General features: G+C 69.6%; 75 protein-coding genes and 1 riboswitch. Of the genes, 42 read left to right on the top strand and 33 right to left on the bottom strand.

Annotated features, from left to right (window positions below; all coding sequences use genetic code 11):
• From JHD82_RS07720 to JHD82_RS07730, 3 genes are all read left to right on the top strand, one after another.
• A partial coding sequence (locus JHD82_RS07720) for a type II secretion system F family protein (protein ID WP_199135892.1) occupies positions 1 to 645 on the top strand: 645 nt, incomplete at its 5' end.
• Between the two features lie 16 nt (positions 646 to 661).
• Entirely contained in the window at positions 662 to 1582 is a 921-nt protein-coding gene (locus tag JHD82_RS07725) for a 5'-nucleotidase (RefSeq protein WP_043822074.1), read from the top strand.
• A gap of 62 nt (positions 1583 to 1644) precedes the next feature.
• Entirely contained in the window at positions 1645 to 2127 is a 483-nt protein-coding gene (locus JHD82_RS07730) for an EF-hand domain-containing protein (RefSeq protein ID WP_199135893.1), read from the top strand.
• Positions 2128 to 2151: 24 nt separating this feature from the next.
• Here JHD82_RS07730 and JHD82_RS07735 read toward each other — a convergent pair whose 3' ends face one another.
• The 3 genes from JHD82_RS07735 to JHD82_RS07745 all read right to left on the bottom strand — a co-directional run bounded on the left by JHD82_RS07735 (position 2152) and on the right by JHD82_RS07745 (position 5543).
• Positions 2152 to 2586, bottom strand: a complete 435-nt coding sequence (locus JHD82_RS07735; RefSeq protein ID WP_012207503.1) for a hypothetical protein — start codon at positions 2584 to 2586, stop codon at positions 2152 to 2154.
• A 155-nt stretch (positions 2587 to 2741) separates the two neighbouring features.
• The gene (locus JHD82_RS07740) at positions 2742 to 3245 is read right to left on the bottom strand and encodes a DUF1854 domain-containing protein (protein ID WP_012207504.1); all 504 of its coding nucleotides are present in this window, start codon (positions 3243 to 3245) and stop codon (positions 2742 to 2744) included.
• 3 nt (positions 3246 to 3248) lie between these two features.
• Positions 3249 to 5543, bottom strand: coding sequence for an ABC transporter transmembrane domain-containing protein (locus tag JHD82_RS07745; protein ID WP_199135894.1), 2295 nt, complete (start codon positions 5541 to 5543; stop codon positions 3249 to 3251).
• A 218-nt stretch (positions 5544 to 5761) separates the two neighbouring features.
• Between JHD82_RS07745 and cphA (JHD82_RS07750) the strand changes: the two genes are divergently transcribed.
• The 3 genes from cphA (JHD82_RS07750) (at position 5762) to JHD82_RS07760 (ending at position 11241) form a co-directional block, all read left to right on the top strand.
• On the top strand, positions 5762 to 7954 hold the full coding sequence (gene cphA / locus JHD82_RS07750; RefSeq protein WP_012207506.1) for a cyanophycin synthetase: 2193 nt from the start codon (positions 5762 to 5764) through the stop codon (positions 7952 to 7954).
• Between the two features lie 66 nt (positions 7955 to 8020).
• A complete protein-coding gene (cphA, locus tag JHD82_RS07755; RefSeq protein ID WP_043782910.1) occupies positions 8021 to 10600 on the top strand; it encodes a cyanophycin synthetase in 2580 nt (859 codons plus the stop codon).
• A gap of 131 nt (positions 10601 to 10731) precedes the next feature.
• Positions 10732 to 11241, top strand: a complete 510-nt coding sequence (locus JHD82_RS07760; RefSeq protein WP_233174661.1) for a CreA family protein — start codon at positions 10732 to 10734, stop codon at positions 11239 to 11241.
• Between the two features lie 6 nt (positions 11242 to 11247).
• Here the strand turns inward: JHD82_RS07760 and JHD82_RS07765 are convergent, their stop codons facing one another.
• Positions 11248 to 12153, bottom strand: a complete 906-nt coding sequence (locus JHD82_RS07765) for a LysR family transcriptional regulator (RefSeq protein WP_071956838.1) — start codon at positions 12151 to 12153, stop codon at positions 11248 to 11250.
• A 132-nt stretch (positions 12154 to 12285) separates the two neighbouring features.
• Here JHD82_RS07765 and JHD82_RS07770 point away from each other — a divergent pair, with 132 nt between their 5' ends.
• The 4 genes from JHD82_RS07770 to JHD82_RS07785 all read left to right on the top strand — a co-directional run bounded on the left by JHD82_RS07770 (position 12286) and on the right by JHD82_RS07785 (position 16581).
• Positions 12286 to 13368 carry a YeiH family protein gene (locus JHD82_RS07770; RefSeq protein WP_180318778.1) on the top strand — a complete coding sequence of 361 codons (1083 nt, stop codon included), beginning with the start codon at positions 12286 to 12288 and terminating at the stop codon, positions 13366 to 13368.
• Positions 13369 to 13522: 154 nt separating this feature from the next.
• A complete protein-coding gene (locus JHD82_RS07775) occupies positions 13523 to 13984 on the top strand; it encodes a MarR family winged helix-turn-helix transcriptional regulator (RefSeq protein WP_012207511.1) in 462 nt (153 codons plus the stop codon).
• Positions 13981 to 15966, top strand: a complete 1986-nt coding sequence (locus JHD82_RS07780) for an FUSC family protein (protein WP_199135895.1) — start codon at positions 13981 to 13983, stop codon at positions 15964 to 15966. Before JHD82_RS07775 ends, JHD82_RS07780 begins: the two co-directional genes overlap by 4 nt.
• An 81-nt stretch (positions 15967 to 16047) precedes the next feature.
• The gene (locus tag JHD82_RS07785; RefSeq protein WP_034397101.1) at positions 16048 to 16581 is read left to right on the top strand and encodes a GNAT family N-acetyltransferase; all 534 of its coding nucleotides are present in this window, start codon (positions 16048 to 16050) and stop codon (positions 16579 to 16581) included.
• 57 nt (positions 16582 to 16638) lie between these two features.
• On the opposite strand, the gene JHD82_RS07790 is transcribed toward JHD82_RS07785, so the two are convergent.
• On the bottom strand, positions 16639 to 18081 hold the full coding sequence (locus JHD82_RS07790; RefSeq protein ID WP_071956841.1) for an NAD-dependent succinate-semialdehyde dehydrogenase: 1443 nt from the start codon (positions 18079 to 18081) through the stop codon (positions 16639 to 16641).
• Between the two features lie 203 nt (positions 18082 to 18284).
• Between JHD82_RS07790 and JHD82_RS07795 the strand changes: the two genes are divergently transcribed.
• The gene (locus tag JHD82_RS07795; protein ID WP_199135896.1) at positions 18285 to 20237 is read left to right on the top strand and encodes a trypsin-like serine protease; all 1953 of its coding nucleotides are present in this window, start codon (positions 18285 to 18287) and stop codon (positions 20235 to 20237) included.
• A gap of 82 nt (positions 20238 to 20319) precedes the next feature.
• Here JHD82_RS07795 and JHD82_RS07800 read toward each other — a convergent pair whose 3' ends face one another.
• The 3 genes from JHD82_RS07800 to JHD82_RS07810 are packed head-to-tail and all read right to left on the bottom strand — an operon-like array spanning position 20320 to position 25786.
• Positions 20320 to 23175 carry an Hsp70 family protein gene (locus JHD82_RS07800; RefSeq protein WP_199135897.1) on the bottom strand — a complete coding sequence of 952 codons (2856 nt, stop codon included), beginning with the start codon at positions 23173 to 23175 and terminating at the stop codon, positions 20320 to 20322.
• A 59-nt stretch (positions 23176 to 23234) separates the two neighbouring features.
• Entirely contained in the window at positions 23235 to 25100 is a 1866-nt protein-coding gene (locus JHD82_RS07805) for an Hsp70 family protein (RefSeq protein WP_099752781.1), read from the bottom strand.
• 2 nt (positions 25101 to 25102) lie between these two features.
• Complete coding sequence (locus JHD82_RS07810) at positions 25103 to 25786, bottom strand: DUF2760 domain-containing protein (RefSeq protein WP_199135898.1); 684 nt, start codon at positions 25784 to 25786, stop codon at positions 25103 to 25105.
• A 196-nt stretch (positions 25787 to 25982) separates the two neighbouring features.
• Here JHD82_RS07810 and JHD82_RS07815 point away from each other — a divergent pair, with 196 nt between their 5' ends.
• From JHD82_RS07815 to JHD82_RS07825, 3 genes are all read left to right on the top strand, one after another.
• The gene (locus JHD82_RS07815; protein ID WP_164474686.1) at positions 25983 to 26132 is read left to right on the top strand and encodes a hypothetical protein; all 150 of its coding nucleotides are present in this window, start codon (positions 25983 to 25985) and stop codon (positions 26130 to 26132) included.
• A gap of 155 nt (positions 26133 to 26287) precedes the next feature.
• Positions 26288 to 27163 carry a hypothetical protein gene (locus JHD82_RS07820; protein WP_026062924.1) on the top strand — a complete coding sequence of 292 codons (876 nt, stop codon included), beginning with the start codon at positions 26288 to 26290 and terminating at the stop codon, positions 27161 to 27163.
• Positions 27164 to 27263: 100 nt separating this feature from the next.
• Positions 27264 to 27968, top strand: a complete 705-nt coding sequence (locus JHD82_RS07825; RefSeq protein ID WP_012207520.1) for a riboflavin synthase — start codon at positions 27264 to 27266, stop codon at positions 27966 to 27968.
• 13 nt (positions 27969 to 27981) lie between these two features.
• Here JHD82_RS07825 and JHD82_RS07830 read toward each other — a convergent pair whose 3' ends face one another.
• Positions 27982 to 30501 carry a heavy metal translocating P-type ATPase gene (locus tag JHD82_RS07830; RefSeq protein ID WP_199135899.1) on the bottom strand — a complete coding sequence of 840 codons (2520 nt, stop codon included), beginning with the start codon at positions 30499 to 30501 and terminating at the stop codon, positions 27982 to 27984.
• A gap of 148 nt (positions 30502 to 30649) precedes the next feature.
• Here JHD82_RS07830 and JHD82_RS07835 point away from each other — a divergent pair, with 148 nt between their 5' ends.
• Positions 30650 to 32560 carry a bifunctional UDP-sugar hydrolase/5'-nucleotidase gene (locus tag JHD82_RS07835; RefSeq protein ID WP_199135900.1) on the top strand — a complete coding sequence of 637 codons (1911 nt, stop codon included), beginning with the start codon at positions 30650 to 30652 and terminating at the stop codon, positions 32558 to 32560.
• Between the two features lie 455 nt (positions 32561 to 33015).
• Here the strand turns inward: JHD82_RS07835 and JHD82_RS07840 are convergent, their stop codons facing one another.
• The 6 genes from JHD82_RS07840 to JHD82_RS07865 are packed head-to-tail and all read right to left on the bottom strand — an operon-like array spanning position 33016 to position 39580.
• Positions 33016 to 34743 (bottom strand): biotin carboxylase N-terminal domain-containing protein, encoded by a 1728-nt coding sequence (locus tag JHD82_RS07840; protein ID WP_012207523.1) that lies wholly within the window; start codon positions 34741 to 34743, stop codon positions 33016 to 33018.
• Between the two features lie 49 nt (positions 34744 to 34792).
• Positions 34793 to 36388 carry an urea amidolyase family protein gene (locus JHD82_RS07845; protein WP_013800622.1) on the bottom strand — a complete coding sequence of 532 codons (1596 nt, stop codon included), beginning with the start codon at positions 36386 to 36388 and terminating at the stop codon, positions 34793 to 34795.
• Between the two features lie 9 nt (positions 36389 to 36397).
• Entirely contained in the window at positions 36398 to 37156 is a 759-nt protein-coding gene (locus JHD82_RS07850) for a LamB/YcsF family protein (RefSeq protein WP_012207525.1), read from the bottom strand.
• 34 nt (positions 37157 to 37190) lie between these two features.
• On the bottom strand, positions 37191 to 37859 hold the full coding sequence (gene pcp / locus JHD82_RS07855) for a pyroglutamyl-peptidase I (protein WP_012207526.1): 669 nt from the start codon (positions 37857 to 37859) through the stop codon (positions 37191 to 37193).
• A gap of 16 nt (positions 37860 to 37875) precedes the next feature.
• Positions 37876 to 38829 (bottom strand): DUF979 domain-containing protein, encoded by a 954-nt coding sequence (locus tag JHD82_RS07860; protein ID WP_043825613.1) that lies wholly within the window; start codon positions 38827 to 38829, stop codon positions 37876 to 37878.
• Between the two features lies 1 nt (position 38830).
• A complete protein-coding gene (locus JHD82_RS07865; RefSeq protein ID WP_012207528.1) occupies positions 38831 to 39580 on the bottom strand; it encodes a DUF969 domain-containing protein in 750 nt (249 codons plus the stop codon).
• Positions 39581 to 39981: 401 nt separating this feature from the next.
• Between JHD82_RS07865 and JHD82_RS07870 the strand changes: the two genes are divergently transcribed.
• The 4 genes from JHD82_RS07870 (at position 39982) to JHD82_RS07885 (ending at position 44058) form a co-directional block, all read left to right on the top strand.
• Positions 39982 to 41148: an ABC transporter substrate-binding protein gene (locus JHD82_RS07870; protein ID WP_099732777.1), complete on the top strand. Its 1167-nt coding sequence runs from the start codon at positions 39982 to 39984 to the stop codon at positions 41146 to 41148.
• Positions 41149 to 41230: 82 nt separating this feature from the next.
• Complete coding sequence (locus tag JHD82_RS07875; protein WP_199135901.1) at positions 41231 to 42256, top strand: tripartite tricarboxylate transporter substrate binding protein; 1026 nt, start codon at positions 41231 to 41233, stop codon at positions 42254 to 42256.
• Positions 42257 to 43312 (top strand): low specificity L-threonine aldolase, encoded by a 1056-nt coding sequence (locus JHD82_RS07880; protein WP_013800617.1) that lies wholly within the window; start codon positions 42257 to 42259, stop codon positions 43310 to 43312.
• A gap of 71 nt (positions 43313 to 43383) precedes the next feature.
• On the top strand, positions 43384 to 44058 hold the full coding sequence (locus JHD82_RS07885) for a GntR family transcriptional regulator (protein ID WP_012207532.1): 675 nt from the start codon (positions 43384 to 43386) through the stop codon (positions 44056 to 44058).
• Positions 44059 to 44235: 177 nt separating this feature from the next.
• On the opposite strand, the gene JHD82_RS07890 is transcribed toward JHD82_RS07885, so the two are convergent.
• From JHD82_RS07890 to JHD82_RS07900, 3 genes are all read right to left on the bottom strand, one after another.
• Positions 44236 to 44691: a DoxX family protein gene (locus JHD82_RS07890; RefSeq protein WP_223275169.1), complete on the bottom strand. Its 456-nt coding sequence runs from the start codon at positions 44689 to 44691 to the stop codon at positions 44236 to 44238.
• The gene (locus JHD82_RS07895; protein WP_012207534.1) at positions 44678 to 45037 is read right to left on the bottom strand and encodes a DUF4148 domain-containing protein; all 360 of its coding nucleotides are present in this window, start codon (positions 45035 to 45037) and stop codon (positions 44678 to 44680) included. The genes JHD82_RS07890 and JHD82_RS07895 overlap by 14 nt, the downstream gene beginning before the upstream one ends.
• Before the next feature lie 150 nt (positions 45038 to 45187).
• Positions 45188 to 46849, bottom strand: a complete 1662-nt coding sequence (locus JHD82_RS07900; protein WP_199135902.1) for an adenylate/guanylate cyclase domain-containing protein — start codon at positions 46847 to 46849, stop codon at positions 45188 to 45190.
• A 126-nt stretch (positions 46850 to 46975) separates the two neighbouring features.
• Between JHD82_RS07900 and JHD82_RS07905 the strand changes: the two genes are divergently transcribed.
• Positions 46976 to 47683 (top strand): Crp/Fnr family transcriptional regulator, encoded by a 708-nt coding sequence (locus JHD82_RS07905; RefSeq protein ID WP_199135903.1) that lies wholly within the window; start codon positions 46976 to 46978, stop codon positions 47681 to 47683.
• On the opposite strand, the gene JHD82_RS07910 is transcribed toward JHD82_RS07905, so the two are convergent.
• Both JHD82_RS07910 and JHD82_RS07915 read right to left on the bottom strand, forming a co-directional pair.
• The gene (locus tag JHD82_RS07910; RefSeq protein WP_199135904.1) at positions 47680 to 49305 is read right to left on the bottom strand and encodes an ABC-F family ATP-binding cassette domain-containing protein; all 1626 of its coding nucleotides are present in this window, start codon (positions 49303 to 49305) and stop codon (positions 47680 to 47682) included. The genes JHD82_RS07905 and JHD82_RS07910 overlap by 4 nt on opposite strands.
• Before the next feature lie 365 nt (positions 49306 to 49670).
• Positions 49671 to 52811 carry an efflux RND transporter permease subunit gene (locus JHD82_RS07915; protein ID WP_199135905.1) on the bottom strand — a complete coding sequence of 1047 codons (3141 nt, stop codon included), beginning with the start codon at positions 52809 to 52811 and terminating at the stop codon, positions 49671 to 49673.
• Positions 52812 to 53194: 383 nt separating this feature from the next.
• On the opposite strand from JHD82_RS07915, the gene JHD82_RS07920 reads away from it, so the two are divergent.
• Positions 53195 to 53929 (top strand): response regulator, encoded by a 735-nt coding sequence (locus JHD82_RS07920; RefSeq protein WP_016448779.1) that lies wholly within the window; start codon positions 53195 to 53197, stop codon positions 53927 to 53929.
• A complete protein-coding gene (locus JHD82_RS07925; protein ID WP_013800609.1) occupies positions 53926 to 54999 on the top strand; it encodes an ATP-binding protein in 1074 nt (357 codons plus the stop codon). Before JHD82_RS07920 ends, JHD82_RS07925 begins: the two co-directional genes overlap by 4 nt.
• Before the next feature lie 18 nt (positions 55000 to 55017).
• On the opposite strand, the gene JHD82_RS07930 is transcribed toward JHD82_RS07925, so the two are convergent.
• Positions 55018 to 55479 (bottom strand): VWA domain-containing protein, encoded by a 462-nt coding sequence (locus tag JHD82_RS07930; RefSeq protein WP_082848303.1) that lies wholly within the window; start codon positions 55477 to 55479, stop codon positions 55018 to 55020.
• Positions 55480 to 55485: 6 nt separating this feature from the next.
• Between JHD82_RS07930 and JHD82_RS29860 the strand changes: the two genes are divergently transcribed.
• Positions 55486 to 55671 (top strand): hypothetical protein, encoded by a 186-nt coding sequence (locus tag JHD82_RS29860; RefSeq protein WP_233174662.1) that lies wholly within the window; start codon positions 55486 to 55488, stop codon positions 55669 to 55671.
• 17 nt (positions 55672 to 55688) lie between these two features.
• Here JHD82_RS29860 and JHD82_RS07935 read toward each other — a convergent pair whose 3' ends face one another.
• The 10 genes from JHD82_RS07935 to JHD82_RS07980 form a co-directional block, all read right to left on the bottom strand.
• The gene (locus tag JHD82_RS07935; RefSeq protein WP_199135906.1) at positions 55689 to 56843 is read right to left on the bottom strand and encodes an ATP-binding protein; all 1155 of its coding nucleotides are present in this window, start codon (positions 56841 to 56843) and stop codon (positions 55689 to 55691) included.
• Entirely contained in the window at positions 56840 to 60661 is a 3822-nt protein-coding gene (cobN, locus tag JHD82_RS07940; protein WP_199135907.1) for a cobaltochelatase subunit CobN, read from the bottom strand. Before cobN ends, JHD82_RS07935 begins: the two co-directional genes overlap by 4 nt.
• 29 nt (positions 60662 to 60690) lie before the next feature.
• On the bottom strand, positions 60691 to 61740 hold the full coding sequence (cobW, locus tag JHD82_RS07945; RefSeq protein WP_199135908.1) for a cobalamin biosynthesis protein CobW: 1050 nt from the start codon (positions 61738 to 61740) through the stop codon (positions 60691 to 60693).
• A gap of 27 nt (positions 61741 to 61767) precedes the next feature.
• Positions 61768 to 62790: an LLM class flavin-dependent oxidoreductase gene (locus JHD82_RS07950; RefSeq protein ID WP_199135909.1), complete on the bottom strand. Its 1023-nt coding sequence runs from the start codon at positions 62788 to 62790 to the stop codon at positions 61768 to 61770.
• 4 nt (positions 62791 to 62794) lie between these two features.
• Positions 62795 to 63559 (bottom strand): ABC transporter ATP-binding protein, encoded by a 765-nt coding sequence (locus tag JHD82_RS07955; protein WP_013800603.1) that lies wholly within the window; start codon positions 63557 to 63559, stop codon positions 62795 to 62797.
• Positions 63556 to 64578, bottom strand: coding sequence for an iron ABC transporter permease (locus JHD82_RS07960; protein WP_199135910.1), 1023 nt, complete (start codon positions 64576 to 64578; stop codon positions 63556 to 63558). Before JHD82_RS07960 ends, JHD82_RS07955 begins: the two co-directional genes overlap by 4 nt.
• Complete coding sequence (locus tag JHD82_RS07965) at positions 64575 to 65516, bottom strand: ABC transporter substrate-binding protein (RefSeq protein ID WP_199135911.1); 942 nt, start codon at positions 65514 to 65516, stop codon at positions 64575 to 64577. The genes JHD82_RS07960 and JHD82_RS07965 overlap by 4 nt, the downstream gene beginning before the upstream one ends.
• Before the next feature lie 10 nt (positions 65517 to 65526).
• Positions 65527 to 67767, bottom strand: coding sequence for a TonB-dependent receptor (locus JHD82_RS07970; RefSeq protein ID WP_199135912.1), 2241 nt, complete (start codon positions 67765 to 67767; stop codon positions 65527 to 65529).
• 127 nt (positions 67768 to 67894) lie between these two features.
• A riboswitch (cobalamin riboswitch) is annotated at positions 67895 to 68180 on the bottom strand.
• Between the two features lie 54 nt (positions 68181 to 68234).
• Positions 68235 to 69110: a CHAD domain-containing protein gene (locus tag JHD82_RS07975; RefSeq protein WP_199135913.1), complete on the bottom strand. Its 876-nt coding sequence runs from the start codon at positions 69108 to 69110 to the stop codon at positions 68235 to 68237.
• A gap of 69 nt (positions 69111 to 69179) precedes the next feature.
• The gene (locus JHD82_RS07980) at positions 69180 to 69671 is read right to left on the bottom strand and encodes a YbaK/prolyl-tRNA synthetase associated domain-containing protein (RefSeq protein WP_012207551.1); all 492 of its coding nucleotides are present in this window, start codon (positions 69669 to 69671) and stop codon (positions 69180 to 69182) included.
• Positions 69672 to 69737: 66 nt separating this feature from the next.
• On the opposite strand from JHD82_RS07980, the gene JHD82_RS07985 reads away from it, so the two are divergent.
• Together JHD82_RS07985 and JHD82_RS07990 are read left to right on the top strand one after the other, a co-directional pair.
• Positions 69738 to 70379, top strand: a complete 642-nt coding sequence (locus tag JHD82_RS07985) for a transcriptional regulator (RefSeq protein WP_199135914.1) — start codon at positions 69738 to 69740, stop codon at positions 70377 to 70379.
• Positions 70380 to 70423: 44 nt separating this feature from the next.
• Entirely contained in the window at positions 70424 to 71386 is a 963-nt protein-coding gene (locus JHD82_RS07990) for a threo-3-hydroxy-L-aspartate ammonia-lyase (protein ID WP_199135915.1), read from the top strand.
• Between the two features lie 31 nt (positions 71387 to 71417).
• Here JHD82_RS07990 and JHD82_RS07995 read toward each other — a convergent pair whose 3' ends face one another.
• On the bottom strand, positions 71418 to 72152 hold the full coding sequence (locus tag JHD82_RS07995) for an NUDIX domain-containing protein (RefSeq protein ID WP_199135916.1): 735 nt from the start codon (positions 72150 to 72152) through the stop codon (positions 71418 to 71420).
• A gap of 87 nt (positions 72153 to 72239) precedes the next feature.
• Between JHD82_RS07995 and JHD82_RS08000 the strand changes: the two genes are divergently transcribed.
• From JHD82_RS08000 to JHD82_RS08030, 7 genes are all read left to right on the top strand, one after another.
• Positions 72240 to 73313, top strand: coding sequence for an SPFH domain-containing protein (locus tag JHD82_RS08000; protein ID WP_199135917.1), 1074 nt, complete (start codon positions 72240 to 72242; stop codon positions 73311 to 73313).
• The gene (locus tag JHD82_RS08005) at positions 73300 to 74232 is read left to right on the top strand and encodes a sugar kinase (protein ID WP_199135918.1); all 933 of its coding nucleotides are present in this window, start codon (positions 73300 to 73302) and stop codon (positions 74230 to 74232) included. The genes JHD82_RS08000 and JHD82_RS08005 overlap by 14 nt, the downstream gene beginning before the upstream one ends.
• Positions 74233 to 74288: 56 nt before the next feature.
• Positions 74289 to 74873 carry an RNA 2'-phosphotransferase gene (locus JHD82_RS08010; protein WP_199135919.1) on the top strand — a complete coding sequence of 195 codons (585 nt, stop codon included), beginning with the start codon at positions 74289 to 74291 and terminating at the stop codon, positions 74871 to 74873.
• Positions 74851 to 75462, top strand: a complete 612-nt coding sequence (locus tag JHD82_RS08015) for an HAD family hydrolase (protein ID WP_160852752.1) — start codon at positions 74851 to 74853, stop codon at positions 75460 to 75462. The genes JHD82_RS08010 and JHD82_RS08015 overlap by 23 nt, the downstream gene beginning before the upstream one ends.
• Positions 75463 to 75490: 28 nt before the next feature.
• Entirely contained in the window at positions 75491 to 76063 is a 573-nt protein-coding gene (locus JHD82_RS08020; protein WP_199135920.1) for an NADAR family protein, read from the top strand.
• 6 nt (positions 76064 to 76069) lie between these two features.
• The gene (locus tag JHD82_RS08025; RefSeq protein ID WP_233174663.1) at positions 76070 to 77038 is read left to right on the top strand and encodes an ADP-ribosylglycohydrolase family protein; all 969 of its coding nucleotides are present in this window, start codon (positions 76070 to 76072) and stop codon (positions 77036 to 77038) included.
• Between the two features lie 368 nt (positions 77039 to 77406).
• Positions 77407 to 78465: a fimbrial protein gene (locus JHD82_RS08030; RefSeq protein WP_233174664.1), complete on the top strand. Its 1059-nt coding sequence runs from the start codon at positions 77407 to 77409 to the stop codon at positions 78463 to 78465.
• A gap of 15 nt (positions 78466 to 78480) precedes the next feature.
• On the opposite strand, the gene JHD82_RS08035 is transcribed toward JHD82_RS08030, so the two are convergent.
• Positions 78481 to 78894 (bottom strand): lysozyme inhibitor LprI family protein, encoded by a 414-nt coding sequence (locus JHD82_RS08035; RefSeq protein ID WP_012207561.1) that lies wholly within the window; start codon positions 78892 to 78894, stop codon positions 78481 to 78483.
• Positions 78895 to 79118: 224 nt separating this feature from the next.
• Here JHD82_RS08035 and JHD82_RS08040 point away from each other — a divergent pair, with 224 nt between their 5' ends.
• From JHD82_RS08040 to metC, 10 genes are all read left to right on the top strand, one after another.
• On the top strand, positions 79119 to 79979 hold the full coding sequence (locus JHD82_RS08040) for a transporter substrate-binding domain-containing protein (RefSeq protein ID WP_047327838.1): 861 nt from the start codon (positions 79119 to 79121) through the stop codon (positions 79977 to 79979).
• Between the two features lie 102 nt (positions 79980 to 80081).
• Complete coding sequence (locus JHD82_RS08045) at positions 80082 to 80996, top strand: transporter substrate-binding domain-containing protein (protein ID WP_199135921.1); 915 nt, start codon at positions 80082 to 80084, stop codon at positions 80994 to 80996.
• Positions 80993 to 81811, top strand: a complete 819-nt coding sequence (locus tag JHD82_RS08050) for a transporter substrate-binding domain-containing protein (RefSeq protein ID WP_199135922.1) — start codon at positions 80993 to 80995, stop codon at positions 81809 to 81811. Before JHD82_RS08045 ends, JHD82_RS08050 begins: the two co-directional genes overlap by 4 nt.
• Positions 81808 to 83349, top strand: a complete 1542-nt coding sequence (locus JHD82_RS08055; RefSeq protein WP_199135923.1) for an FAD-binding oxidoreductase — start codon at positions 81808 to 81810, stop codon at positions 83347 to 83349. Before JHD82_RS08050 ends, JHD82_RS08055 begins: the two co-directional genes overlap by 4 nt.
• Entirely contained in the window at positions 83346 to 84617 is a 1272-nt protein-coding gene (locus tag JHD82_RS08060; protein ID WP_199135924.1) for an aminotransferase class I/II-fold pyridoxal phosphate-dependent enzyme, read from the top strand. Before JHD82_RS08055 ends, JHD82_RS08060 begins: the two co-directional genes overlap by 4 nt.
• Positions 84614 to 85363 (top strand): amino acid ABC transporter permease, encoded by a 750-nt coding sequence (locus JHD82_RS08065; RefSeq protein WP_013800583.1) that lies wholly within the window; start codon positions 84614 to 84616, stop codon positions 85361 to 85363. Before JHD82_RS08060 ends, JHD82_RS08065 begins: the two co-directional genes overlap by 4 nt.
• The gene (locus JHD82_RS08070; RefSeq protein WP_199135925.1) at positions 85353 to 86174 is read left to right on the top strand and encodes an amino acid ABC transporter permease; all 822 of its coding nucleotides are present in this window, start codon (positions 85353 to 85355) and stop codon (positions 86172 to 86174) included. The genes JHD82_RS08065 and JHD82_RS08070 overlap by 11 nt, the downstream gene beginning before the upstream one ends.
• Complete coding sequence (locus tag JHD82_RS08075; protein ID WP_269848133.1) at positions 86161 to 87162, top strand: amino acid ABC transporter ATP-binding protein; 1002 nt, start codon at positions 86161 to 86163, stop codon at positions 87160 to 87162. The genes JHD82_RS08070 and JHD82_RS08075 overlap by 14 nt, the downstream gene beginning before the upstream one ends.
• A gap of 25 nt (positions 87163 to 87187) precedes the next feature.
• The gene (locus tag JHD82_RS08080; RefSeq protein ID WP_016454425.1) at positions 87188 to 87859 is read left to right on the top strand and encodes a cysteine dioxygenase family protein; all 672 of its coding nucleotides are present in this window, start codon (positions 87188 to 87190) and stop codon (positions 87857 to 87859) included.
• A complete protein-coding gene (metC, locus tag JHD82_RS08085; protein WP_199135926.1) occupies positions 87856 to 89079 on the top strand; it encodes a cystathionine beta-lyase in 1224 nt (407 codons plus the stop codon). The genes JHD82_RS08080 and metC overlap by 4 nt, the downstream gene beginning before the upstream one ends.
• Positions 89080 to 89660: the final 581 nt, after the last annotated feature.

Here is an 89660-nt window from a genome sequence, read left to right on the forward strand (position 1 = left end):
GTGGTGCCCCAGGTGGCCAGCGTGTTCGCCGGCACCAAGCGCGCCCTGCCCTGGCTCACCGTGGCCATGCTGGCGCTCAGCGACTTCGTGCGCAGCTATGGCTGGGCCGCGCTGATCGCCCTGGTGCTGGGCGCCGTGGGATTCCGGCTGTCCATGAAGAACCCCGCGCTGCGCGAGCGCTTCGACGCCTGGTGGCTGCGCCTGCCGCTGATCGGCCGGCTGGCGCGCAACTACAACGCGGCACGCTTTGCCGGCACGCTGGCCATGCTGGCGGGCGCAGGCGTGCCCATTCTCAAGGCCTTGCAGGCCGCAGCCGAAACGCTGGGCAACCGCGCGCTGCGCGCCGATGCCATGGATGCGCTGGCCCTGGTGCGCGAGGGCGCGCCGCTGGCCTCGGCCCTGGCGCAGAAAAAGCGCTTCCCGGGCCTGATCTCCATGTTTGCCCGCCTGGGCGAGCAGACCGGCCAGCTGCCCGTGATGCTGCAGCGCGCGGCCAACCAGCTGTCCACCGAGGTGCAGCGCCGCGCCATGCACCTGGCCACCATCCTGGAGCCGCTGCTGATCGTGGCCATGGGCATGGTCGTGGCCCTGATCGTGCTGGCCGTGCTCATGCCCATCATCCAGCTCAACCAGTTCGTCAAATAGCGAAAAGCGCCAAGCCATGTCCGTGACCCTGCAAGACAAGCTGGTCGTCGCCATCTCCTCGCGGGCGCTGTTCGACTTCGAGGAGGAGAACCGGCTGTTCGACGCCGGTGACGAGCAGGCCTACATGCGCCGCCAGCTGGACCTGGTGCACCAGCCCGCGCGCCCGGGCATCGCCTTCCCGCTGGTGCGCAAGCTGCTGGCCTTCAATACGCCCGAAGTGCAGCGCGTGGAGGTGATGATGCTGTCGCGCAACGACCCGGCCAGCGGCATGCGGGTCTTCGCCTCGGCCAAGGCGGCCGACATGCACATAGAGCGCGGCGTGTTCACGCGCGGGCGCGATCCGTTTTCCTACCTGCGGCCGCTGGGCGCCCACCTGTTTCTCTCGGCCAACGAGGTCGATGTGCGCAGGGCGCTGTCCATCGGCTTTCCTGCCGCGCGCGTGATGGTCGATTCCACGCCCGCAGGCGACCGCTACCCGCAGGAGGTGCGCATTGCCTTCGACGGCGATGCCGTGCTGTTCTCCGACGAGGCCGAACGCGTCTACCAGCAAGGCGGGCTGCCGGCCTTTCTGCGCCACGAGGTCTCCCATGCTGCCACGCCGCTGGCGGAAGGGCCGTTCAAGCCGCTGCTGGTGGCGCTTCACCGGCTGCAGCAGCAGGCGGACTCGTCCCAGACCATGCGCATTCGCACGGCCCTGGTGACGGCGCGCAGCGCGCCGGCGCACGAGCGCGCCATCCGCACGCTGCTGGAATGGGGCATTGCGGTGGACGAGGCCATGTTCCTCGGCGGCCTGGAAAAGGGCCCGTTCCTGCGCGAGTTCGAGCCGGACTTCTTCTTCGACGACCAGACCGGCCACGTCAACTCGGCCGCGCGCCACGTGCCGGCAGGCCATGTGAGCAGCGGCATCTCCAATCCGGACGCCGATCCGCCGAAGTAAACAATTGCAAAGGGCGGGCCGGCCGTGCTTGCAAATGCCGGTTCCGTGCCCAAATAAGGCCCATGCATTTTCCCCTCATGAACCGCTCTGCCCTGCTGCGCCGGCCACCGCTGCTGCAGGCCGCCGTCGTCGTGCTGCTGACCAGCGCCTTCATGCTGCCCGCCGCGCGCGCGCAGGCGGCAGAAAACGCAGCCACCGAGCAGGCAACGGCCAGCCCGGCGCCGCTGACCAAGGGGGAGATCAAGGCCCAGCGCGAATTCAAGATGCTGGACTTCAACAAGGACGGCAAGCTCAGCCGTGCCGAAGTGGCGCTGTTCCCGCGCCTGTCGGCGGCCTTTGACGAGGCCGACACCGACAAGGACGGCTACGTCTCCTATGCGGAAGTGCAGGCCTTTGCCGTCAAATACCGCGCCGAACGCGACAAGGCAAAGGCCAAGGCGCAGGCCGAAGAGGCAAAGGCCGCCGCCGAGCGTGCGGCAGCCGAGCATGCTGCAGCCGCACCCGCTGCCAGGGACAAGAAGGAAGGCGAAGGCTCAAAGGACTGAGCCTTCTTGCCGCGCCCCTGACACTCAAAGACCGCCGGTACGCTTGACCTTGGGTTCCGAATAGGTCAACGGTTCGTCACGCACCTGCATCTTGTTGCGGGCCACATCGTCGGCCTTGCTGACCTCCTGGGCCTGCTCCACCGCCATGGCGCTGGCACGCCACATGGACTGGATGAACTCGATGAGCTGCTTGGAGATCGGCTCCTTGGGCGGCTCCTCGACCTCTTCCTTCTGCTTGATCTCTTCGGCCAGCGTCCAGTCGCGGTTTTCCTGGTCCACCACGGACGGCTTTTCAGGATCGCGCACCACCCGGCCCTCGCCGATGCGGTCCGTGGATTCGACGGCGTTGGTGGCGTTCACAGGACGCACGGGCACCGCGCCCGACGCACCGGTGGAGTACAGATCGGCGCTTTGTGGGCGCCACGGTATGGGTGATCGGTCAACAGGTGGAATTGGCATGGCTCGACCCTCTTGCTGGATGTGTGCTGTGGGCGGGAATTTCCCGCCGTCGCCTCATCATCGACAGAAGCTGAAAGAACTGAAGCGCTTTTTTTGAAAGACGCTTCGGCCCGCCTCAAACCAAGGGTAAACCCCTTATTCACCCCGACCAGGCGCTAGAGGAAGCGCTCCAGCAGCTTGCGCGAGGTGCGGTCCAGTGCCGTGCTGTCGGGCACGCTGAACTGCACGCCGTCCTGGCTGGTGATCATCAGATGCGTGCGGCCCGACAGGCGCCGGATGTCCTCCTCGGCCTTGAGCACGAGCTGCACGGGCCCCCGGTCGGTCTCCAGGTCCCAGGTGCTGGGCGTGGAATAGCTGGACACCTTGTGGATGCGCTGGATGACGGGCACGAACTCGCGCACGGCCAGGTCTTCCTCGATCAGCGTGCGGGCCTGCGCCGGCAGGTGGTCCATGTGGTCCACCCACAGCGCCTCCTTGCCATCGACGGAGACCAGGGACAGGCCTTCCAGCGGTGCGGCAATGGGAAAGGCGCGCACGGGAACCACGGATTCGTGGCGCGTGCCGTCGGCCAGGATCAGTACCAGGCGGCCATGGGCGTTGCGCTCCATGCGCACACCGCTCAGATCGGCGCCGGCAGCGGAATGTTGGGCGTTGGACATGGCTTATTCCTCGATGGTGGTTGCGGCCAGGGTCAGGCCTGCGGCCTGGGCATCCTCTTCGGCGCGCCGCGCCTGGGCCTGGTACAGGCGCCAGTAGGCGCCCTGCTTTTCCATCAGCTCGTCGTGCGGACCCACTTCCACGATCTCGCCCCGGTCCATGACCACGAGGCGGTCGGCCTTGCGCAGCGTGGACAGGCGGTGGGCAATGGCAATCGTCGTGCGGCCCTGCACCAGGTTGTCCAGCGCCTTCTGGATTTCCTTCTCGGTCTCGGTGTCCACGGCCGAGGTGGCCTCGTCCAGGATCAGGATGCGCGGGTCGATCAGCAGTGCGCGTGCAATGGAGATGCGCTGGCGCTCGCCGCCCGACAGGCCCTGGCCGCGCTCGCCCACCAGGGAGTCGTAGCCATGCGGCAGGCGCAGGATGAATTCATGGGCGTGGGCAGCGCGGGCCGCCGCCACGATTTCCTCGCGCGTGGCATCGGGCTTGCCGTAGGCGATGTTCTCGGCAATGGTGCCGAAGAACAGGAAGGGCTCCTGCAGCACCAGGCCGATGTTGCTGCGGAAGTCCGACACCTTGAGCCTGCGGATGTCCACGCCGTCGAGCTGGATGGAGCCCTCGCTCACGTCATAGAAACGGCTGATCAGGTTGACCAGGGTGCTCTTGCCCGAGCCGCTGTGGCCGACCAGACCGATCATTTCACCCGGACGAATCTGCAGATCCAGGTTCTTGATCACGGCGCGGCTGCCGTAGCGGAAGGTCAGGTTGTCCAGCGTGATGGCGCCCTGCACGCGCGGCAGCTTGACCGGGTTGACCGGGTCGGGCACGTTGCTCACGTGGTCGAGGATGTCGAAGATGCGCTTGGCGCCGGCCGCCGCCTTCTGCGTGACCGAGACGATGCGGCTCATCGAGTCCAGGCGGCTGTAGAAGCGGCCGATGTAGGCGATGAAGGCCGTCAGGATACCGACCGTGATCTGGCCGCCAGCCACCAGCCAGATGCCGAAGCCCCAGACCACGAGCAGGCCGATCTCGGTCAGCAGCGTCACCGTGGGCGTGAACAGCGACCAGGTCTTGTTGACCTTGTCGTTGGCCTGCAGGTTGACCAGATTGGCCTGGGCGAAGCGGTCGGCCTCGCGCTTTTCCTGGGCGAAGGCCTTGACCACGCGGATGCCGGGGATGGTGTCGGCCAGCACATTGGTCACTTCGGACCAGACGCGGTCGATCTTCTCGAAGCCCGTGCGCAGGCGGTCGCGCACCAGATGGATCATCCAGGCGATGAAGGGCAGCGGCACCAGGGTGACCAGGGCCAGCCACGGATTGATGGAGAACAGGATGACCGAGGTCATCACGATCATCAGCACGTCGGTGGCGAAATCCAGCGCATTCAAGGATAGAAACAAATTGATGCGATCTGTTTCCGCCCCGATGCGCGCCATCAGGTCGCCCGTGCGCTTGCTGCCGTAGTAGTCCAGCGACAGCGTCAGCAGGTGGTTGTAGGTGGTGGTGCGCAAGTCCGAGCCAATGCGCTCGGAGACCTTGGCCAGCACGAAGGTGCGCGCCCAGCCCAGGCCCCAGGCCACCAGCGCCGCCGCAAGCAGGCCGCTCAGGTAGAAGACCACGAGGCTGCTGTCGATCTGCTGCCCGTTCTGGAACGGGATCAGGATCTTGTCCACGATGGGAATCGTCAGGTAAGGCGCCACCAGGGTGGCTCCCGTGGAGGCCAGGGTCAGCAGAAAGCCCAGCAGCAGCTGGTGCCGGTAGGGATGGGCAAAGCGCCACAGGCGCAGCAGCACCCAGGTGGAGGTCTGCGGGCCCTGCTGGCGCGCGCAGGCCGGGCATTCGTCGGCCTCGGGCGGCAGCTCGGCCTGGCAGGCCGGGCAGCGGGGCACGTCGTCCTCGGGCTCGGCAAAGTCCTCGCCGCGTGCCAGGCGCTCGCGCTCATGGTCGAACTGCTGCAGCAGGCGCAGCACGGCCGCCTGGTGGCGCAGCGTGAAGCGCCACAGCGCCAGCCGCGCCGCAGGGCCGTGCAGTTCGAGGTTGCCCACGCCGCCGTGGTCCAGCGTGCGCAGATTCTGGTCAACAGATAGTGCCCACTCACTCCACTGCTGATCTGCAGGATCACAGGCGAGGAGGCGCTGGTTGGTCAGCACAACCCAGCCTTCGCCGAAGCGCATATCGAGGGTCAGGTCAACCGGGACGAGGGCCAGCACGTTTTCATTGGAAGCGAGCCTGGCTCGCAGCCCAGCCCCGCGGGGGCTGGCAAGGAAGGCCGAAACGTCCACAGAATGGTGTTCTTGCATGTTGAGTTGTTTTTCCCGCCCCTGGCGGCTCCTGGTGTCATGCGGGCAACCGCAGCTCCCCGGTGGATATCCCGCGCTTTGCACGGCATACCCTGCTCAACGCGCCAACCCTGGTTTAGGCTGACAGCACTGCACATGGGCTTTCTGAGCGCACAATCCTCTCCCATTCTCCGGCGATCCGTACCCGGGTCGTCGCTCACGCTTACCCGTTGATCGACATGGCGAAATTCAAAGACATCCAACTCTTGCGCACCACCTACCTGCGTGGACCCAGCGTCTGGACCTACCGTCCCGTGCTGGAGGTCTGGCTGGATCTTGGTGAGCTGGAGGACTATCCCTCGAACAAGCTTGACGGTTTCAACGAGCGCCTGACGGCCTGGCTGCCCGACCTGATCGAGCACCACTGCGGCGTGGGCGAGCGCGGCGGCTTCATCCAGCGCCTGGAAGGCGGCACCTGGTGCGGCCATGTGCTGGAGCACATCATCATCGAGCTGCTGAACCTGGCGGGCATGCCGGCCGAGTTCGGCCAGACGCGCGAGATTTCCCAGCGCGGCATCTACCGCATGGTCTTCCGCTGCCCCGAGGAAACCGTGGCGCGCACGGCCCTGGCCTACGGCCACCGGCTGATCATGGCCGCCATCAACGACGAGCCCTTCGACCTGAAGGCCGCCGTCAAGGCCATCAAGACCGAGATCAACGACCGCTACCTGGGCCCGAGCACGGGCTGCATCGTCGATGCTGCAGGCGAGCGCCGCATTCCCCATATCCGACTCAATGACGGCAACCTCGTGCAGCTCGGCTATGGCGCCGCGCAGCGCCGCATCTGGACCGCCGAGAGCGACCAGACCAGCGCCATTGCCGAAGGCATTGCCCAGGACAAGGACTTCACCAAGCGCCTTCTGGCCGCCTGCGGCGTGCCTGTGCCCGAAGGCCAGATCGTCCACAGCCCCGAGGAAGCCTGGGAAGTGGCGCAGGACATCGGCTTTCCCGTCACCGTCAAGCCCTCGGACGGCAACCACGCGCGTGGCGTGACGCTGGACCTGCGCGACGAGGCCGACATCAAGGCCGCCTTCGCGCTGGCCCAGCCCGAAGGCTCGGACGTGATCGTCGAGCGCTTCATCGACGGCACCGAGCACCGCATCCTGGTGGTGGGCGGCAAGGTCGTGGCGGCCTGCCGTGGCGAGACCGTGAGCGTGGCCGGCAACGGCAAGTCCACGCTGCGCGAGCTGGTCGCCGTGGTCAACCAGGACCCGCGCCGCGGCCCCGAGCAGGAATACCCGCTGGACTGGATCAACCTCGAAGCCCCGGCCGTGAAGCTGGAGCTCAAGCGCCAGAACGTCACGCCCGACACCATTCCCGCCCAGGGCACCAGCGTGCTGTTGCAGCGCAACGGCAACATGGCCATCGACTGCACGGATGAGGTCCATCCCGAAGTGGCCTACATGGCCACGCTGGCCGCCAAGATCGTGGGCCTGGACATCGCGGGCATGGACATGATCCTGCAGGACGTCTCGCGCCCCATGAAGGAGCAGGGCGGCGCCATCCTCGAAGTCAACGCCGGCCCCGGCCTGCTGATGCACCTGAAGCCCACCAGCGGCGCGCCGCGCCCCGTGGGCATGGCCATCGCCGACCACCTGTTCCCGCGCACCGAAGAGGGCACGGGCGCAGGCCGCATTCCCCTGGTGGGCATTGCCGGCACGCGCAACAACGGTTTCACGGCCCGCCTGGTGGGCTGGCTGCTGCAGCTGTCGGGCAAGCTCACGGGCGTGGCCAGCAGCGAGGGCATGTTCCTGTCCAACCGCCAGACCCAGAAGACCAACACCGCCAACTGGGCCGGTGCCCACCGCCTGCTGACCAACCGCCTGGCCCAGGCCGCCGTCATCCAGACCACGGCCCGCTCCATCCTGGAGGAAGGCCTGGCCTACGACCGCTGCCTGGTCGGCGTGGTCACCGACATGGACGGCTTCGAGCAGTTGCCCGACCATGACGTGCACGAGCAGTCGCAGATGACGCGCGTGATGCGCACCCAGATCGACGTGGTGCTGGACGAAGGCGCGGGCGTCCTCAATGCCGACATCGAGCAGGTGGCCGACCTGGCCCGCCTGTGCGACGGCGAGGTGCTGTTCTATTCGATGCAGGCAGACAGCCCCGTGGTCGCGGCCCACCGTTCCGAGAGCGAAGGCCGCGCCGTCTTCGTGCGCGGCAACCAGGTGATCCTGGCCACGGGCGCTGCCGAGCGCGTGCTGGGCACGCTGGACGCACTGAGCCTGCCCGGCGGCCTGCGCCCGGACACGCCGGCCCTGCTGGCCGCCATTGCCGCCGCGTGGTCCATGGACATTGCCCCCGACCTCATCGTCGCCGGCATCAAGACCTTCGACTACACGCCGGCCGCCGCAGCCACCGCCGCCTGAGCCCGACCACACGATGACATGCAGGCAGGCCCGGCGACGCGGGCCTGCCCTCCGAAAGAAGACACTATGCAGATCACCCGCATCCGAGCCCTGCGCGGCCCCAATCTCTGGACCCGCAGCACCGCCATCGAAGCCATCGTGCAATGCGAGCCCGGCGAGTGCGACTACTCGGCCCTGCCCGGCTTCGAGGACCGGCTGCGCGCGCGCTTTCCCAAGATCGGCACGCTGCAGCCGCACGGCGCCGACCAGCGCCTGTCGCTGGCCCAGGTGCTGGAAGTCGCGGCCCTGTCGCTGCAGGCCCAGGCCGGCTGCCCGGTGACCTTCAGCCGCACGCATGAAACCGTGGAGACCGGCACCTACCAGGTGGTGGTGGAGTACACCGAAGAGGCCGTCGGCCGCCTGGCCATGGAACAGGCCGGCGAGCTGCTGCAGTCGGCCCTGGCCGACACGCCCTTCGACGCCGACAAGGTGGTGGCCCAGCTTCGCGAACTCGACGAGGACGAGCGCATCGGTCCCTCCACCGGCTCCATCGTCGATGCGGCCGTGGCGCGTGGCATTCCCATCCGCCGCCTGACCTCGGGCTCGCTGGTACAGCTGGGCTGGGGTTCCAAGGCGCGCCGCATCCAGGCCGCCGAGCTGGACCAGACCAGCGCCGTGGCCGAGTCCATCGCCCAGGACAAGGACCTGACCAAGCGCCTGCTGCACGCCGCCGGCGTGCCCGTGCCGCTGGGCCGCCCCGTCAAGGATGTGGAAGAAGCCTGGCTCGTGGCCCAGGAAGTGGGCCTGCCCGTGGTGGTCAAGCCCCAGGACGGCAACCAGGGCAAGGGCGTGGTGGTCAACATCACCACGCACGAGCAGCTCAAGGCCGCCTTCGCCACCGCCTCGGAATTCGGCGACGACATCATGGTCGAGCGCTTCCTGCCCGGCCATGACTTCCGCCTGCTGGTGGTTGGCGGCCAGCTGGTGGCCGCTGCGCGCCGCGAGCCGCCCCAGGTGCTGGGCGACGGCCAGCACACCATCCGCGAGCTGGTGGACATCGTCAACCAGGACCCACGCCGCGGCTCGGGCCACGGCACGGCGCTGACCAAGATCCGCCTGGACGACATCGCCATCGCGCGCATCGCCACCGAAGGCCTCACGCCAGAATCCGTGCCGGCCCAGGGCCAGCGCGTGGTGCTGCGCAACAACGCCAACCTGTCCACCGGCGGCAGCGCCACCGATGTGACGGACGACGTGCACCCCGACATCGCCGCGCGCGCCGTGGAGGCCGCCCAGACCATCGGCCTGCACATCTGCGGCGTGGACGTGGTCTGCGAGACCATGCTGCGCCCGCTGGAAGAGCAAAACGGCGGCATCGTCGAAGTCAACGCCGCACCGGGCCTGCGCATGCACCTGGCGCCGTCCTTCGGCAAGCCCCGCAACGTGGGCGTGCCCATGGTCGATGAGCTGTTCGCGCCGGGCCAGGACGGCCGCATCCCGCTGGTGGCCGTCACCGGCACCAATGGCAAGACCACGACCACGCGCCTGATCGCCCACCTGTTCACCTCGCATGGCTGGCGCACGGCCATGACCAACACGGACGGCGTCTACGTCAACGGCCGCCAGATCGACAGCGGCGACTGCTCGGGCCCGCGCAGCGCGCGCAACGCCCTGGCCCACCCCGAGACCGATGCGGCCGTACTCGAATGCGCACGCGGCGGCATCCTGCGCGAAGGCCTGGGCTTCGACCGCTGCCAGGTGGCCGTGGTCACCAACGTGGGCGCGGGCGACCACCTGGGCCTGAACTACATCACCACGGTGGAAGACGTGGCCGTGCTCAAGCGCGTCATCGTGCAGAACGTGGCCACCGACGGCTATGCCGTGCTCAATGCGGCCGATCCGCTGGTCGCCGCCATGGCCTCCACCTCGCCGGGCAAGGTCATCTATTTCGCGGCCGACCGCCACCACCCCGTGATGGCCACGCACCGTGCCCAGGGCAACCGCGTGGTCTACGTGGACGGCGACAGCATCGTCGCGGCCGAAAGCTCGTGGCGCGAGACCATTGCGCTGCGCGAGATCCCCATCACGCGCAACGGCACCATCAGCTTCCAGGTGGAGAACGTCATGGCCGCCATCGCCGCCGCCTGGGGCGTGGGCATGCCCTGGCAGACCATCCGCCGTGGCCTGGCCGGCTTCGTCAACGACAGCGACAACGCGCCGGGCCGCTTCAACGTCATGGACTACCGTGGTGCCACACTGATCGCCGACTACGGCCACAACCCAGACGCCATCCGCGCCCTGGTGCAGGCCGTGGACGCCATGCCGGCCCAGCGCCGCAGCGTGGTCATCAGCGGCGCGGGCGACCGCCGCGACCAGGACATCACCGAGCAGACCCAGATCCTGGGCAAGGCCTTCGACGACGTCATCCTCTACCAGGATGCCTGCCAGCGCGGCCGCGCCGACGGTGAAGTCCTGGCCCTGCTGCAGCAAGGCCTGCAAGGCGCACCGCGCACCGACTACGTGACCCAGATCCAGGGTGAGTTCAACGCCATCGACCATGCGCTGGCGCGGCTGACCCCAGGCGACCTGTGCCTGGTGCTGGTGGATCAGGTCGAGGAAGCCCTCGAACACCTGCGCCGCCATGTGGCGGGTGAAAACACCCCCTGAGGCGCTTTGCGCCTTCCCCCTCTCTCGCTTCGCGGGAGGGGGGCATACGGGCCACCGACGACACCCTCGGGGCGGGGCGGCCCTTCCTCGGTGTCCCTGAGTTGGGCCGCGCCACTCTCATACGCAATGCCATGATCGAACCCAGTGCGAAGTATTTCCCGCGAGGCCGGGCCTTGCTCACGGCCGCTCTGGCCACGCTGCTGCTGGGCGCCTGCGGTGCGCGCGCCGAGCAGGTGGGCGCGGTGGACACGGTGTTCAAGTTCATAGGCCCGGACCACAAGATCGTGGTCGATGCCTATGACGATCCCAAGGTGGCGGGCGTGACCTGCTACGTCTCGCGCGCCAAGACCGGCGGCATCAAGGGCGGCCTGGGCCTGGCCGAGGACCGCGCCGAAGCCTCGATCAGCTGCGTGCAGACCGGCCCCATCCAGATCCCCGCGCCGCTCAAGCAGCAGGACGAGGTGTTCACCGAACGCATCTCGCTGCTGTTCAAGCGCCTGCGCGTGGTGCGCATGGTCGATGCGCAGCGCAACACCCTGGTCTACATGACCTACTCGGACCGCGTGATCGAAGGCTCGCCGCAAAACAGCGTCACCGCCGTGCCCGTGCCGCGCAGCACGCCGATTCCGCTGGGCAAATAACCCGCCTCAGTCCTGGGCGTGTTGGCGGCAGGCCTGCACAAAGGCCGCCAGCGCCGGCGAGCGGCGCTTGCCCGCCCGCTGCACCAGCGAGAAATCCCGCCACATGCGCGGCAGCGTGGTCGGCAGCACGGCCAGCTCTCCCGAGGCGACCAGGGCTTGCACCAGCACGCGCGACAGGCAGCTGATGCCCAGGCCCTGGGCCACGCAGCGCGCAATCGCCTCCGAACTGCCCAGCGTGGCGGCGGCCGGCAACTGGTGCAGATGCGGCAGCAAGGCATGCTCCACCATCTCGCGCGTGCCCGAGCCCGGCTCGCGCAGCAGCCAGCGCGCACCGCGCAAGGCGGCCACGCCCAGCGGGCGCTGGCCTGCGGCCTGCACCAGCGGGTCCTGTGCTGCGGCCACGATGACGAGTTCGTCACGCATCCAGGGCTCGACCTCCAGCCCGGGCCAGTGGCTGGTACCCTCGATCAGGCCCAGGTCCACGTCCAGCGATTCCACGGCCTGGCCCACCTCGCGCGTGTTGGCGATCTGCAGGTCCACGCTCAGGTGCGGATGGCTGCGCGCCAGGTGCGCGAGCACGGCCGGCAGCGCATAGGTGCCTATGGTGGTGCTGGCTGCCACGCGCAGACGCACGGGCAGGCTGGCGGCCCGCACTGAAAACGCCTGCTCTATGCCCCTGGCCTGCTCCAGCAGCGCCAGCGCCTCGGGCAGCAGGGCGCGCCCCGCGTCGTTGAGCGCCAGCCGCCGGCCCACGCGCTCGAACAGCTGGGCGCCCATGGCCTGCTCCAGCTGCTGCAGCGCGGCGCTGGTGGCCGACTGCGACAAGGCCACGGCGTCGGCCGCGGCCACGGTGGAGCCCGCCTGGGCGACGGCGCAGAAGATTTCAAGTTGGCGCAGGGTGAGGTGCAGCATGGCGTGCAGTCTGGACGAGGCATCAACCTGTTTCCCCGGTTGGTGCTACAAAAACTATTCGTTATACGAATATAGCCAAGAAATCTAAAGTGCCTCCCATGCACCGCGCTCCTGACGCGGCGCGCAGGCACCATGAACACCACATCCCTCCCACGCCCCTCCCACCCTGGCTGGCTTCGCCAGTTGACCGAGCTTGCGCCCGGCCTGCTGCTGGCCGGCGCCATTGCCGCAGCCGCCACCTGGGGCGCACGCCAGCCGCTGCTGGCCGGCTCGGGCCTGAGCGCGCTGACGCTGGCCATCTGCATCGGCCTGGTCATCGGCAACACCGTCTATCCGCGCCTGGCGCCCAGCTGCCATGCCGGCGTGGGCCTGGCCAAGCAGCGCCTGCTGCGCGCGGGCATCGTGCTCTACGGCCTGCGGCTGACCTTCCAGGACATAGGCCATGTGGGCATGGCCGGCGTGGTGGTCGATGCCCTGGTGCTGGGCAGCACCTTCTTGCTGGCGCAGTGGCTGGGCCGCCGCGTCTTCGGGCTGGATGCGCGCACCACGGTGCTGATCGGCGCGGGCAGCTCCATCTGCGGCGCCGCTGCCGTGCTGGCCACCGAACCCGTGATCAAGGGCCGCGCCGAAGACGTGGCCGTGGCCGTGGCCACCGTGGTGGTCTTCGGCACCGTGGGCACCTTCCTCTACCCCGCGCTGTTCCACTGGAACGCTGCCCACGGCTGGCTGGACATGTCGCCTGCGCAGTACGGCCTGTACGTGGGCTCCACCGTGCACGAGGTGGCCCAGGTCGTGGCCGCCGGCGAAGCCATTGCCCCCGAAGCCGCCGACGTGGCCGTGATCTCCAAGATGGTGCGCGTGATGATGCTGGCCCCCTTCCTGCTGCTGCTGTCCATGGCCGTGGCGCGCGGCAACCGCAGCAGCCAGGTGAGCGACGGCCAGCCGCGCCGCATCACCATTCCCTGGTTCGCGCTGGGCTTCGTCGCCATGGCCGGCGTGAACTCGCTGGGTGTGCTGCCTGCTGCCGTGGTGCAGGTGGGCGTGCAGCTGGACAACGCCCTGCTGGCCGTGGCCATGGCGGCCCTGGGCCTGACCACTCATGTCCGCGCCGTGCGTGCCGCAGGCACGAAGCCCCTGCTGCTGGCCGCCTTGCTGTTCGCATGGCTTCTGGTGGCGGGCCTGCTCTTCAACCGCTGGGTGCCCGGCCTGCTCTGAAGCCGTACGCATCCATCGACCGGCCCTGCAAAGCATCGTCTTGCAGGGCCTTTCTCGTCGACCGCCCACCCGGAACAAGGGAATACCCTTAAATCAAATGCAGACACAATTAATTTGCAATGCAAATTAATTGCATTGCAAAGATAATCGAGGCATGTCCTTTGCCTCTGCCCCTCCCCGCGCCCGTCTCGGCTTTCTTATGGTCACCCTGGTACGCCAGTGGCGCCGCCAGGTCGAGGAGCAACTGCTGGCCGACGGCCTGACCGATGCCACCTGGGCACCGCTGATCCACCTGCGCGCCTGGGGCGACGGCGTCACGCAAAAGGAACTGGCCGAGCGCGTGGGGCTGGACGGCTCCAGCCTGGTGCGCCTGCTCGATATTCTGGAAGGCCACGGCTGGGTGGAACGCCGCGCCGACCCCGGCGACCGGCGCAGCAAGCGCATCTTCCTGACCGATGAAGGCAACGGCGCCGTGGACCGCGTGCGCGCCACCATGCTGCAGGCCGAGCTGGCCATGCTGCAAGACCTGGACGATGCCGAGGTCGAGGCCATGCTGGCCGGCATGGCCAAGATCCAGGCGCGCATGGCCGCGCTGCGCACGGAAGGCGCGCCATGAGCGCCCTCCACGATGCCTATGGCCGCCTGCTGCAGGCCTCTGTCCGCTGGGGCTTCGACCCCGTGCGCCTGCGCCAGCATCTGCGCACGGCCTTTGCAGCCTGCCTGGCTCTGCTGGCTGCCTGGCAGCTGGGGCTGGAGCATCCGCAGTGGGCTGCCATGGCCACCTGGGCCGCATCCCAGCCGCTGCGCGGGCAACTGCTCGAAAAAAGCTTTTTCCGGGTCGCAGGCACCGTGGCCGGCACGGCCGTGGGCGTGGGCCTGGTGCTGCTGGCCCAGGGAAACCTGCTGTGGCTGGTGCTGGGCCTGGCCGTGTGGCTGGGCCTGTGCGCGGGCGTGGGCAATCTGCAGCGCAGCTTCGTGGCCTACGGCACCATGCTGTCCGGCTATTCGGCGGCCATGGTCGCGCTGCTGGACTTTGCCCACCCCGACCAGGTCTTCGCCCTGGGCTGGGACCGGCTGTTCACGGCGCTGACCGGCGTGTTCGCAGCCCTGCTCGTGGGCTGGCTGTTCACGCCCAAGGGCAGCGGCATTCCCGGCAATGCCGAGGTGCGCCAGCTGTTCGCGCAATTGCTGCGCGATCTGGCCGGCAGCCTGCAGGCGCGCGGCCGTGCGTCCCTGGGCTCGCAGGAGATCGCCGCCCGCCTGCTGGCCATGGCGGTGATCGAGGAGGGGCTGGACCCGCACGCCGCCGGTTCGCAGCGCTCGCGCGAGGCCGTGCACGCGCTGCGCCGGCTCATGAATGCCCAGATCTCGGCCCTGCTGTGGCTGCGCGATGCACCATCGCAGGAGCCGCCCGCTGCCTTTGGCGAGGCGCAGGCCCTGGCCGCCGCGCAGGCGCTGCGCGAAGCCGCCGTGGCGCTGGAGACCCGCGTGCAATTGCACGAGGCCGCGGCGGCCCTGGTACGCGCACGCGAGGCCGCTGTGGCCTGGCCCGGCGCAGCCGACATGCTGGCCCCGATGGGCTTTGCCCTGCAGGCCCACCTGGCCGCCACCCATGACGTGGCCCTGCCGCCCGGCCACCGCGCCCGCCAATGGCCCGTGGTGCTGCACAGCGACTGGCTGGGCGCGCGCCGCGCCATGCTGCGTGCCAGCGCGGCCATCGCCATCGTGGGCCTGCTGTGGGTGGTGACGGGCTGGAGCGGCGGTGCCTACATGCTGCTGGGCATGTCCATCATGCTGACCGTGTTCTCGGGCTTCGAGAACCCTTCGGCCACCATGCGCCATGTGACCCTGGGGCAGGCCATGGGCGTGCTGGTGGCCTTGGCCTGTCAGTGGCTGGTCTGGCCGTTCGCCGGCAGCCAGGCGGGCCTGGTGTGGCTGATGCTGCCCTTTGTCTACGTGGGCGCACTGCTGTTCTCGCACCAGCGCACCGCGCTCTCGGGCTATGACTGCAACATGGTGCTGCTGCTCCTGCTGCAGCCCCACTACCCGCAGACGGCCAGCTTCGGCCATGCGCTGGCCCTGGGGCTGGCCGTGGTGTCCGGGCCGCTGGCCGGCTGGGCGGCCTACCGCTTCATCCTGCCGGTCACGCTGCAGGGCCGGCTGCAAAGCCTGCGCTCCATGATGGTCCACGAGCTGCAGGACATGGCCGCCACGCCCGGCCATGCGCGCGATGGCCGCATTTGGCGCGCCCGCCTGTACCACCGGCTGCTGCGCCTGGTGCGCATGTCGGAGCAGGCCGGAGGGCAGCTGGGTGCGCAGGCAGCGGAGTGCGGCCTGGCCGCCCTGCATGTGGGCCGCGCCATCCAGGCGCTGCATCAGCTGTCCGGGGAAGCGGCCCTGGGCGACGGCACCGCCCGCGCCGTGCGCGCCGCGCTGCTGCGCCTGCAGCGGCTGCAGCAGGCGCCCGGCCCGTGCCCGCCGCTTTTGCGCGCGCTGGCGCAGCGCGTGGCCGAACGCCATCCCGATCAGGCCCGCCAGCTGCGCCATGCCGCGCATGAGATCGCGCAGCATGAAGCCTTCTTCCGCAACGCCGGCTGAAGCACGGACCCATGCCAGAATGGCCTGCCCAGGCCGGCAGCGCCCCACGCTCTCTGTCCCCCTGTTGCAAGGAAAGCATCCATGTCGTGGAGCGACACCACCATCACCTCACAGCGCCTGGCGCTGCGCCCCTTCACTGCCGCCGATGCCGATGAGGCCTTTGCCTGCATCACGCCCACGCTGACGCGCTACCTGTCCTTCGAGCCGGCGTCGACGCCTGCCGAGTTCGAGGCGGTCTGGCGCGGATGGCTGCGGGAGATCGCAGCCGGCACGGACTTCAACTTCACGCTGCGCGAGCGCACGTCAGGCCGATTCACCGGCCTGCTGGGCCTGCACCGCGCGCGCGACGCCGAGCCCGAACTCGGCATCTGGATACGCGAGGACGTGCATGGCCAGGGCTATGGCCGCGAAGCCGTGGCCGCGCTGGCAGCATGGGCCCGAGCGACCTTTGCGCCACAGTCCTTGCGCTATCCGGTGGCCGAGCCCAATACCGCCAGCCGGCGCATTGCCCAGGGGCTGGGTGGCGTGGAGGTTGAGCGCCAGAGCCTTTCAAAGTACGTGCTCGTCGTCTACCGCATACCAGGGGTCGCCACGTCGGGCGTTGCCGCCCCATGAAAACAAAGGCCGTCCCACGCGAGTGGGACAGCCTTGTCCATGGGGCAGATGCCTGTCTTACACCGCCGCGATCGACACGGCCTTGGCGACCAGATAGGCCTCCAGCGCCTCGGGGCCGCCCTCGGAGCCATAGCCCGAATCCTTGACGCCGCCGAACGGCATCTCGGCCGAGGCCACGGCCGGCTGGTTGATCCACAGCATGCCGGTCTCGACCTGCTGGGCCAGCTGGTGTGCCGTCTTGATGGAGCGCGTGAACGCATAGGCCGCCAGGCCGTAGGACAGGCGGTTGGCCTCGGCAATGGCCTCGCCCAGATCGTCAAAGCCGCGGATGGCGGCCACGGGGCCGAAGGGCTCCTGGTTGAAGATCTCGGCGCTCAGCGGCACGTCGCCCAGCACCGTGGGAGCGAAGAAGTTGCCCGCGCCGCCCAGCGAGGCACCGCCCGTGAGCAGCTTGGCGCCCTGCTTTTGCGCATCCTCGATCAGATGGGACAGCGCCGTGACGCGGCGCGGATTGGCCAGCGGGCCCATCTGCGTGCCCTGTGCCAGGCCATCGCCGACCTTGAGGCCTTCGGCATGCGCGACCATGGCGCGCGTGAATTCCTCGCGCACGCTGTTGTGCACCAGAAAGCGCGTGGGCGAGATGCAGACCTGGCCCGCGTTGCGGAACTTGGACGCGCCTGCGGCCTTCACGGCCAGGGCCACGTCGGCATCCTCGGCCACGATGACCGGCGCGTGGCCGCCCAGCTCCATGGTCGAGCGCTTCATGTGCTGGCCGGCCAGCGCCGCCAGCTGCTTGCCCACTGCGGTGGAGCCGGTGAACGTGACCTTGCGGATCACGGGATGGGCAATCAGGTAGGAGGAAATCTGGGCCGGATCACCGAACACCAGGCCCACCACGCCGGCCGGCACGCCGGCATCGACAAAGCACTTGAACAGGGCTGCGGGCGCAGCCGGCGTTTCCTCGGGCGCCTTGCACAGGAAGGAGCAGCCCGTGGCCAGCGCCGCGCCGATCTTGCGCACGATCTGGTTGACGGGGAAGTTCCAGGGCGTGAAGGCGGCCACGGGGCCCACGGGCTCCTTGATCACCAGCTGCTGCACCTCGGGGCGGCGCGAGGGCACGATGCGGCCGTACACGCGCAGCGCCTCGTCGGCGAACCATTCGATGATGCCCACGCCGGCCAGGATTTCGCCCTTGGCCTCGGCCACGGGCTTGCCCTGCTCCTGCGTCAAGAGCGCGGCGATCTCGTCGGCGCGCTCCTTGAGCAGGGCGGCGGCACGGCGCATGGCGGCGCCGCGCTCATGGGCCGAGACATTGCGCCAGACCTCGAAACCGCGCTGCGCTGCGGCCAGCGCACGGTCCAGGTCGGCCACGTCGGCATGGGCCACATGGCCGATGACTTCGCCGCTGGCCGGGTTGCGCACGGGAATCTTCCTGCCGCTGGCGGCGTCCTGCCATTGGCCGTCGATCAGGAGTTGGGTGTCGGAGTAGGAATGGCTCATGCTGGATCAGATCCTTGGTAGATGACAGGGGGCAGATGTGTGGGGCAGGCACGGCCCTGGCAGTGTCCGCACCCGGCTGCCGCTGCAGCGCAGCGACCATTCTAGGAAGCGCAGGACGGCGGTGCCGTCACCGGGCTGTCACGCACACAACACCTAAAATGCCCGGGTTTCGCAATATCCACCAATCCGTTGAGAGGGAGCCCATGACCGATCTTTTCGACACCACTGCGCGCAGGGGTTTGCGCAGCGTCGCGCTGGCGCTCGCCCTGGCAGGCAGCCTGGGGCTGGCATGGGGACAGGAAGGCGCCACAGATGCGCCTCAGTTCATCCCTCGCATGAGCGTGGACTCGCGCGTCCAGCCGCAGGATACGCCTCGGGAGTTCCTGGCTTCACGCAGCATGTCTTCCCCCGCAGCCGTCACCCCCACGCCGCTGCGCGTGGAACTGGGCACCTGGAAGGATGTGCGAGCCGCCTCGGCCGCGGTGGGCGGCGCCATGCAGGTGGGCGCACAGCGCCCCAGCAGCCAGACCGCCACCACCCAGGCCCTGGGCGGGCAGCTGCAATGGCAGACCTCGGCCGACGGCGGGCTGATTGCCGCAGTCAGCGTGCGCTCCGAAGGTGCCTACGGCATTCGCCTGGGCGTGGAAATCGAGCAGTTGCCCGGCAGCGCCCTGCTGCGCATCTATGCGCAGGGCGACCGCGCCGGTGCCTATGAAATTTCGGGCCAGCGCGTGCTCCAACTGCTGCAGGCCAACAAGGACGCAGGCGATGCCAGCGCCGATGGCCGCACCTGGTGGACGCCCGACAGCGGCGGTGACGAGGTCACCCTGGAGATCGACCTGCCGCCCGGCACGCCCGCCGATGCGCTGCGACTGGCCATTCCGCGGGTCATGCACGTGTACGAGAACCTGTCGCTGCCGCTGGAGGGCGAGAACGTGTTCTCGGCCCAGCTCAACGAGTCCCTGTCATGCCACCTGGACTCCACCTGCTATGACGCCTACAGCGCGCAGCGCAACGCCGTGGCGCGCATGTTCTATGTCCAGAACGGCCAGGGCTATGTGTGCTCGGGCACGCTGATCAACGACAAGGCAGGCTCCGGCACGCCCTACTTCATCACGGCCAACCATTGCATCAGCACCCAGACCGTGGCCTCCACGCTGGAGACTTCGTGGTTCTACCGCACGCCCTCGTGCAACAGCCGCACGCTGTCGTCGGCCTCGCGCACGCTGCGCAACGGCGCCACCCTGCTGTACGCCACAGCCACCTATGACGGCAGCTTGCTGCGGCTCAACGAAGCCGCCCCTGCAGGCGCCGTCTTTGCCGGCTGGTCCACCCAGGCCCTGACCAGTGGCGCCAAGGTGGTGGGCATACACCACCCGCGTGGCGACCTGCAGAAGATCAGCTTCGGCACCTATGACCGCTCCTTGGCCTGCGAACCCTCCAGCGATGCCACCATGACCTGCCGGTACCGCGATGGCGGCTACCTCAGCGTGAATTGGGACCAGGGGCTGACACAGCCGGGCAGCAGCGGCTCTGGCCTGTTCCTGAATGGCCTGCTGGTCGGCACACTCTATGGAGGCGATGACCAGACCTGCTCGCGCACGGGCGGCAACTCGATCTATGGACGCTTTGACCTGCTCTTCCCCAGTATCCAGAAATGGCTCGCGGCAGATGCTGGCACGGGCACGGGAGAGACCGGTACAGGGCAGGCACGCACCGCCATCTACCGCTTCTTCAACCGCCAGACCGGCGCTCACTTCTATACGGCCAGCGCCTCCGAGCGCGACTATGTGGTGGCCACCTACCCGGCCTTCCAGTACGAAAACGTGGCCTTCTATGCGTCCACCCAGCCGCAGCAGGGCCTGGACCCGGTCTTCCGTTTCTTCAACACGGCCTCCGGCGCACACTTCTTCACCATCAGCCAGCCTGAACGTGACTACGTGCTCGCAACCTACCCCAGCTTCAAGAGCGAAGGCACGTCCTGGTACGCACAGACGGCTGCCGGCAATGGCACCGTGCCCATGTTCCGCTTCTTCAACCTGCAGACAGGCGCGCATTTCTACACCGTCAACGCGGCCGAACGTGATTTCGTGATCGCCAGCTATCCCGTTTTTAAGTACGAAGGTGTCGCCTACTACGTCTGGAACTCGCAGTAAGCACAGCGCACTGCACTTGCTGCAGTGCCTCCCCAAGAAGAAGGCCCCGCACTGCGGGGCCTTCTTCTTGGGGCAACAGCCCTCACCCCACCAGCACCAGCCCAGGCGGCAGGCTATCCCCAAAGCTGCGCTTCGCATCCTGGGCGTCCATCTGCTGGACCTGTTCCACCAGGTCGATCCAGCGCTGCGGTGCACCGGCGCCGCGCAACCGCTCCAGCACCAGGGCGCGCTGGGCATCGGACAGGTCCAGCGCACGGTCGCCCGTCATGCGGGCCATCTGCACGGCGGCGAACATGGCGGTTTCATTGCGGCGCCAGTCCTGGGCCAGGGTGGCGTCCAGGAACTCCTGCGCAGCCTCGGGCGGCATCACGCGGTGGGCGTTGGCGGCCAGCGGCATGCGCGCGGCCAGGCGGCCTATGGCCCACCAGGTCTGCACGGATTCACCAGGGTGCTTCAGCCGCTGCAGCATCCACTGGCCCATTTCCTGGCGGTACTGCCAGGGCACGGCCTCCATGGCGGCGAGCAGGCGCAGCATGTCGTCGTAGCTGCCATGGGCGGCTTTCCCCTGGCTGCGCTGCGTGGACTGCTGCACCGCCTTTTGCATGTGGCCTGCAACCTCTTCCAGCAGCTCCATCTGCCGGGCCTCGTCCAGGCCCGCGGCCACGCGGCGCCAGAACACCCACCATTCGGTGCGGTTGGCCGCCTCGCCGCCATGGCCCAGGCCCTGGCCATGCAGTTGCCAGACCTGCTGCATGCGCCAGCCGTCCAGCTCGGCGCCCACACCGGGGCGCAGGCACCAGCCTGCCAGGTTCAGCCAGACGCGCTCGTGCTCGGCCGTGCGGCGGCGGCGCCTGGCGCGGGCCAGCAAGGCGTCGAACAGTGCGCGCAGCAGCGGCAGGTCCCAGTCCTCGCGCGGGCCCAGCCGTCGCTCCAGCGACTGGCGCAGCTGGCGGACCTCCTTGGCCGTCACCTCCTGCGCCTGGCTGCCGAAGATGCGCTCGATCAGGGCCACGGCGTCGGCCAGCCGGCCCTGCCGGGCAGAACGATCGCCGGTGTCCTGCGCATCTGCGGCCAGCGCACCACGCACGCTGAACGGCAGCAGCCACTGGCGCTGCGCATCGTCGACGGCCACGCAGCGCACTTCCAGCGTGCCGACCTCGGTCATGCAGGCCTGCAGTTGCACTTCGACCTGGGCCTTGTCCCGGCCCTCGGGCGCAGGCAGCACGGTGGACAGGGCGGGCAGCTCGACCCAGCCCTCGCCGTCGAGCGCCGCGATGCGGCCGGCCTGCGCAGGCGCCGCCGCCAGGCTGTTGGCCACCAGGGAAAAGCGCACGGCCTGGCCCAGGCGCAGCGCAAAGCGCCGGCCGGAGAGCACGATGCGCACGCCCTCTTCCGTGCCGCGCGGCAGCAGGCAGATGCCCTGTGGTGCGGCACCTGCCTTCTCGGGCAGGACCAGCCAGTAGCTGCGCGGCGAGCCGCCGCCGATGCGCGGTACCGGGGCGGGCACAGTCCGGGCATCTTCCGATTCCGGCAGATCCTCAGACGGACGGCTCTGGGCATGCATGGCCAGGCCATGCGCCGCTGCGCCGCGTGCCACGGCCCAGTCGGGATGCGGGTTGTGCAGCAGGCGCAGCGGCTGGCCGCGCCAGGCCTGCAGTTGCGCCACCAGCCGCTGGGCCAGCGCATGGGCGTGGAAGACGCCGCCATTGAGCAAGACGGCATCGGGCAACTCCCCAGCCGCGTGCTGCGCGAGGAACTGCGCCAGGTGCCGCGTGATCGCCGCATCGGCAGGATATGGGAGCCCCAGGCCGCGCAAAGCGCCCTGGCGCCGGGTGGGCAGATCCTGCAGGCCGGCCAGCGGCATGAAGCCTTCGACCACGGCCTCGCGCACCTCGTCGCGGCGCAGCGTGGCCGTGCGCGTCTGCGCCAGCAGCTTCGATCCGCCGCCCAGCAGGGTCACGGCCACGGACTCGGGCGCCTCGCTGGCCAGCAACTGTTCCTTGGCCATGCGGCAGCGCTGCACGAGTTGGGCGAAGCGTGCGGCGGGCAGGCGCTCGCCGGGCGGGGCGAACTGCGGCTCCAGCCGATGGGCCAGCGCCAGGTCCATGTTGTCGCCGCCCAGCATCAGGTGCTCGCCCACGGCCGTGCGTGTCAGCACGGGCAGGCCTCCAGCTTCAGCGGGCTGCACGCGGATCAGGGTCAGGTCGGTGGTGCCGCCGCCCACATCCACCACCAGCACCAGGCGGCAATGCGCCAGCTCGGCCGCCAAGTGCTCGCCCTGCAGCACCAGCCAGTCGTGGAAGGCGGCCTTGGGTTCCTCCAGCAATTGCACCGCAGGCAAGCCGGCCAGCCGCGCGGCCTCCAGCGTGAGTGCGCGCGCGCCTTCGTCGAACGAGGCCGGCACGGTCAGCACGACCAGCTGGTCCCGCAGCGGCGCGCCGGGGTGCGTGCGGTCCCAGGCCTGCCGGACATGGTCCAGGTAGCTGGCCGAGGCCTGCAGCGGAGACAGCCGGGCCACCTCTTCGGGCGCGCCCCAGGGCAGGATGGCCGCCGTGCGGTCCACGCCCGCATGCGACAACCAGCTCTTGGCACTGGCCACCAGGCGCGACGGCACGGCCGCGCCCAGGTCACGCGCCCAGCGGCCGTTGACGGCGGGCGCTTGCGCATCGGCGCCCAGTGCCGTCCAGGGCTGCTGCCAGGCATCGCCCAGTTCGCCGGGCGCCGCCTGGTAGCGCGCCGAGGGCAGCAGCACCTGGGCCGCGACCTCGCTGGCCGAGACGCGCTGCGCCACGGGCAGCAAGGCGATGTCGGCCGCCGTGCCGCCCACGGGCACATGCGCCACCACGGTGTGGCTGGTGCCCAGGTCGATGCCCACGATGTGGGCTGCACCGGACACGGGAGCGGGGGCGGAAGATTCGGAGGCGGCGGTATCAGGCATATCGGCAGTCAATACATGGCACGGTGCGCGGCCCGGACCGGGCCTGCCGCCGGGGCGGGCTACGCTACATCGGCCCGCACGTCGAACTCCACCTTCCAGCGTTCTTCGCCACCCACGGGCACGGCGTTGAGTTCCAGCGTGCCGATGTCGGTCACGCGTGCATGCAGGGTGACGGGCACGATCTCGCCGGGCGCACGGCCTTCGGCGGGCAGGTGGGCCTCGATTTCCTGCAGCTCGACCAGTTCCTCTGGGCCCCAGAAGTCCAGCACGGTGCCGACCTGGTCGGCGCGGCGCACGGAGGAGCCGAAGAAGCGCAGGCGCACGGGCTCGCCCACGACCAGGCCGAATTCCTGGGTGTCCAGCGCCACCTCGGTGCCCTCTTCCATGCCGAAGGGCGCCAGGCACAGGGCCGAGATGGGCGGCTCCATGCCGGGGATGGCGGGCATGTTGCTTTCCACGCCCACGTAATAGCTCTGCGCCGTGCCGCCACGGATGCGCACGCCACGGCCCGCAGCCGCCACATGGCCGAAGTAGGCGGCGCCGCGCGCCACGGCCAGGTCCAGGTTGGCGCCGTCCAGCAGGCGCGCGGGTTGCGCGCCCTCGCCGGCCAGCCAGCCGTTGACGACTTCCAGGATGCGCTGCTCGATCTGCGGCGCCTTGAGCACGCCGCCATTGAACAGGATGGCCGAGGGATGCAGGAAGGACGCGCCCTCGGGCTGCGTGCCCTTGAGGCCTTCGATCTGCTCGGTGGCGCCGGCCTGGCGCGAGAGGAAGGCCGCCAGGTGGCGCGTGACGGCCGCGTCCTGCGCATAGGGCAGGCCCAGCTGGGTCAGCGCGGCGCGCGCGCGGGTCTGGGGCTTGTCGGAGACGGCGGCGCGCGGGAAGAAGCCTTCCACCAGCATCTGCAGCACTTCGTCACGCGTGACCTCGGTGCGGATGCTGCCGCCGATGAGCTTGCTGCCCCGGCTGGGCACGACCACGGGCACGGACTGCAGCGTGGCGTCGGCCAGCAGTTGCTCCTTGGCCTGGCGGCAGCCATGGGCCAGGGCGCGGGTCTGCCAGGCGTCGAGCTGCTTGCCCTCCTGGGCCAGCTTGCGCGCCACGCCATAGGCCAGGGCCAGGTCCATGTTGTCGCCGCCCAGCAGGATGTGCTCGCCCACGGCCACGCGCTGCAGCTCCAGGCCGCCGTCCTTTTCCAGCACGGCGATCAGCGACAGGTCGGTGGTGCCGCCGCCCACGTCCACGACGAGGATGATCTCGCCGCTTTGCACCTGCTTGCGCCACTGGCCGCCGCTGGCCTGGATCCAGCTGTACAGCGCAGCCTGGGGTTCCTCCAGCAGCGTGAGCTTCTGGAAGCCCGCGGCGCGGCAGGCCTCGGCCGTCAGCTCGCGCGCGGCCGGGTCGAACGAGGCGGGAATGGTCACCGTCACGTCCTGGGCGTCGAACGGCGCCTCGGGATGGGCCTGCTCCCAGGCCCAGCGCAGGTGCGACAGGTAGCGGATGGAGGCGGTCAGGGGCGAGACGCGGTGCACCTCTTCGGGCGCATCGGCCGGCAGCAGGGGCGAGCGGCGGTCCACGCCCGGATGGCACAGCCAGCTCTTGGCGCTGGACACCAGCCGGATCGGCGTGGCCGCGCCGCGCGATCGCGCGAACTCGCCCACCACGAAGTCCTGGCTGGCGCCCCAGGGCAGGGCCATGTCGGCCGCAGTCAGCTCGCTTTCATGCGGCAGGTAAAGGAAGGACGGCAGCAGCGGGCGCGCCTCCACGCTGGAGGGGCCGGTGAGCTGGGGAATGTCCAGCACGCCCTGCTCCACCTTCTCGCCATCGCTGGCCTGGCGGTCCACATAGGAGAGCGCGCAATGCGTGGTGCCCAGGTCGATGCCGATGCTGTAGCGCGCCTGGGAGGATTGACGGGACTGGTCCATGCTCACAGCTCCACCTCGGCCTGGGCCACGATGGCGGCGGCCTTTTGATCGGTGAGCTGGGGCAGGCGCACATCGTCCACGCGCCAGCCGCGGTGGCCCAGCGTGCCCGTGAAGGGTGCCTGGCCGACCACGTTGCCCGTCAGGCGCACAGCGGCGGCATCAAAGCCTGCGGCCAGCGTGACGCGGCTGCCTTCGGCCTCGGCACGCACGGGGGCGATGCTGAAATGCTCGCGCAGCACCTTGCGGCAGCCTTCGTGCACCACGCGCGCGGCGGCGCCGATCTCGGCGTCGGCGTAGCCGGCCACGTCTTCCTGCACGAAGTCCACGAAGCGCGCCTCGCGCTGCAGCAGGCCCAGCAGTTGCAGGGCGGCGGTGCCAGCGGGTGCGGCCGGCTCCACGATGGTCTTTTCGACGATCTTCTCGACCGGCACCTCGACACGCTTTTCAACCACTTTCTCGACCACCTTTTCGACAGGCACCTCGACGCGGACCTCGACGATCCGGTCCACGGGCACCTCCACGCGCACCTCCTTGGGTGCGGGCGGCGGCACGTCGGCGGCCAGCGGCTCGCCGCCGCGCAGGCGGGACACATCGGCGGCCAGGCGGCCGTTGCCGAGGATGGCGAAGAAACTGCCGATCGCGATGGCGATGCGGCTCAGGAACGAGGGGGGAGTCTTGGAATTCATGGGCTTCTCTTGGCGAGAGGACCCTGCCGGGCCGATCGCCGCGCAGCAGGGCAACCGGGCGCCGATGGTCCTCCACCGGGCGCCCGCAGGGTCCGTGATGTTACCCAAAGCAACGAAGCCCCGTCCTGTACACGGCCCCATGCCCCCGTGCGCAAATGGCCTCGCGGCATAATCGCGGCTGCTCCTGCCCCTGTCCATGGCCCCTACACGCCTTTTCCGCCACGCCCCGACCCGCTGCACCGCCTTGCGCGCGCAGCGGCCGCAGCGCGTGCACGGCGTGCCCACGGCCTTCATCAGCCTGTGCGGCTTCACGGCCCTGCTTTCCGCCGCCGTGCGGAAAGCCTGAGGTCCACCCCCAGCTTCCCGCACGGCCCCCGCAGCGAATCCCGCATGCGAAGCGCATGCCAGGAGCTGTCGGCCCACGCCCCGCATCTCCCTGGCCTGCACGCCTTTTCGGCCGCGCCGCCGCATGGCGCAGCCGCCTTGACCCCGGAGCCGATGATGGACATGGAACTCTCCCAAAACTTTCTGCGTGCCAAAAGCCCCTGCGCGGCGGGCTTTCGCTGGTTCGTGCGCAACCGCCATGACGGCAACGACTACCAGCGCGTGCTCGATGCCCTGGTGGGCGATGGCCGCGTCGAGGATGCGCGCTGGCTCATGAACCAGTTCGGCCCCACCGATGCCGTGCTGGAGGTCGATCACCTGGAGGCCGATGCCCTGGTGTTCTCGGGCAGCGTCGTCGTGCATGGCGAGCTGCGCGTGCCCGGCCTGCTGGCCGTGGGCCGCACGCTGCAGGCCGGCGCCGGCATCCACGCCGGCCGCATCGAGGCCGGCCAGGACCTGCACAGTGGCGGCGCCATCTTCTGCAGCGGCCCACTGCAGGCAGGGGGCCTGGTCAAGGCCGCCTGGAGCGTGGACGTGCACGAGGAACTGCGCGCCGAGGACGTGCGCGCCGGCTGGGAGCTGCGCTGCGGCGCCGACCTGCGCCTGGGCGGAGGAGCACAGGCCGGCCAGGACATCGAGGTGCAGGGCGCCATCCGCTGCGGCAAGGGCCTGCGCGCGGGCGGCAGCATCCGCGCCAGCGGCCTGATCGAGCTGGGCCACGGCCTGTACGCTGGCGCCGACGTGGAAGGCGGCAGCCACATCGAGGTGGACTGGGGCATGCGCGCGCTGGGCGACATCCGTGCGGCCTGCAGCATCCGCGCGGGCGAGACCCTGCATGCCGAAGGCGAGATCGCGGCCGGCCCCGGCTACGGCATCTATGCGGGCATGAACGTGCAGCAGGATGCCTGGCCGTCCTGTGCCTGGGTGCATGCGGCGCAGCGGCCCCCAGCCCTGCTCAGCGGCTGGTGGGAAGAGGCAGCGGCACCGGCCTGATGCCCGCAGGGACACGCCGGCCTGCGCCCCCGCAGCGCAGCGCCGCGATGCAAAATACCCGCTTCGCCGCCGCCCGGGCGGCTCCAAGGAACCCCACATCGTGTTCACCGGCATCATCCAGGCCGTGGCAAGCATTGCCGCGCTGCGCGACCAGAACGGCCTGCGCACCTTCACCCTCGACTTTCCCGAAGGCTTCTGCCAGGACCTGGCCATCGGCGCCAGCGTCTCCACCGACGGCGTGTGCCTGACGGTGACGGAGATCCTCTCGCCCACGCGCGCCACGTTCGATGTGATGCTGCAAAGCCTGAACATCACCACGCTGGGCGGCTATGCCGTGGGCGGGCGCGTCAATGTGGAGCGCGCGGCAAAGGATGGCGCCGAGATCGGCGGCCATCCGCTGTCGGGCCATGTGGACTTCACCTCGCCCGTGCTGGAAGTGGCCTCCAGCGACACCAACCACCGCATCCGCTTCGGCATTCCCGAGGGCTTTCGCCACTACGTGTTCGCCAAGGGCTACATCGCCATCAACGGCGCCAGCCTCACGGTGTCCGAGGTGGACCGCCAGGCAGGCTGGTTCGAGGTCTGGCTGATCCCCGAGACGCGCCGCATGACCGTGTTCGAGTCCAAGGGCGTGGGCGACCTGCTCAATGTGGAGATCGACCGCAGCACCCAGGTCGTGGTGGACACGGTGCGCGAGACCGTGCAGCAAAGCCTGGGCCGCCTGCAGCCCGTGCTTGAAGCCCTGCTCAAGGAAAAAGGCCTGAGCCTGGACGACTTCATAGACGTCCCCAAGCTGCCCGGCTGACTGCCTTCGTCGTTCAACACCCCGCCGCCAGCGGCGGATTGAAACGCCGCAGGCGCAGCGCGTTGCTGAGCACGAAGACGCTGGACAGCGCCATGGCCCCGGCCGCGAACACGGGCGACAGCAACGTGCCGTTGACGGGGTACAGCAGGCCCGCGGCCACGGGGATCAGGGCCACGTTGTAGGCAAAGGCCCAGAACAGGTTCTGGCGGATATTGGCCATGGTGGCCTTGGACAGCGCGATCGCATTGGGCACGCCGCCCAGGTCGCCTGACATCAGCACCACGTCGGCCGCCTCGATGGCGATGTCCGTGCCCGTGCCGATGGCCAGGCCCACATCGGCCTCGGCCAGGGCCGGCGCGTCGTTGATGCCGTCGCCCACATAGGCCAGCGTGCCGTGCTCGGCCTTCAGGCGCTTGACGGCATCGACCTTGCCGCCGGGCAGCACCTCGGCCACCACCTCGTCGATGCCCAGCTGGCGGGCGATGGCCTCGGCCGTGCGGCGGTTGTCGCCGGTGATCATGGCCACCTTCAGGCCCAAGGCGTGCAGGGCGGCAATGGCGGCCGGCGTGCTGTCCTTGATGGGATCGGCCACGGCGATCATGGCGGCCAGGCGGCCGTCCACCGCGGCATACAGCGGCGTCTTGCCTTCGTCGCCCAGGCGCGCGGCCTCGTCTGCCAGCGTGTCCACCTGCAGGCCCAATTCGCGCATGAAGCGGTCGGCACCGATCTCCACGCGCACCCCCTCCACCTGGGCGCGCACGCCAAAGCCTGTCACCGATTCAAAGCGATCCACGGCACCCAGCGGCAGATCCTCGGCCTTGGCAGCATCCACGATGGCGCGCGCAATCGGGTGCTCGGAGCGGTCTTCCACGGCCGCCACCAGCGCCAGCACGCGGCTGCGCTCGCCCTCGAAGCCCGGGGCCAGCACCAGGTCGGTCAGCTCGGGGCGGCCTCGCGTCAGCGTGCCCGTCTTGTCCACGGCCACCACGCGGGCGTCTTTCAAGGTCTGCAGGGCCTCGCCCTTGCGCAGCAGCACGCCCATCTGCGCGGCCCGGCCCGTGCCCACCATGATGGAAGTGGGCGTGGCCAGGCCCATGGCGCAGGGGCAGGCGATGATGAGCACGGCCACGGCATTGACCAGCGCAAAGGTCAGTGCGGGCGACGGCCCCCAGGCCAGCCAGGCGCCGAAGGTCAGCAGGGCCACGGCCATCACGGCCGGCACGAACCACATGGTGACCTGGTCCACCAGCGCCTGTATGGGCAGCTTGGAGCCCTGGGCCTGCTCGACCATGCGGATGATCTGCGCCAGCAGCGTGTCCGCGCCCACCTTGGTGGCGCGAAAGGCCAGTGCGCCGTTCTGGTTCACCGTGCCGCCGACCAGTTCGGCACCCGGGGTTTTCTCGACCGGCACGGGCTCGCCGCTGATCATGGATTCATCGACGAAGCTGCTGCCCTCGATGACCTCGCCATCGACGGGAATGCGCTCGCCGGGCCGCACCTCGATGGTGTCGCCCGCACGCACGGCGGCGATGTCCACTTCTTGCACGGCGCCGTCCTTGCGCACGCGCGCCGTCTTGGCCTGCAGGCGCACCAGGCGGCGGATGGCCTCCGAGGTATTGCCCTTGGCGCGCGCCTCCATGAAGCGGCCCAGCAGGATCAGCGCCACGATCACGGCCGCCGCCTCGTAATACACATTCACCGTGCCGGCCGGCAGCCACTGCGGCACGAAGGTGGCCACCAGCGAATAGGCAAACGCCGCCGAGGTGCCAACGGCCACCAGCGAATTCATGTCGGGCGCGCCGCGCAGCAGCGCGGGAATGCCCTTCTGGAAGAAGCGCAGGCCCGGCCCGAACAGCACGATGGCCGACAGCAGGCACTGCAGATACCAGCTGTTCTGGGTGCCGATGGCCTGCCCCACCCAGTGGTGGAAGGCCGGCACCATGTGGCCGCCCATCTCCAGCACGAACACCGGCAGCGCGAACACCGTGGCCACGATCAGCGAGCGCTTGAGCGAGGCCCGCTCGCGCGCCTGGCGCTGCTCCGTGCCGTCTTCGGCCGGCGACTGCGCTGCACCGCCTTCACTGGCCGGGTTCGCGCTGGCGCCCAGCGGACGCGCTTCGTACCCGGCCTTGTGCACAGCTGCCACAAGGGCCGCCATGTCCACGCTGCCTGCCAGCGTCACCAGCGCGCGCTCGGTGGCCAGGTTCACGCTGGCCGATTGCACGCCCTCCACCTTTTTCAGCGCCCGCTCCACGCGGCCCACGCAGGAGGCGCAGGTCATGCCCTCCACTTCCAGTTCCACGCTGGACTGGGGCACTTCGTAGCCGGCCTTCTCGATGGCGGAAATGGCGGCGGGCAGATCGGCCGCGCCCTCGAAGCGGATGCTGGCCTTTTCGGTGGCCAGGTTGACCACGGCCTCCTGCACGCCCGGCAGCTTCTTGAGCGCGCGCTCCACACGCCCCACGCAGGAGGCGCAGGTCATGCCCTGAACGGGCAGGTCTATGGCCATGCCGGCCTTGGTCGATGCATTCATTGCCTGACTCCTTTGTTCTCGCATGCAGGCACTTTAGAGATTGCCACCATGTCAAGGTCAAGCCCCCTGCAAGGCGATTTCATCGCCGTGTCATCAGCCTTGCCCAGCATCGGCGGCCGTGACAAACCGATACAGAGAGAACCCGTTCATGTCCTTGACCTCCCATCGCCCCGCCCTGCGCCCGCTGGCCGTGGCCCTGGCTGCCTCCGCCCTGATCGCCGGTTGCGGCGGCTCCGGCAACGACACGCCCGCAGGCCAGCCGCTGGAGCTGCGCATTCTGCACATCAACGATCACCACTCCACGCTGGAGTCCAAGAGCAAGACCCTGCAGCTGGACGCCGGCACGGGCAAGGCCGAAGCCGTGGCCGTGGACGCCGCAGGCTTTGCGCGCGTGACCCAGGCCATCGAGGAGCTGGCCGCGCAGTCGCCCAACGTGCTCAAGCTGCACGCCGGCGACGCGCTCACCGGCACGCTGTACTTCAACCGCGCAGGCGCCGACGGCGAGGCCGATGCCGCCCTCATGAACACCGTCTGCTTTGACGCCTTCACGCTGGGCAACCACGAGTTCGACAAGGGCGACAGCGGCCTCAAGTCCTTCCTGGACCGCCTGCGCACAGGCACATGCAAGACGCCCGTGCTCAGCGCCAACGTGCGCTTTGGCGCCAACTCGGCCCTGAACGCGGCCAAGGCGCCCGGCTATGTGAACCCCTCCACCGTGGTGGAGCGCGGCGGCCAGAAGATCGGCATCGTCGGCCTGACCATTGCGGGCAAGACCAAGGCATCGTCCAGCCCCGATGCCGACACCACCTTCGAGGACGAGGCCACGGCGGCCCAGCGCGAAATCGACGCGCTGCGCGCCAAGGGCATCAACAAGATCATCGTCATGAGCCACGTGGGCTATGAGTACGACCGCCAGATCGTGCCCAAGCTCAGCGGCGTGGACGTGGTCGTGGGCGGCGACTCGCACACCCTGCTCGGCCCCGACGTGCTCAACACCACGGGCGTAGGCACGCCCGGCGGCGCCTACCCCACGCGCCTGGCCGACAGGGACGGCAGCCCCGTCTGCGTGGTCCAGGCCTGGGAGTACGCCCAGGTCGTCGGCGACCTCAAGGTCCAGTTCGACGCCGACGGCCGCGTCACCCAGTGCACGGGCACGCCCCATGTGCTGATCGGCGACAGCTTCACCATCGCCGGCAAGGCCGCCACCGATGCGCAAAAGACCGCGCTCAAGGCCAGCGCCGCCGCCACCGGCGTGCTGCGCGTGACCACGCCCTCGGCCAAGGCCACGGCCGCGCTGCAGCCCTTCAAGGACAAGGTCGCCCAGTTCAACCTCAAGCAGGTCGCCACCGTGCCCCAGGAACTGTGCTCGCGCCGCGTGCCCGGCGGCGTCGGCACCATGAACTACAGCCAGTCCAGCGCCGCCTGCAATGCCGAAGGCAGCGTCAGCGTGCGCGGCGGCGACATCCAGCAGCTCGTGGCCCAGGCCTACCTGGAAGAAGCCAACCGCCACTACGGCGGCGCCGACATCACCCTGCAAAGCGGCGGCGGCGTGCGCATCCCGCTGCTGGGCCAGACCACGGCCGCCCAGGTCATCCAGGTCCTGCCCTTCGGCAACAAGCTGTTCCGCCTGGACATCACCGGCACGGAAGTCAAGGGCATGCTCGAGGACGGCCTGCAGGCCGTCTACGGCCCCAGCGGCACGACCGGCCCCTACCCCTACACGGGCGGCCTGCGCTTTGACGTGAATGCGGCAGCGGCGGCCGGCCAGCGCGTATCGGGCATCGAGGTGTATGACAACGCGAGCAAGACGTGGAAGCCGCTGGATACCGCGCGCACGTACAAGCTGTTCGTGCTGAGCTTCAATGCCACGGGTGGCGACGGCTACAAGACGCTGGCGGCCGTGCCTGATGCGCGCCGTCTGGACATTGGCGTGCTCGATTCCGATGTGTTCTTCAACTACATCGAGAGGCAGCCGGTGGATGCGGTGTCTGGTCTGCCGCTGCTGTCGCGGCTGCCGATGGATCTGTACAGCACGCGTAGTTTTCAGGGTGGGCGCTGATTAGTTCACGCTCTTGTTTGAGACCCTGCCGGGGGGTTGTTTTTCGAGGCCGGGTCTCGGCCCGGCGGCCGACCTACCTTCTTTTGCTTCGCCAAAAGAAGGTAGGCCAAGAAAAGGCGACCCGGATGTCCGCGACCCCTTCGCTTCGCTGCGGGGCAACCTGCGTCGTGGCGGTTGCGGGGTGGCAAGCCTGCCGAAGGACAGGCTTGCCTCGTCATCTGACTTGCCGCAGTTGTTTGAGCGAAGCGCGCCAGCGCGCAGCGAGTTCTGCGGCACACCCCGCATCCCGCCCAACGCAGGTCGCCCGCAGCGAAGCGAAGGGTCGTGGGCAGTTCGGGGCGCGCTTCTTTGCCCCGCTTTCTTGTCGCGCGACAAGAAAGCGGGTCGGCCGCCGGGCCGAAACCCGGCTCCTGCCGCCAGAGGCACAACAGAATAAAAAACAGGTCAACCAAAAATCACCCAATCCGAGCAATCACAGCCCCCAACACCTGCGCCTTCCCCGCCTCAGCCACCAACGCAACCACCCCGCTGCGATGCGCAGTCACCTGCATCTCCATCTTCATGGCCTCCATGACGGCAATCACATCGCCCTCCTGAACGGTATCGCCATCGGCCACCTTCCACGCATGCAGATTGCCTGCAATGGGTGAGGTGACGGCAGCAGGGTCCACGGCAGATTCGGCAGCCGGCGCGGCAGCCACACCGCCGCCAGCCGATGCCAGCCCCTGCAGCAGCATCGCAGGCAGGCCCAGCGACACCCGTCGCCCGTCGATCTCGACCGCGCAGCGCACCAGGCTGGCGTCGGGCAGCGGCTCGGCGCGCACGGCGGCGGCCAGGGGTTCGGCGAAGTCGGATTCGATCCAGCGCGTGTGGACCTTGAAGCCGTCGTTGCCCACGAAGTCGGCATGGCCGATGACGGCGCGGTGGAAGGGCAGCACGGAGGACAGGCCTTCGATGCGGAACTCGGCCAGGGCGCGGCGGGCGCGGGCCAGGGCCTGTTCGCGCGTGGCGCCGCTGACGATGAGCTTGGCCATCAGCGAGTCGAAGCTGCCGGGTACGACCGAGCCGGTCTGCACGCCCGTGTCCAGGCGCACGCCGGGGCCCGAGGGCGGGTCGAACCGCACCACGGGGCCGGGCGTGGGCAGGAAGCCCCGGCCCACGTCTTCGGCGTTGATGCGAAATTCGATGGAGTGGCCCAGCGGCGCCGGGGTTTCGGTGATGGACAGCGGCAGGCCATCGGCCACGCGCAGCTGCTCGATCACCAGGTCCACGCCCGTGGTCTGCTCGGTCACGGGGTGCTCGACCTGCAGGCGCGTGTTGACTTCGAGGAAGGAGATGGCGCCCGTCTGGCTCAGCAGGAATTCCACCGTGCCCGCGCTGACGTAGCCGGCCGCCGCGCAGATGTCGCGTGCGGAGCTGTGGATGCGGGCGCGCTGCTCGTCGCTGAGGAAGGGCGCCGGGGCCTCTTCCACCAGCTTCTGGTTGCGCCGCTGCAGCGAGCAGTCGCGCGTGCCCAGCACGACCACGTTGCCGTGGGTGTCGGCCAGCACCTGGGCCTCGATATGGCGGGGGCGGTCCAGGAATTGCTCGACGAAGCATTCGCCGCGGCCGAAGGCGGTGACGGCCTCGCGCACGGCCGAGTGAAAGAGTTCCTCGACCTCGTCCATGCGCCACGCGATCTTCATGCCGCGCCCGCCGCCGCCGAAGGCGGCCTTGATGATGATGGGCAGGCCGTGCTGCTGGGCAAAGGCCAGCACTTCGCCGGCATCCTTGACGGGGTCGGGCGTGCCGGCCACCAGGGGAGCGCCGACCTGCAGGGCGATCTTGCGCGCCTCGACCTTGTCGCCCAGCTTGGCGATGGTCTCGGGCGTGGGGCCGATCCAGCGCAGGCCCGCATCCAGCACGGCGCGCGCAAAGGCTTCGCTTTCGGACAGGAAGCCGTAGCCGGGGTGCACGGCGTCGGCGCCGCTCTTGTGCGCGATGGCGATGAGCTTGGCGATGTTCAGGTAGGTGTCGGCCGGGCGCTCGCCGTCCAGGCCATAGGCCTCGTCGGCCATGCGCACGTGCAGGGCGTCGATGTCGGCATCGGCGTAGACGGCCACGGATTTCACGCCGTAGTCGGCGCAGGCGCGGGCGATGCGGACGGCGATCTCGCCACGGTTGGCAATCAGGACTTTTTTCATGATCAGCTTCTTTCAGTTGCGGGCAGGCGCCACCGGGCGCTCCCCGCGTTCAGTTCTTGGATCCTTGCGCGCCGGGGGTGTATTCCTCGAAGGCGCGGATGGGGTTGAAGCGGATCCAGGCGCCCACGGGAATCTGGCCGGCCAGATCCAGGTGGTGCGGCGCCACGCAGCCGATGACGGGGTAGCCGCCCGTCAGCGGATGGTCGGCCAGGAACAGCACGGGCTGGCCGCTGGGGGGCACCTGGATGGCGCCCAGCGGCGTGCCTTCGCTGGGCAGCTCGCCGGCCACGGCGCGCTCCAGGGGCTGCTCGCCCGCCACGCGCAGGCCCACGCGGTTGGACTGCGGCGTGACCTGCCAGCGCTGCGCGGCCAGCAGGGCCACGGCCTCGGGCGTGAACCAGTCGGTGCGCGGGCCCAGCTCCACGTCCAGCACCACGTCCTGCCCGGTGGTGGGCAGGGATTCGGGCGGCAGCTCGGGTGCGGCCACGGCCTTGCGGTCTGCAGGCCGAACGGGCAGGACCTGGCCCACGGCCAGGGCGGCAGGGCCGACATTCGCCAGGGTGTCGGTGCAGGCGCTGCCCAGCACGGGCGTGACGGCAAAGCCGCCGCGCACGGCCACATAGCAGCGCGCACCGGCCACGGGCTGGCCCACGGTCAGCTGGTCGCCATCGGCCAGGGCCACGGCCTGGTAGCGCGGCACGCTCCAGCGCTGGCCGGACCCTGTGGTCACGGTCAGGGGCGCATCGGCGCCCGTGATGGCGACCACGGTCTCGCCCTGGCTTTGCAGCGACAGGCCACCGCCCACGGTCTCCAGCACGGCCAGGTCGCTGGCATTGCCGACCAGTCGGTTGGCAGCCTTGAAGGCTGCCTGGTCCATGGCGCCCGAGGCCGAGACGCCCTGCCCGGCCTGGCCCAGCCGGCCCCGGTCCTGGAACAGCGTCATCAGGCCCGTGGCCTTGACGCGCAGCGCGTTGCCTTCATGCGGCGCGGCCTGCGCCACGGCGGGCGCGGGCGCCTCATCCACCTGGGCCATGCCGGCCGCATCGACAAAGCGCACGCGGTAGCCGGGCTGCAGCAGCGCAGGCAGCTCGCGCGCGAGGTCCCACATGCGGGCCGAGGTGCGGCCTATCAGTTGCCAGCCGCCCGGGCTGGCCTGGGGATAGACGGCGCTGAACGTGCCGCCCAGCGCCACCGAGCCGGCCGGCACGCGCGTGCGCGGCGTGGTGCGGCGCGGCACGTTGAAGATCGGATCGCCCCCGCTGAGGTAGGCAAAGCCGGGCGCGAAGCCCGTGAAGGCCACGGCGTACTCGCTGCCGGTGTGGCGGCGCACGACTTCCTCGGGCGTGATGCCCAGCAGCTGCGCCACGTCGGCCAGGTCCTCGCCGTCGTAGTGCACGGGAATCTCGACCAGCACATTGCTGCGCTCGGCCCGCTGGCCCAGGTCGCGCGCGGCAATGCGGCGCACCAGCTCGGCCACGCCCAGCCTGGCGGGAGCGAACTGCACGAGCACGGTGCGCGCGGCCGGCACCAGCTCCTGCACGCCATCGATGGGCTCGCGCTGCAGCGAGCCCAGCAGGGCCAGGGTTTCATCCAGATCGGCCAGCTCCACCATCAGGGCCTGCCGGTTGACGGGTAGAAAACGCATGGTGTGCCCTCAGCCCACGAAGGAGGAAATGCGCACGCCCTCCTGCTCGAAACGTTCGCGCAGGTGGCGTGCAATGGCCACGGCACCGGGGCTGTCGCCGTGCACGCAGATGGAGTCGGCGGCAATGCGCACCAGGCTGCCATCGACGGCCTCGACCACGCCGTCGCGCACCAGGGACAGCATGCGCGCGGCGATCTGGTCCACATCGTGCAGCACGGCGCCCGGATCGCGGCGCGAGACCAGGGTGCCCTCTGGCGTGTAGCCGCGGTCGGCAAAGGCCTCGGCCACCACGGTCAGGCCCGCATCGCGCGCCCAGTCGATCAGCGGCGAGCCGGCCAGCGCCACCAGCACCAGGCTGGGGTCGATGGCGCGCATGGCCGTGATCACGTCGGTGGCCTGGCGCCTGTCATGGGCGATGGTGTTGTAGAGCGCGCCGTGCGGCTTGACGTAGCGCACCTCGGTGCCGGCCACGCGGGCCAGGCCCTGCAGCGCCCCGATCTGGTAGATGACGCCGGCCACCAGGTCGGCGCTGGCCACATCCATGTTGCGCCGGCCGAAGCCGACGAGGTCGGGATAGGACACATGGGCGCCCACCATGGCGCCGCGCTCGCGGGCGGCCTTGAGCGTCTCCAGGATGCCTGCCGGGTCGCCGGCATGGAATCCGCAGGCCACGTTGGCGCTGCTGACGATGTCGAGCATGGCGGCGTCGTCGCCCATGCGCCATCCGCCCAGGCTCTCGCCAAGATCACTGTTCAGGTCAATTTTCATCGTTCTCTCCTCGCCGGACTCGGTGCACAGACTCTCAGTGCAGCTGGCCGGCGTTTTCCTTCAGATCCTGGGTCACGGTCAGGGCCGTGCGAATGGTCTCGCGCACGGCAGCCACCTGGTCGGCCAGGCACATGCTGGGCATGCCCGGCTTGCGCGCTGCCTGCTCGGGCAAGGCCGGCACGTGGATGAAGCCGCCACGCGCGCCCGGCGCCGCCTTGCCCTGGGCCAGCCAGTGCATGAGCGCGAAAAACACGTGGTTGCAGACAAAGGTGCCCGCCGTGTTGGACACGGAAGACGGAATGCCGCGCGCGCGCAGGTTGTGCACCACGGCCTTGATGGGCAGCGTGGAAAAGTACGCGGCGGGCGCGCCGGGGATCACCACCTGGTCCACGGGCTGGCGCGCCGCATGGTCGGGAATGCGGGCGTCGTCGATATTGATGGCCACGCGCTCGGGCGTGAACTCGCTGCGGCCGCCGGCCAGGCCCAGGCTGATGACCAGCACCGGCTGCAACTGCGCAAGCGCCTCCTGCAGCTGGCGCAGCGACTCGCCGAACACGCAGCGCAGCTGCAGGCCGTGGACGATGGCGCCGGCCACGGTCTCGCCATGCAGGGCACGCGCCACTTCCCACGAGGGATTGACAGGGTCCTGCTCGAACGGCTCGAAGCCGGTCACCAGGATGCGCGGGGAAGTGGAATCGGTCATGGCACCAGTCCGTCCTTTAACGGAACATCAGGAAGTACAGCAGGAAGACATTGGCGGTCAGCAGGGCCAGGGCCGTGGGCACCTGGGCGCGGATCACGGCATTCTTGTCGATCTCCAGCAGCGCGGCGGGCACCAGGTTAAAGTTGGCCGCCATGGGCGTCAGCAGGGTGCCGCAGTAGCCCGAGAGCATGCCGATGGCCGCCATCACGGCCGGGTCGCCATGGTAGACGCCGACCAGGATGGGCACGCCCACGCCGCCCGTCATCACGGGGAAGGCCGCGAAGCCGTTGCCCATGACCACCGTGAACAGCGCCATGCCCAGCACGTAGACGGCCACGGCCACGAAGCGGATGTCCATGTTGATATAGGTGGTGGTCACATAGGCCACGGCCTTGCCCACGCCGGCGTCCGAGAACACCAGGCCCAGCATGCCCAGCATCTGGGGCAGCACCAGGGCCCAGCCCAGCGCATCGGTCAGGCGGCGCGATTCGCGCATGCCCTGGGCCGGCGTCTCGCGGGTCAGCCAGCAGGCCAGGCCCAGGGCCAGCACGCAGCCCACGCCCAGGCTCACCAGCGTGGTGGCCTTGGGGTCCAGCAGGGGCGTGCCGCCGAAGACCAGGTGCGAGGCGCTGAGCGTGCCCACCATGGTGATCAGCGGAATCGCCAGGGCCGGTGCGAACAGCTTGTTGCCCAGGCGCTTGGCGCTGGCCAGGTACTCGGCATCGCTGCGCGGCGCATGGCGGCCGCTGCCCACGCCGCCGAAGCCGGCGATCAGGGCCATGGCCACGGCGATCACGCCCACGACCACGGGCGGCAGTTCATTGCCCACCAGGAAGACGGCTGCATACAGCGCCCAGAACAGGCCGCTGGACCAGCGCTTGGGGTTGCTGGCATCGCGCAGCGTCATCACGGCCGTGACGGCCAGGACGAAGCCGACCAGGTAGTACAGGTGTTGGATGGTCAGCGTCATTTCAGGCTCCCTTGGCTTGGGTGGCGTTGGCGTTGGCTGCGTCGGCTTCGACACCGGCCTTGTACTGGGCCAGTTCGCGCTCCAGCATGCGGTCCAGGCGGCGCAGGCGCCAGGCATGGATCACGAAGGCGCAGATGGCCGTGGGAATGCCCCACAGCGCGACGTGGATGGGCTCGACCTCGATGCCGGCTTCCTTCAGGAAGGTGGTCATCAGCACGATGGCGCCGAAGGCCACGAAGATGTCCTCGCCGAAGAACAGGCCCACGTTGTCCGTGGCGGCCGAGTAGGCGCGCAGCTTGTCGCGCACCTTGGCGGGCAGGATGCCGAAGCGCGACTGGGTCGCACCTTCGGCCATGGGCGCCAGCAGCGGGCGCACCATCTGCGGATGCCCGCCCAGGCTGGTCAGGCCCACGGCGGCCGTCAGCTGGCGTGCGGCCAGGTAGACGATGAGCAGGCGGCCTGCGGTGGCCGACTTGATGGAGCTGATCCAGTTCTGCGCGTGCTGGCGCAGGCCATGGCGCTCCAGCAGGCCGATCACGGCCAGCGGCAGCAGGATGATCAGCGGCAGGTTGCGCGTCTTGATGAAGCCCGTGCCAATGGTGGCCAGCACCTTGTCGACGGGGAAGCCCGCCGCCAGTGCCGTGCCGATGGCCGTGACGATCACGACCAGCATGGGATTGAAGCGCAGCACGAAGCCCGCAACGATGATGGCCACTCCGATAAGCGGCCAGAGATTGACGTCAGTCAGCATGTTGATTCCCCCTTCACACCCCGGTGCGGAGCGACCGTCAAGCCGCCCCGCAGGCCCAACCCGGTGGCGTGGAGTGCGCAGCCAACCTGGTTTTGTTCAACAAAACAAAGAATTTGTCTTACAGAAACGAATTGTGAATAAGACAATCAGCGCATGCTGATAGTACAAACCCGCATATCGTTGCCCAAGGATTGAGCACGCACGGGGTTTTCAAATGTCAAAAACTATCGGATATTGAACATCCATAGAAGGCATTAACACAACAATGCCCCTGCCCCGGTATCGCCTGTGACGAGGCCGCCTCCTACAATGGGCCGCCCTCCCGGCCTGCGGCGCACGCGTGGCAGTCGGCGTGAATGGCACCTTCCTGCTCCCATCCCTTTTGTCCGAGCTCTGAATCCATGCAACGCCGTCAACTTGTTTCCCTGCTTCCCCGTGCTGCAGCCATCGCAGCGGTTCCCGCGCTGGCGCCGGCCTTCGTGCGCAATGCCTTCGCCGATGAGGCAGGCCTGTCCGCCAAGACCATCACCATCGGCTGCTCGGCCGCCATGAGCGGCCCGCTGGCCGGGTTCGGCACCGACATCAAGCTGGGCACGGAAGCGGCCATGGCGCAGATCAACGCGCGTGGCGGCATCCAGGGCCGCACGCTGCAGCTGCAGATGGTTGACGACGGCTACGTGCCCCAGCGCACGGCCGACAACGTGCGGCAGATGCTCTCCAAGGGCACGGCCTTTGCCCTGCTGTCCTGCGTGGGCACGCCCAACAACGCCGCCGTCATCCCGCTGATCGAGGAAGCCGGCGTTCCCTATGTGGCGCCCTTCACGGGCGCCTCGTCGCTGCGCAAGGCATCGCGCAACGTCTTCCATGTGCGCGCCAGCTACACCACCGAGGTCCGCCGCCTGGTCCAGCGCCTTGCGGGCATGGGGCTCAAGGGCATTGGCATCGTCTACCTGGACAACGCCTACGGCCGCGAAATGCTGGAGGACGCCACGCACGCCCTGGAGGCCGAGAAGATGGCACCCGCCGTGCAGGCGGCCATCGCCACCGATGGCAAGAATCTGGCCGATGTGTTGAACAAAGTGGAAGCGGCCCACCCCTCGGCCGTGCTGCTGGCCACGGCTGGCACGGTGTCGGTCGATCTGGTGCGCGGCCTGCGCAAGAGCGCGCCCGGCGTGCTGCTCACCGGCCTGAGCGTGACCCTGCCCAACGACAGCCTCAAGCCGCTGGGCGAGGACGCCCGGGGCATTGCCCTGACCATGGTCGTTCCCGCGCCGCACCAGGCCAAGCTGCAGGTGGTGCGCGACTACCAGGCCGCCATGCGCGCCCACGGGCAGCAGGAGTTCTCGCTGGGCACGCTGGAAGCCTATGTGAACACACGCGTGCTGGCCGAGGGCCTGGAACGCGCAGGCCGCGACCCCAGCCAGGCCAGGCTGCGCTCGGCGCTGGCCGGCATCCGCAACTGGGACATGGGCGGCTTCGTCATCGACTACAGCGGCCAGGCGCCCCATGTCGGCTCCAGCTTCATCGACCTGGGCGTGCTGGGCAATGCGGGGCGCTTCATCGGTTGATGAAGGCGGGTGGCTTGCGGGCCAGGCCGCTGGCGGATCGGCCCATCGTTTCTTCCTGTCGCTGCACCAAGGAGCCTTCGCCATGCCTGCCGAACGTCACCCACTTCCGCACCCCGCCTTGCACCCTGCTGCACGTCCCGCTTCCCACCGGGGCCTGCAGCGCCGCCTGCTCATCCTGGCAGCGGCTGCCCTGCCCGGCCTTGCGCTGGCGCAGAAATGGCCCGCACAGCCCGTGCGCATCGTCGTGCCCTACACGGCCGGAGGCGGCTCGGACAACATCGCCCGTGCGCTGGGCACGGAGCTGTCGCGCGAACTGGGCCAGCCCGTGGTCGTGGACAACAAGCCCGGCGCCTCGGCCATGCTGGGCGCCGAGCTGGTGGCACGCGCCGCGCCCGACGGCTACACGCTGCTCCTGGCCGACATGCCGCACACCATCACGCCCAGTCTCTACAAGACACCGTACGACGCGCTCAAGGACTTCACGCCCGTGGCCCTGATCGGCTCTTCGCCGCTGGTGCTGGCCGTCAACCCCAAGCTCAAGGCGCAGAGCGTGAAGGAATACATCGCGCTGGCCAGGGCACGGCCCGGCCAGATCAACTTCGCCTCGGGCGGCACGGGCACGGCCACGCATCTGGCAGGCGAGCTGTTCAAGCAGCAGACGGACACCTTCATCACCCACATTCCCTACAAGGGCTCGGGCCAGGCCGTCGCCGACGTGGTGGCCGGCCATACCGAGAGCATGTTCTCCTCGGCCCCCACCGTGATCCCCCATATCAAAAGCGGCGCGCTGCGCGCCCTGGCCACCACGGGTGCCCAGCGCTCGCCGGCCCTGCCCCAGGTGCCCACGATGGCCGAAAGCGGCGTGCGCGGCCTGACCGTGCTGCACTGGTTCGGCCTGCTGGCGCCTGCCCGGTTGCCCCCCGGCATACAGACCGCGCTGCACGATGCCGTGGCCCGCGCCATGGCCACGCCCGCGCTGCAGGCCAAGCTGCAGTCCCTGGGGCTGGAACTGACGCCCCGCACTGCGGCGGAGTTCGGCGCCCAGATGGAGACCGACGCCGCACGCTGGGCCCGCGTCATCAAGGAACGCAACATCAAGGCGGACTGAATGCCCTCCCTGCACCATCACCACGACGCCGTTGACCTGCGCAGCGACACCGTCACGCGCCCCACGCCGCAGATGCTCGAAGCCATGGCCTGCGCCCCGCTGGGCGACGACGGCCTGGACGGCGACCCGACGGTGCGTGCGCTGGAAGAGACAGCCGCCCAGCGCTTTGGCAAGGCCGCAGGCCTGTTCGTGGCCAGCGGCACCATGGGCAACCTCGTGGCCGTGCTCGCCCATGGCCGCATGCCCGGCGAGGTGCTGGCCGAGGCCGGCAGCCATCTGCTGAACGCCGAGCGCGCAGCCGCAGGCCTGACCGGCATGCACTACCGCAGCCTGCCCGGCGACGGCGGCCTGATCGCCCTGCCCGCGCTGGAGGCGGCGCTGGACACCTCGGCATCCGCACGCTGCCCCAGCGCCCTCGTGGCCGTGGAGAACACCCACAACGCACGGGGCGGCAGCGTGGCGGCGCCCGAGTCGCTGGCGGCCCTGCATGCCCTGGCCGCCCGCCATGGCGTGCCCGTGCACACCGATGGCGCGCGCCTGTTCAATGCCGCCGTGGCACTGGGCCTGTCCTGCCGCGAGATCGCCGCGCACACGGACTCGGTCACCGTCTGCCTGTCCAAGGGCCTGTCGGCTCCGGTGGGCTCGGTGCTCATGGGCCCGGCCGACTTCATCACGCGGGCGCGCGGCATACGGCGCATGCTGGGCGGCACCATGCGCCAGGCCGGCGTGATCGCGGCGGCGGGCCTGGTGGCGCTGGAGCACATGGTCGATCGCCTGGCCGAGGACCACGCACGCGCCCGCCGCCTGCACCAGGGCCTGCGCGCCATCCACCCGGCATGGTGCGCGGCCGAACTGCCGCAGACCAACATCGTGCAGGTGCGCGTGGGCACCAGCGCGGCCGATGCGCGCCTTTGGGAGGCACGCCTTGCCGAAGCCGGCGTGCTGGTGCGCACGGGCAGCGCAGGCCTGCTGCGCCTGGTCACGCACCGCCACATTGACGACGAGGCCGTGGACAGCACCCTGCAGGCCTTCACCCGGCTGCACCACGACAACTGAGCACCGCGCGAGGCCGGCAGGAGTGCCGGCCCTGGCTACACTGCCCATCGAACCTTGCATCCCCCATCACCATGACCCGCAGCACCGATATCCTCAACCTGACCGACCGCGTGACCGAGCAGCTGCGCAGCAAGCTCATCGATGGTGCCTGGGAGCCCGGGCAAAAGCTGTCGGAGGCCTCACTCAGCGAAAGCCTGCAGATCTCGCGCAACACGCTGCGCGAGGCCTTCCGGCTGCTGACCAAGGAGGGGCTTCTGGTGCACGAGCCCAACAAGGGCGTGTCGGTGGCGGCGCCCAGCATTGCCTCCATCATCGACATCTACCGCGTGCGCCGCATGGTGGAGTGCCAGGCGCTGGCCCAGGCCTATCCCATGCACCCGGCTCGCAGCCTGATGCGCGAAGCCGTGGAGGCAGCGCAGCGCCACCGCGAGGCGCAGGACTGGTCGGGCGTGGGCACGGCCAACATGAGTTTCCACAAGGCCGTGGTGCAGCTGGCCGACAGCGAGCGCCTGGACACCATGTTCGAGCACCTGCTGGCCGAGCTGCGGCTGGCCTTCGGCCTGCTGCGCGACCCGCACTTCCTGCATGCCCCCTATGTGGACATGAATGCGCGCATCCTGCAGCAGTTCGAGGACGGCAAGCCGGCCGAGGCCGCTGCCGCGCTCAATGACTACCTGGTGCATTCGGAGCGGCTGATCCTGGCCGCCTACGCCCGACGCCTGGCTGAGAAGGGCATCAAGGTGTGAAAACAATAGACACCCCCTGAGGCGCTTACGCGCCTTCCCCCTCTCTACTCGCTTCGCGAGGGAGGGGGACGACACCCTCGGGGCGGGGCGGCCCTTCCTCGGTGTCCCTGGCTTTTCGGGCGCGCCGGTTTCATGGGCTATGGGTAACGCACAGCGCCAGGGATCACTGGCTCGTGCTCAACGCGAGGCCTTGCGCCGTGCGTCCAGGCTCCAGCGCGCCACGGGCGCCAGCATCAGTTGCACGAATCCCCCGGCGATCGCCAGGTTCTTCAGGAACTGCACCAGCTGGCCCTTGTCGCCGAACTGGTTGTGGAACATCAGCGCCGACATGACGCTGAACACGGCCATCACGGCCGCGGCCTCGCGGGTGCGCCAGCCCAGCAGCAGGGCCGTGGCCACGCCCAGCTCCACCACCAGCGCCATGGCATACGACAGCATGGGCAGCGGCAGGCCCGCCTTGGCGATATAGGCCATGGTGCCCTCCGGCCCCATCAGCTTGCCGATGCCGCTGTAGATGAACAGCAGGCTCAGCAGCACCCGGGCCAGCAGCGGTGCGAAGTCGGCCCAGGGCGATGCTGCGGCGTGGGCAGCGCGATGCGTGGCGGCGCGCGTCATCGCATCAGCCCGGGACACGGCCGGAGCCCTGGCCTTCGGCCGCCTTCACCGAGCCGCCCAGGCGCTGCACTTCGGCCAGGTACTCGGGGCCGCTGCGCATGCGCTGGTACTGGGCCAGGCGCTGCTGGTAGTCGGCATCCCAGTGGTTCACGTCGGACTCGCGGTAGACGTTGAGGCCGGCGCGGTTCCACAGGGCCAGGTCAGCCTGCACTTCGGCGCGCGACAGCGCGGGGCCGGAGGCGACGGGCTCTGCGCCGAACCAGGTTTCTGCAGATACAGTGGCGGCCGGTGCGGCCGAGGCCATGCCCGACCACAAGGCGGAGGAAAGGGAAACGATGGCGAAGAGGGTCTTTGCGTGCTTCATGGCGAATCCTTTGTCAAATCCTGCAGCGCGTGATTGCGTTCTGCATGGCTGCAGTCTCGTCTTCGCCCGCCTGCGCGTCAGTGCCTAAACGCACAGCTTTGCGCAAACTCTCCGGCTCCCGCGCTCACCGTCCACGCCCACCATCCACGCTCACGGCCACTGCAGGCCGGGCCGCGCCACATGCAGGGCCTGCAAGGGCTCGGAGCGCCCGCGCACCTGCACCTGCCGGACTTCGCCCAGGCCATCGGCCACGCCCGCGCGGCGCGCCACCTCCAGCGACAGCACCAGCCGCGCCTGGGCGCTCTTGGTGTATTCCTGCAGGCGGCTGGCCGTGTTGACCACCTCGCCCACGGCCGTGAAGGTGGTGGTGTGCTCGAAGCCCACGCGCCCCACGGCGGCGCGCCCCGCATGCAGGCCCATGCCGAAATCCACCGGCTGGCCGAACTGCGCCTCAAAGGTGTGGCTCCATTCCTGCATGCGCCGGTCGATGAGGGCGCTGGCCTGCACGGCCTGGCGGCAGGCCGTGTCCAGGTCGGTGTCCAGGCCGAAGATGGCCATCACGCTGTCGCCGATGAACTGGTTGGCCATGCCGCCGCTGTCGTGCACGGCCTGGCCCACGCGCTCGAAATACTGGTCCAGCACCCAGGACAGGTCCACGGGCCATTGCCGCTCGGCCAGGCCCGACCAGCGGCGCAGGTCCACGAACAGGATGGCCACCGCGCGCACTTCGCGGACCTCGCGCTGCCCGTCGCCCCGCCCGGCCTGGGCGGCTGCCGGCGAGCGGAACAGCGGCGCCACCTGCACATCGCCCGTGGGCCGCAGCTGGCAGGCCAGCCGCACGTCCTGCGGCGCGCCCACGCGCTCCAGCGTCAGGCGCTCGTCCCGCCCCGGCGCAGGCAGGTGGGCCGCCGGGCCGGACACGCGCACCCGGCAGGTGGAGCAGCGCGCCCTGCCGCCGCACAGCGACAAATGGGCAATGCCATGCTCGCGGCTGGCTTCGAGCACGCTCATGCCCTGGGCCACCTGCACGGTGCGGCCCGGATAGTGCAGCAGCACCTGGCGGGCGCCGCGCAGGCGCATGCGCCGCCACAGCCAGGGGCCGGCCAGCAGCGCGGCCAGACAGGCCAGCCAGCCCTGGCGCAGCCCGGCCGTCAGCGCGCGCAGCCACTGCGATGCCTCGGGCGAGGGGCCGGCCGGCGCTGGCAGGCCGGCCGCCGCGATCTCGCGCGCCATGGAGACGATGCCCAGCGCCGCCAGCACGGGCAGCAGCACGGCGGCCGTGAGCAGCAGCGGCTGCCAGCGCCGCCACCAGCCGCGCGCACGCAGGGCCATGTGCAGGCCCATGCAGCCATGGGTCCAGGCGGCCGTCATCAGCAGCAGCTGGATGGCCATGCTGGACGGATTCCAGGAAGAACGCACGATGCGCGCATACGAGGGGTCCACACCCCAGGCCTCCTGCGCCAGCCGCGTGGCCGGCACGTGCAGGGCCAGCAGCAGCGGCAGGCCCAGTCCCAGCAGCAGCCGCACGGCCTCCAGCGCCGGCATGCGCAGGCTGCGCCGCCGCGCCAGCGCCTGCAGCGCCAGCCCCATGTGCGCGGCCAGCGCGCCGTAGAGCAGCAGGCTGCCGGGCAGGGATCGCCACACGCCGTGGACCAGCTCGCGCACGGCCTCGGCCGTGCCCAGCGAGACCAGGCCCAGGGAGTGATTGAACAGGTGCAGCGCCGCATAGGTCCACAGCACCAGGCCGGTGGACCAATGAAGGCTGCGCAGGGACGGCAGAGCCGGCAGAACCGGATGAGGGACACGGGCCATGGAAAGCGATGATGCGCCCGACGGCGGAAGAAGACAGGAGAAGACCGGAAGAACGGCAGCTTGAAGGAACTTAGGCCGGGCCTGGCCGATCCAGAATCTTTGTACCTTACGCCCGCTATTGGTTCCATGGTCCATCCCACCCAGCCCTCCAGTTTCGCCCTGCGCGGCATCGCCCTGTTCGAGGGCCTGGGCAGCGCCAGCCTGGACCGCATCGCCGCCGACTGCGAATGGCGCCCGCTGCAGGCCCGCCAGCCCGTGTTCAGCCGCTGCTCCACGGGCAGCGACGTGTTCTTCCTGGTCAGCGGGCGCGTGCGCATCACCACCTATTCGCCGGGCGGGCGCGAGGTCAGCTTCCGCGACTACGGGCCCGGCGAGCACTTCGGCGACCTGGCGGCCATTGACGGCCAGGCCCGCTCCACCGATGTGGTCACCCTGGAATCCTCGCTGCTGGCCAGCCTGTCGCGCCAGGACTTCCTGGCCCTGCTGGCGCGCGAGCCCGCCGTTGCCCTGCGCATGATGGAAGGCCTGGCCGGCCTGGTGCGGCGGCTGACCGACCGCGTCATGGAACTGAGCACCCTGGGCGTGCCCACGCGCCTGCACATGGAGCTGCTGCGCCTGGCGCGGGAGGCGGGCGTATCGCCCGAGCACACGGCCCTCATCAGCCCCGTGCCTTCGCACTCGGTGCTGGCCAGCAAGATCAGCACCAACCGCGAGCAGGTCACGCGCGAGCTGGGCGCCCTCACCCGGCGCGGCCTGCTGCGCAAGGAGGGGCGCCAGGCGCTGCTGGTGACCGATGTGCGCGCACTGCAGGCGCTGATAGCGCAGGAAAGCTAGGCGGACTCCATTCGCCAGCCCTGCGGCGACCACACCAGGCGGTCGGTCAGACCGATGGCCTGCAGAAAATCCTCGTCATGCGAGACCACGACCAGCGTGCCGGCGTAGCCGCGCAGCATGACCTCCAGCGCCTGCAGGGAAGGCAGGTCCAGGTGGTTGCAGGGCTCGTCCAGCAGGAGCAGGGGCGCGGGCGGCTCGGCATGCAGCGCGCAGGCCAGGGCGGCCTTGAGCTGCTCGCCGCCGCTGAGCCGGCCCGCGGGCTGCTCCACCTGCCGGGCCGCCAGTCCGAGCCAGGCCAGGCGCGTGCGCAGCACATCCACGGGGGTGCCGGGGCAGGCGTCCTGCAACTGCTCCATCACCGTGCGCCCGGGCTGCAACAGGGACAGGCGCTGGTCCAGGTAGGCACAGGCCTGCATGCGGCGCACCTCGCCCGCCTGGGGCGCAAGGCGGCCCGACAGCACATCGAGCAGGCGCGTCTTGCCGCAGCCGTTGGGCCCCGTCACGGCCAGGCGCTGGCCACCGTACAGAGACAGGTTCAGGCGCGGCCCCGTGGAAAACGAAAACGGCAGCAGCACATCGTCCAGCAGCGCCACCACGTCGCAGGGAGCACCGGCCGGGGGCGGCGCCTGCATGCGGATGCCGGCCTGCAGGTCGATCTGGCGCGCCGCCTCGCGCACGCGCTGGTCCAGCGCCTCGCGCGTGTCCGCATGCTGGCGGCGCAGACGGCCGGCCGACGCCTCGCTGCGCTCCTTTTGCCGGTCCAGCAGAATGCGCGCCTGGTTGGCCTCCTGGCCCTGGCGGCGGCCGCGCGCCTCGCGGCGCTGCTGGCGCTCCTGCTGCTCGCGCAGCTGCTGCGTTTCGCGGCGCCGCTCCAGCTTGCGCTGCTCCAGCAGTTGCACCGCCGAGGCCATCTCGCGCGCCCTGGCTTCGGCATAGAAGGCGTAGCCGCCGCCGTAGCTGCGAAGCCCCTGCGGCGACAGCTCCACGATGCGTTCCATGCCCTGCAGCAGACTGCGGTCATGGCTGACCACGACCAGGCCACCGGGCCAGCGCTGCAGTTGCGCGGCCAGTGCCTGGCGGCTTTCGCGGTCCAGGTGGTTGCTGGGCTCGTCCAGCACCAGATGGTCGGCGCCAGACAGCAGCGCGCCCGCCAGCGCCACGCGCATGGCCTCGCCGCCGCTGAGGGCGTGGCCCGGCGTGTCGGCACGCAGATGGCCCAGGCCCGCCAGCTCCAGCTGGGCCTGCAGGCGCTGGCGCAGATCCCAGCGGTCGGCCAGCAGTTCGAAGTCCCGGGCATCGCAGCTGCCGCCCCCGATGCGCGCCAGCGCCTCCAGCGCGGGCTGCACCCCGGCCAGCGCCGCCACCGAAGGCTGGTCATGCCAGTCCGTGCGCTGGGCCAGGTACAGCACCTGCCCCGAGCGCAGGCAGCGGCCCTGCGAGGGCGCATCCAGCCCGGCCAGGATGCGCGCCAGCCGCGACTTGCCCACGCCGTTGCGCCCCACCAGGCCGGTGCGGCGGTGGTCCAGGGTGTCGGAAAGATCGGAGAAAAGGGGGCTGCCATCGGGCAGCACGCAGGAAACGCCGTCGAGCGTGATCGTGGTATTCGTCATATCGCAGTTCATGGATGCCAACGCAGTTCCTTGCCGCTTTGCATGCATTGCGCGTGCGGTGGGCAGGGTCGGGAAAAGCGGGCCGCTGGGACAGCGGCAGCATCAATGGCGCATGGGACGAATACCTCCTGCAATGGCGAACGAAGCCGCCATTATAGAAATCATGGGACGGACGTGCTGGCCGTGCCGGAGGGGGCGCCACCGGCGCCACGGCGGCCGGCATGCGCACCTGCATTTGAACGCGGCGGCTCGGGCCCGGTGGGCCCGGCCTGCCGCTTAGGGGCTGCAGGCGCCGATGGCGCGCAAGGGTTCAAAGACTGTGCCGGCGGGCGGCCCTGAAAGCACAGGGCGTTGAGCGCGATCCAGAGAGGCATGGTTCAGGTTCCGGGGTCGGCAGCAGGCGGCGGCCGGCGCGCGCTGCCGCGCGGCCCGGCGATGCGCCGCTGCCATTCAAGGACGAAGACGAAGAAGACGGGCACGAAGAACACGGCCAGCACCGTGCCGCTGACCATGCCGCCGAACACGCCCGTGCCGATGGCGTGCTGGGTCTCGGCGCTGGCGCCCGATGCCAGCATCAGCGGCACCACGCCCAGCGCAAAGGCCAGCGAGGTCATGAGGATGGGCCGCAGCCGCAGGCGCGCGGCCTTGATGGCGGCCTCGCGCAGGTCCTGGCCTTCCTCGCGCAGCTGCTTGGCGAACTCCACGATCAGGATGGCGTTCTTGGCCGACAGGCCGATGATGGTGATCAGCCCCACCTTGAAGAACACATCGTTGGGCATGCCGCGCAGCAGCACGGCCGCCACCGCGCCCAGCAGGCCCAGGGGCACGACCAGCATCACCGACAGCGGGATGGACCAGCTCTCGTACAGCGCGGCCAGCACCAGGAAGACCACCAGCATGGACAGGGCCATGAGCAGGGGCGCCTGCGCGGCCGACTGGCGCTCCTGCAGCGACTGGCCGGTCCAGGCCACGGCAAAGCCGGGCGGCAGCTGGGCCGCCAGCCGCTCCATCTCGGCCATGGCCGCGCCGCTGGACGTGCCGGGCGCAGGCGTGCCCGAGATGCGCGACGCCAAAAAGCCCTGGTAGCGCACCAGCTGCAGCGGCGTCTCCGACCACACGGACGTGGCGAACTCGGCCAGCGGCACCATGCCGCCCGAGGCATTGCGCACATTCAGCCGGAGCACGTCCTCGACCTGCATGCGCGCGGGCGCGTCGGCCTGCACGATGACCTGCTGCATGCGCCCGGCGTTGGGGAAGTCGTTGACATACAGCGAGCCCATGGCCGTGGACAGCGTCTCGCTGATGGCGGCAAAGCCCACGCCCAGGGCCTGGGCCTTCTGGCGGTCGATCTCCAGCCGCACGCTGGTGCCCGAGGGCAGGCTGTCCTGGTAGGCCGAGCCCAGCACGCTGCTGCTGCCGGCCAGCGCCAGCAACTGGTCGGTGGCCGACTTGAGTGCGGCATGGCCCTGGCCCGTGCGGTCCTGCAGGTACATGGTGAAGCCCGAGGAGGTGCCCAGCTCGTCGATGGCCGGGGGCTGCAGCACCATGATGGCGCCCTCGGGCGCATGCTCCATGGCCTTTTGCGCGAGCGAGACTTCCTCGCCTGCCGTGGCGCCGTCGCGCTGGTCCCAGTCCTTGAGCGTGGTGAAGGCCATGGCCGCGTTCGGGCCTGAGCCCGCGAAGCTGAAGCCCAGCACCGAGATGCTGGAGGCGATGCCGGGGCGCTGCGCCACGTGCTCCTCATAGCGCTTGACCACGTCCAGCGTGCGCTCGGCCGTGGCATCGGCCGGCAGCTGGATGGACGCCATGAAGTAGCCCTGGTCCTCCTCGGGCAGAAAGGCCGAGGGCAGCTGGCGCAGCGCAAACACCAGGATGGCCACGATGGCCGCGAACAGCAGCATCATGCGGCCCGTGCGCCGGACCAGGCCCGTGACATGGGCCTCGTAGCGGTTCGTCAGCCGCTCGAAGCCGCGGTTGAACCAGCCGAAGAAGCCCTTCTTCTCATGGTGGCCCGCCGCCACCGGCTTGAGCAAGGTGGCGCACAGCGCCGGCGTCAGGCTCAGGGCCAGGAAGGCCGAGAACAGGATGGACACGGCCATGGACAGCGTGAACTGCTGGTAGATCACGCCCACCGAGCCGCTGGCGAACGCCATGGGGATGAACACCGCCGTCAGCACCAGGGTGATGCCGATGATGGCGCCCGTGATCTCCTTCATGGCCTTGAGCGTGGCATCGCGCGGCGACAGGCCTTCCTCGGCCATGAGGCGCTCCACGTTCTCCACCACCACGATGGCGTCGTCCACGATGATGCCGATGGCCAGCACCATGCCGAACATGGTCAGCACGTTGATGGAAAAGCCCGCCACCAGCATCACGGCGAAGGTGCCCAGCAGCGCCACGGGCGCCACGATGGCCGGGATCAGCGTGTAGCGCAGGTTCTGCAGGAACAGGTACATCACCAGGAAGACCAGCACCATGGCCTCGACCAGGGTCTGCACCACCTTCTCGATGGAGATCTTGACGAAGGGCGCGGTATTGAACGAGATGGTGTGCTCCATGCCCCGCGGCAGGATGGAGGCCAGCTCGGCCATGCGCTTTTGCACGGCAGCGGCCGTTCGCACGGCATTGGCGCCCGGCGACAGCTGCACGGCGGCGCTGGTGGCGGGCTTGCCATCCTCGCGGTTGGAGAAGGCATAGGACTGCGCGCCCAGCTCCACGCGCGCCACGTCGCCCAGCACCAGGCGGGAGCCGTCGGCATGGGCGCGCAGCACGATGGCCGCGAACTGCTCGGGCGAGGTCAGCTGGCCCTGCACGGTGAGCGGCGTGGTCACGCGCTGGCCCGGGGCGATGGGCGCATCGCCCACGCGGCCCGGGGCGATCTGCATGTTCTGCTGCTGGATGGCCTGGGTGAGGTCGCCCATGGACAGCCCGTAGGAGATCAGCTTGGCCGGATCGACCCAGACGCGCATGGCGCGCTCGGTGCCGAACAGCTGCACGCGGCCCACGCCCTCGATGCGCCGCAGCTCCTCCACGATGCTGCGCGCCATGTAGTCATTGAGTGCCAGCTCGTCGAACTCGCCGCCCGGCGAGATCAGGCCCACCAGCAGCAGAAAGCTCGACGTGGCCGACTCCACCTGCAGCCCGTTCTGGCGCACGGCCTGCGGCAGGCGCGGCTCCACGGCCTTGATGCGGTTTTGCACATCCACCTGGGCCAGCTCGGGGTTGGTGCCGGGCTTGAAGGTGGCCTTGATCTCGGCCGAGCCCGAGGTGTCCACCGAGGACTCGAAGTACAGCAGGTGGCGGACGCTGGACAGCTCGCGCTCGATCAGCGAGACCACGGAGTCATTGAGCGTCTTGGGCGTGGCGCCAGGATAGGTGGCATACAGGCTCACCGTGGGCGGCGCCACCGTGGGATAGCGCGAGATCGGCAATTGCGGAATGGCAAGCACGCCCAGCAGCACGATGAACAACGCGATGACCCAGGCAAAGACGGGCCGGTGAATGAAGAACTGTGGCATGGACGCGAGGTCTGGTTTTCAATGCACGCCAGGGCGCGCTGCGGAAAAAATACGGCGCCTGGCGCCGACACATCTGAGGGGCCATCCGGATGCAAATCCAGATTGCCAGGAGGCATGGGGATGGAGGAAACTCCTGCCGGTGCGGCTTCGGCCTGCGGCGTGTTGCCGCCAGGGCCATTCATTCATGGAGCCGCTGCAAAGCCAACAGCTCTCCCACCCGCTCATACGGCATTGCCGCTGTGACTTCATATTCAGGGATTTGTTTCGCATGCCGGCCAATTGCGGCGGCACAGGGAAACAGCTTGCGTTCTTTCGATGGCATTTCGGCCCGGGAAATGTGGAAGAACGATGGAGATGAACACAGCCCCCGCCGCGACCCCAAAATGGCTTCTATCATTGCCCAGCCCTTGCCTTTCCAGCCATCGACATCGCTCATCCTCGTTGCCGAGGACGAGCCCGAGATCGCAGACATCCTGTGCGCCTACCTGGCCCGCAGCGACCTGCGCACCGTGCATGCCGCCGATGGCCAGCAGGCCCTTGAACTGCACCACCACTTGAAACCCGATCTCGTTCTTCTCGACGTGCAGATGCCACGCCTTGACGGCTGGCAGGTGCTGTCCGAAATCCGCCGGCGCGGCGACACGCCCGTCATCATGCTCACCGCACTCAACCAGGACGTGGACAAGCTCATCGGCCTGCGCATTGGCGCGGACGACTACGTGGGCAAGCCCTTCAATGCGGCCGAGGTCGTGGCGCGCGTGCAGGCCGTGCTGCGCCGCTGCGGCCAGGGCCGGCTCCGCGATACCAAGCTGCTGCAGGCCGGTCCCTTTCGCGTGGACCTGGACAGCCGCGAGGTCAGCGTGCAGGTGCAGGGCGCCACGCATGTGCCCGAACTCACCGTGACCGAATTCAACCTGCTGGCCAGCCTGGTGCGTTCGCCCCGGCGCGTGTTCAGCCGCGCCGAGCTGCTGCTGAGCTGCCTGCCCGAAGGCCACACGCTGGAGCGCACCGTGGACAGCCACATCAGCAAGCTGCGCAAGAAGCTCGAAGGCCTGGGCCTGCAGGGCATGCCCGACAGCGTGCGCAGCGTGGGCTACCGGCTGGGGATGGACCCATGAGCGCAGCGGCCGGGCTGCGCCGGCAGGTGGTGCTGACCATGTCGGCCGTCACGCTGGCCGTGGTGGTGCTGTGCGTGCTGGGCTCGTACGCCTTCTATGCGCTGCTGCTGACCTTTCACCCGGCCAGCGTCTCCGACGGCTGGATGCCCTCCAGCGTGGAGCTGGCCTGGGTGCTGCTGACGCTGGTGGTGGCCATGCTGATCGCCATCTTCGTGGCCACGCGGCTGTCGCGGCGCATCCTGCCCTCGCTGGACTCGGTGGCCATCAGCCTGCGCCAGCTGGCCGAGGGCGACCTCTCGGCGCGCGCCAGCACGGACGACAGCGCGCTGCACGAGGCCGCGCAGCTGGTGCACGACTTCAACAGCCTGGCCCGGCGCCTGGAAGGCATGGCGCAGGAGCGCGCCTTCTGGAGCGCGGCCATCGCCCATGAGCTGCGCACGCCCGTGACCATTCTCAGCGGGCGGCTGCAGGGGCTGTCCGACGGCGTCTTCCTGCCCAGCAAGGACATGCTGGCCAGCCTGATGACCCAGGTCGAGGGGCTGACCCGCCTGATCGACGACCTGCGCCTGCTGGGCCTGCAGGAAAACGGCCATCTGCAATTGCAGCTGCGCCAGACCTGCCTGGCCGGCGAGGTGCGCTCGGTGGCCCTGGCCGTGGGACCGGCGCTGGAGCAGGCGGGCCTGCAGCTGGCGATGGAGCTCGATGACCAGCCCGTGGTCTGCGACCCCGTGCGCATACGCCAGGCCCTGCTGGCCCTGCTGGAAAACGCCATGCAATATGCCCAGCCCGGCCCGCTGCTGGTGGCCGCGCGCGTGCGCCACGGCCTGTGCACCGTGCGCGTGGAAGACAGCGGCCCCGGCGTGGCGGCCGACCTTGCGCCGCGCATCTTCGACGCCTTCCAGCGCGGTGAAGGCGCCCGCAGCCGAAGGAATGCCAGCGTGGGTGCAGGCAACGGCAGCGGACTGGGCCTGGCCGTGGTGCAGGCCATTGCCCAGGCCCATGGCGGGCGGGCGCAGTGCCTGCCGGGCGAGCGTGGCGGCGCGCTGTTCGAGCTGAGCTGGCCGGCCTGACCTCGTCAGAGCCGCAGATCAGCCTGCGAAATCATCGGCCCGCACATGGCGTGCGTCCCAGGCGGCAGCCAGCGCAGCGGCCCGGCCCAGGCGCACGCGGCCTGATTCAAAGTCCACGATGCCTGCCTCCTGCGCCGCCGCAGGCCGCGCAGGCCGCTCGCGCGTGCGGCCATCGGTGAGCAGCCACAGCCAGCCCTGGCAGGAGGCGTCTGCGCCGCAATGGCGCTGCAGCAACTGGCCCGCCTGCTCCACGGCCGCCTGCAGTGGCGTGCCGCCGCCCCCGCCAATGGGAGCGATCCAGTCGTCATTCCAGGCCGCTGCCTTGCGCGGCGGCAGGCGCAATTCCACGCGCGTGCCCGCAAAGCAGATCAGTGCCACCTGCTCGCGGCGGCGGTAGGCCTCCTCCATCAGCGACAGCAGCACGCCCTTGGCACGCGCCAGTGCGCCGCTGCCGGCCATGGAGGCCGAGCAATCGAGCACAAAGCAATGCAGCCGCGTGGCCTGCGGCGGCTCGCGGCGGCGCTGCAGATGTTCAGGCGCCAGCGCCTGGGCGCCGCGCGCGGCCAGCGTGCGCGGCCAGTCCCAGCTGCCGGTGGCCTGCCCGCCTTGCGACTGGGCCAGCCGGGGCTGGCCTGCCGCCTGCTGGCCCGCCCCCGCAGCCCTTGCCTGTAGCGTGGGGCCGCGGGGGCTCAGGCTTTTTTTGTGGCGGGCGCTCCCGCCTTTGCGGCCTCGCGGGCCAGCAATGAGGGCACGGCGACACGCAGCAGGCCCACGGGCTCGGGCGGCATGGCGCCCCAGTCAGCCTCGGAGGGCGGACTGTCGCCTGCGCCGTTGGCCGTGGATTCTGCAGGCGGCCGGATTTGTGCCGGCGACTGCGAAGGCGGATTCGATGGTGCCTGCTGTGGGGATGGCTGCTGCTGCTGCGGCTGCGGCTGTGGCTGCGGCGCCCCCGGCTTGCGGCGGTGCACCAGCACCAGCTCGGCCACGGCCTGCACATGGTCGGGCCTGACCTCGGCATCGCCCAGCCAGGCGGCCCAGGCGCGGGCGGCGCGCAGCAGCACCAGGTCGGCGCGCAGGCCGTCCACCTGGGCGGCAATGCACAGCGCTCCGGCGGCCTGCAGCACCGCGTCGGACCAGGGCAGCGCGCCGGCCGGCTGCAGGCGCTCGCGTGCCGTGCGCAGCTGCGCGGCCAGCGCGGCCTGGGCGTCTGCATGGCGGGCGCGGAAGGCGGCCGGGTCGGCATCGAACAGCAGCCGCGCGCGCACGATGGCCTGGCGCTGGGCCGGGTCCTGCACATTGGCCAGGCGCACGCACAGGCCCAGGCGGTCCAGCAGCTGCGGGCGCAGCTGGCCTTCCTCGGGGTTCATGGTGCCCACCAGCACGAAGCGCGCCGCGTGGCGGTGCGAGATCCCGTCGCGCTCGACCACGTTGACGCCGCTGGCGGCCGCATCCAGCAGCACATCGACCAGGGCATCGGGCAGCAGGTTGATCTCGTCCACATAGAGCACGCCGCCATGGGCGCGCGCCAGCAGGCCGGGCGCGAATTTGAGCGCATGGCCGGCCATGGCCTGGCCCAGGTCCAGCGAGCCGGCCAGATGCTCCAGCGAGGCGCCCAGCGGCAGCGTGACGAAGGGCGCGGCATCGATGAGCTCGGCCAGCGCACGCGCGGCCGTGGACTTGGCCGTGCCGCGCGGCCCCTCGATCAGCACGCCGCCCAGTTGCGGGTCGATGGCGGCCAGCAGCAGCGCCTGGCACAGCAGGGGCTGGCCGGCGATGGCGGCAAAGGGAAACAGCGGCGGCAGCGCGGGCTGGGCGCCGCTGCCCAGGTCAGGGGAGGCGGTCATCCGCGCAATCCTTCGAGATGGTTTTCATGTTCCAGCAGCAGGTCTTCCAGCTGCTGGCGATAGTCGCCGGGCTGCTCCCACAGGCCGCGCTGCATGGCTTCGAGCAGGCGCTCCAGCATGTCGCGCAGGGCCTGCGGATTGTGCTGCACGAGAAAGTCGCGCGTGGCCGCATCCAGCACATAGGCGTCGGCCACCAGGGCGTACTGGTGGTCGCCCACCTGCTGCGTGGTGGCGTCGAAGCCGAAGAGATAGTCCACCGTGGCCGCCATCTCGAAGGCGCCCTTGTAGCCGTGGCGCTTGGCGCCGTCCATCCACTTGGGATTGGTGACGCGCGAGCGCACCACGCGCGCAATCTCCTCCTTGAGCGAGCGCACGCGCGGCTGGGCCGGGTTGGCATGGTCGCCGTGGTAGAGCGCGGGCTGGCGGCCCGAGAGGTGGCGCACGGCCGAGGCCATGCCGCCCTGGAACTGGAAGTAGTCGCCCGAGTCGAGGATGTCGTGCTCGCGGCTGTCCTGGTTGTGGGCCACCACGTCGAGCTCGCCCAGGCGGCGGCGCAGCGCATCGCCTGCGGGCACGCCCTCGGCGTCCTGGCCGTAGGCGTGCTGGCTCCAGCCCAGGTAGGCCTGGGCCAGGTCGGCATCGCCCTGCCAATCACCGCTCTGGAACAGTCCGCCCAGTCCCGATCCATAGTGGCCGGGCGGCGCGCCGAACACGCGCCAGCCGGCCTGCAGGCGGGCCTGCACGGCGTCCATGCCCTGCGCCTGCAGCTGTTCGGCCTCGGCCAGGATGCGCGCGCGTATGGGGTTGTCCTCGGCGTCCTCGTCCAGCGCGGCCACGGCCTGCACGGCCGCGTCGAACATCTGCACGGCGCCCGGGAAGGCATCGCGGAAAAAGCCCGAGATGCGCAGCGTGACATCCACGCGCGGCCGGCCCATGCCCACGCGCGGCACCACCTCGAAGTCCACCACGCGCTGGCTGCCGGGCGCCCACTTGGGGCGCACCCCGATCAGCGCAAAGGCCTGGGCGATGTCGTCGCCGCCCGTGCGCATGGTGGCCGTGCCCCAGACCGACAGGCCCAGGGTGCGCGGGTACTCGCCATGCTCCTGCAGATAGCGCTCCAGCAGCCTGAGCGTGGCCTGCTGGCCCAGCTCCCAGGCGGCCTGGGTGGGAATGGCGCGCGTGTCCAGCGTATAGAAATTGCGCCCCGTGGGCAGCACGTCGGGCCGCCCGCGCGAGGGCGATCCGCTGGGCCCGGGCGGCACGAAGCGGCCCTGCAGGCCGCGCAGCAGCTGGCGCAGTTCCTCGCCGCCACAGGCATCCAGCGCGGGCGCCAGTACGGCATGCACCTGTTGCAGCGCAGCGCGCGTCTGCGGCCAGTCACCGGCCGGGGCCTCACCTTCCAGCAACTGCTGGGCCAGCAGTTCCAGGCGCTCGCGCGTGTCGCCTTCATGGCGCCAGGGCTCGTCGCTCACGGCCTGCAGGGCGGCGGGGCGCGCGCCGGTCCAGGGGCGTGCGGGCTCCATGCGCAACGGGTCGAACCCGGGGCTGTCCAGCAGGTCGGCGGCCAGCGCCTGTATCAGGCCCTGGCCTTCGTCCGACGGGAAGCGCGCCAGCGCCAGCAGCGTGTCGCGGCGCTGGCGCCCTTGCGGCGACGCACCGAAGACATGCAGGCCGTCGCGGATCTGGGTTTCCTTGAGCTCGCACAGGTAGGCGTCTATGCGTTCGAGCACGGCATCGTCGTCCTGCGCGGCGCCGGGCGCCAGGTCCAGCTCCTGGTCCAGGTGCTGGCGGCGCACGATGTCCAGGATCTGGCGGCGCAGCAGCGCGCCGCGCCGCGCATCGACCAGCAGGGCGTCGTAGTACTCGTCCACCAGGCGCTCCAGGTCCTGCAGCGGGCCGTGGTTTTCGGCGCGCGTCAGCGGCGGCATCAGGTGGTCGATGATCACGGCCTGGCTGCGGCGCTTGGCCTGGGCGCCTTCGCCGGGATCGTTGACGATGAAGGGGTACAGGTGCGGCAGCGGGCCCAGGATGGCATCGGGCCAGCACGCGCCCGACAGCGCCAGGCTCTTGCCCGGCAGCCATTCGAGGTTGCCATGCTTGCCCACGTGGACCATGGCGTCCACGGCAAAGCGGTCGCGCAGCCAGAAGTAGAAGGCCAGGTAGCTGTGGGGCGGCACCAGCTCGGCATCGTGGTAGCTCGCATAGTCCTGCGCGCCCATGCCTTTACCGACCAATGCACGCGCCGGCTGTATGCCGACAAAGACATGGCCCAGGCGCAGGCCCGCGATCATGAAGCGGCCCTGGCGCAGCAGCGGGTCGGCCTCGGGCGCGCCCCAGCGCGCCGTGATGGCGTCGGCCATGCCGTCCGGCAGCGCGGCCAGGCGCGCCAGGTACTCGTCCAGCGCATAGCTTTGCCAGGCCGGGCGCAGCGGCCACTGGGCAGGGTCGTTGGCAATGCCCTGCTGCAGGGTGTGCATCAGCGCCTCGCCATCGGAGGGCAGCTGCGCGGGGTCGCCCAGCTCGTGGCCTTCGGCCGCCAGGTGCTGCAGGATGGCGATCACGGAGGCTGGCGTATCCAGCCCCACGCCGCTGCCGATGCGGCCTTCGCTGCCCGGATAGTTGGCCAGAACCAGGGCCAGGCGCTTGTCGCGCGCGGGCAGGCTGCGCAGGCGGCACCAGCGCCAGGTCAGGTCGGCCACGAAGTCCACGCGGTCGGGCTCGGGCTGGTAGGCCACCACGTCGGCCTGGGTGAAGGCGCAGCGGTGGGACAGGCCCTTGAAGCTGATGGCGCGCGTGATGATGCGGCCATCCATCTCGGGCAGCACCACCTGCATGGCGATGTCGCGCGGGCGCAGGCCCTGGCTGTCGGCCCACCAATCCTCGCGGTTGCCGCCGCTGGCGATCACCTGCAGCACGGGCGCATCGCCGGCCAGGGCCGTGCCCGATTCCAGCGCCGAGAACGCCGTGGTGTTGAGCACCAGCTGCACGGCATGGTCTTCGCAGAGCTGGCGCAGCGTGGCCAGGCACAGCGGGTCCTTGAGCGAGTCCAGCGCCACGGGCAGCGGGTTCATGCCGCGCTGCTGCAGCGACAGGGCCATGGCGTCGAAGGCTGCCGTGTTGCCCGCCAGCAGGTGGGAGCGGTAGAACACCAGGGCCACCGTGGGCGCGCCCGGCGTCCAGGCGCGCTGCAGGTCGTCGATGCCGGCCACGTCATGGGCCTGCACCTGGGCAGGGTTGGGTGCGTTCTCGAACAGCGCAGGCGGCACGTGCACGGCTGCCTGAGGCAGGGTGCGCGGCGGCAGCGGCGCATCGCCCCGGTCCAGCCCGTGGTAGACGGTGGCCTTGAGGAATTCGCGCGCATTGGCCGCGCCGCCCGAGCGCAGGTACTGCCACAGCTGGCGGCAGGCGGCGGCCGGCAGCGTGCTGCGCGCCAGCAGGTGCGGGTCTTCCTGCAGGTCACCCGAGAACATGGCCAGGCGCTGCCCCTTGCGGCGCGCCAGCGAGCCGATCTGCTCGATGCCGTAGGGCCAGGCCGATTCCGAGCCCAGGTGGTCCACGATGACCACGCGGGCATGGCGCAGCACCTCGTCCACATACAGGTCCAGCGAGGCGGGCTGGCGCAGGTACAGCAGATTGGCCAGCCGCACCGAAGGGAAGTCCGCCGACGCCCCGGCCAGCGCGGCCACGGCCGAGGACAGCAGGGCCAGCGTGGTGTCGGCCGAGCTCAGGATGACGATGTCGGCCGGCGTCTGGTCGAGGCGGGTGACGATGCTCTCGTCCTCGACGAAGCCGCCGGGGCGCGTGGACAGCAGGTGCATGGAACAGGTTTCAGTGCGGAATCGGAAGGTCAGGCGGTCACATTCTCCAGGCCCTTGCGCAGCGCTGCTTCGTCAAGGTCTTGCCCGATGAACACCAGGCGCGTGCCGCGTGCCTCGCCCTCGCGCCAGGCGCGGTCGAAATGGTGGTCGAAGCGGCGGCCCACGCCCTGCAGCAGCCAGCGCATGGGCTTGCCCGGGATCTCGGCAAAGCCCTTGACGCGCAGGATGCTGTGCTGCTCCACCAGCGTCTCCAGCGCGGCCAGCAGGCGGTTGCGGTCAACGGCGGGCAGGTCGATCACGTAGGAGTCGAAGTCGTCGTGGTCATGGTCCTCGTCGTGGTCATGGTGGCTCACGCGCTGGTCGATGGTGGTCTCGGCCGCCTTGGCCAGGCCCAGCACCACGTCCAGCGGCAGGCGGCCCTGGGAAGATTGCACGATCTTGACCTCGGGCGGCAGCTCCTCGCGCACCAGGGCGGTCACGCGCGCCAGGGCCTCGGCATCGGCCAGGTCGGTCTTGTTGAGCACCACCAGGTCGGCCGCGCCCAGCTGGTCCTCGAAGAGTTCGTGCAGCGGCGATTCGTGGTCCAGGTTGGGGTCGGCGCGGCGCAGCTCGTCCACGGCCTGGGGATTGGCGGCGAACTGGCCGCTGGCGGCCGCCGGCGTGTCCACCACGGTGACCACCGCGTCCACGGTGAACACGTTGGCGATCTCGGGCCACTGGAAGGCCTGGACCAGGGGCTTGGGCAGGGCCAGGCCCGAGGTCTCGATGATCACGGCGTCGATCTGGTCGCGGCGCTCGGCCAGCGCGCGCATCACGGGGAAGAACTCCTCCTGCACCGTGCAGCACATGCAGCCGTTGGCCAGCTCGTACAGCGCGCCTTCGCGCTCGTTGCCCTCGTCGTCGCAGCCGATGCCGCAGCCCTTGAGGATCTCGCCGTCGATGCCCAGCTCGCCGAACTCGTTGACGATCACAGCGATGCGCCGGCCATCGGCGTTGTCCAGGATGTGGCGCAGCAGCGTGGTCTTGCCGCTGCCCAGGAAGCCGGTGACGATGGTGGCGGGAATCTTGGCGGTTTGCATGGAAGGTTCTCCAGAAAAAAGAGGAAGTCAGACGGTGGCGAAAGGCACGGCGCTGCGCAATGAAGGGAGAACCTCCTGCGCAAACAGTTCCATGCCGGCGAGGGCCTGGGCATCGCTCCACAGGCCGTTGGCGTTGAAGACGCAGCGCAGCTGGCCCATGCCAGTGCGCTCGCGCAAGGCGGTGATCTGCGCATGGCACTGTTCGGGCGTGCCATGGATGAATTGCTCGGCCAGCACGCGCGGCACATCGATGGGCAGCACTTGGCCGGCCGGCACGCCGCGCTTGCCCGCAAAGTACACGCGCCGCTGGTACAGCTGCGGCCACAGCGTGGCCAGCTGGGCCTGCACGGCGGCCTCATCGGCACCGATGCAGACATAGCGCGCCAGCGATGAGCGCGCGCGCAGCGCGGCGGCATCGCGCCCGCGCTCCCGGGCAGCGGCCTCCAGGCGATCCAGCTGCATGCCTTCGGGCGGCTCCAGGCTCAGCAGCAGGGGCAGATTCTGATCGACGGCAAAGCCCAGGGTCTCTGCCGTGGAGCCGGCCACATACAAGGGAGGATGCGGACGCTGCACGGTCGAAGGCAGGGCGGGCCGGTCCTCGAAGCTCCACGGCCCCTGCCCCGCCACGATGGGCCTGCCCGACAGCGCCTCCACCAGGATGCGGCAGGACTGCTCGAAGCGCTCGCGCGTGCTGTCCGCATCGATCTGCAGGGCGCGCAGCGCAGCCGGTTCCGTGCCCCGGCCCACGCCCACGTCGATGCGGCCGGCGCTTTGCAGGTCCAGCTGGGCAATCTCCTCGGCCAGCATCAGCGGATGGTGCAGCGGCAGCACCAGCACCGAGGTGCCCACGCGCAGCCGTTCGGTGCGCGCCAGCACGGCGGCGGCCAGCAGCAGGGGCGAGGGATAGGGCCAGGCGGTATCGGGCACGCGGAATTCGTTGAACCACACGCCCTGGAAACCCAGGCGCTCGGCGCGCTCGAACAGCGCCAGGAATTCACGGTGCCCGCCGCGCGTGGCGTCGCGCGTCCAGCCGGCCAGATCGATGCGCATGGGGTCAGTTCTCCTGTTTCAGCCGCGCGCGCAGCAAGGTTTGCGGAGGTGCGTCGATGCGCTCGAAATCCACGCCGAACACGGCATCCAGCCCCGGCGCATGCAGCAGCTCGGCAGGGGCTCCATCGAGCGCAATGCGCCCCTGGTCCAGCACGATGACGCGCCCGAAGTGCGCCAGCGCCAGGTCCAGGTCATGCATGACCACCAGCACCAGCCGCTCGCGCCCACGCTGCGCCAGCGCCTGCACCAGGGCCAGGCGGTGGCGCACGTCCAGCGCGGCGCCGGGCTCGTCGGCCAGCAGCACGGGCGGGTCGGTGGCCAGCACGGTGGCCAGCAGGGCACGCGCCTGCTCGCCGCCCGACAGCGTGGACCAGCGCCTGCGCGCGAAATCCTGCAGCCCGGCGCCGGCAATGGCCGCCTCGACATCACCCCGGCCCGCCAGCCGCATGTGCATGAGCTCGGCCAGCGTCAGGTCCCAGTGCGGCGCAAAGCGCTGGGGCATGTAGCCCACGCGGCGTGCGCGCTCGGCCACGGGCAGGGTGGCAATGTCTTGCCCGTCCAGCAACACGCTGCCGGATGCAGGCGCCTGCAGCCCCGCCAGCAGGGACAGCAGGCTGGACTTGCCCGCGCCATTGGGCCCCACCAGGGCCACGGCGCCGCAGGCGGGCAGCTGCAGCGAGACGGCGTCCAGCACGCTGCGGCCACGGTGGCGCAGCGTGAGGGACCGGGCCTGCAGGCGCGGTGGGGCGCAAGGGATGGCACCGTTCATGCGGACCTCAGCCTGCGCGCCAGCAGCACGATGAAGAAGGGCCCGCCCGCCACGGCCGTGACCAGGCCCAGCGGAATCTCGGCCGGCGGCAGCACGCTGCGCGCAATGGCATCGGCCAGCGTGACGATGATGGCGCCCGTGATCGCCGACGCCGGCAGGGCCGCGCGGTGCAGCGGTCCCGCCATCCAGCGCGCGATATGCGGCGCAGCCAGCCCCACGAAGGCCACCAGCCCGCCATAGGCCACGGCCACGGCCACCACCAGCGAGCCGGCCAGCACGGCCAGCGGCGTGAAGCGCGCCACGTCCAGGCCGAAGCCCTGGGCCGCATCGGCACCCAGGCCCAGCAGGTCCAGCCCGCGCGCCAGCGCCATGGCCCCGGCCAGGCAGGCCAGGGAGGCGCCGGCCAGCAGGCCCAGCCCGCTCCACGACGGCGTCTGTATGCCGCCCAGCACCCAGCTGAGCACCACCTGCAGGCTCACCGTCTCATCGGACAGCGCCAGCATCAGGAACGAGCGCAGCGCGCCCAGCACGGCCGCCAGCGCCACGCCGGCCAGCAGCATGCCGGCCGCATCGGTGGCACCGGCCACGCGCGAGACGGCCAGCACCAGCATGGTCGAGCCCCAGGCGCCCGCAAAGGCCAGCACGGGCAGCGTCCAGGCCTGGGGCAGGCCGAACAATAGATGCATGGGAACCAGCAGGGCGACAGTCGCCCCCAGCGCCGCGCCGCCCGAGGCGCCCAGCAGATAGGGCTCGGCCAGCGGATTGCGGAACACGCCCTGGAAGATGGCGCCCGACAGGCCCAGCAGCGCGCCCACCAGGGCGGCTGCCAGCACGCGCGGCACGCGCCACTGCAGCAGCAGCCGGCTGCGCAGGCTGTCTTCGCCGCCCAGCGCGGCCAGCAGGTCGGCCGGGCTGGCCCACTGGTGGCCCGCGCAGGCGGCGATCAGCAGGCTGGCCAGCAGCAGCAGGACCGCACCGGCCCAGGGGCGCCACGCAGGGGGATGTGAAAGGGAATTCATGCGGCCTCCCCGGCCCAGGCCGCAGGGTGCAGCCAGCGCGAGAGCTTTTCCACGCCGCCGAAGGTGCGCGGCCCGGGAATCAGGAACTCGGCGCGCGCCACCGTGGTGGCCCGGCCGCCGCGCACGGCACGCAGGTCGCGCCAGCCGCGCTGGCCGATCAGGTCCTGCATGGCCTCCTGGGTGCCTGCGAACAGCAGCACGTCGGGGTCGGCGGCCAGCACGGCCTCGGGGGAGACCTGGGGCACGGTGCCCAGGCCGTCCAGCGCGAACGCGGCGCCCGCGCGCACCATGGCCTCTCCCGTATAGGTGCCCGGCCGGGCCGCCAGCAGCATGCCGTTGCCCAGCCGGCCCGTGACCATGAGCGCGCGCGGCCGGGGCTGGCCGGCCACCTGCCGGTCAACGCGCAGCAGCCGCGCTTCCTGCGCCGTGGCCAGCGCCTGGCCGCGCGCCTGCACGCCCGTGGCGCGGGCCACCAGGCGCAGGTTGTCCATCACCTCGGCCAGCGAGCGGCTGAGCAGCACCATCACCGGCACGCCGATGCGCTCCATGGGATCGACCAGCTGGTGCGCCGCCTGGCGCGCGGGCGTGACGATGACCAGGTCCGGCTGGCGCGCCACCACGGCATCCACCGAGAACCCCAGCCGCCCGCCCACCTTGGGAATGCGCTCCACGCCCGGTGGAAAGCGCGTGAAATCCTCCACGCCCACCACGCGGTCCAGCAGGCCCAGCGCGGCCACCAGTTCGGTATTGGAGGCAAAGATGGAGACGATGCGCTGCGGCGGCGCGGCAATCTCCACGCGCCGGCCCAGCGCATCCTGCAGCACCACCGGACCGCCTGCAGCGACGGTGTCGGCCCAGGCCGCGGGCAGGCCGCAGCCCAGGGCCGCCGCCGCGCCCTGGCGCAGCAACTGGCGGCGCGTGGTGCTGGATTGCCTCATGCCGTGATCCTCAAAACTCTGCTTGCAGGCCGACCATGAGTTCGCGGCCCGCCATCGACGTTCCGCAGCCGCCGTTCTGGTACGCCGGGTTGGCGATGCAGGGCGCGCGGTCCAGTGCGATGAAGATGGGATGGCGGTTCAGGTCGAACAGGTTGTTGACGGCTGCGAACAGCTTGACGCCGCGCGACACGCGGTAGTCGGCCCGCAGGTTCCAGATGGTGAAGGCGCCCTTGCGGTGGATGAAGGTGCTGCTGGGCTCGCCCTGCGGGATGAGCAGCGCCTCTTCCGTGTCGTACCACATGGGACCGCGCAGCAGCGTGGACAGCTGCAGGCTCCAGTCGCCCTGCAGCCGCCCGCTGCCGCGCCCGTAGCGCACGCCGGCCGAGGCCTCGTAGCGGTACATGCGCTGCACCTTGTCGGTATTGGCCGAGGCCGGCGATCCCTTGTCCCGCATGCTGAAGTGGTAGTAGCCGCCAGCCCAGGCCTTGAGCTGGTGACCCGTCAGGTTCAGCGCCCGCGCCAGGTCCATGTCGGCCTGCATTTCCAGGCCGCGCGCCACGATGTCGGCCGCGTTGTTGGCGTAGTCCGAGGTGTTGGTCGTGGCCCCGCGCGAGACGGTGATGATGCGGTCGCTGATGGTGTTCTGGAACAGGGCCGCATCCACGCGCCAGCCGGGCTGCTGCAGCGCGGCGCCGACCTCGATTTGGCGGCTGGTCTCGGGCTTGAGGTTGGGGTTGCCGAAGGTGCGGCCACCGCCGACGGCCGTGAAGTCCGAGGCCAGCTCCGTGGCCGTGGGCGCGCGGAACCCCGTGGAGGCCGCAGCGCGCAGCGTGAGCCGGTCCGTGGCCTTCCAGGTGGCGCCGGCAGACCAGGTGTGGTTGTCGTAGTCGCGCGTGCTGGCCTGGGCCAGGGCCAGGTTGGGCGTCTCATCGAAGCGCGTCGTGCCCCAGGTCTTGCGCAGGCCGGCACGCAGGGTCAGGCGGTCGTCGAACAGGGTCTGCGCGTCCTCGAAGTACAGCGCGTGCACCTGCTCGGTCTGGTTGTTGTCGTAGGGCGCAACCTGGCCCGCAGGGCCGCCCGGCATGGCCACGCGCAGGCGGTCGGAGCGCAGCTTGCTGCGCTCCCAGTCAAAGCCCATCAGCAGGTCATTGGTCTGGCTGACACGCAGGCGCGGCTGAAAGCGCAGGCCCGTGGCGTCCAGCTGGCGGTGGTTGTAGTCGCGCGCCGTGCCGGGCACGGCGCTGTTGCCCGAGCGGATCACGGGAGAGGCCCAGTTGAACTCATCGGTATCGACCAGGCTGTAGAGGTGGGTCGTCCAGCTCAGGCGCTGGCCCGGCAGCGCGCCCTCGTAGGTCAGGTCCAGCGAGCGGTTGCTGCGGTTGTCGCGGCTGTAGATGTTGGCGCCCGATCCGCGAAAGCCCGCGTTGTAGATGCCGTCCGTGCGCAGTTGCAGCTCCACGCGGTGCAGCTCGTGCAGCTGCCAGCCCAGGGCGCCGCTGGCCCCGCGCCGCTTCCAGCCCGTGTTCTCCATGCGCGTGCCGCCATCGCCCGACTCGTAGTCGCCGCGCCCGCCTGCGCTCACGCCGAAGTACCAGTCGAAGCGGTCATTGGCGCCGGCCGTCTGCGCATCGGTGCGCCACAGGTCCCATGAACCGGCCTGGACCTGGGCGCGCGTGCCGGGCGCCGTCGCCCCGGTTTTCATGATGATGTTGACCACCCCGCCCATGGCCTGGCTGCCGTAGATCACCGAGGACGGGCCGCGCACGATCTCGATGCGCTCCACATCCGAGGGGCTGAGCTTGGACAGGTTGGCCGTGCCCGCGCGCCGGCCGTTGACCAGCACCAGCACCTGGCTGCGGAAGTCGCGCCCCTGGCCGTCGGTGGAGGCGCCGCGCAGGTTCATCGAGGTCTGGGCCGCCGTCCATTCGCTGAGAAAGCCCACGGCGTTCTCGGCCAGCAGGTCGGTGACCGAGCGCGCGCTGGAGCGCTCTATGGCCTCGCGGTCGATGGTCTGCGTGGTGCCCGCGATGCGGCTGCGCGCCTCGGGCCGCGCGGTGGCGGTCACGAAGACGGCGTCCAGCGCATCGTCGGCGGAGTCCGCGGATCGGCCCGAAGCCGGCTCCTGTGCGGCGCCGGCCGCTGCAGCGCAGCTGGCCAGCAGGGCCGCAGCCGCTGCGGGCCGCAGGCTGGAGACAAGAGGGAGAACAGAGAGAAGGCCGGAGGAATCGGCGGCCGAGGAAGCGAAGCGCATGCGTTGACCCAACTGCCCCACTCACCCGCGGGGCCTATCGTCTGAACCACGCCGCACAGCGCGCACGCCGGAGCCGGCCACGGCAGCGCAGGCTGGGGCCGGACCGGACAGGCGCACTCCCGCGGCGTCCGAAAGCAATGCAGAAGGCCGGTATCCGGGCTTGCGGAACGCTGCGGCGCGCAGGGTGGGCGCGCTGCGGCAGGCATCCCCGCCTTCCCATGCCCGAGAAGGGCACAGTGGCTTGCAGCGCGCGACCTGTGGATAGCGCGCCAGCGTGGGGAGTTGTATTCCGCTGACCGTTGCGGGGGCAGCGCAGGCATTGCGAGCGACCACCTCGATGGCATCGCGCACCTGCTTCCCGTTGAACCCCTGGCCGGTGAGCGGCATGGGGCACCTTCAGCAACAGCGCACCGCCACGGCCCAGGGGCTGCGGCGGTGCGCCAGCGGCGGATTATCGCTGATGCTGTCTAGAGCCAGAAGCCCGGCACCCGGGCCAGCGCCCGCAGCGCGCGGCGGCTGCTGCGCGCGCTGGTGGCCAGGCGGGCCTGCAGGTAGCCGGCCGCGAACCAGGCGCGCGGGTCGCGCGCGGCCTCGGCATGGAAATGCTCGGCCGCCACGGCCATGTCGTTGTGCAGGCCCAGCGCGTCCTGGGCGGGCAACAGCGCCTCGGCAAAGCGCCGGCCCTTTTTGCCGGGCCACATTCCGGGCGCGAATTCCCGTGCAAAGTCCGCCAGGTAGCGCAGGCGCTTGAGCCGCTTGCGCACGCGGTGCTGCTGCGCCAGCGGCAGGCGGTCGAAGTGCAGGCCATCGCGCAGCACCTGGCGGTGCAGGCGCGCCAGCCGCCGTGCCAGGTACTTGCGCGTGCCTGCGGCGGACAGGCGGGCAAAACGGGCCGATGGCTCTGTCTGCGGCGCCTGCGCCAGCGCCCGGATCTCGGCCAGCACCTGAAGGAATGGCGGCTCGCGCACGGCAGCGGCTGCATCCGCCTGCACGGCCTGCGGCGCCTGCCAGTCGCACAGGGGCGCATGGGCGGCCTGCAGCAGCGGGCGCACCACATCGGCCAGCGTATCGGCATCGCGCAGCGTGCCCAGTTGCGCAAAGGCCTGGGCCAGGGGTTCATCCCATTCGGCGCGCATGCCGGGCGCCAGCCCTGCGCATTCGCGCAGCACGGTGCGCAGGCGCCGCAGGGCCACGCGCAGCTGGTGGATGGTCTCGGCATCGCTGCCACCGCCCTCCAAGACCGCCAGGTGCGACTGCACCTGGGCCAGGGCAGCAGCCAGCGCCGCACGCACAAAGCCGGCCGCATCGGGCCGGTCAGGGTGCTGCTTCGCAGGGGTGGACATGGTCAGGCAAGGAGATGTGGACGTTGCCGACGATTGTGGGCGCAGCCCCGCGCCAGGGTCAATCCATGGTCAATCGGCGCCCTCCCCGCTCAGGCTGTGCAGCGCGGGCCGGGCAATGCGCACATAGTCGGCCGAGTCCAGCACGATGGAGCGATCCAGCCGGCCCGCGTTGAAGGCGATCTCGCCAAAGCGCTCGACCAGGGCCGGGTCCACCACAAGGCGCACCTGCGGGTTGAAGGAGAACGGCGGCACCGATCCCATCACGCAGCCCGTGGCGGCCTGGGCCTCCTCGGGCGAGGCCAGCGTGGCCTTGCGCACGCCCACGGCCTGGGCCAGGCGCTTGAAGTCCAGCTTGCGGTCGCCGGGCAGCACGGCCAGGAACAGCTGGGGATCGCCCGCACCGGCCGCATCGCGGCTCTTGCAGAGCATGGCCTTGGCGCCCTGGCCGGGGGCGGTGCCCCGGATTTCGGCGACCAGGTCTGAGCGGCCTTCGGCCGGATGTTCCAGCACGCGAAAACGCGCGCCCTGGGATTGCAGCAGGTCTACAAGGGTGTCGAACATGGTGGAAAGCGCAGAGAAGTCGTCTGGATTTTGACATTTTGTCCAATTCAAAACAAAATGTCCAATATGACCCAACGAACCCCTGAACAGCGCCAGCTTCTGGACCAGTTGGCCCAGATCGCCGAAGGCCTGGGCCAGACCTTTGCCCCGTTCTGCGAGGTGGTGGTGCATGACCTGCTCGACCCGTCCCATGCGGTGCTGGCCATCCACAACAACCTGTCGGGCCGCGAAGTGGGCCAGGGCGCGACGGAGCTGGGCCTGGCCCGCATCCTCGACCCCGGCTACGAGCAGGTCATCGCCAACTACCCCAACCAGTTCGCCGATGGCCGCCAGGCCAAGAGCACGTCCATCGGCATCCGCGACTCCGAGGGCCGCTACATCGCCGCCCTGTGCATGAATGTGGACCTGACGATGTTCCAGGGCTTCCAGGGCATGCTCAACCGCTTTGCCGCCGTCAGCGGCGACACCCCCGCGCGCGAAATGCTGGACCCCACGGGCGCCGGCGCAGGCGCCGACACGGTGCGTGCCCGCATCGACCAGTTCGCGGCCCGCCTGGCGACCACGCCGCGCGCCCTCAAGCCAGATGAGCGCCGCGCCCTGGTCCGCGAGCTCAAGGGCGCCGGCCTGCTCGATGTGCGCCGCTCCATGGAGACCATTGCCGCCCACCTGGGCGTGTCGCGCGCCACGGTCTACAGCTACGCCAAATAGCTCCCGGCACACCGCCGATCTGCAACCCCTTCTCTCCCGTACCGATGACAAGCCTTCCCACCTATGACGACGTGGCCGCAGCGGCCCAACGCATCCAGGGCCATGCCCACCGCACGCCCGTGCTCACCTCGCGCACGCTGGACGAGGCGCTGGGCGCCCGCGTCTTTCTCAAGTGCGAGAACCTGCAGCGCATGGGCGCCTTCAAGTTCCGCGGCGCCTTCAACGCCCTGTCTCGCTTCAGCCCAGCGCAGCGCAAGGCCGGCGTGGTGGCGTTTTCCTCGGGCAACCACGCCCAGGCCATTGCCCTGGCAGCGCGGCTGCTGGAGATTCCCGCCACCATCGTCATGCCGCATGACGCGCCCGCCGCCAAGGTGGCGGCCACCAAGGGCTATGGCGGCCAGGTGGTGGTCTACGACCGCTATACCGAAGACCGCGAGCAGATCGGCCGCGACCTGGCCGAGCGCCACGGCCTGACCCTGATCCCGCCCTACGACCATGCCGACGTGCTGGCCGGCCAGGGCACGGCCGCCAAGGAACTGTTCGAGGAAACCGGCCCGCTGGACGCCCTCTTCGTGCCGCTGGGCGGCGGGGGCCTGCTGTCGGGCACCGCCCTGTCCACGCGTGCGCTCAGCCCCGACTGCGCGCTCTACGGCGTGGAGCCCGAGGCCGGCAACGACGGCCAGCAGTCGCTGCGCGCAGGCCGCATCGTCCACATCGAAACGCCCAAGACCATTGCCGACGGCGCCCAGACCCAGCACCTGGGCGGCATCACCTTCCCCATCATCCAGCGCGACGTGACTGACATCCTTACCGCCAGCGATGCCGAGCTGGTCGATGCCATGGGCTTCCTGGCCACGCGCATGAAGCTCGTGGTCGAGCCCACCGGCTGCCTGGGCCTGGCCGCCGCGCGCCAGAAAAGCGAAGAGCTGCGCGGACGGCGCGTGGGCATCATCCTCAGCGGCGGCAACGTGGACATGCAGCGCTTTTGCAGCCTGCTGGGCGCCTGATCCTGATCCTGGCCCTGATCGAAGGCCGCCCTCACCCGCGCGGGCTGAAGGTGCGCGGAAACACCACGGGCGCGCTGCGGTCGGCCAGGCGGTAGCCCATGGCGGGGCGGCGTGACGTGCCCTCCACCTGGCCGGCCTCCACCAGAAAGCCGGCCGCCATCATGCGCGTGCGAAAACCGCTCTTGTCCACAGGGCGGCCCAGCACCACTTCGTAGGCCTGCTGCAGCTGCGGCAGCGTGAAGGGCTCGGGCAGCAGAAAGGCCGGCAGCGAGGTGTATTCCACCTTGCCCCGCAGCCGCTCCACCGCTGCGCGCAGGATCTCGCCGTGGTCGAAGGCCAGCGCAGGCTCGCGCAGCAGTTCATCGACGGCAAACCACGACACATCGGCCGCATTCGCGCCCTTGGCCAGGATCAGGTCATGGCCCGGGATCAGCGCGAAATACACATGCGTGGCCGACCAGCCACGCGGGTCGCGCGCCGCGCCGCCCCAGCTTCCCAGCTGCTCCAGGTAGGGGCTGTCCACACCCGTCTTGTCCAGCAGCTTGCGCCGCGCGCAGGCCAGCAGGTCCGCGTCCTGGCGCACATCCACAAAGCCGCCGGGCAGCGCCCACAGCCCCGGAAACGGCTCGCTGCCCGCCGTGGGGCGCTGCACCAGCAGCACCAGCAGGGCATCATCGGCCACCGTGAAGATGACCACGTCCACCGTGGTGAACGGGCGCGGGAAGTCCAGCGCGCCCTGCGGGGATGGGGAATTTTTTTCAGCCATGGGATGGATTGTGCTTGACGTGCCGGATTTTAAGTTGCACTATGCAACCCATACAAGTTGCACAGAGCAACTTAAAGGAGAAGCACCATGTTCGGCATCCGTTTCATCAAGTCCCAACCCACGGTCCACCTCATGCAGTTCCGCGCCGGCAAGGTGGTGCGCGAGGGTGCGGGCCAGTCCTTCTTCTACTACGCGCCCACCACCACCCTGGTCGCGGTGCCCGTGGGCAGCCAGGACTGCCACTTCATGCTGGAGCTGGTGACGGCCGACTTCCAGAGCGTCACCGTGCAGGGCCAGGTCACCTACCGCATCAGCACACCGCGCCAGACCGCCACGCTGATGGACTTCTCCCTGGCGCGCGACGGCCAGAAATACCTGTCCGAAGACCCGCAGCGCCTGGGCGACCGCGTGACCATGCAGGCCGAGGTCATCATCCAGCAGGCCGTGCAGGCGCTGGAGCTCAAGCAGGCGCTGCGCTCCTCGGCACTCATTGCGCGCACGGCCCAGCAGGAGCTGGCCGCCCAGCCCGAAATCGAGGCGCTGGGGCTGGAGATCCTGGGTGTCTCGGTCATGGCCGTCAAACCCACGCCCGACATCGCCCGCGCCCTGGAAGCCGAGGCGCGCGAGTCCAACCTCAAGGCCGCGGACGACGCCGTCTATGCCCGCCGCATGGCTGCCGTGGAAAACGAGCGCGCCATCCGCCAGAACGAGCTCGATACCGATGTGGCCGTGGAAAAGAAAAAGCGCCAGATCCGCGAGGCCCAGCTGGAAGCCAAGGCCGCCCAGATGCGCAAGGAAAACGAGCTGCGCGCCGAACAGATGTCCGCCGACGTGGCGCTGGAGACCAGCCGCCGCGACTTCGTCGAAGGCCAGGCCGCCAACAGCCGCACCCTGGCCGAGGCCGAGGCCTACCGCGTTGGCGCCGTCATGCAGGCCCTGGAAAAGGCCGACCCGCGCATCGTGCAATCGCTGGCCGCCGTGGGCATGCAGCCGGGCCAGCTCATCGCCCAGGCCTTTGGCGGCATTGCCGAGAAGGCCGAGCGCATCGGCCAGCTCAACGTCTCGCCCGAGCTGCTGCAGTCGCTCATGGGCGCCGGTGCAGGCCATGCAGCCGCCGTGACCGATCCCGAACCCGCAAGGAGCCGCCGTGAACGCCAATGAACGCAAGACCGTGCTGGTGGTGCGGCGCACGCGGCTCGATGAGCTGGTGGCCAGGTACCACACGCTGTCCCAGGCGCGCTTCTACATCGAGCACCTGGGCGCCGACTTCGGCGACTACCTGCGCGAAAGCGCCGCCTACGCCGCCGCCCTGCAGGCCGTGGTGCAGGCGCTGGAGGCGCGCGGCCGCTACCAGATCGTGGACCGCGCCCTGGTGCCCAACTTCGTCTTCGGCGCCGACGACATCGTGGTGGCGCTGGGCCAGGACGGCATGGTGGCCAACACCATGAAATACCTGGACGGCCAGCCGCTCATCGGCGTCAACCCCGAGCCCTCGCGCTGGGACGGCCTGCTGCTGCCCTTCGCCCCCGCCGACCTGGCTGCCCTGCTGGGCGACGTGGCCGCCAACCGCCGCCCCACGCGCGCCGTCACCCTGGCCGAAGCGCGCCTGAGCGACGGCCAGGTGCTGCGCGCCGCCAACGACCTGTTCATCGGCCCGCGCAGCCACACCTCGGCTCTGTACGACATCGCGCTTGGTGACCGGCACGAATCCCAGTCGTCCTCCGGCCTCATCGTCGCCACGGGGCTGGGCTCGTCCGCCTGGATCAAAAGCATCGTCACGGGATCGATGGGCATTGCCCGCGCCGTGCGCGGCGCATCCACCGACTTCGACTACCAGCCCTTCGCCTGGGATGCGCCACGCCTGGACTTCGCCGTGCGCGAGCCCTTTCCCAGCCGCTCTTCCACGGCCGAGCTGGTCTACGGCCAGGTCACCGCCGGCCAGCCGCTGACCCTGCGCTCGCGCATGCCCGACCATGGCGTCATCTTCTCGGACGGCATGGAAGCCGACTACCTGCAGTTCACGGCGGGCATGCAGGCCACCATCGGCCTGTCGGACCGGCAGGGCTGCCTGGTGGTGTGAAGCCCGAAGCACGGACAATCATCGACACAACAAGAAAATCCATGGAAATGGACCGTATGAACAACAAGAACACACTGACATCGACCAGCAAATTCATGAGCCTGGTCCTGCGCCACAACCCCGGCCGCGCCGGGCTCGCCCTCGACGCCCAGGGCTGGGTCTCCATAGACGCATTGCTGCGCGGCGCCCAGGCGGCCGGCCGCAACATCTCGCCCGCACTGCTGATGGAGGTGGTGCAAAGCTGCCCCAAGCAGCGCTTTGCCATCAGCGCCGACGGCCTGCGCATCCGCGCCAGCCAGGGGCATTCCGTGCAGATCGACCTGGGCCTGCAGGCCAGCGTGCCGCCGCAGCGCCTCTACCATGGCACGGCCACGCGCTTTCTGGACTCCATCCTGCGCACCGGCCTGGACCGGCGCAACCGCCACCACGTGCACCTGACCGACAACCTGGCCACGGCCCGCTCCGTGGGCCAGCGCTATGGCCGGGTAGTGCTGCTGGAGATCGATGCGGCGCGCATGCATGCCGATGCCTGCCTGTTCTACCGCTCGGACAACGGCGTCTGGCTCACGGACAGCGTGGCACCGCACTACCTGCGCGTGCGAGCCGAAGAGGAACACGATGAAACCCATCATTGCCCTTGACGCCGATGGCGTGCTGCTGGACTACAACCGCGCCTATGCCGGTGCCTGGGAACGCGCGTTCGGCCAGCGCCCCGCCGAGGCCGACCCCCATGCCTACTGGGCCATGGACCGCTGGGCCGTGCAGGCGCTGGACGGCGAGCGCCTGCAACAGTTCAGGGCCTGCATGGACGATGCCTTCTGGCGCAGCATTCCCGCGCTGGGCAATGCCTTGCAGGCCTGCCACGACCTGCAGGGCGCCGGCTACGAACTGGTCTGCGTGACGGCCCTGGCGGCGCGCTTCGAACAGGCCCGCCTGGGCAACCTGCGCGACCTCGGCTTTCCCATCGACCGCGTGATCGCCACGGGCCGGACCACCGGCGTGCGCAGCCCCAAGGCAGACGCCCTGCAGCGGCTCGGCCCGGTCGCTTTCGTGGACGACTATCTGCCCTACCTCCGGGACATTGGCCCGGGCATTCACGCGGCCCTGGTGTGCCGTGGCCCGAACGGCACGCCCAACACCGGGCCGGACCTGGTCCACGCCCACTCGCAGCACGCAGACCTGATGGCCTTCAGCCAGTGGTGGCTGCAGCAAGCTCCATCGCATTCCTGAAACGGCACACACGGCAACGAGACAGCCCATGACTACGACAGACCACATCGCCTCCCTGCAAGACCTCCAGCACGCCATGGCCCAGGGCCTCACCCCGCGCTTCCTGCCGTTCTGGGGCCACCAGCCTGCGGCCGATGGCTCCATCGGCAAGACCTGCATGAGCCAGTGGTTCGAGGCGGGCTTCGAGGTCGATGGCCAGCACTACCCCACGGCCGAGCATTTCATGATGGCGGGCAAGGCACGGCTGTTTGGCGACGAGGCGGCGCACGCGGCCATCGTGCGCTGCCGCACGCCGGGCGAGGCCAAGAAGCTGGGGCGTGGCATCCAGGGCTTTGATGAAGCGGCCTGGGTGGCCGCGCGCATGGGCATCGTGGTGCGCGCCAACGAGGCCAAGTTCTCCCAGAACCCCGCCCTGGCCCGCTATCTGCTGAACACGGGCGACCGGGTTCTGGTGGAAGCCAGCCCCGTGGACGCCATCTGGGGCATCGGCCTGGCCGCCGACGATGTGCGCGCCACCGACCCCGCGCGCTGGCAGGGCCTGAACCTGCTGGGCTTTGCCCTCATGCAGGTGCGGGCGCGGCTGCGCAGCACCGCTCCCTGACCAACCATGAGCAAGAGCACAGGCATGGCCATGGACACGCTGGACCGATACCGTGGTGCCCTGCTGGGCCTGGCCTGTGGCGACGCCGTGGGAACGACGCTGGAATTCCAGCCGCGCGGCAGCTTTGCGCCGCTGACCGACATGGTGGGCGGCGGCCCCTTCTCGCTGCCCGCAGGCAAGTGGACCGACGACACCTCCATGGCCCTGTGCCTGGCCGAAAGCCTGCTCCAGCGCGGCGGCTGCGACCCGCAGGACCAGATGACGCGCTATGCCAACTGGTACGAATGGGGCTACTGGAGTTCCACCGGCAACTGCTTTGACATCGGCATGGCCACCAGGGAGGCCATCCAGCGCTTCCTGGCCACCGGCGATCCGCTGGCCGGGTCGCCCGACCCGGACCAGGCCGGCAACGGCTCCCTGATGCGGCTGGCGCCCGTGCCCATGTTCTTCGGCCCCGACGAGGACCTGGTGCAGCGCATGGCTGAACTCAGCTCACGCACTACCCACGCGGCACCTGAATGCCTGCAGGCCTGCCGCCTGTTCGCCGTGGCGCTGTGCCGGGCACTGCAGGGACTGCCCCGGCAGCAGGTTCTGGACCTGGGCGGCGTTCTGCAAGACGGCGCCAGCCCGCGCCTGCGGGAGATTGCCCGTGGCGACTATCGCGACAAGCCGGCCGCACAGATTCGCGGCAGCGGCTACGTGGTGGACAGCCTGGAGGCGGCCCTGTGGTGCTTTGCGAGGCATGACAGCTTTGAAGGCGCGGTACTGCAGGCCGCCAACCTGGGCGATGACGCCGACACCACGGCAGCCATCACGGGCCAGTTGGCCGGAGCCCTCCACGGCGCCAGCGGCATTGCGGACCGCTGGCTGGAACGCCTGCACCTGGCCCCTGAGATCACAGCCCTGGCCGATGGGCTCTGGCAATCCGCCAGAGGTGCCAGGGACGCTTCTCCGACCGCACCTCTCAGCAACTGAGCGGCCTGGCGCGCTCACGACAGCCGCCGGGTCCGCGAACGGACTGGACCAGGCTTGTCTGCGCGACCTCCCACGCACCCGAGCTCCGTGACACGCGGGCCTTGCTCTTTACGAATCGCGTGCATGGGCGGCTTTTGACTGAGCCACACACCATTTTCAGAACAATCTGATTGCATCACCTCATATCTTCGGCGTAGAGTGCGAAATACCAAAGAGGCCACCCATCGAATGATTCGATGCTTTCATTTCCAGCCCCTCATTATTCACTCAAAAGTTCAATAAAACTATTGCGTGATATTTTCGAGAATCATACTTCAGCAATGGACCGAATCAGTATCATGCATTCTTCTTTCACTACCTCATTTCCCTTGCAAGTACGCCGCCTTGCATTGATCGCCCTTCCATTTCTCATCGCCTTTTCAGCGGCAACGATGAACACCAATGCCTTTGCCGGGGGCGTATTCTCTCCCACCAGCTCCAGCATTTCACTGCCCGAGGAAATAACAGTACCCGGAAATTACTCCAACGGATCGACGCTATGGAAGTCTACGGCAACCGTATTTAATCTTAAAGCGGTGCTGAACACGGCATTCGAGTACGATGTTTCCAAAGCCGTTGTAGCTGCCAATGTTCAATTCGGAAACAAGACGCCCGGATACAATAATGTCTACAGCACCAATATTCCCGGCATTGGAATCCGCTGGTGGGCAACATGGCGCGGCCCCAGCGCTCCCAGTGGCAGAACCATGCCCATTACCACCGAATCAGAAAATAATTCGGGCGCGCTGGGTTATTTCTGGAATGTTTCATCCACCCAGGATGTCTGGATCGAGCTGGTGAAAACCGGCAGCGTTTCCGCTGGCACACTAACGGGCTCCGGGATGAACGTCGAGATGCGATTCCAGTGCCCCAGCTGCATCGCAGGATACGTCAACCTGTCCGGCCGCACCAAGGTGGTGGTCGGTCCCTCCTGCTCGGTGGCCGCCTCGACCATCTCCGTACCCATGGGCGCTGTGCCCATCCTGCGGTTCACGGGCCTCCAATCCACCTCCATCCCCCAGCACTTCGACATCACGCTGGAATGCAAGGGCGGCGCGCCCGAAAGCGTTCTGCGTCCCCACATCACGCTCACCGATGCCAACGACACCAGCAATCAGAGCACCGTCCTGACCTTGAGCCAGGCCACGTCAGGCGGCAAACCGGTTGCCACCGGAATAGGCATACAGATACTGAAGGATGGCACCGCTCTCGGCTACGGCCCGGACTCCAACGTGCCTGGCAACACCAACCAATGGAGTGCGGGAACCATCGCCCAGGGCGTTGCCCAGTTCAAGATCCCGCTGACTGCCAAATACGTGCAGACCGCTGCGGCAGTCACGACGGGGCAGGCCAATGGCAGGGCCACCTTCACGCTGAACTACCAGTGAGCAGCGTCCCCGCCCTCAGGGCTTCTTGTCCAGCTGCATTTCCCAGGACTTGAGCTGTTTGGCGCGGGCGCGGGCGAAGTCGCTCCAGCAGTTGGCGCGGGCATCGTCCTTGGCAAAGCTGGCGGAATTGAATTCAGAGAGGAACTCGCAGGCACTGCGTGCGTACTGCACCCAGTTTCTCTGCGCCACTTCCAGCTCTTCCGACGCCTGGGGCATGCGGGCCTTGAGCTTGAGCGACAGCGAGACGTAGGCGGCCTTGACCATGGCCACGTTCTGCTCGTGCAGGCAGGCGCGCACCTCGGACATGTTGGTGGAGCTTTCCTCGCAATTGCCCGAGCTGGTGGGATTGGCGGCCCAGGCCACGGGGCTGGCACACAGCAGGGCGGCGCAGGCGAGAGGGGCGAGTAGGGACGCTAGGGCTTGGTGCATGGGAGAGGGCTCGCTGGGAGGTGCCGGTGGGTGCAGCACCCCGGCCGTCGCGATTACACCATCGACCCGCCCTGCTTCGGGCCCACATTTCCCTGGTGATCACCCTGATGCAGCGACGCAAAGTGCATAAACATGCTCCCAAAGCTTTGTTGCCGTGGGTCAAGGGCGGCCAGAAGATGCGGGCGTACGCATCTTTCGTTCGTCCCGACCGCCCCGCTCCCGCCATGCACACAAGCCCCACCCTGCGCCGCCAGCCCCGCGCCACCCTTTCCGCATCCCTGACCTTCATCGCCGCCGCGCTGGCCCTGGCCTGCACCCAGGCCCGGGCCGATGCCACGCTGGACAAGATCAAGCAGCGCGGCAAGGTCACCATTGGCGTGCTGGTCAATGGCGGGCCCTTCGGCTCCATCGACCCGTCCACCCAGCAGCTGGTGGGCTGGAACCCCGAGCTGGCACGCGCCCTGGCCAAGGGCCTGGGCGTGGAGGCCGAGCTGGTCCAGGTGCAGACCGCCACGCGCGTGCAGTTTCTGCAGGCCGGCAAGGTGGATCTGCTGATCGCCTCCATGGAGCTGAACCCCGACCGTGCCGAGACCCTGGGCTACGCGCCCACGCCCTTCTACCGCGTGGGCGGCATTGCCGCCGTGCGCAAGGGCAGCGGCATCGCCAAGTGGGAAGACCTGCGCGGCAAGCCCGTGTGCGTGTCCCAGGGCAGCAGCTTTGCCAAGCCGCTGGCCAGCGAGTACGGCGCCCAGGTGCATGGCTACAAGAGCTCGTCGGACTCGCTGCTGGCGCTCAAGGGCGGCAACTGCGTGGCCGCCGTGCATGACAGCACGCTGATCTACCCGCTGCTGCGCAGCAACCCCGAATGGGCGCAGTACTCGGCCCCCATCGCCGGCGAGGTGCTGCCCGCGCCTTCCGTGGTCTGGACCCGCAAGGGCGAGGCCGACACCATCGCCGCCGTGGACAAGGTGGTGCAGGACTGGCACCGCACGGGCTGGCTGATCGCCGCCGAAAAGCGCGTGGGCATCGAGCCGGCCAACCCGCTGCTGCCCGAGCTGCAGGCCAAGTTCAAGTCAGCCAGCTGACCGCCGGCCGCCACGGCGGTCCACCCCTGCTTTTTTTTCGACCACCCAGGCCCAGGCCCCGCAAGACGGGGCCGGGCCTTCCGTTCCCTGATGGATTCACGCATGCCCCGCCTTCTTCCCCCCCTTGCCGCCGCCCTGGCCCTGCTGCTGGGCGCCGGCGCCGCCCACGCCGATGCCACGCTGGACAAGATCAAGCAACGCGGCAAGCTGTCCGTGGGCATTGATGGCGCCAGCCCGCCGTTCGGCGTGCTGGACCCCGCCACCGGCAAGACCGGCGGCTACCAGACCGAGCTGGCCGCCGACATCGCGCGCCGCCTGGGCGTGCCGCTGGAGACGGTTCCCGTGACCGCCTCCACGCGCGTGCAGTTCCTGCAAAGCGGCAAGGTGGACCTGTTGATCGCCAACATCCAGTGGACGCAGGAGCGCAGCGAGATCCTCTCGTTCGCGCCCACGCCCTATGACCTGATCGGCGGCGGCGCCCTGGTGGCCAAGGCCAGCGGCATCAAGCGCTGGGAAGACCTGCGTGGCAAGGTGGCCTGCGTGTCGCAGGGCAGCAACTTCGCCAAGCCCCTGGCCGAGAGCTATGGCGCCGTGGTCAAGGGCCTGCGCGGCATTCCCGAGTCGCTGCTGGCGCTCAAGGGCGGCACCTGCGCGGCTTCGGTCCATATCCAGCCCGCGCTCTATGAAAAGCTCACCGGCCCGAATGCATCCGAGTGGAAGGACTTCGAGCTGGGCACGCAGGACCAGTTGATTCCCTCGCCCACCGTGGTGTGGACGCGCCGCGGCGAGGCAGACACCCAGGCCTTCGTGGACAAGGCCATCCAGGACTGGCACCGCACGGGCTTTCTGCTCAAGGTGGCCCGCGCCAGCGGCGTGCCCGACACCTGGATCGCCGAGCGCCACGAACGCGCGCTGAAGGGCCAGTTCGACCGCGCGCCCTACGACTTCGCGGTGTATGCGGCAGCGCAGGCCGATGCGCAGGCAACCCAGGCCGCCGCCAAGGGAGCCAAGCCATGAAGCGGACTCGCACCGCACTGGCGGCCCTGCTCGCCCTCACGGCCCTGGCAGCCCATGCCGACGCCACGCTGGACCGCATCAAGCAGCGCGGCAAGATCGTGGTGGGGGTGATGCTTTCGGGGCCGCCGTTCGGCACCATCGACCCCGTCACGCAAAGGCACGTGGGCTACAACGTGCAGCTGTCCGAAGGCGTGGCCAAGGGCCTGGGCGTGGGAGTGGAGACCGTGCAGGTCCAGCCGTCCAACCGCGTGCAGTTCCTGCAGCAGGGCAAGGTGGACATCCTGATCGCCAACATGCAGTGGACGCAGGAGCGCAGCGAGATCCTGTCCTTCGTGCCCACGCCGTTCGAGGAAGTCGGCGGCGCCGCCATCGCCAAGAAGGGCAGCGGCGTGCGCCAGTGGGACGACCTGCGCGGCAAGCCCGTGTGCGTGTCGCAGGGCAGCAATTTCACCAAGCCGCTGGCCGATCAATACGGCGCCCAGATCAAGGCCTTCCGGGGCCAGCCCGAGTCGCTGCTGGCCCTCAAGGGCGGCAACTGCGCGGCCGCCGTGCATGTCAGCCCCACGCTGCGCGAACTCGTGGCCAGCAATGCGGACTGGAAGGACTACGAGATCGTTTCGCCCGCCGACATCATTCCCTCGCCCTCGGTGATCTGGCTGCGCAAGGGCGAGTCCGACACGCAGGCGGCCATCGACCGCATCGTGCAGGACTGGCACCGCACCGGCTGGCTGATCGAGGTGGAGCAGCGCAACGGCATGACGCCCACGCCGCTGCTGCACCAACTGCACGACAAGTTCAGGAAGGCGCCCGCATGAGCACCCACACCAGCACCAACACCAGCACCAGCGGCCACATCACCGGCCCCGCCGACCTGGTAACCGCGCTGCGCCACGCCCTGGGCGACGCCCATGTGCTCACGGGTGCCGATGCGGCCGGCTACCTGACCGACCAGCATGGCCGCCTCACGGGCCAGGCCCTGGCCGTGGCACGGCCCGCCGACACGGCCCAGGTGGCGCAGCTGGTGCGCCTGTGCCGCGCCCACCGCACGCCCATCGTGGCCCAGGGCGGCAACACCGGGCTGATGGGCGGCGCCACGCCCGACGCCTCGGGCCACGCCGTGCTGCTGTCGCTGGCGCGCCTGAACCGCGTGCGCGCCATCGACACCGACAACGACACCCTGACCGTGGAAGCCGGCGCCGTGCTGGCCCATGTGCAGCAGGCAGCGCGCGATGCGGACCGGCTGTTTCCCCTCAGCCTGGGCTCCGAGGGCAGCTGCACCATTGGCGGCAACCTGTCCACCAACGCGGGCGGCACCCAGGTGCTGCGCTACGGCAACGCGCGCGAGCTGGTGCTGGGCCTGGAAGTGGTGACGGCCGAGGGCGACATCTGGGACGGCCTGCGCGGGCTGCGCAAGGACAACACCGGCTATGCGCTGCGCGACCTGTACGTGGGCAGCGAAGGCACGCTGGGCATCATCACGGCGGCCACGCTGCGCCTGCATCCGCTGCCCCGCGCCCAGCACACGGCCCTGCTGGCCTTTGGCTGCATACGCGATGCAGTGGCCTTCCTCAGCCAGGCGCGGGCGGGCTTCGGCGCCAGCCTGACGGCGTTCGAGCTGATGTCGGACACGGCACTGGGCCTGATAGCCCGCCATGTGCCCGAGCAGCCGATACCGCTGGCGCTCAAGGCGCCCTGGTTTGCGCTGATCGAGCTGTCCGACAGCGAGGGCGAGGACCATGCGCGCCAGCGCTTCGAGTGCGTGGTGGGCCAGGCCTTCGAGGACGGCCTGGTCACCGATGCCGCCATTGCCGAGAGCCTGCAGCAAAGCCAGGCCCTGTGGCAGCTGCGCGACCAGGCCCTGGGCGAGGCCCAGCGGCGCGACGGCCGCAACATCAAGCACGACGTGTCGGTGCCCATCTCGCGCATCCCCGACTTTCTTGCGGCCACGGCCGCGCTGCTGCAGGCGCGCTTTGGCGCCGTGCGGCCCGTGGCCTTCGGGCACCTGGGCGACGGCAACCTGCACTACAACGTGTCGCACGCTCCGGACAGCACGCCCGCGCAGCTGTTTGCCCAGGAAGACGCCATCCACGAGGTGGTGCACGACAGCGTGCACGCCCACGGCGGCTCCATCAGCGCCGAGCACGGCGTGGGCCAGACCAAGCGCGACCTGCTGCCCCGCTACAAGAGCGCCGTGGAGCTGCAGCTCATGCGGCGTCTCAAGCAGGCCTTCGACCCGCTGGGCCTGCTCAATCCCGGCAAGGTGCTGCAAGCCCTGCCGGACGATTTGCCGCATGACTTGCCGCAGGTTTCTCCAACGCCAGCCGCCGCATTCCAGGAAGGCCCCACGCCATGACCACGCCCTTTCCCCTTTCGCAGCGCGTGCAACGCGTCAGTCTCTCGCCCAATGCCGCGGCCAGCGCGCGGGCCACGGCCCTGGCCCGCCAGGGCCGCGACATCATTGCGCTGACCACGGGCGAGCCCGATTTCGACACGCCCGAGCCCATCAAGCAGGCCGCCATCGCGGCCCTGGCCCGTGGCGAAACCAAGTACACGCCCACGCCCGGCACGGCCGCGCTGCGCCAGGCCATCAGCGCCAAGTACCGGCGCGAGAACGGGCTGGACTTCGACGCCGGGCAGATCATCGTCAGCAACGGCGGCAAGCAGGTGATCTACAACGCGCTGGCGGCCACGCTGGACGCGGGCGACGAGGTCATCGTGCCCGCGCCGTACTGGCCTTCGTTTCCCGACATCGTGCGCGTGAACGACGGCACGCCGGTCATCGTGGACTGCGGCATTGAGCAGGGCTTCAAGCTCACGCCAGCCGCGCTGCAGGCCGCCATCACGCCGCGCACGCGCTGGCTGGTGCTGAACACGCCGGGCAACCCCTCGGGCGCCGTCTACAGCCGCGAGGAACTGGCCGCCCTGGCCCAGGTGCTGCGCCAGCACCCGCAGGTGCTGGTGCTGCTCGACGAGCTGTACGAGCACATCTGGTTCACGCCCCAGGCCCCCGCGCACTGGCTGGCGGTGGCCCCCGACCTGCGCGAGCGCACGCTGCTGGTCAACGGCGTCTCCAAGACCTATGCCATGACCGGCTGGCGCATCGGCTGGGGCGCAGGCCCGGCCGCGCTGGTGCAGGCCATGGTGGTGATCCAGTCGCAGGCCTCGTCAGGGCCCAATTCCGTGGCCCAGGCCGCAGCCGCGGCGGCGCTGCAGTCGCCCGACCAGAGCTTTGTGCAGCAGGCCCGCAACGCCTATGCGCGGCGCGCGCAACGGGTCACCCAGGCGCTGGACCAGGTGCCGGGCCTGGCCCTGCTGCCGCCGGGCGGATCGTTCTTTGCCTTTGTGCACTGCGGCGCGCTGATAGGCCACCTGCGCCCGGACGGCCAGCCCATCGCCAGCGACACCGACCTGACCGAATGGCTGCTGGAGTCCGAAGGCGTGGCTGCCGTGGATGGCGGGGCCTACGGCCTGTCGCCGTACTTCCGCATCTCCACGGCCGCCAGCGACGAGGTGCTGGCCGAGGCCACGGCCCGCATCGCACGCGCCGTGGCCGCGCTGAAAGACCCCGCTGCGCAAGCGCAAGCGCATGCACAGCCGGCCGCACTGGAGGCCGTGCCATGAACGACAGCCTGCTTGCCCAGGGCGTGCAAGCGCTCAAGGGCCTGGGCCTGAACTACGCCTTCGTGCTGGACGTGGCCGAGCGCCAGGCCTTTGTGCGCGGCATGTTCGTGACCGTGCAGCTGGCCCTGCTGACCATTGCCGGCAGCCTGGCGGCCGGCGTGGCGCTGGCGGCGGCCCTGACCTCGGGCCGCGCCTGGCTGGCACGGCCTGCGCGCGCCTTTGTGGAGGTCACGCGCAACACGCCCACGCTGGTGCAGCTGTACTGCGCCTTCCTGGTGCTCAACATGCTGATCACCCAGCAGCTGCGCGACTGGGGCGCGGGCAACAACCCGCTCACGCCCTTTGTCTGGGTGGTGATCGTGGTCTCGCTGCACAAGGGCGTGTTCCATGCCGAGGCGCTGCGCGCCGGCATCGAGGCCGTGCCCGCCACCACGCTGGAGGCGGCGCGCTCGCTGGGCTTTTCGCAGCGCCAGCTGCTGGTGCGCGTGCAGCTGCCGCTGGCCGTGCGCTTTGCCCTGCCCTCGCTGACCAACAACCTGGTGGACCTGGTGAAGATGACGGCCGTGGCCTCGGCCATCGCCGTGGGCGACGTGACCTACGAGTCCATCATGATCTGGTCGCAGCGCGACAACGTGCTGGAGCTGCTGCTGCTCATCCTGCTGTGGTTCGGCCTGCTGACCTGGCTGGTCAGCCTGGCGGGCCGCTGGCTGGAACAACACCTGAGGATGCCCGGCTATGGCCAATGAAGCCACCCTGAACGCCGGCGCCGCGCCCCGCCCGCTGCCTGCCGCCCTGCTGCGCGCGGTGCGCAGCCCCTGGCTGATCGCGGGCGCCGCACTGCTGGTTCTGTGCGCCTGCTGGGCCGCCACGGACAGCGCCCCGCCCGCCTTCTTGCACCTGTGGAAATGGCTGCCCGCGCTGCTGCGCGGCCTCCTGGTCAACATCGAGATCAGCGTGCTGGCCGTGGCCCTCGGCACCGTGGCCGGCCTGGTGCTGGGAGCCCTGTCGCTGTCGCCCACGCCGGCCGTGCGCACGGGCGTGCGCTGGTATGTGCAGCTGTTTCGCAATGCGCCCATCCTGGTGCTCATCTACTTCACCACCTATGTGTTCCCGTTCGAGCTGAAGCTGGTGGGCTGGACCTTTCCGTTCCCCGACTGGGTCAAGGTGGTGCTGGGCCTGGCCCTGCCCACCAGCGCCAACGTGGCCGAGATCTTCCGGGGAGCCATCCAGTCCATTCCCAGCGCGCAGTGGGAGGCGGCCCAGTCGCTGGCCTTTCGCCGCAGCGAGATCTTCCGCCTCATCGTGCTGCCGCAGTGCGTGCGCCGCATGCTGCCGCCGTGGATGAACCTCTACGCCAGCATCACCATGAGCACCTCGCTGGCCTCGCTGGTGGGCGTGCACGACGTGGTGGACACCGCCCAGATCGCCAGCAACACCGTGGCACGCACGGACTTCACCATCCTTGTGTACTTCACGCTGCTCGCGCTTTTCTTTGCCTATTGCTATCCCATCGCCCGGGCAACCCGGGCATTGGAGCGACGCCATGAAAATCACTGAAACGCTCCCCCTGAGCGGCTTCGCCGCTTCCCCCTCTCTCGCTTCGCGGGAGGGGGACGACACCTTCGCTGCGGGGCGGCCCTTGCTTGGCGTCCCTGAGTCGGGCAGCGCTGGCACACACCACGTCACCCAAGCGGTGCATAGTGCCGCCTCGGCAGAGTCCGGCACGGCGCCCGCACTGGTCCACCTGCAGGATGTGCACCTGTCCTTTGGCGACAACCAGGTGCTCCAAGGCATCGACGTGCAGGTGCGGCGCGGCGAGGCGGTGACCATCATCGGGCCCTCGGGCTCGGGCAAGTCCACCATCCTGCGCTGCATCACCGGCCTGCTGCGGCCCCAGCGCGGCGCCATCTCGGTGGCGGGCACGCGCGTGGACCAGCTGCGCACCGAGGCCGAGCTGATCGCCCTGCGCAAGCGCGTGGGCTTCGTCTTCCAGCAGTACAACCTGTTCCCCCATCTGTCGGTGCTGGAGAACCTGGTCATCGCCCCCACGCGCGTGGTCGGCCGCGACCGCGCCACGGCCGAGCGCGAGGCCCGCGCCCTGCTGCAGAAGGTGCGCCTGGACCACAAGGAATCCGCCTACCCCGGCGAGCTGTCCGGCGGCCAGCAGCAGCGCGTGGCCATTGCGCGCGCCCTGGCCATGCGGCCCGAGCTGATCCTGTTCGACGAAGTGACCTCGGCCCTGGACCCCGAGACCGTGGGCGAGGTGCTGACCGTGATCCGCGACCTGGTCAGGGACGGCATGACCTGCGTGCTGGTCACGCACGAAATGCGCTTTGCCGAAGAGGTCAGCGACCAGGTCTATTTCACCGAGGCCGGCCGCATCGTCGAGCACGGCCCGGCCGCCCAGATCTTCGGCAGCCCGCGCAGCGAGCGCACGCGCGAATTCCTGCAGCGCGCCCTGGGCGATGGTGCACGGCCCAGGCCTGCGCCAGCCGCCCCGGCCACAACGCCGCTGCCCTTCAACAGCCTGCGCTTTGCCCTTTGATCCCCCACCTCCAGGAGCACATCCCATGACCGCAGAAACAACGACTGAAACCCCGGCCGGCACAGGCGCAGATACAGGCACCCATACAGACGCCGCCGCCCGGCGCCGCCAGGCCGTGGACGCCGCCCTGGCCGACGTGCGTCAGCTGCTGCAGGCCGGCGCGCCCGACCGCAGCACCCTGTCGGCCATCACCGCACGCCTGGAGCAGCTGGCCGCGCACAAGGCCTTGTTCAGCCGCGCGGACTTTCCCCCGCCCGCGCAGACCGAAGGCGTGGGCGCCTCCACGCGCTACCGCCTCAACCCGGCCGATGGCGATGCGGGCCTGGCCCTGTACCTGAACTCCATCAACCCCGGCAAGACCACGGCGCCGCACAACCACACGACCTGGGCCGTGATCGTTGCCGTCGAAGGCCAGGAGCTCAACCGCCTCTACGAACGCACGGACGACCGCAGCAACCCCGCACGCGCCAGCATCCACCTGGCGCGCGAATTCACCGTGCAGCCGGGCGCCTCCATCGCCTTCCTGCCCGATGACATCCACAGCATTGCCGTCGTGGGCGAGCAGCCCACGCTGCACTTCCACCTCTACGGCCAGCCGCTGGAAACCCTGAGCGGCCGCGTGGCCATCGACCCCGACACCGGCGAAGTCAAGAACTACAACGCCGCCTACTTCCGTCCCAGCGAGGCCGTGGCATGAGCACCCCCCAAGACAAGCACCGGCCGCTGGGCCCGTCGACCCGCCTGCTGCACGCAGGCACGCCGCCGCTGCAGGGCGGCTCCGGCCCCGTCAACGTGCCCGTGGTGCGCACCAGCACCGTGCGCTTTGCCGACAGCGCCGCCTACGCCGACCTGCACCACCGCCGCGAGGCCGGCGAGCGCGTGGCCTCCTACGGCCGCCACGGCCTGGACACGCACCGCGCGCTGGAAGACGCCGTGGTCGCGCTGGAGGGCGGGCACCGCGCCTTTCTCACGCCCTCGGGCCTGTCCGCCATCACCCTGGTGCTCATCGCCCTGCTCTCGCCCGGCGACCATGCCCTGGTGGCCGACAGCGTCTACTCGCCCGTGCGCCGCGTGGATGCCACCTTGCTGCAGCGCCTGGGCATCACGCTGGAGTACTTCTCGCCCTCGCGCGACGATCTGGCCGGCAAGATCCGCCCCAACACCCGCCTGGTCTACCTGGAATCGCCCAGCTCCCTGCTCTACGAGGTGCTGGACCTGCCCGCCCTGGCCGCCGTGGCGCGCCGGCACGGCATTGCCGTGGCCACCGACAACACCTGGAGCGGCGGCTGGTTCTACCAGCCCCTGGAGCACGGCGCCAACCTCTCCATCCAGGCCGCGACCAAGTACATTGCCGGCCACTCCGACGTGATGCAGGGCATCGTCATCACCGACGGCCCCGCGCTGTCGAAGAAGATATCCACCGCCTACGAGGCCCTGGGCCTGACCATAGGCGCCGACGACGCCTACCTGGCACTGCGCGGCCTGCGCACCCTGCCCGTGCGCCTGGCCCAGCACCAGCGCCACGCCACCGAAATCGCGCAGTGGCTGGAGCAGCAGCCCCAGGTCGGCCGCGTCTTCTACCCGGCCCTGCCGTCCGATCCCGGCCATGCGCTGTGGAAGCGTGACTTCAGCGGGGCCAGCGGGCTGGTGTCATTCGCGTTTGCCGAAGGGGTGGACTCCGGTGCCGGCGCCGTGTTCGTTGACTCGTTGCGGCAGTTTGCGCAGGGGGCTTCCTGGGGCGGGTATGAGAGCCTGGCGCTGGTGGCGCAGCCTGAGCGGTTGCGGGAGCACAGTGTGTGGACGGGGACTGCGCCTGTGGTGCGGTTGCATGTGGGGCTGGAGGATCCTTTGGATTTGATTGCGGATCTGGAGAGGGGGTTTGGGGGGGTGGTGGAGCGGTTCAGGTTGGCTGCCTGAGATTTTTGGGCGCTGCTGCGTTTGCTGCGTTTGCTGCGTTTGCTGCGTGTTGCTGCGCTTGCTGGTTCTGGCCCTGCCGGGGGGTTTCTTTTCGAGGCCGGGTCTCGGCCCGGCGGCCGACCTACCTTCTTTTGCTTCGCCAAAAGAACGTAGGCCAAGAAAAGGCGACCCGGATGTCCGCGACCCCTTCGCTTCGCTGCGGGGCAACCTGCGTCGTGGCGGTTGCGGGGTTCGCCGTGAAACTCTCTTCGCGCTGCGCGCTACGTTCAAACATCACGGCGAGTCAGATCACGAAGCAGTCCTGTCCTTCGGCAGGACTGCAACCCCGCAACCACCACGCCGCAGGCGCTGACATACGGGGAGTTTGCCCGGGCCTTCGCTTCGCTCGGCCCCTGGTTTGAAGCCGAGCGGAGCGATGGCGCCGGCTGTTGGCTGTTGGCTACCCCTCAGCCTCCCCCCTTCTGCCCACGCCTGCGTTGGGCGGGATGCGGGGTGGCAAGCCTGCCGAAGGACAGGCTTGCTTCGTTGTCTAGCTCGCCGTGATGTTTGAGTGAAGCGCGCAGCGCGCAACGAGTTTCACG

It is taken from the genome of Delftia sp. ASV31, from assembly GCF_016428765.1.
GTDB lineage: Bacteria > Pseudomonadota > Gammaproteobacteria > Burkholderiales > Burkholderiaceae_C > Comamonas > Comamonas acidovorans.

What these genes read in the sequence shown, in the direction of transcription:
- JHD82_RS07765 (WP_071956838.1), bottom strand. Translation starts at nt 12,153, where the DNA reads ATGCTGCACCTCACCCTGCGCCAACTTGAAATCTTCTGCGCCGTCGCC.
- JHD82_RS07790 (WP_071956841.1), bottom strand. Translation starts at nt 18,081, where the DNA reads ATGAGCCATTCCTACTCCGACACCCAACTCCTGATCGACGGCCAATGG.
- JHD82_RS08025 (WP_233174663.1), top strand. Translation starts at nt 76,070, where the DNA reads ATGAGCAAGAGCACAGGCATGGCCATGGACACGCTGGACCGATACCGT.
- JHD82_RS07785 (WP_034397101.1), top strand. Translation starts at nt 16,048, where the DNA reads ATGTCGTGGAGCGACACCACCATCACCTCACAGCGCCTGGCGCTGCGC.
- JHD82_RS08075 (WP_269848133.1), top strand. Translation starts at nt 86,161, where the DNA reads ATGAAAATCACTGAAACGCTCCCCCTGAGCGGCTTCGCCGCTTCCCCC.
- JHD82_RS07905 (WP_199135903.1), top strand. Translation starts at nt 46,976, where the DNA reads ATGGTCCATCCCACCCAGCCCTCCAGTTTCGCCCTGCGCGGCATCGCC.
- JHD82_RS07795 (WP_199135896.1), top strand. Translation starts at nt 18,285, where the DNA reads ATGACCGATCTTTTCGACACCACTGCGCGCAGGGGTTTGCGCAGCGTC.
- JHD82_RS07985 (WP_199135914.1), top strand. Translation starts at nt 69,738, where the DNA reads ATGACCCAACGAACCCCTGAACAGCGCCAGCTTCTGGACCAGTTGGCC.
- JHD82_RS07815 (WP_164474686.1), top strand. Translation starts at nt 25,983, where the DNA reads ATGGCCCCTACACGCCTTTTCCGCCACGCCCCGACCCGCTGCACCGCC.
- JHD82_RS07845 (WP_013800622.1), bottom strand. Translation starts at nt 36,388, where the DNA reads ATGCGTTTTCTACCCGTCAACCGGCAGGCCCTGATGGTGGAGCTGGCC.
- JHD82_RS07915 (WP_199135905.1), bottom strand. Translation starts at nt 52,811, where the DNA reads ATGCCACAGTTCTTCATTCACCGGCCCGTCTTTGCCTGGGTCATCGCG.
- JHD82_RS08020 (WP_199135920.1), top strand. Translation starts at nt 75,491, where the DNA reads ATGACTACGACAGACCACATCGCCTCCCTGCAAGACCTCCAGCACGCC.
- JHD82_RS07925 (WP_013800609.1), top strand. Translation starts at nt 53,926, where the DNA reads ATGAGCGCAGCGGCCGGGCTGCGCCGGCAGGTGGTGCTGACCATGTCG.
- JHD82_RS08035 (WP_012207561.1), bottom strand. Translation starts at nt 78,894, where the DNA reads ATGCACCAAGCCCTAGCGTCCCTACTCGCCCCTCTCGCCTGCGCCGCC.
- JHD82_RS07955 (WP_013800603.1), bottom strand. Translation starts at nt 63,559, where the DNA reads ATGAACGGTGCCATCCCTTGCGCCCCACCGCGCCTGCAGGCCCGGTCC.
- JHD82_RS07800 (WP_199135897.1), bottom strand. Translation starts at nt 23,175, where the DNA reads ATGCCTGATACCGCCGCCTCCGAATCTTCCGCCCCCGCTCCCGTGTCC.
- JHD82_RS07875 (WP_199135901.1), top strand. Translation starts at nt 41,231, where the DNA reads ATGCCTGCCGAACGTCACCCACTTCCGCACCCCGCCTTGCACCCTGCT.
- JHD82_RS07865 (WP_012207528.1), bottom strand. Translation starts at nt 39,580, where the DNA reads ATGCTGACTGACGTCAATCTCTGGCCGCTTATCGGAGTGGCCATCATC.
- JHD82_RS07745 (WP_199135894.1), bottom strand. Translation starts at nt 5,543, where the DNA reads ATGCAAGAACACCATTCTGTGGACGTTTCGGCCTTCCTTGCCAGCCCC.
- JHD82_RS07735 (WP_012207503.1), bottom strand. Translation starts at nt 2,586, where the DNA reads ATGCCAATTCCACCTGTTGACCGATCACCCATACCGTGGCGCCCACAA.
- JHD82_RS07980 (WP_012207551.1), bottom strand. Translation starts at nt 69,671, where the DNA reads ATGTTCGACACCCTTGTAGACCTGCTGCAATCCCAGGGCGCGCGTTTT.
- JHD82_RS07830 (WP_199135899.1), bottom strand. Translation starts at nt 30,501, where the DNA reads ATGAATGCATCGACCAAGGCCGGCATGGCCATAGACCTGCCCGTTCAG.
- JHD82_RS07960 (WP_199135910.1), bottom strand. Translation starts at nt 64,578, where the DNA reads ATGAATTCCCTTTCACATCCCCCTGCGTGGCGCCCCTGGGCCGGTGCG.
- JHD82_RS07810 (WP_199135898.1), bottom strand. Translation starts at nt 25,786, where the DNA reads ATGAATTCCAAGACTCCCCCCTCGTTCCTGAGCCGCATCGCCATCGCG.
- JHD82_RS07900 (WP_199135902.1), bottom strand. Translation starts at nt 46,849, where the DNA reads ATGGCCCGTGTCCCTCATCCGGTTCTGCCGGCTCTGCCGTCCCTGCGC.
- JHD82_RS07950 (WP_199135909.1), bottom strand. Translation starts at nt 62,790, where the DNA reads ATGCGCATCGATCTGGCCGGCTGGACGCGCGACGCCACGCGCGGCGGG.
- JHD82_RS07725 (WP_043822074.1), top strand. Translation starts at nt 662, where the DNA reads ATGTCCGTGACCCTGCAAGACAAGCTGGTCGTCGCCATCTCCTCGCGG.
- JHD82_RS08045 (WP_199135921.1), top strand. Translation starts at nt 80,082, where the DNA reads ATGCCCCGCCTTCTTCCCCCCCTTGCCGCCGCCCTGGCCCTGCTGCTG.
- JHD82_RS07880 (WP_013800617.1), top strand. Translation starts at nt 42,257, where the DNA reads ATGCCCTCCCTGCACCATCACCACGACGCCGTTGACCTGCGCAGCGAC.
- JHD82_RS07730 (WP_199135893.1), top strand. Translation starts at nt 1,645, where the DNA reads ATGCATTTTCCCCTCATGAACCGCTCTGCCCTGCTGCGCCGGCCACCG.
- JHD82_RS07990 (WP_199135915.1), top strand. Translation starts at nt 70,424, where the DNA reads ATGACAAGCCTTCCCACCTATGACGACGTGGCCGCAGCGGCCCAACGC.
- JHD82_RS07760 (WP_233174661.1), top strand. Translation starts at nt 10,732, where the DNA reads ATGATCGAACCCAGTGCGAAGTATTTCCCGCGAGGCCGGGCCTTGCTC.
- cphA (WP_012207506.1), top strand. Translation starts at nt 5,762, where the DNA reads ATGGCGAAATTCAAAGACATCCAACTCTTGCGCACCACCTACCTGCGT.
- JHD82_RS07895 (WP_012207534.1), bottom strand. Translation starts at nt 45,037, where the DNA reads ATGAAGCACGCAAAGACCCTCTTCGCCATCGTTTCCCTTTCCTCCGCC.
- JHD82_RS08080 (WP_016454425.1), top strand. Translation starts at nt 87,188, where the DNA reads ATGACCGCAGAAACAACGACTGAAACCCCGGCCGGCACAGGCGCAGAT.
- JHD82_RS07970 (WP_199135912.1), bottom strand. Translation starts at nt 67,767, where the DNA reads ATGCGCTTCGCTTCCTCGGCCGCCGATTCCTCCGGCCTTCTCTCTGTT.
- JHD82_RS08000 (WP_199135917.1), top strand. Translation starts at nt 72,240, where the DNA reads ATGTTCGGCATCCGTTTCATCAAGTCCCAACCCACGGTCCACCTCATG.
- JHD82_RS08065 (WP_013800583.1), top strand. Translation starts at nt 84,614, where the DNA reads ATGAACGACAGCCTGCTTGCCCAGGGCGTGCAAGCGCTCAAGGGCCTG.
- JHD82_RS07820 (WP_026062924.1), top strand. Translation starts at nt 26,288, where the DNA reads ATGGACATGGAACTCTCCCAAAACTTTCTGCGTGCCAAAAGCCCCTGC.
- cphA (WP_043782910.1), top strand. Translation starts at nt 8,021, where the DNA reads ATGCAGATCACCCGCATCCGAGCCCTGCGCGGCCCCAATCTCTGGACC.
- JHD82_RS07965 (WP_199135911.1), bottom strand. Translation starts at nt 65,516, where the DNA reads ATGAGGCAATCCAGCACCACGCGCCGCCAGTTGCTGCGCCAGGGCGCG.
- JHD82_RS07995 (WP_199135916.1), bottom strand. Translation starts at nt 72,152, where the DNA reads ATGGCTGAAAAAAATTCCCCATCCCCGCAGGGCGCGCTGGACTTCCCG.
- JHD82_RS07805 (WP_099752781.1), bottom strand. Translation starts at nt 25,100, where the DNA reads ATGGACCAGTCCCGTCAATCCTCCCAGGCGCGCTACAGCATCGGCATC.
- metC (WP_199135926.1), top strand. Translation starts at nt 87,856, where the DNA reads ATGAGCACCCCCCAAGACAAGCACCGGCCGCTGGGCCCGTCGACCCGC.
- JHD82_RS08010 (WP_199135919.1), top strand. Translation starts at nt 74,289, where the DNA reads ATGAACAACAAGAACACACTGACATCGACCAGCAAATTCATGAGCCTG.
- pcp (WP_012207526.1), bottom strand. Translation starts at nt 37,859, where the DNA reads ATGACCGATTCCACTTCCCCGCGCATCCTGGTGACCGGCTTCGAGCCG.
- JHD82_RS07835 (WP_199135900.1), top strand. Translation starts at nt 30,650, where the DNA reads ATGTCCTTGACCTCCCATCGCCCCGCCCTGCGCCCGCTGGCCGTGGCC.
- cobN (WP_199135907.1), bottom strand. Translation starts at nt 60,661, where the DNA reads ATGCACCTGCTGTCCACGCGCCCCGGCGGCTTCGTCGAGGACGAGAGC.
- JHD82_RS08015 (WP_160852752.1), top strand. Translation starts at nt 74,851, where the DNA reads ATGAAACCCATCATTGCCCTTGACGCCGATGGCGTGCTGCTGGACTAC.
- JHD82_RS07910 (WP_199135904.1), bottom strand. Translation starts at nt 49,305, where the DNA reads ATGAACTGCGATATGACGAATACCACGATCACGCTCGACGGCGTTTCC.
- JHD82_RS08050 (WP_199135922.1), top strand. Translation starts at nt 80,993, where the DNA reads ATGAAGCGGACTCGCACCGCACTGGCGGCCCTGCTCGCCCTCACGGCC.
- JHD82_RS08040 (WP_047327838.1), top strand. Translation starts at nt 79,119, where the DNA reads ATGCACACAAGCCCCACCCTGCGCCGCCAGCCCCGCGCCACCCTTTCC.
- JHD82_RS07860 (WP_043825613.1), bottom strand. Translation starts at nt 38,829, where the DNA reads ATGACGCTGACCATCCAACACCTGTACTACCTGGTCGGCTTCGTCCTG.
- JHD82_RS07975 (WP_199135913.1), bottom strand. Translation starts at nt 69,110, where the DNA reads ATGTCCACCCCTGCGAAGCAGCACCCTGACCGGCCCGATGCGGCCGGC.
- JHD82_RS07870 (WP_099732777.1), top strand. Translation starts at nt 39,982, where the DNA reads ATGCAACGCCGTCAACTTGTTTCCCTGCTTCCCCGTGCTGCAGCCATC.
- JHD82_RS08070 (WP_199135925.1), top strand. Translation starts at nt 85,353, where the DNA reads ATGGCCAATGAAGCCACCCTGAACGCCGGCGCCGCGCCCCGCCCGCTG.
- JHD82_RS08060 (WP_199135924.1), top strand. Translation starts at nt 83,346, where the DNA reads ATGACCACGCCCTTTCCCCTTTCGCAGCGCGTGCAACGCGTCAGTCTC.
- JHD82_RS07780 (WP_199135895.1), top strand. Translation starts at nt 13,981, where the DNA reads ATGAGCGCCCTCCACGATGCCTATGGCCGCCTGCTGCAGGCCTCTGTC.
- cobW (WP_199135908.1), bottom strand. Translation starts at nt 61,740, where the DNA reads ATGCAAACCGCCAAGATTCCCGCCACCATCGTCACCGGCTTCCTGGGC.
- JHD82_RS07850 (WP_012207525.1), bottom strand. Translation starts at nt 37,156, where the DNA reads ATGAAAATTGACCTGAACAGTGATCTTGGCGAGAGCCTGGGCGGATGG.
- JHD82_RS08055 (WP_199135923.1), top strand. Translation starts at nt 81,808, where the DNA reads ATGAGCACCCACACCAGCACCAACACCAGCACCAGCGGCCACATCACC.
- JHD82_RS07920 (WP_016448779.1), top strand. Translation starts at nt 53,195, where the DNA reads ATGGCTTCTATCATTGCCCAGCCCTTGCCTTTCCAGCCATCGACATCG.
- JHD82_RS07840 (WP_012207523.1), bottom strand. Translation starts at nt 34,743, where the DNA reads ATGAAAAAAGTCCTGATTGCCAACCGTGGCGAGATCGCCGTCCGCATC.
- JHD82_RS07775 (WP_012207511.1), top strand. Translation starts at nt 13,523, where the DNA reads ATGTCCTTTGCCTCTGCCCCTCCCCGCGCCCGTCTCGGCTTTCTTATG.
- JHD82_RS07740 (WP_012207504.1), bottom strand. Translation starts at nt 3,245, where the DNA reads ATGTCCAACGCCCAACATTCCGCTGCCGGCGCCGATCTGAGCGGTGTG.
- JHD82_RS07770 (WP_180318778.1), top strand. Translation starts at nt 12,286, where the DNA reads ATGAACACCACATCCCTCCCACGCCCCTCCCACCCTGGCTGGCTTCGC.
- JHD82_RS29860 (WP_233174662.1), top strand. Translation starts at nt 55,486, where the DNA reads ATGCAGCCGCGTGGCCTGCGGCGGCTCGCGGCGGCGCTGCAGATGTTC.
- JHD82_RS07935 (WP_199135906.1), bottom strand. Translation starts at nt 56,843, where the DNA reads ATGACCGCCTCCCCTGACCTGGGCAGCGGCGCCCAGCCCGCGCTGCCG.
- JHD82_RS07885 (WP_012207532.1), top strand. Translation starts at nt 43,384, where the DNA reads ATGACCCGCAGCACCGATATCCTCAACCTGACCGACCGCGTGACCGAG.